Consider the following 115,343-nt stretch of genomic DNA (forward strand, 5'->3'; position numbering starts at 1 on the left):
TTGCAGTAGAAAGTGATTTTAATCGAGGAGATTTTCATAGGTGTTTGCAGCCGTTTATCCATTCCGTGTGAATGGCCAATCAGAATCGATTATGCAAACGGACCGATTTATGTTGGCGACCACGATTTGTATGAAGAAGTAGAGAAAGAAGATTGATGAAAAGACTCCATATTAAACTCCTTGCAATTTTTATTATAAAAAAAGCGATCCCGCAAAATGGGATCGCTTTTGTCTTATATTTTGATTAATTCAACGACAGTACCTGTACGTGCATCTGCGAAAAATTCGAATTGCTCGATTTCCCCTTCATGCACGCGTGAAATGCCACCTCTGTAAACATCAGTCGAGATCGCTTGACGTTTGAAAGGTTCTGTCTTCATATAAATCCACGAACCATCAATAGGTCCTTCAGCTTTAAATGATTGTTTGATGCCATGCAAAACAAGTTCGGCCGGTTTCGTTGGGTCAATTCGATGGGCAGCTTCGCGAATTAAAAATCCTGCCGCGATACCCGTGGAAAATCCAAGAAGTAAATCTCTCGTTCTCATTAAATAACCTCCTAATAAAACCATTTTTTTCAGTGTATCATAATTGAGTCCGCCAAACAGTGTGTAAATCACTCATGCGAATAATTCGATTGTCGAAAGAAAAAAGATGGAAATGTTCTGATAAATCGACTACAATATGAAAGACTGTAAGTACTTAGGGGGATAAGACATTGAACTCAGAAACACTTCAATTATTTAAAACATTAACTGAACTTCCAGCAGCTCCAGGCAATGAACATGCCATGAGAAAGTTTATGAGAAGCGAACTTGAAAAATACTCTGATGAAATTGTCCAAGACCATTTAGGTGGCATCTTTGGATTGAAAAAAGGGGATGACCAAGGTCCTCGTATCATGGTTGCAGGACATATGGATGAAGTCGGCTTTATGGTGACGCAAATCACAAAAAACGGAATGTTACGATTCCAGCCATTAGGTGGATGGTGGAGCCAGGTTTTACTTGCACAGCGTGTCGAAATTATTACAGATAATGGACCAGTTGTAGGAGTCATCGGTTCGATTCCCCCACATTTATTAAGTGATGCTGTACGCAACAAACCAATGGATATTAAAAATATGCTCATTGATATTGGTGCGGATGATTTGGAAGATGCCAAAAAAATTGGTATCCGACCTGGTCAGCAAATTGTCCCGGTCTGTGCATTTACGCCAATGGCAAATAATAAAAAAATATTAGCGAAAGCATGGGATAACCGATATGGTTGTGGCCTTGCGATTGAATTGCTAAAAGAATTGAAAGATGAAAAATTACCAAACACACTTTATTCAGGTGCCAATGTAATGGAAGAAGTGGGTTTAAGAGGAGCACAAACAGCTGCAAGCTTAATCAAACCTGATTTGTTCTTCGCTTTGGATGCGAGTCCTGCAAATGATATGTCTGGTTCTAAATCAGAATTCGGTCAACTTGGTAAAGGAACATTGCTCCGTATTTTTGACCGCTCCATGATTACACATCGTGGAATGCGTGAATTTGTATTGGATACTGCTGAAACACACAATATTCCATATCAATATTTCATATCTCAAGGTGGAACTGATGCTGGACGCGTACACATGTCAAATGAAGGCGTACCGAGTGCAGTTGTAGGGATTTGTTCACGATACATTCATACATCGGGTTCAATTATTCACACGGACGATTATGCAGCGGCAAAAGAATTAATTGTGAAATTAGTCCGTTCTGCTGACAAAACAACACTCGATACCATTCGACAAAATGTATAGTAAACCAAAATAATAAAGAAGTGCCTGAAAAGGCGCTTTTTTTGTGCGGAATTCAAGGAGACTCATATGAAAATTGCTATTGGAACAAAAAATCAGGCAAAAGTGAACGCAGTAGAAAATATATGTTCTTCATTACTGGAAAATGTGGATTTCTTTTCAGTTTCTGTACCCTCGAATGTTTCGGATCAACCAATTGGAGACGAAGAAACTTTACTCGGTGCAAAAAACCGAGCATGGTTAGCTTTCAAGGAATCCCAAGCGGAAATTTCTTTCGGACTCGAGGGAGGAGTGAAAGAGATAAATGGTCAACTGTTTGTTTGCAACTGGGGTGTACTGCATACGAAAACAGGTCAGCAATTTATCGCTGGAGGCGCCCAGATTCCTTTGCCTGCAGAAGTGGCGGAACCCATCCGAATTGGGGAAGAGCTTGGACCTGTAATGGAATCCTACACAAAACAAGTGGGAATACGACATAAAGAAGGAGCCGTAGGTGTGTTCACAAACGGACTTGTCAATCGCAGTGTGATGTTTGAACACATTGTCAAACTATTGATAGGTCAATACTTGTATGCCAATCCTACGCAAAAAACGACTTAAGTTGCAACGATATGGGAACCATATTAAAATAGAACATAGTGCTTTCTTAGATAGGAGGGAAAAACATGAGACGAAAATGGATGCGAATTGCGATCGCACCTTTCTTATTAGTAACTTTAGTTGCTTGTTCTGCAACTCCTGAAGAACAAATGGGAGAAGGAATAAATGCTGCAAAAGAAGCTTTTCAAAATGAATCAGCTGAGCCGAATGAACAAATTGAAAATGTTGAATTATTTGTTCCAAAAGGCTTTTCTATAGAGGAAGATTCGGACGAAACGAACATCGTCATGAAGGATAACGACGAATCGTATGTGTTGTTTGTAAACCCGAATGAACAACAAGATAGTCATTTATTTTATGATTTATTACAAGCTGAGAAAAAAGATGACATTAAAGCTCAAGAGACTTTTGAGCAAAATGGTCGCTTTGGTTTCATCGCTGTTTTACCATCAGGTGAGGAACAATACGAAATTATGGCAAGTATCGGTGGCGTGAAACTAACGACCATTTCGGATAAAGCTAACATTTCGGAGAACATGGAGCAAATGATGGAAATTGTTCGTTCTGTAAAAATTGATTCATAAAGGAGGAATTCAAATGAGAGATTTACAATCTGTTGAAGAATTCCAAGCTCTGAAATTAACGGAAGATGTAGTGTTTCTATTTACGGCTGGCTGGTGTCCGGATTGTCATTTTATTGACCCTTTCATGCCAGAGGTTGAAGAGAAGTTTGAAATCTTCACATTTGTATCTGTTAACCGGGATCAATTTATTGATTTGTGTGCAGAACAAGAGATATATGGAATTCCAAGTTTCTTAGTCTTTAGAAACGGACTGGAAGCAGGGCGTTTTGTCAGCAAAGACCGTAAAACTAAGGAAGAAATAGAACAATTCCTAACAGAACTTCTTTAGAATGTTCCAATATTATGAGAGCGGTTCCGCCCAAATGGTAGGAACCGCTTCCTTTTGTAAAGGATGTGAAATTTTGAAACCAGAACAATTAGTTGAACGATTAAAGCAAGAACTACCGAATCCTTCATTCACGTGGCAACATGATAAAAAAACTGATCGAATGCGTCTGAATCATACTGGGTTGAATAAAGGTATGGAAATTTCATTGCCAGAAATTTTGGCTAAATATGAAATGAAAAAAGATCTGGCAATCCAAGAGGTTGTCTATACCATTAGCCAGACTTTCGAGGCGATGGAACAGGAAACCAAAGGCTTGACCAAATCAACATCACATATATATCCTGTTATCCGTTCAACTTCATTCCCTTTGAAATCGAATGAAGGACATGCATTCGTTGTTACTGATCATACAGCGGAAACACGAATCTATTATGCACTGGATTTGGGGAACACGTATCGATTGCTCGATGAACAAATGATGAGTCAGTTAAATATCACAGATTCAGAGATGAAAGAAGCTGCGCGTTTCCAAGTCAGAAAACTATCAACCGACATGAAAGAAGACCATGTGGCAGGTAATATATTTTACTTTGTCAATGCGAACGATGGATATGACGCCAGTCGTATTTTAAATGAACAATTTTTGAAAGATATGCAAACGAAAATTACAGGAGATATGACATTGTCAGTTCCTCATCAAGATGTGTTAATCATCGGAGATATTCGAAACGAAGCAGGTTATGATGTACTTGCCCAGTTAACCATGCATTTCTTTACAGTAGGTAAAGTGCCAATCACATCTTTATCTTTCATTTACGAAGACGGGGAATTGGAACCGATCTTTATTATGGCCAAAAATCGCGTACAAAAGGAGAACAATGACAAATGAATATTTTTTACAATACAAAGGGTGTCGGAGATGTGCTTTTAGTACAACTGGTCACACATACATTTGAAGAAGTGATAACTGAAACAACAGGTGACATTACGTTAATCAAAGATGCAGAGACAGGCAAAGTTGGGGCATTTAATGTATTTAACTCGAGTAAATATCTTCAATTGACTGAGCAAGGCTCCGTTGAAGTAACAAAAGAAATCGTGGAATCTTTACAACAACTGCTGATCAATCATGATTTTGACTTGAAATTAGAGGTCGACTTTTCGCCTAAATTTGTAGTTGGCTATGTTTCTTCTAAAGAAAAACATCCAAATGCTGATAAATTAAATGTTTGCCAAGTTGAAGTGGGCGAAGAAACGCTTCAAATTGTATGTGGAGCCCCGAATGTGGAAGCGGGCCAAAAAGTAGTAGTAGCAAAGGTTGGCGCTGTGATGCCAAGTGGTCTAATGATCAAAGATGCAGAATTACGTGGCGTTGCATCGAGTGGTATGATTTGTTCGGCGAAAGAATTGGCTTTACCAGATGCACCTACCGAAAAAGGGATTTTAGTATTAGAAGACACTGCTGAAATAGGATCAGCTTTCCAAGCATAAACTAGGTAAAACTCTGTGTACTCAAGGATTTTGATGCGCAGAGTTTTTTTAAGCCGTTTGATTTGACTTACAAACCTGCTAAAATGGAAGCATTGACACGAAAAGAGGGTTTGTATTGAATTGGTTGACCAAAACATTAAAAAAAGTATTTTCAGAAGAATCAATAGAAAAAGAAGAAGTAATATTAATAGAAGAAATTGAGCAGACTACATACAGAGAGACCAAAACACCTTTCCGATTCCCTTTAATCAGCGATGATGAGAAAGATCGTTCAGAAGATGCTGATTTAGATGATGGAGAAAAGGAAGAAGAATATCAACCTTTATATATGCATAAACAATGGCAACAGAAGCGACAAAACACAGTTGTCCATCAAGCGACAAAACCAAGAGTAGAGCACTCAAGTATTCCGAGTCCAAGAGATAGCTTTTCGACCACAAGAGAAAGCTTCCAAGAAGTAAAGCCAAGAATAACAAAAGTGCCTGTTCAGTCGAAGCCGTTTGTTCCTTCAGAAGTTCCATCCCCTATTCATGGTTTCAATCGCCCAAAAATATCTCCGATTGATGATCTATTAGCCAAAAAGAACATGGGTGAAATGAATAAAGAAACAGCGGCTTCCATTATCGAAGAAAGTGAATCACCGACGATTAAGCCATCTGGAACCATCATCAAACAAAGCGAACTGGAAATGAAAAAGCATCAACCTATCACAGAAAAAGAGATAGTTCGGGAAACACCTTTCCGTTCGAAAATATCTCCTTTTGATGAGTTGTTGGCTAAAAAGAATGAGATAAAAGTCGTTGAACAAGAGGCGAGTGTATTTGTTGAAGTTAAACCGACTGAAACAAACATTTCCAAGCAATTAGAATCTGAAATGCTCGAACAATCAGCCACAATACAAAAAGAAGTTGTAAATGAGTCCCATGTAAAGGTTGAAGAACAGTTGGATGTAGAGATGCCATCGGCTATTGATGAGCAAGTAACCGACATCCCATTAACAGAAAAGAAAAAGAAATCTTTGCCTTTTAATGTGATGATGCTTAATTCTGATAAGGCAAAATATCAGCAAGCCACAACACGAACAAATATGATACCTACTATAATGCCAAAACAAGAGATTCCTAGTAAACCAATCGAACAACAGCCAGTGGATGCTCCTGTTGAAAGGTCGACTGGTCAGGACCAACAACTTGATCATGCAGTTGTGGAAGATAGTCAGCCTGGCTATATTTTCCCGAGAGAGAGATATTTAGTACCACCTGAGCAAAAGACGCAAGATAACGAGTGGATGAGCATGCAAGCTGCTCGATTAATCGAATCCTTGTCTTATTTCCAAGTTAAAGCGGAAATTGTAAGCATGGTTCAAGGTCCTGCTGTCACACAATTTGAAATGACAGTCGGTCAAGGGACGAAAGTAAGCAAAATTCGTAATCTGGCGGATGATTTGAAATTGGCACTTGCTGCGAAAGACATTCGGATACAGGCACCGATTCCTGGGAAAAGTTCGATTGGAATTGAAATTCCAAACCAAACGTCCCGTCCTGTCCGTCTATCGGAAGTTGTCGGGAGTTCAAACTTCACGGATTCTGACTCACCGCTAGAAGCAGCTCTCGGATTAGATTTGACTGGGACACCTATTACCATTGATTTGCGTAAAATGCCACATGGCTTAATTGCGGGAGCAACGGGATCAGGTAAGTCAGTTTGTATTAATTCTTTATTAATCAGCTTATTATATAAAGCCACGCCGAAAGAATTAAATTTACTCCTGATTGATCCGAAAATGGTAGAACTGGCACCCTTCAATCATATCCCTCATCTCGTCAGTCCCGTCATTACTGACGTTAAGGCTGCAACTGCTGCACTAAAATGGGCAGTAGAAGAAATGGAACGCCGTTATCAGCTGTTTGCTCATACAGGGGTAAGGGATATCACGCGTTATAATGCAATGGCAGAAGAGAAAAGACAATTTGCACAAAAAATGCCTTATTTGTTGATTGTTATTGATGAATTGGCAGACTTAATGATGATGGCACCTACGGAAGTGGAAGAATCCATTTGTCGGATTGCCCAAAAAGCACGTGCTTGCGGGATTCATTTAGTGGTCGCTACACAACGTCCGTCTGTAGATGTCATAACAGGACTGATTAAAGCAAATATCCCGACTCGTATCGCATTTTCAGTATCCTCACAAATAGATTCGCGCACGATTTTGGATGTCCAAGGTGCTGAAAGGTTACTCGGACGAGGCGACATGCTCTACCTCGGCAATGGTATGTCTGCGCCAATCCGTATACAAGGGACCTATGTAACGGATGAAGAGATGGAAGAAATTATTGAACACGCACGTAGTCAAGGAGAACCATCATATTTATTTGAGCAAGAGGAATTGGTACGTCGTCTGGAAGTGGCAGAAGATCAGGATGAGTTATTTGAAGAAGCGTGCCGATTTATTTTGGAACAAGGTTCTGCTTCAACTTCACTGCTTCAACGTAAGTTTCATATAGGCTACAACCGTGCAGCAAGACTTGTTGACTTAATGGAACAGCATGGATATGTTTCGGAATCAAGAGGAAGTAAAGCACGGGAAGTTTTCATTACAGAAAATGATTTACAGCTTCTCTTCAATGATTGACAATGGAATTGAGAATAACCCCAGCCAGGTCTATATAATTGTGGGAAAAATCGTTCATTTCTAGGCAAGATTAAATGATGATATAATGGGGTAAGGAATTATTGATAATAAAGTACGGGCACCTTTCCCAGGAGGTTTATACAAATGACAGTGTTTCATTTTACAGGAATTAAAGGGTCTGGCATGAGTTCACTTGCACAAATTTTGCACGATGCAGGGAACCAGGTTCAGGGCTCTGATATAGAGAAACATTTCTTCACTGAAGATCCACTACGAGAACGTGACATCAAAATCTTGCCATTTAACGCAGATAATATTGAAAAAGGCATGACCGTAATTGCGGGGAATGCATTTAAAGACAATCATGAAGAACTGATTCGTGCTAACGAATTAGGAATCGATGTAATCCGTTATCACAAGTTTTTAGGGAACTTAATGGGCCAGTACATCTCGGTAGGTATTACAGGATCACATGGCAAAACTTCTACAACGGGTTTGATGTCACATGTATTAAGTGGCTTTGCACCGACTTCATATTTAATTGGAGATGGAACGGGTCATGGTGAATCGCAAGCACAATACTTTGCTTTTGAAGCATGTGAATACCGTCGTCATTTCTTAGCATACCATCCTGATTACATGATCATGACTAATATCGATTTTGATCATCCGGATTATTTTGGTGGCATCGACGATGTGGTTGAGGCATTCCAATCAATGGCGCTTCAAGTGAATAAGGCCATTATTGCATGTGGTGATGATGAACATCTACAAAAAATCCATGCCAATGTTCCCGTTGTGTTTTATGGATTTGGCTCAGAAAATGACTTTGAAGCTCGTAATGTGGTGAAAACGACTTCTGGGTCTACATTCGATGTTTTCGTTCGAAATGAATTTTATCGTACATTTGAAATCCCTTCATTCGGAGACCATGCCGTACTAAATGCATTGGCTGTCATTTCTTTGTGTAATTACGAAGGAATCCCTGCTGATATTATTCAGCAGCAGTTGCATACATTCGGTGGCGTCAAACGCCGTTTTGCTGAAAGCAGAAAAGGAAATCGAATCTTAATTGACGATTATGCACACCATCCGACTGAAATCAAAGTAACCATCCAGTCGGCTCGTCAGAAGTATCCAAATCGTGAAGTCATTGCAATATTCCAACCTCATACGTTTTCACGCACGCGCACATTCCTTAAGGAGTTTGCAGAGAGCTTGGAAACGGCTGATAACGTATATTTGTGTGATATATTCGGATCAGCACGTGAAAATGCAGGAGACTTAACCATCGATGATTTATGTGATCTGATTGACAACTGTGTTGTCCTGAAAACCGAAGAAATTGATGTGTTACTGAAGCATCAAAATGCTGTATACTTATTCATGGGTGCAGGGGATGTTCAAAAGTTCCAAGCTGCCTTCGAACAAAAAATATAATTTCACAAAACTCTGGTCTTTTTTGACTGGAGTTTTATTTTTATGGAGGAAATAAAATGTTTTTGTGGAATAAAGATAACATAGATGTTTATTTACCGCTATGTGTGGGAAGATAGGTAGTATGTACAATCTAGAGGAGGAACTCGAATGGAAATAATATTATACATAGCAGCGTTGGTTGCAGCTATAGGCTTTCTCGTTCTTTGCGTTAGTCTTGCGATGACATTTACATCGCTGAAGAAGACGCTTAATGAATTTTCAGACACAATGTCTGGATTAGAAGGTCAATTACAAGGAGTAACAAGAGAGACAACAGAATTATTGCATAAGACAAATGGTTTGGCTTCAGATATTCAAAATAAATCTGAAAAACTTAACAGTGTTGTAGATGCCGTGAAAAATGTAGGGGAGTCAGTAAATGGCTTAAATACATCAATCCGACGCATTACATCGTCAATTACGACAGAGGTAGAACGCAATGAAGATAAGATTGCGCAAGTTGTGCAATGGAGCAATGTTGCTCTAGGCATTCGCGACAAGTGGAAAGAAAGAAAAGCAATTGAAGAAGCTAGAGCAGGCTACACGATTTATGCAAGCGAACCAGATAAATCAAATAGAGATACAAAAAAATAAGGGGGAACCAACATGACACAATTTAAACCAAATTATAACGAAGCGAAGTACAACCACGAGTTTTATTCGAATAAATCCAATCAGACGGAAGCCTATCTTCCACAAGCGTATGAGTATTCCAATGGACAGCACCGAGATCCAATTTATTCAAAATCAAGTGATGATATGAATTCTAAGGATTTCTTAATCGGTGCATTGGTAGGCGGAATTATTGGAGCAGCTACTGCTTTATTCCTTGCTCCAAAATCGGGTGCTGAGCTTCGTGGAGATGTGACAACTCAAGCTTCTTATCTAAAAGAAAAAACGGTTGATTTATCATCAACTGCCAAAGTAAAAACGTCTCAATTATCAACTCAATTAAAAGAAAAATCAGGTCCTTTGGTAGATAAGGTCAAGTCAATTAAATCAAAAACGCCAACATTAATGGATGATGGTACAGTTTCATCAGAAGGGGAAGAGCCAATTGACTTCATGGAAACTGTAACGAATACAGCGTCTGAAGTTGTTGGGGAAAGCTCAAACGAAACTTCAACCGCACAAGCATTAAAAGAAGCTGTAGAAGTCAAGAAAAGTCTATAATATTAAGTTTTAAAAAGCCCGCATAGTTAATATGTGGGCTTTATCTTGTATAAAACAATGATTACAATTAGCATTGAAACTTTCGCGCGTTGAAGCGTTAAAGATGTTTTGCGTGACTTTTAGAAATGTACATACTATAATGGTTCTATTATCAAAAAAAGCATCATACATCTTCCGATTGAATTTCGTGGATTTTGTATGGGTAAGAGAGGAGATCAAGGTATGAGCCATCAAGAATTAGATAGCTTACGCACAAATGTTGACGAATTAAACTTAGAAATTCTTCGTTTAATCAATGAGCGTGCTGCAGTCGTAAAAGAAATTGGAAAAGTAAAAGAAAAGCAAGGTGTCAACCGATATGATCCTCTTCGCGAACGTCATATGTTGAACTTACTAAAAGAAAACAATGCGGGTCCACTACCGCAATCAACTGTAGATCATATTTTCAAGGAAATCTTTAAAACTGCATTGGAGCTTCAGGAAGATGATCACCGTAAAGCACTTCTTGTTTCTCGTAAAAAGAAAGCAGAAGATACAATTGTTGTAATCAATGGGGAACGCATTGGAGAAGGCAAGCCATCATTTGTATTCGGTCCATGTGCTGTAGAATCATTTGATCAAGTTGCAGCTGTAGCAAATGCAATCCAACATAAAGGCTTGAGAATGATCCGAGGAGGAGCTTACAAACCTCGTACATCACCTTATGATTTCCAAGGTCTTGGACTTGAAGGTTTGAAAATCCTTAAGCGTGTTTCAGAGCAATACAATCTTGCAGTTGTTTCTGAAATTGTGACACCTCATCATCTAGAAGAGGCATTAGATTACATTGATGTTGTTCAAATCGGCGCACGTAACATGCAAAACTTCGAGTTATTGAAAGCAGCAGGTGCCATTAACAAACCGGTGTTATTGAAACGCGGAATGGCTGCAACGATTGATGAATTTATACATGCTGCCGAGTACATCATCTCCCAAGGAAATGATCAAATTATTTTATGTGAACGTGGAATTCGAACATACGAAAAAGCGACACGTAATACACTCGATATTTCAGCAGTTCCAATATTAAAACAAGAAACACATTTACCTGTGTTTGTGGATGTAACCCATTCAACAGGACGTCGTGATTTACTATTGCCTACAGCGAAAGCGGCAATTGCCATTGGTGCAGATGGTGTTATGGCTGAAGTACATCCAGACCCAGCTGTTGCTTTATCTGATGCAGCACAACAAATGAACTTACAGCAATTTGACGAGTTTTACGATTCTCTTCAAAAGTTCATGAAATCATACGAATTTCAATCATAAGCATCTTACCGGTTCAATTTCTGAACCGGTATTTTTCTTTCGTTTGACGTAACGTTGGAAAACGTCAGAAAACTATTATATGATGGTATGAGATAGGGACCGAGCAGGGAGTGTAAGCACATGACAATTACAATTTATGACGTAGCACGTGAAGCTAGCGTTTCGATGGCAACGGTTTCACGAGTTGTTAACGGCAATCCGAATGTAAAACCGGCTACTCGGAAAAAAGTGCTGGACGTTATTGAACGATTGGAGTATCGTCCAAACGCGGTTGCCAGAGGACTGGCAAGTAAGAAAACAACTACAGTTGGAGTTATTATTCCAGATATATCAAATATTTTTTACGCAGAACTTGCACGAGGAATAGAAGATATTGCGACCATGTATCGCTATAATATTATATTATCAAACTCGGATCAGCGAGAAGATAAAGAGTTACAACTCCTGGAAACGATGTTTGGAAAACAAGTGGATGGAATTGTGTTCATGAGTGAACATGTATCGACAGAGTTGTTAAATATGATGGAGCGATCGCCCGTACCAATCGTTTTAGCAGGTACAATTGATCCTTCAGGGAAAATGCCTTCTGTAAATATCGACTATCACCAGGCAGCTTATGAAGCGGTTAATCGCTTGCTTCAAAATAATCACAAACGAATCGCGTACGTTTCTGGGTCATTATCGTCCACCATCAATCGTGCATTCAAATTCACAGGCTATGAAAAAGCTTTAGGGGATGCAGGTCTTGATATGAACGAAGAATTGGTAGTGGAAAGTGAAGCCACTTATGACGCAGGGCATGCAGCATTCAGTAATTTAAAGAGTATGCAAGATGCACCTACGGCTTTCTTTGCAGGAAACGATGAACTGGCCATTGGGCTAATTCATGGAGCTCAGGATTCCGGTTTCCATGTTCCTAACGACATTGAAGTCATTAGTTTTGAAAACTCGAAGCTAGCACGAATGGTACGTCCAGAATTAACGAGTATCGTGTTACCTCTATACGATATTGGAGCGGTATCCATGCGTCTGCTGACAAAATATATGAACAAAGAGCAAATTGATGAGAAAACAGTAATATTGCCACACCGAATTGAAGAAAGAGATTCCGTGAAATAATGGAAGGAGTGGACTATGCATAGCGTAGTCCACTCCTTTTTCAATGAGATCGAATTAAATAAAGTGCCTTGTTCAACACTTGTTTATTCTTTTCGGTAATTTCTTCTTTACGAGGTATGGGTTCATATAAGTTATCTGGATCCAACCAGGTGGGAATTAATGGTACGGGTGATTCCGGTTGCCATTTCTCCAACCACTCTTTCGGTAGATTAACTTGAGGAAGTGGAATATTATTCATTTCCATCCACAATAACGACCAGGCTCTTGGCACCACTCTCCATATATCGTATCCTCCACCACCGACGGCAATCCATTTGCCGTCACAATATTCGTGGGCAAGCTGATGGGCAAGCTTCGGAATCTCGTGGTAGATTTTCATGGTTCCATATAGATGAGTCAGTGGATCAAAATAGTGTGCATCTGCTCCATTTTGACTGATGATGACGTCTGGTTTGAAATAGGCAGCAATCTCTCGGAAAGCAGTCATATAAAGTTCCAAAAATGATTCATCTTCTGTAAAGGCGTCTATTGGTAAATTGAATGAAGTTCCATAACCCTGACCGGTACCACGTTCCGTTACATTACCGGTTCCAGGAAATAAGTATCTCCCAGTTTCATGAATGGAGATTGTACAAACATCAGGATCCTCATAAAAGCTCCATTGTACACCATCTCCATGATGAGCATCCGTGTCAATATATAGTACACGGGCTTTATACTTCTGCTGTATGTATTTAATAGCGACCGAACTGTCATTGTAGACACAAAATCCAGATGCGCGCCCATGAAAGCCATGATGCAGTCCGCCACCAAGATTTAGGGCATGCGAAGCTTTATTTTCCATTACATAATCCACGGCAGTTAACGTGCCACCGACCAAACGAGCACTGGCTTCGTGCATATTCGGAAAAATAGGTGTGTCATCGGTTCCAATACCGTAACTCTCTGTTTCTGCAGAAGTGACAAGCCCTTTGCTCGCTTTTTTGACGATATCAATATATCGTGCATCATGCGCAAGCAATAGCTCGTCATCCGTTGCAATGCGGGGAGCGATGATGTCTTCATCTGTAAGCGCATTCATTTTTCGCAACAAATCGGTGGTCAAAGTCAGCCTTTTCTGATTGAATGGATGGTTCTCAGAAAATTTGTAGCCCAATTGATCATCCGAATATATATAAACCGCATGTTTTTTTAGTTTGTCATTCCCGGCATGTTCGGCCATAGCACATCGAAACCTTCTTTACGTATATCTTCAATAATTCCGAGAGGGTTCATCGTCATTACACGGAATACCAAGATCTTGTTGTTGTCATTTTGGATATCTGGATACACAAGAACACTTAATACATTTGAATTATGATCATGAAAAACTTTGGAAACTTCAAATAATATACCAGGTTTATTCGGTACACGAACCTCAATTTGAGAACCTGGTTGGTGGGCGCCTGTTAATTCAATATATTTATATAATAAATCTGTTTCTGTAACGATACCAACTAATTTCCCACCACTGACGATGGGCAGACACCCAATTTGTTGATCATAGAAAATCGTGGCAACTTCTTCAACAAAGTCCAGCGGATGTCCGGTTATAGGATTTTTCGTCATAATTTCTTCAAGAGGTGTTGAGTATATATCCTGATTATGTCCTACTATCCGATTGGAAGGTGTGGCATCTTTGATATCTCTATCTGATACAACCCCTACTACTTTGCCTTCATTATCGGTAATCGGCAAGTGTCTGATCTTACTTTCACGAAGGAGACTGATTGCATCTTTAATCGAATGTGAAGGCTGTAAGGTCAGGACATTTGTTTTCATCATTTGTTCCACAATCATATGTCAAAAACTCCTTTGCGGATTAATACATAAATCGATTCATAAAACGTAACTGATCAAAGCGTTGAATGGATTCATTGTCAATACGAGCACCAATTTTAGCCATTAAACAATTGGCCGGATGGGAGCTGATTTCTGGATCATCGGTTGCAAAGTATTCCAATCCACCTGCATTCATCATTTTTTCCATCACTTTTCGGTACTCCCATACATTCAGTCCAGTACCTTTTAAATCCCAATGCCAATAATACTCAGTAGTAATGGTGATATAATCTTCCATTGCATCATCCATCATCGAAACGTGAAGCAAGCTCTTTCCGACACCGGTTCCACGAAACTTTGGAATGACTTCAATGGCCCCCAGTTCAATTAAGTTGCTCATTTGCCCTTTCGACCAACGTTCCAAAGGGTCAGGATACAAGAATGTTACATAGCCCACAATGGTCATGTTGTCACGAGCTATCAGAATTCTGCCTTCTGGCAACTTAGCAATTTCGATGATTGCCTTATGTTGCTGGGCAGGAGGTCGGAATGCCACCAAATCATCATGAAAGTCGTAACGTGCAAGATCTGCTGATGATATAGGTCCTTCGATAATTAAATGGCCATGTTTAGTCTTCAATTCCATGGCATTATAGGTTTTTTTATGATCCATTTGTACACCACCTGAAAAGAATTACGTAGTTTCATTATACATGAAAAAAACATAAGGAAAACGTTTTCAATTTGATTAGAAGAGTCATAGTCGAAAAAGTAAAATTATTCGCCATTTACTTTCAATTTAATGTAAACTAGTATTTGTATCGTAATTGAGAGGGTGGTAGAAATGAAACTTGAAGTACTTCCGGTCGTTCAAGGAGATTATTTACTCCAAAACTACGACGAAACTGCAGCCAATTTCGATTGGAAAGAGGCAGAAAAGGCGTTTAGTTGGCATGTGACAGGTCGTATGAACGTGGCGCACGAAGCCATTGACCGTCATGCAAATTCAGACAGAAAAAACAAAATCGCTCTTTATTACAAAGATGCAATTCGCAAAGAATCTTATACGTTCAATGAAATGAAAAAATGGACAAACAAAGCAGCGAATGCCTTGAAAGCCCATACAAATCTTGAAAAAGGTGACCGTTTATTTATCTTCATGCCGCGCTCGCCTGAATTGTATTTTGCGTTAATCGGTGCTCTTAAAATGGGTGTAATTGTTGGACCATTGTTCGAGGCATTTATGGAAGGTGCAGTCTATGATCGTTTAGCGGATAGTGAAGCAAAAGCGATTGTGACGACCCCAGAGTTGTTAAATCGTATTCCGGTAGATAAATTACCTCACCTGGAAACAATACTATTAGTCGGCGAAAACGTGGAAGAAGATAATAAAACAGTAGATTTTATGAAACATTTGAAAGCTGCGTCTCAGTATTTCCAAGTGGAGTGGCTCGATAAAGAAGATGGATTGGTTCTTCATTATACGTCTGGTTCAACTGGCAAGCCTAAAGGTGTATTACACGTACAGGAAGCCATGGTACAACATTATCAGACTGCAAAATGGGTGTTGGATTTAAAAGAGCAGGATATTTATTGGTGCACAGCAGATCCAGGTTGGGTAACAGGGACCTCTTATGGAATTTTTGGTCCATGGTTAACTGGAACAACAATGGTTGTGTTAGGAGGACGTTTTTCTCCTGATGCATGGTACCAAGCGATTGAAGACTTCGGTGTAACGATTTGGTATAGTGCGCCAACCGCTTTCCGTATGTTGATGGGAGCTGGCGATGCTTTAGTGAAGGAATATGATTTATCTTCGCTGCGTCACGTTTTATCTGTCGGTGAACCATTGAATCCAGAAGTAATCAGATGGGGAGCAGAAGTATTCCGCCATCGCATACATGATACATGGTGGATGACAGAAACAGGCGCTCAGATGATTTGTAACTATGCGTGCTTGCCAATTCGCCCTGGATCAATGGGCAAACCAATTCCAGGTGTGAAAGCAGCTATCGTGGACGATCGTGGGGTTGAGTTGCCTCCATATCAAATGGGGAACTTGGCACTTAAAAAAGGCTGGCCATCAATGATGCGTCAAATCTGGAATAATCCTGAAAAATATCAATCGTATTTCCTTAACGATGAATGGTACGTTTCAGGAGATTCTGCTTATATGGACGAAGACGGGTATTTCTGGTTCCAAGGGCGTATTGACGATGTCATCATGACTTCTGGCGAACGCGTAGGACCATTTGAAGTGGAAAGCAAACTTCTCGAGCATCCATCAATTGTCGAAGCGGGTGTAATCGGAAAACCGGATCCAGTTCGTGGAGAAATCATTAAAGCCTTCGTAGCATTGAAAGAAGGTGTTGAACCTTCGGACGAATTGATTGCTGATATACAACAATTCGTGAAAAAAGGATTAGCTGCACACGCTGCTCCGCGTGAAATTGAATTTAAAGACAAGCTACCGAAAACACGCAGTGGGAAAATCATGAGACGTGTGTTAAAAGCGTGGGAACTTGATTTACCAACAGGCGATTTATCTACAATGGAAGATTAATGAAAATGCCAACAGTTTGCACTACTGCAGTGCTAGCTGTTGGCATTTCTTTATTGAAAAGCGTATCACGTCATTTTATCTAGACACTTTGAAATGTGAAGCTGGCCACGCTACCTGACTCCAACCGAGTGAAGCGGAGGCGTGGGCTGGCGCTTGAAGCTGGATAAATAGAAAAGCAGTAAAACTTATCGATGCTGATAAGTTTCACTGCTTTTTAATTTTATGCTCCTTCACCATCTCCAGGAGGTGGTTCTACTGGAGGTGGCTCTACTGGAGGCGGCTTAGGTTTCGGATCCGGTTTAGGTTTTGGATCTGGCTTCGGCTTTGGTTCTGTACCAGGTTTAGGTTCTGGTTCAGGTGCTTCTACGTTTACCATATTGGATGCGGGAGATTGGTTCCCTGTAATATCCACAGCAACCACGAAGTATGTGCCTGGGCTGCTCAATTGATACGAGTTGCCACTTGCTTCTTTGACGGAAGTTAACAAAGCATTGCCACCAGTACTTTTGAACACTCGGTATCCAACGACATCTTTGGAAGCGGAATTCGACCAAGTTAGAGTTCTTCCTGAAATGGAAGCAGAAACTGATCCCGGTGAAGCCCCATCAGCATCGAATGTATCTTCAGATACTACCCGGTCTGCAAAACTAGAATTTTGAGGAAAAAGCTTACTTGCATCACCGTTGATATTGCCAAACATACGATTAATAAAGTCTTTGTTCACACCAACTCCACCACTGACTACAAATTCGCTAGGTGTTGACGAAAGTGCGCGATAACGTTTGCCATCGATCATGACGTAAGATGATGAGACGAAGCTATCATCTGCTTTCCTTGGTACGTAAGTGTTGGCATTGAATAAATCAGATCTAACAAGACCTGCACGAGAACATTCTTCTGATGGAGACATTCCTGAAATTGCACAGAATGAACGAGAGACAACGCCTTTAGGCTGCTTGAATCCGGCAGCTGGGTCCACCAGTTCAGGATTCACATCATATGAACTATTCATCAATCTAGCCCATAACATATTGACGCGAGTTCCTGGTTGTTGATAAGTACCATTCGAAATATTTAAATTGGTTGGAGTATCGTAACCTAGCCATACACCAAGTGTGATAGAAGGGTTATATCCCATGAACCAAACATCGTGTGCATTATTTGTTGTTCCCGTTTTAGCTGCAAAATCAGAATTGAATTTCAATTCCGATTGCGCCCGTCTACCAGTACCTTCAGATAAAACATCTCTTAACATATCAGTTACGATATATGATGTTTGTGGAGAGTAGACAGGTACAGCTTTTGATTGATGCTTGAAAATAATATTGCCATCAGCATCTTCAATTTTCTCAATCATATATGAATCGATAAATTGACCACCATTCGCCAAAGTGGCATATGCATTTGTGTTTTCTTCAATTGTGACACCATTTCTAATACCACCAATTGAAGCGGAAAGGTTTACATAATCCTCATCTATTAAACGAGAGAATCCGAGTTTTTTTAAAAATTCGGCTGGACGTTTTTCGACAATTTGATTATACAATCTTAAAGCTGCCAAGTTTTGTGAAGTTGCCAGTGCCTGTCGGGCAGGAATGATACCAAGTTCTTGCTCTTTATTGAAGTTTCCAGGTGAGTATGGATTTCCACTGCCGTCTACATAGTCTTTGAATGCAACATCGACGACCGGACTTCCAGCACCGATCACACCATACTCAATGGCAGGAGCATAAATTAATAAAGGCTTCATGGTTGAACCATTTTGACGATATCTTTGTGTTGCATGATTTGATGCTTCAATTTCATAACTACGTCCACCGATAAAACTTAAGATTCTGCCCGTACTATTTTCCATCAGCACACTGCCTACCTGAACAGGTTCTTCAACCCATTCATTTTTTTGTGATTCAGCATTGTATTTTTCAACCTTGATAGATGGGCCATAGTTTTTAAATTCATCTTTAACTTTTTGATGAGCGTCATACATTTCTTTGTCTATGGTTGAATGTATTCGGTAGCCGTTATTACGCATTGCACGGTCGGCCATAATTGTATATTTTTCATTTAATTTTTCTTCATCTTTTAAACGAGAAGGGTCAATGCCGTCTTTTTCAGCTAACAATTCCGCTATAATCTGTTTTGCTTGGCGTTCCAATTCATATGTTAAGAAAGGGTATCTTTCCTGAGGTAATAATTCAGGAGAACGGAAATCTTTTTTAATATCGTAAGCAATCGCTCCGTTATATTCTTGTTCCGTTATGTAGCCGGTTTCTTTCATACGATACAGAACTGTCAGCATCCGATCGATTCCTGGTTTCAGACCATCATCATCTTTCAATAAACCTCCAGAAGTGAATGGTGTATGAGCGAAAGGTGCTTGCGGAATGCCCGCTATAAAAGCAGCCTGAGGTAAATTTAAATCTTTTGCTTTGACATTGAAAATTCCTTCTGCGGCGGTTTCAATCCCTGCAATATTGGCTCCAGAAGCGTTGCGGCCATAGGGGATGATATTTAAATAAGCTTCCAGAATTTCATCTTTTTCCATGAATTTTTCAAGGCGCATGGCAAGAAGAATTTCTTTTGCTTTGCGTTCATAGGAAACTTCATTTGTGAGAATCTGATTTTTGATTAATTGTTGTGTAAGTGTGGATCCACCTGTCTGGCTATCAGAATTCGTTACATCCTGCAGTAGCCCACGGAAAATAGCTTTTGGCACGATTCCATCATGTACTGGGAAATATTCATCTTCCGTTGCATACACTGCATCAAGGACATAAGGAGAGACTTCCTCAAGCTTCGTTTCACGACGCTGTAAATCTGTTCTTATTTTCCCTAAGTACACATTGTTCGCAAAATATACTTCTGAGGTCTCTTCATAACTGAAGATGGATGCGCGCATATCCGCTTCTTCACGAAGTGGTTCCTGATCGACTAGTGAAGCGAAATATCCAGCTGCCACCGATCCTGCAAATGCGCCGCCTACCAAAAGGACAATAAGCAAAATTAATGCGAGATTCCAGATGACCCCTGAGGTAATGCGCAAGCCTTTAGCCCACTGTGCATTCGTCCACCTATCCCATGTTTCGTTTATTTTTTTCAACCAGTTTTTTACTTGATCATTCAACCGAATCGACCTCCTAAAATCTTGTCCTATTATATCATAAAATGGTAGATGCCTAATATATTTATTGACAACGAACAATAAAAGCGTACAATGAAAAAATATATATTATTTTGAGTGATGAAAAGTCCGAAGTAATGAATGCAAGTGCTGTTTAGAGAGCCAGCGGGTGGTGAAAGCTGGTCAGTGTGCATACATGAATTACAGGCTGGGAGCTTAAACGTCAACACAACGATACTGTGTCTGATGAGCGGAAGGACTGGTTCCTTCAAGCTGGGTGGTACCGCGCAAATTGTATTTAGCGTCCCTGCATGATTTTTATTAATCGTGCAGGGACTTTTTTATGTCTAGCTCCACGCGCCAGCTCGCACCTCCGCTTCAGAAACTCAATCGGAAACAAGTTTCCGATATGTTTCTTCCAGCGTCGGAGTTGAGCTAAAGTGGCGAGTTACGCAATTCATATTTTCAAGGAGGAATGGCAAATGACAAACGCATTAATCGAAGACTTAAAATGGAGAGGCCTTGCCTACCAGCTGACTGACGAAGCGGGTATGGAAGAGCTTTTGAATAAAGAATCAATCTCTTTATATTGTGGAGTGGATCCTACAGCGGACAGTATGCACATTGGACACATCGTTCCTTTACTGACATTGCGCCGTTTTCAATTACATGGCCACCAACCGATTCTGTTGATTGGTGGAGCTACAGGAATGATTGGAGATCCGTCTGGCCGTAGCGAAGAACGTCAATTGCAAACAACTGAACAAATTGATGAAAATGTTAAAGGTCTTAAAGTTCAAATGGAACGCATTTTTGATTTTGGTTCTGAAAATGGAGCCGTTTTGGTTAACAACCGTGACTGGATCGGTTCGATGAATGTCATCGAATTTTTACGTGACTATGGAAAATACATTGGGGTTAACTACATGTTAGCGAAAGATACGGTAGCCTCACGTTTGGAAGGCGGAATTTCGTTCACGGAATTTTCGTACATGTTGATTCAAGCAATTGATTACAATCACTTATACAATTCTCACAACTGTCGAATTCAAGTAGGGGGATCTGATCAGTGGGGTAATATCACGACTGGACTTGAAATGATTCGTAAAACCCATACAGAAGAATCAAAAGCATTCGGTATGACCATTCCACTTGTGACGAAATCGGATGGTACGAAGTTCGGTAAGTCGGCTTCTGGAGCGGTATGGTTAGATGCTGAAAAAACATCACCATATGAGTTCTACCAGTTCTGGTTGAATACAGCAGATGCAGATGTAATCAAGTACATGAAAATCTTTACTTTCTTGACACGTGAAGAAATCGAGGCATTTGAAGTGACAGTTGCGGAAGAGCCACATTTACGCAAAGCACAAAAGGCGCTTGCTGAAGAAATGACACGTATGATTCATGGTCAAGACGCATTGGATAACGCACTGCGTATTACACAAGCATTATTCAGCGGAGACTTAAAATCATTATCTGCAAGTGAAATGAAAGAAGTATTCAAAGATGTCCCTTCCATTGAATTGCCAAAAGAAGACAAAAACATTGTGGACTTATTGGTTGAAGCGGGAGTTTCGCCATCTAAACGTCAAGCACGTGAAGATGTAACGAATGGAGCGATTTCAATCAATGGAGAAAAATTGACGGCTGTCGATCACATCGTGAATGCTGAAAATCGTTTGGATGATTCGTTCTCAATCTTACGTCGCGGCAAGAAGAAATACCATATGGTGAAATTCGTATAACACAAGAGGAAAGACCGTTTTTTTATAAAAACGGTCTTTTTTATTGAAAAAAAGACATGTTTCCAACTAACCACCACCCACCGTTAAACTGTGATGATTTTTGCCTTAAAAGTAAAGCTGCCTTGATGACTAATATCGTCATCAAGGCAGCTTTTTTCGTAATCACTTATTTTCAGTAATCCATGTAGGTAATTCTAAATCGGCATAAATATCTGGATGTAGGATATTGGCGAGCTTAAACGCACCTTCCAAAAGGCGCGGGGAGGGACGGCAATACAATTCTTCTTCCATTATATGTACATTGTTCTTTTGTAAATCTGTTAGATTCTCATAACCAGACCGTTTTTCAACAACTTTTTTATTCACTTTAGATAGCTGAACGCCAACCCAAGCAAGGAAAATATAGTCCGGATTGCGACGCATTACATCATCCCAATCTGTCTGAACACTTGCCAATTCAACGTCACGAAAGACATTGCGCCCACCAGAAACTTCACTGACTTCAGTTAACCAATTTACCTGTCCTGGTGTAAAGATTGGTTTCGGCCACCACTCCCAATATAATTCGGGATAAGTGGAAACAAGGGTAGCGCGAATCTTCATTTCATCAACAAATTTTCTGTATTCCAAGACGATCTTTTCAGCCTCAACAGAAATACCACATGCGTGACCAACAATCAGTAAATCCTCTGCAATATCGTTTAAACTTTGAGGATTCAACACAAGATGGGGAATACCACGATCTACTAATTCGTTCACATTTTTCTCCATACCAGGAACACTGAGTGAAGCCAATACAAGATCAGGCTCTAATGCCTCTAGTGCATCGATATCAATTGACAAATCTGGACCTAATCGAGGTAAATGTTGAACTGAAGAAGGCCAATCAGAAAAGTCGTCGAGTCCGACAAGCTGATCCGTTAAGCCTAAATAGGCAAGAACTTCAGTATTGCTAGGGCATATAGAAATGAGTCTCATACAAAAACTCCTTTTAATTTTTATATAAGTGTATCATAGGCACAAAAAAAGAGCCCCAACTGGGACTCTATTGAAACTAACAAGAGTAGTACTCAATAGTCAAAATGCCTGGGCATCGAAAGTGCACAGGCATTTTTTATTTCACCCTACCTGGATAATTTGCAGGGTGGCCAATTTGTAGCTAAAATGCTCCTGTAATTCTGCTTGGATTTTAACAATATCTCCTTCTAGCAATGAAACTAAATCAGAAGAGGACAGGGAGGTAGCAGTGGTGGATTCGGTGAACGACGATACTACCGTAATGGCGTCATTTATCTTTACGTGAAATGTCGATGGCGAACAAGTTATTGTATTTGATGCCAATATGATTTTATAGCTAATTTGATAAATCCCTGATTTCAATACTTTCAGGCCGTCTTGCATTAACTCTACATCTTGGAGTGGTCCAGGCATGATAAATCTAACAGCCCCAGACGCTTTGCTCATTACATTGCAAATGCCGAAACCATGAGCTGCTTGCAATATACCTGGTGGTCCAGGAGGGCCTTGATCCCCTTTAGGTCCTTGTATTCCTTGTAGACCTCTAATACCTTGATCACCACTGGGACCTGGGGGACCTTGATCCCCTTTTGGACCTTGTATTCCTTGTGGACCTCTAATGCCTTGATCACCACTGGGACCTGGAGGACCTTGATTACCTTTAGGTCCTTTTAATCCTTGTGGGCCCTGCTGGCCTTTTGGTCCAGGGGGGCCTTGTTCTCCTCTAAAACCAACGGGACCTTGATAGCCTCTAGGACCTCTAGGCCCACGTGCGCAATTACAATTATTCGATGATCCATTACATTTTGGACAGCGATCCAATTTAATCCTTCCTTCCTTAATAAAGATGGCAATTGATTTGATGCGTTCGTACTTTTGCATCCCTGACCAATTGTTTTTTAATTGCGAATATTAAGTGGTATATTTTGGAGTGTCCCGCCCGAGCTGGATTGAATGGAAATAGCTCTCGTTTGATCTGGCAGCTGAGAGGAGCCTTCAACCCGATATCCCCATTCCCCTAATGTATCCACAGGCACTTGGACTAGGAGAGTGCCGTTAAGACTACTGCCGATATAGATAGAGATTGATGCCCCTGCTTGAAGCACATTTGATGTCCCGGAAATACGCCATTCTGCATCCCCAGTACGATACTCCGCCCGAGTAACTGTCAAGGTTTCCGGAACCGATGTCACTTGGACAGTGTCTGAAGAAATGCCTCCAGGACCTTGGACTGTAAGTTGGAAAGTTAGTGTTGCTGGCTGTGCGGGAAATCTATATGTGGCTGTGGAGGTATTGGGATTGGTTAATTGTACGGGAACTCCCGAGATTTGAGCCCATTGGTAAGATGTTGCAAGCCCTGTTGCGCTTCCTGCCAGCGTCACTATTGCTCCTTGCTGGACGACTTGATCTGGCCCTGCATCAGCAATTGGAGGTGGTGTGGAGTCAAGAACCGTAATACTTACGGAGTCGGTGGAAGGTCCGCCTTCGCCATCAACTGTCAACTCAAATACTAGAGTCGCTTGAGAAGCTGGTGCAACAAAGGTAGGAGTTGCTGTAGTGCCACCGGTCAATGCAACAGTAGGGCCGGATAACTGAATCCAATTATATGAGGTGATAGCACCGCTTGAATTCGTTCCGTTCAGAAACACGGTTGAATTAACGACAACTGTTTGGTCGGGCCCGGCATTAGCTTCTACAGGTATAGGACCATCTGGAGAACCGGTCACTGATACATCTATAACCCTCTTGCCTCCCGCTGTCGATTTAATAGTTACCTGGGACGGTGCAAATGGGAGGCTTGTAGTGCTTAATCCGTTAGGCGGAATGATGATCTCGCCAACCCCAAAATCCTCTATGGATAAAGCCGGTGCTCCAATCAAATCACTGGATGAGGCAATGACGTCCAAAGTTTGGGAATTCGTGTCATAGTTCGCCGTTGCCGTAATGAAATCAACTGGCCCGGCTTCTTTTATACTGTTCGGAACATCACTCAAGTTTGTAACAGTAACGGAAGCAGGGGGGCGGTCACCTGTATAAGCGACTCGGGCAAAGTACCGTCCGTTTATTCCTTGAAGCAGGGTGGTGTCAATTCCGTTTCCAGAAGCGCTTATCGTCTGTGCAGTGTCATCTGAAACCGCAAAGACATCTAGCAGTCCGCGTGCGCTATCGGTTTGTGTATAGTTGGCTCTAGTCACATCGACTCCCGAAACGGTAGAGATTTTTCCTAGAACCGTAAAAAGTCTGGTTTCAATACAGTTATCGGGGTCAAGGCCAGGAGTTGTTGAACGATCCGGGGATCCGATGCCAATTCCTGGCCCTTCAATCCGAAAAATGTTTTGAGGCTGTCCGAATGAATCAACAAACACACTGCCTGTAATTGGATGGGGCACATTTGGATCGCCAATATATCCTTCTGGGGCAAGTGGTGCAACATTTGGATCCCATTTTAAAAATGGATGGACGCGGCTGTTAAGCGCAAGCTCGAATTCCCCGCCGTTGAATCCGCCAATATCCTCTGTAAAATTAATTTCCCCGGCTCCCTCTCCATCAGGTTCAGCGATGAATGTGTCAGTTCCATATGGGTGTGTAACCGTATATTCGGCATTTGGCTGTAATCCAAAGATACGAATCCGCACTCTGCCAAATACAATTTGGTCTCCATCCCTAGGAACTTCGCTTACAAAAGCAGCTTCCAATGCTAAGACAAGCCTAGCTCTTTCGCCAGTACCAGTAGTCATTTCAGCTTCCGCCAGAAAATAAAATGCTTCCGATGGATAATTATCCGGGAATGACACGGGCAGCGTTGGGTTAGGCAAATCTGCAGGAGTAATCCCTGAGTAAGGATCAGTAGGATCGACATTCAATTGAAGACGCAATCTATTTTCATCTTTATACCATACAGGAAAACCATCAAACGCATTAATTGGTCCGACTGTCATGTATAGCCTCCTTTTTTTTGCAGAAAAAGTGATTCTACCAAATTTAACTGGAGATCAGGCGATTTCCTAATTTCTGCATATTTTTTCAAACTGTTATCAGTGTATGCAGAAAGGAATCCCATAGAGTAGGTAAATATACAACATTTTACAGTGGACAAAGTTCGTTCATATTTGCTGGTACATATGTTATGTAGAGGTGGGGCTATGGATAAAATTGCACATTTAATCATCTTTTATGTAGATGGCTGGATAGCTCTTTGTTTTTATTTTTATTTGCGAAGCTTTAAAAAGTTAATCGGGTTTCAGTTGGGGATGAACATTAGTGTGGCAATGGGTGGGATGGTAGCTCTGCTTTCTGGTGTTTTGCTTCAGCAGCAATATCCATTCCATTTTACGTTGATTACGCTGATATCAACGGCCGTGGGGCTATTGGTTGGTGCGTTATTTGGGCTCCTGTTCGATTACCAGACGTTTGTAACCGGATTGACCAATGGTGCGTTCATTGGGCTGATGTCCCCGATGATTGGAACTGTTGTAGAAATGCCTACCCTGTTCAGTCTGTTCGTGCATGGCGTCTTTGCATTATGTTTACTCACCATTCTCATTTCTATTAAAAGGTCGTGATGTAAACCTTGTGGCCCATTATATTTTTATTGATGTGGTGCTTTTGCGAAGCTTTTTTTGTTTACCGGATATTTATTAAGAAGCATTTCCTGTTTGATGATCGATTTACAAAGTCGATGTGTATGGCTATATCCATGATGTCTTCATTTGCCATGGCGTTTTACACTCGTTTGCTTCTTCCTGTCAATCAGCCTATTTTTTATTTGATTCCCTTGGTAATAGGACTTTGCATTGGCTGGAAGTTCGGGGCTATGATTAAAGCTCCTGCTTCCTTAAATGGAATTTATAATGGTGCAATTGGTGGAATCATGGGAATGATGTTTGGTGCAGTCCTGCAAAATCCAGCCCTGTGCAAGATCCCAATTGAAACGGAAGCCATGATTGCTGAAAACATGTATATTCTGGCCGTTTTCATTGCCTGCCTTCATGCACTCGTATGCCAGCTCGTTCGCTATTCATTTAGGGTGTAATGGAGCTCGTTCTCATGAAAAAACCAAGGAGGAGTTAAATGAAATTTTTTGCATGCACCATTTTATTGATTGGGGGAATTTTGGCCATCTACTTCTTTTGGCCCGAATCAACCAGCTTGCCTAAGATGGGTACCGTAACTGATTGGGAACTGACAGAAGTGGGAACAGAGGAAGTGCCTGCCCATGATAAGCCAAAACTTATCACATTTTTCTATACAAACTGTCCAGATATTTGCCCTACCACTATGATTGATCTGCAAAATCTGCAGCAATCGATGGAGGACGAAGGGATAACTGAAGATCAATATCTTATTGTATCGGTGACGCTGGACCCGGCCTACGATACAGAAGAAAGAATTCTCCAATATAAAGAAGCTTTTGGAATCTCAAGTGACAATTGGCTGTTTTTAAGAGGCTCTGAAAAAGAAATCAGAGGGTTTACCAAGTCCTTCAACTTTGTGTATGAAAAGAATAAGGATGGGTTCCTAACCCACTCCACATCGATGTATATTGTGGACTCAAAGAACCAAATCAGATCCATCCACGACATGGCGGTGGGAGACAAAAAAGTGAATACCGAGGAAATTCTCCACCATTTCATGCAATTGATAAAAGAAGCAGAATAGTTTGGCTGGTCTAGTCTTTTTATAGTTCATAAAATTATGGGCTCAACATAAATTATGGAAGAGATTTCAAAATGAAGGAGCCTGCATATGAAGGATCATTTTGAGGAAACGGGATCGTTAGGCCAGACAACGGACGATTTGAACAAAAATCCTTCATTTTCTTCACCAACCAGTGCGGTTTCCGAAGAAGAGACGAGAATTCTTTCCGAGTATATCGCCCAGAAAAACCTGTTTAAAGTGACGAGCCAAGACGAATCCCGCAGGAAAGTCCTTTTCTTGAAGCAGTTTTTTAAAATGAAGCGGAACCAGCAAGTTGTCGTTTCTTCTGTCATCGAAAAGGATATCCCTTTGACGACTGAGGGAAAAGTTGCAACGATTGGAAGAGATTTTGTCATGCTGACAGATCTGAAAAAAAGATTATGGATTCCCTACAGAGCGATTCAATCTGCAACCATCCCCTTTGGATTTCCCACTTACTCCAATACTCACCAACATTTTATTTATGATAATAACCTCCAGCAAAAGCTCGTTCTTCAATTCGGTGAAACAGTAGCTAAAAAAGACGTCCTAATCCGCCAGTTTTTTGAAGAATCTCTTCAAACAAACCTTCACTCCTGGAAAGGAATCTGGGTTGAAACCAGAACAGCTGACAACATCTTTTTCGGGAAAATCGCGTCAGCCACAAAAGCAGATTTAATTCTTCAGCTGTCAAAGAAAAAAGAAAGCGTGATTCCATTAAATGAGATTCGCTTTGTTTCAACTATCGGGATAATCTCACTGTGGAAAAAGGTCCTGAAGTTATGGCTGGAAAAAGATTGAAATAATAAGGGGGCAAATTGATGGAACAAACAGAGGATAATTTATATGAAGAGCTGAAAAAGCTTATTGGGGATGACCTAATTGTCATAACTCGGGCCGTCCAGCTGAACTTACTCGGCCAAGTATTCCGCCCCATTTTCTCTGGAACGGTTTCTGACGTTCAGCATGGTCATATGACGTTGTCACCAGTCATCATTAAAATGGTGAATGCTCCATTTTATAATTTCCCTTTCCCGATAAGCATTCCATTTGAGCAAATTGTATCTTACTCGACCGAAGTGCCTGTTGATGAAGTGTTCCCATTAGCATAATTGAGGAGAGATTATTAAATGACTAACGAAAAAAGTGAATGCAGGCCGGTTAATGATACAAGAGAGGAAGCTCTTGTATTTTATTTCAAAAAAAATATAGGACGGCGGGCATTCATATTGACTGAAGCTTTTCCATTTATGTTCATAGGCAAGATCAAAGGAATATTGGGAGATATCGTGACATTGGATGTACAAACCACATCCGTACCTGCCTTGGAAGGAAAGGTATGGAACATTCATATCGATTCCATTGAAGTGTTCTACATTGAAACAGGCACCGGGGCAAAAATTCCTCATTTAAAAGATTATTCAGATGAGGAACTTGCATGACTAGAAGGTATCATGTAGCAGCAATTCCGATTCGCATTGTTCTGAATTCATTTGGGGACCACAACCCTAATGGGATGATGTACGTCCTGAAAGAAAATGAGCATAAAGTTAAAGACTTGGTCAAAAAGAATCCTTTCTCTCCTATAGACCTCGTCCAGCCTCTCGTAATCCGGGCAAATGAAGGCGAAACAATTGAACTGCTTTTTGAAAATAAATTGGATTTCAATACAGGCATGCATTTTCAGCAAGCCGAATATGATGTATGCCAATCGGACGGAGCGAATGTAGGGTTCAATAAAGATACGACGGCTGCCCCAGGTGAATCCATTCTATATCGATTGCATGCGGTTAAAGAAGGAACGTATATCTTTTCTGATCTGGGCAATCCGGCAAGCGGTGAAAATGGTTCCAATTCCAATGGGTTGTTTGGGGCTTTATTGATTCAGCCCCGCTTTTCCTGGTGGACGGACCCAGAGACGGGCAAAACCATGAATAGCGGTGTGTATGCTGATGTACATCATCCTTTGCTTCCTTCGTATCGGGAATACGCCTGGATATTCCATGATGAAATGGAGGTCGATGATTTAACGGGAAACCGGCCAATCAATCATCTTACTAATCAGGAGGAGGAATCCTTTCATGGGGCTAACTACCGGTATGAACCGATCAACAGACGCCAGCAGCTCATTGAAGAAGGGGTTGTAGGACCTAATACGGAAGGTGAAGAAGTCCATCATGACTCATGGGTATTTGGAGATCCATCAACCCCGATTTTGAGGGGATATGTAGGGGATCCTGCAAAATTCCGTGTGATACATGGCGGGGTGAAAGAGACGCACGTCTTTCATTATCATGTACATCAATGGCTAAGTGACCCGCAAGACCTCAACTCGGAAATGCTTGATTCCCAAGCGATCAGTCCTCAATCCCACTACACAGTTGAGCCTCTTTACGGGTTGGGAAGCCTACAAGGCTCCTTTGGTGACGCCATTGTCCATTGCCATCTGTATCCGCATTTCGCAGCCGGAATGTGGGGCATGAACCGGATATTTGATACGCTTCAGGACGGTAGCCAGTGTTATCCGAATGGTGTCCCGATAAAATCTTTACAGCCATTGCCTGACCGTAAAGCCCCGCCGAAGCCTACAAAATTGAAACCGGGGTTCCCGAATTTCATCCCAGGGAAGGTCGGTTACAAGGCGCCTCGTCCACCGCTGGGAATCAAGGGAGGACGGGGATTGACGGAACTGGAACGCAACGCAGCAGTGAAAAATCCAAGACCAGGGGCTGTATTTGTAAATCCATCACCTGAAGATGCAATCGTGAAGGAATTTAACGTCTCGGTAATCGAACTGCCCGTAACCTATAACAAACAGGGCTGGCATGATCCGAAAGCCAGGATTTATGTGCTGGATGAAGACCTGGATGATGTATGTTCAGGCAAGAAAGAGCCTGAACCGCTCGTTTTCCATGCATCGGCACATACCAGCATCCGCATTAATTTTACAAACCGATTGCCCCATATTCTTGATGGCGATGCATTCCAGCTGGTGACGAGAGCGTACGAAACCGGTTTCCATATTCACTTTGTGAAATTTGATGTTCTGGTGAACGATGGGGCAAACGTCGGCTGGAACTATGATTCTTCAGTACTGCCGGATGAAACCATCCAGTATGAATATTATGCTGATATCGAGTTGAAAGCCTGGTTCGTCCACGATCACTTATTTCCAGCCGCCCATCAGCAGCATGGAGTATTCGGATCTGGCGTTGTCCACCCGCGATTTACGAAGATTCTCGATTCGGCTACAGGGGAAGAGGTTGCCCGGGGCGCCCAGGTCACTACCCGGCATCCTTTGATTCCTGATTATCGGGATTTTGTGCTATTCGCACAGGATTTCGCCTTGCTGTTCGATAAAGACGGCAAACCCCTTCAGCCCCCTGGGTTCCCAGGCTCTTTTGATGACCCGGGTTTGTTCGGGGTGAACTACAAAAATGAACCGCTTCAATTCCGATTAGGACCTGATTGCGATCCTGCCTATACATTCAGTTCTTATGTGAATGGTGATCCGATTACCCCGATATTGAAAGCCTACGAAGGAGACAGCATTCGGATCCGGCTTCTCCAAGGGGCTCAGGAAGAATCCCATAGTTTCAATGTCCATGGGTTGAGGTGGCTAAAGCAACGAAGGAATTTGAATTCCAATGTCGAAGAGCAGCAGCATATTGGAATATCCGAATCTTTTACCATGGAAACTTTTATTCCCCGAGCGGGAGATTATTTCTGGGCATTTGAAACGGAAGAAGATCTATGGAATGGGCTTTGGGGATTGATTAGGGCATTTGATGAAAGAGTGCCGGATCTTATCCCTTTATCTGACCGTCCAGCCCCTTTAAAGCGTTCAAGGCCACTCCCTGAATGTACGGGGAAAAAGCCTCCTAAAGCAGATGACCCTACTAAAGTTCCAGTCAAAAAAGGTCCAATCCGCTATTTCGATATCGTAGCTTTCCAAGTGCCACTTATCTATAACAGTTTTGAAGATCACGATCCTCATGGGATCATTTTTGCACTGAGGAAAGATATGGATGCTATTTTAAAAGGAAAGAAAAATCCGGAACCGCTGGTCATTCGTGGAAACGTTGGAGATACAATTGAAATTGCTCTCACTAGCCTTTTGAAACTGGATCTATTCCCATTCAAGGATGGCATCTACCCTTATCCGGAAGTAAAGGAGCAGGCTTTCTATCCGCCATCTTTGAGAATCTCCATGCACCCTCAATTGATCCAGTATGATGTGAAAACATCTGCAGGGGAAACAGTTGGTTTCAATGGAGACCAAACGGTAGGGCCAGGTGAAAGCAGGAAATATCGCTGGTATGTTGATGCCCCAATGGGTGCATGCGGCATGTGGGATATGGCGGATATCCGCAACCATAAGTCCCACGGCGCATTCGGCGCATTTATTGCCGAACCAAGGGGAACAGAGCATTTAGATCCCTATACGCTGAAGCCGGTCAAAACCGGAGCGAATGTGGTTCTACGTAACCCATTCCTTCCAAGCATAAGGGAATTCGTCATCATCATGCATGACGGCGTAAGACTGCTTGATAAAAAAGAACAGGTAATAGTCGATCCTCTTGCGGGGATGATTTTGCCACCTCCGGACATTGATGAAGACGAAGTCGATACGTATGACCAAGGGTCCAGAGGATTCAACTATCGAAGTGAACGTTTGGTCAACCGCTACCGCAAACATCCAGTGCTGAAAGACTTATTCAGTTCGTGTGTTTTCGGGGACCCGGCTACGCCATTGTTTGAAAGCTACTTAGGAGACCCGGTTACAATTCGATTGGTGACGCCAGCGGAAAGGCGCAGGACGCATCCGTTCCATATTCATGGACATCGCTTTCGATTTGAAGTGAAAAATTTGAATTCGCGTACGGAATCATTTGCAGGATTGAACGTAGCGGGAGCAGCGCGCAATTTGGAATTGCTCGGCGGCGCTGGTGCTTATATGGGATTCCCAGGGGATTATATGTACCGTGCAGGAAATATACTCTGGGACATAGAGCAGGGTATGTGGGGGATAATGAGAATTCACAAAGGGATTCAAGAACACTTGCCTCCATTAGAGAAATAGAGCGAACATAAGAGAAGAATAATTTCTTCTCTTTTTTCTACATAGAATTACTTTCGGGAAGGGGGTGAGAAAATGAAAAAAGAAAACCATAAGGAAATATCTTCTGATGAAAAGGTACAAAAAAAGTTTGATAAAGAAAGTTATTTCTATATACCCGTACAATGCTGTCCCGATCGGTACCCATCCCCAAATCTTCCTTCCCCTACGAGCTGCCTTCCGCAAGAAGATTTGGAAAGAGTACTTGAAAAGATAAGGGCTGCAAATGAATTGCTTCTTGATCTGGCTCTGGGCGAGGAGCGGCTGCCAGATGAAACTTATCAGAAAGTTTTTGACGGTTTAATTGGACTGCGAGTTGAGATTACCGCCCTATCAGGTGAAACCTGCGAGGGGAAAGTCTCCCTATCAGGCTATGATTTTGTTGTGCTTCGCAATGAAGAAAAGGTATTCATCTACCCATATAGTCAAATCGATATAGTTAAGCCTTTTGGGCGTTTTGCGGATCCTTACGATGACCCTGAACTAAGGGAAATCGATCCTTGCTTTCGCCGGGAATTGACCTTTAACTTCGGGGATGTCGTTTCTTCTTCGCCAGAATTAATCCATCTGTTTTTCAAGATGAGGCTGAACATTTATTTACTTGTATATGAAGAAAAACATATACAAGTCCAAATTGATGGCCAAACAATTGAAGGACAAATGAAAAAAGTAGATAAAGAATCAATCAGTCTAGAAGTGGCTGAACAACTGACAACCATTTCAATAGATAAAATCAAATTGTTTACCTTAAACAATTAAACAAAAAAAGTCAGCTTTTTGAAGGAAACCTTCATAATAGCTGACTTATTTTTTAACTGGTGAGGTACTTGATAGAACTCTTTATTCAATCTTTAGATATAGCTGTTTCAACGGTTACGATCCTATCAATGGAAAAAATCAGTGTTCTGCCTTTAATATGCTCCCTATCTCCATGAAGCTCCGATTTTTCCTCAAAATCTTCTTGAGTTAATTCTTCCTCTTCCATTTCTTCTTCAACTGGTTCTCCGTCAACTAACGGCAGAAGCAATTCAACAAAATTGGACCCCACATAAATGATTTTTCCAAACGCTGAATGGCCATTCTCCAGTTCTATATTGACGTTGAACCAAAGAAGTTGATACAAGCGGTAATTTAGACCCTCCGTCAATCCTGCTAATCGAATACTGAAATCATCATCACACAAATTCCTGCGGCAACGATTTCGACAGCAATTGCATCCATTTCCATACCCACATCCACAACTTGAAGCACAACATGCCCAATAGGAGCAATTTCTGAAGTCTAAATCAAAATCGCGGGTATGGCACCCGCAGTCCTTGTCTTTATGCTTTTCCAAAATAACACAACCTCCTTTCATTTTATTATTGATATATGAAATTTTTTACATTAGTTTTGGTCTGGAACCTATAAAGATAGAAAGTAAATTCTTAAACCAATAGATTTTACTATTAGTGTTTTGGGTAATGAACGAATTTATGGATAGGGGAGGTAGAAGATTCGAGTTTATTACAGAATTAAATAAGGGGAAATTAGAGGAATTGAGATGAAAAATCTTAATCCCTCTTTTTTAAATTGTCTGATTTATGAAGAATTGCTACGGATGTTCCTTAAAGAGATTTCAAAGCATCTGCAAATGCGGTCTGTTTCCAAGGCACTATGAAAACCCAATTCTATTTAATGATTATAAAAAACAGATACAAAGCAAATTATAAATCTGATTTTGCGTTCCTAAATCTGTTTGGGGTTATGCCGGTATATTTTTTAAATACTGTTTGAAAATGACTTTGCGAGGAAAAAGCCAGATGTAATGCAATTTCAGCATTACTTTTGTTAGTAAACTGCAGTAAGCGCTGAGATTCTAAAATTTTTTCTTGCAAAATATATTGTGTTAAGGTAATACCGGTTTGCTTATGAAACTGACTACTCAAACGGGAGCGTGATATTCCGAATTCGGCAGCTATTTCTTCAATCTTGATATTGTTAAACAAATTTATGGAAACATAATTTGCACATTTTAAAAATAATTTAGAAGAGCTATTGCAATTATATTTTACCTGTTTTGTACGTTCGGCAAACTCTAATAACATTTGCTTGATTAATGGGTATATGGATGCAGCATTGCGAAGCATTTCCAACTTTTGAATATACAAATCAGATAATTGGAATGCAGTCTGGACATTTAATCCCCCTTCGATTGAGGACCGAGAAGCTACGGTAGCGCAGGAAATTCCCATGTTCTTAAGTTGGCGCAAGGTATCATTGGCCATTGTTCCAGCCTTTATTTTTGGAAAGGCACTGAATAATTCTTTTAAAGCGTCAGGCTGACCATTTTTTATATAGAACAATAGCATTTTTTCATTTTGATAGTTATCGATAAAAAGAGTACCGGATTCTTTTTCACCAGAAAAAAATAATGTATTCTGCGTACTGCTATTCATAATATCCTCTTGATGATTTTCTGATTTTGTTTCTACAAATACGTCTTCTACAAAAAGTGGATTCTTATTGATAGTGGAAGCAATAAAGGAAAGGAGCCATCCTATACGTTCGGCAGAAATAGAGGGGGCGCACTTCAGTTTACCAATATATTCTTCATGATATTTTTCTTTTACATCCAATAAAAATAAAAGGTTATCTAATTTATTTTTGTCTTTCGTTAAAATGGAAGATGGACCTATCACAATTCGATAATCATCATCCAATGAAACATAACCATAAAATTGAAACAAGTCGGTAGTAATGATACCGGCAATATGCTCAGACTGTAGCATGTTTTTCTCATAAAGCAGAAAAGGATCCGGATTCATGGGGTATATCGAGTAGTAGTAGACTTGATTTTCTCTTTGGTAGAGTCTGACAGAAGCACTTGTGGATTTGGCAAGTGCTTTACTTAAATATCTTAATTCATTTAAATTCATGTATATTACCCACTTTCTAAAGGGGCGTGCCTTTTATATAATTTTTAAAACAAATTTGAAATACAAGTATTACTTTATCGTATAAAATTTAATTATTCAAAAAATATATCGCGCGCATAAGGGAAGGAGTTAGCATGGAAAAAGTCAATCATACGTTAAAAAGTGTTTTACCAAGAGCAAAGGAACTTGTAAAGAAGATGTCTCTTGAGGAAAAAGCCAGTCTTTGCTCGGGAAAGAATTTCTGGAATACAAAAGAAATAGAACGTCTTGGAATAAAATCAATGATGGTAACGGATGGTCCCCACGGTTTACGTAAACAGGCAGGAGATTCCGATCACTTGGGTATTAATAATTCGGTATCAACTACTTGTTTCCCTACGGCTGTAGCAACAGCCTGCAGCTTTGACCGTGATTTATTATATGAAATGGGTATTGCACTTGGAGAGGAATGTGTACAAGAGGAGGTTGCTGTGATTCTGGGACCGGGAGCCAATATAAAGCGCAGTCCGCTTTGTGGCCGTAACTTTGAATACTTTTCAGAAGATCCGCTTCTGACTGGAGAAATGGCTGCTGCACTCATTGGTGGGATACAGAGTAAAAACATAGGTACCAGCCTGAAGCATTATCTTGCGAACAATCAGGAAAAAGCGCGTCTTATCTCAAATTCGGTAATTGATGAGCGGGCATTGAGAGAAATATATCTTACCGGATTTGAAATAGCGATAAAGAAAGCGCAACCTTGGACATTGATGTGTTCATATAATAAGATAAACGACATTTATGCTTCTGGACACAAACTTCTTATGACAGACATTCCTCGCGGTGAATGGGGATTTGAGGGAGCCATAGTAACGGACTGGGGAGCTATGAATGACAGGGTTGAAGGTATCCAGGCGGGACTTGATTTGGAGATGCCAGCTTTTGATGGAGCTTCGGACCGATTGATTGTTGATGCGGTTCGAGCAGGGAAATTGGACGAAAAACTTGTTGATCTTAGTGCTATGCGAATGACGGCTATCGCACTACAGGCAGAGGAAACACAGGCAACACATTATGATGCAGAAGCACATAATGAATTGGCACGACGTGTTGCACGTGAAAGTGCAGTGTTGTTGAAGTTAGGAAATGTACTGCCGGTAGATAAACATAAGAAGATTGCTTTAATAGGTGAATTTGCCAAGGTTCCCCGTTACCAAGGGGCAGGAAGCTCAAAGATATCTCCAACCCGGATCACTTCCGTAAGTGATGCCTTTGATGCGGAAAATATAAGCTATTCTTTTGCACCAGGTTATTCGGCCACAAGTGATGAACCGAATGAAGCTTTGATTACCGAAGCAATTGGAGTAGCAAAAGAAGCGGATGTGATATTTGCTTTTGTTGGATTACCGGATAGCTATGAAAGCGAGGGATTTGACCGTACTCATTTAAATATGCCAAAGGCACACACTAGATTGATAGATGAACTGGTTGCTACCGGAAAAAAGATAGTGGTTGTCATAAGTGCAGGGGGAGTTGTAAATATTCCGTGGCGTGACAAAGTTGATTCAATACTTTTGATGAATCTTTCGGGACAAAACAATGGTTACGCCGCATATGATTTGCTTTTTGGGGATTATTCTCCAAGTGGTAAACTAGCAGAAACCTATCCGTTAACACTTACTGAAACCCCTAGTATTGCTCATTTTGGTACAGGAGGCAATATTGAATACCGGGAAAGTATCTATGTGGGATATCGTTACTATGATAAAGCGCAAAAACAGGTGATGTATCCGTTTGGACACGGGCTTTCCTATACAACATTTACCTATTCGGGATTAAAGCTTAGTGCAATGAAGATTGGAGACAGAGATACACTTCAAGTAGAGGTGGTCGTTACCAATATCGGAAAGCAGGCTGGAAAGGAAATTGTTCAGTTGTATATTTCAGCACCCGAAAGTACTATATATAAACCTATGCGTGAACTTAGAGATTTTGCAAAAGTGGAATTGCAGATGAATGAAAGTAAGACGGTTACATTTACATTAGAAAGGCGTGCATTTGCTTACTATAATATTAATGTGAAAGACTGGTTTGTGGAAAGCGGCGATTATAAGATTGAAATTGGTGCATCGTCAAGAGATATACGATTGAATGATACGGTTACTGTTGATAGCAGTCAAGAGGGAGCGATACCTGATTATCGTACAGTAGCACCGGGCTATTACAATCTTTTACAACCAGGAACTTATGATGTCCCAAAGGAACAATTTGAGGAAGTTTTAGGAAGAAAAGTACCGGAAGAGCGTATCCTAAGACCCTTTACGCCCAATTCTACGCTAGGAGATATCAGAGTTCACTGGATTGGACGTATGATGAATAAGCAAGTAGAAAAGTCGACAATGAAAATATTCGCAGGGGACGAGGGTGATTCAAGTGACATTGTGAAGATGATACAGGAAATGGCAGTAGATATGCCACTGCGTCAGCTGGGTATGTTGTCACAAGGCACGTTATCAGTTAAACGGATAGAGGGACTCATAGATATAATGAATGGACATATTCTAAAGGGAATCCGTGGATTGATGAAAAAATAGGTGAAAAAGCGTCAAAACTTGACTTGAAAAGTGTGGAAAGTGGGATTTTTAGCATGCTTCATTATAACGGGCAATGAGGCAATGCAGGTTTGAGGGGTGAAAATAATTAAGTAATCAGAATAGTGATTAATGACGATAGATAGTGCAACTGCATTGGTAGTTGGGGTAGATTACCCTTTAAGGGTTTCGATGAGAAAAAGACTCCAAAACTGAGTGGTTAAAACTCAGGGCGACTTATTTTCTTCTTTTATAATATATAAAAGATGATCTAAAAAAAGGGTGTATAGTTATGGAAAGAAGGTACTCAAAAGAATTATTAGATAAGCTTGTTGAACGTGAAGAAACCATTATGCTGAAGGGTGTAGAGGTTCTAGTTAAAAACTTGCCAGACAGTGATGAAAAAGGTGCAATGGATCCACGTCTGTATAAAGATATGAAAAATCAGCTTTTTTTAATGAAATATATGCCGAAATTTTTAATGAAGATGGACATTTCACCAAAAGGAATTAAAAGGCTTCGGAAAATGTTTAATGGGATAAAAAGTAATCCTATCGTTCAAAAGAATATTGAAATAGAACATAGACATGTGACAGGAGAAGACGGGAATCAGATTCCGATAAGAATTTATACATCAGAAACAATGAGAAAAAATGCCCCGGTTTTATATTTCATCCATGGTGGAGGATTCTTTGGAGGTTCTCCTGATGTTGTAGAGGAGTTTGTTAAGTTAATAGTAGAGAATACAGATATCCTTGCAGTGTCAGTTGATTATAGGCTTGCGCCAGAGAATCCATACCCAGCAGGTCATAAAGATTGTTATTCTACTTTACAATGGATTTATAATAATGCAGAAAGTTTAGGTGGGGTTAGGGGTAATATTTTTGTTGCAGGGGATAGTGCAGGAGGTAATTTAACACAATATTGTACAACTAGGGATATGGAAGATGGATTAGGAATGGTAAAGGGACAACTGTTACTTTATCCGACAGTAAACATGGCTGGAATTGAAGATGAGTATTACAAATGGAGTATTGATGAATATGAGATGTCGCCTAAACATAGATCAGGTATTAAAACGATGTTAGACATGTTTGGCTCACTAGAATCATTAGGGAATATATTAGGGACTACAGAAATAGATAATGAATATTTAACGCCATATAAGAGAAATCCTAAGGGCTTACCGCCAACCTTTATTACAGTAGGTGAACATGATTATCTCAAGGTAGAAAGCCTAGCCTATGCAGTAAAGTTGGCTAAGGCAGGGGTAGAAACGAAAACGGTTTTATATAAAGGTCTTGGACATGCGTATGCTGATAATGTAGGAGTCTATCCTCAAAGTGAGGATTGTGCAATCGAAATGGGTAAATTTATTTTAGAAAATTCAAAGTAATAGGACAGGGATATTCGGCGGAAGAAATAAAGAATTGCTAATTAAATTTATTCTTTTAAAGTATCCATATTATTGAGAACTTTGTTATGAACTTCAATTTTTTTTTATTAACCCTAAATGCTAACATTTTGCTAACCCAATCCAGTGAACAATAGTAAATTCTCGTTAAAGACGTTACACCTCAGATTTCTCAAAATATTGATATACCGCAATTTTCGCACACATCGTTAAAGATATTACACACTCTTACCTTACGGGCGGCATGATGTAATAAAAACACCACCAAATCATATGAATTGAACTTAATCAGGTGTTAATTAAAAAAGTATCATCTCCGAAGAGACGTATTGTGGAGAAGAAAATGATGTAAAATTGATGTGAAAATTGGTGTGAACCATTATAGATAACAATAGATGATTTGATGGATGTTTACTAAAAACTTATAAAAAGCTATCATACAGTGTTTTGTATAAAGTTGTGATTAAATGACGATCATACTGGCAGTGTGAAGGTCATTAAAGAAAAGAAGAGATGGAAACAATATAAAATCACACTCATTTGAGTGTGATTTTTTTTGATATTAAAAATCGCAACCCATATCTTTATTAATAGAAAAAGCACCATCTCGTAAGAGATGATGCTTATTCGGGAACACCCTTGTTCCTAAAGGTTTCCTGCGTGTTTGGCCCCAATGATCCCAACTGGGCTCGAACCAGTGACCTCCACCCTGTAAAGGTGAGAGTCATCTAAGGCCAGAATCGTACCGTGTCTATTAAAACCAAAAGAAAAACAGAAAACACTTGAGTTGCTTTAAATTACTTACACATTCCTGTACATATGCCGCCATTTATATTAATAATTAGCCCCATTTAGCCCCAAACTAACCCCAATAACCTGCTTTATCTTGCTTTATATTGCATTTTAGAAAAAAGAAAAAAGCCCCAAAACCCTGTATTAACAAGGTCTTGAAGGCTTTTAATACTACTATTTGCAGAGTATCACGATTAACGAGAGTAGAACTCAACGATTAATGATTCGTTGATTTCAGCTGATAATTCGCTACGCTCTGGAAGACGAACAAATTGACCAACTTTTTTGTCTGCATCGAAAGATAAGTATTCTGGAACGAAGTTGTTTACTTCCATAGACTCATTAACGATATCAAGGTTTTGAGATTTTTCACGAAGTGAAATCTCTTGACCTGCTTTAAGACGGAATGAAGGAATATCAACGCGTTTTCCATCAACCATTACGTGGCCATGGTTAACTAATTGACGAGCTCCACGACGAGTGCGTGCAAGACCTAAACGGTAAACTACGTTATCAAGGCGAGTTTCAAGAAGAATCATGAAGTTTTCACCAGATTTACCAGGCATTTTAGCAGCTTTATCAAAAAGTGTACGGAATTGACGTTCGTTTACACCATACATGTGACGAAGCTTTTGCTTCTCTTGTAATTGTAAACCGTATTCCGAGATTTTTTTGCGTTGGTTAGGACCGTGTTGTCCTGGTGCGTAAGGGCGTTTTTCTAATTCTTTACCTGTGCCGCTTAGTGATAAACCAAGACGACGAGACAGTTTCCATGCTGGACCTGTATAACGAGCCATGAGAGACTCCTCCTTTAAGTGGTTTTATTTTGTTGTAAAATAAGACCAGATGTATCAATCAAACTGTCATTTTATTTTCATGTATCCTCGCCCTCGCAGCCAAGGGTTACACGATACCCCATCCAAAAAGTTTGGAGGAATAAAATGAAACGAATAAGACCATACAACTGCTGCTTTTATTTTACACATCCTCCATTGTATCGATTTCCTATACTTATGTCAAGACGTTACCTTGACAATTTAATGATTCGATTGGGTAGTTGACCTTTTCAAAAAAGATGGAATCGAGTAGGATAGGTATGAATGGGATGAAAGCGTTTACATAAAAGGGGTGCTTATTATGGAAAATAAAAAGATGAAAAAAGAAACGGCAGTCGTTCATAAAGGATTTGACACTTCAATTCATCACGACAGTTTGTCCGTACCTTTATATCAAACATCTACATTTGCTTTTTCAACGGCGGAACAAGGAGAAAAACGTTTTGCTGGTGAAGAAGTGGGCAATATCTATTCACGGTTAGGAAATCCAACTGTAAGAGTTTTGGAAGAGCGCATGGCTGAACTTGAGAATGGACAAAGCGCATTGGCATTTGGGTCCGGGATGGCCGCTGTCAGTGCAGTGTTGATTCATGTTACGAAAACAGAGGATCATATCCTTTGTTCGAGAGGGATATATGGTTGTACGTTTGGGTTACTTGAAATGATGAATGAAAAATACAATATTTCACATAGTTTCAGTTCGATGTCGAGTGAACAGGAAATTGAAGCGGCGATTCGTCCTGAAACGGTTTGTTTATATGTTGAGACACCAATCAATCCAACAATGGAAATTGTGGATTTGGAACTGGTTGGGAGAGTCGCTCGAAAACATGGATTGAAAGTAATTGTGGATAATACATTTTCATCGCCTTATTTACAAAATCCTATCGATTTCGGTGCGGACTATGTGTTGCATAGTGCAACCAAATACATCAATGGCCACGGGGATGTGATTGCAGGATTGTTGGTAGGAAAAGATGCAGAGGATATGATGAATCTTCGTATGACGGTCCAAAAAGACGTTGGTGGAATTATCTCACCGTTTGATGCTTGGCTGATCATCAGAGGATTAAAAACGCTTCATGTTCGAATGGATCGCCATTCAGACAATGCATCGAAACTGTTGTCATTCTTTAAATCTTCACCAATTGTGAATGAGATTTATTATCCGTTTGATCCAGACCACCCACAATACGAAATTGCTAAGAAGCAAATGAAAGCCGGTAGTGGGTTGATTTCATTTACAATTCACGGTGGGAAAGAAGTTGCTCAATATTTAATGAATTCTCTTAAGCTTATCAAGATTGCTGTAAGTTTGGGAGACGCGGAAACATTGATTCAGCACCCGGCAACCATGACTCACTCAGTCATTCCTGAAATGGAACGTGAAAAGATGGGAATCACTCATTCCTTACTACGTTTGTCTGTTGGACTTGAGCATTCAGATGATTTAATAGAAGATTTACAACAGGCATTTGCAAAAGTGGAGACCCACTTTACGCAATCGCTTCAAAAATGAATGCTCCGTTAAACTTGCTGTTGTATATCGTACCTTTGCGCTAGCCACATGTTCGCATGAGCCAACAGAAAGGGCGAGGTGATTTATCATTATCCCGTTCAGTTTACTGGTACAAAAGTTTAAATAACTCGGCAAATAGCTTCATATTAACATACAAATTAGCATTGCTTTTAGCAGTGCTTTTTTCTTGCTCAATTTTAATAATAAAAAGATTTATATCAAATATATGGTAATGTGTTAAATAGATAAATTGATTAAGTTGGTTCTTTTGTTATTCAACTTACGGGGCAGTTAATTGAATAACTTTAAAAAGTGAATGGAGGGTCACTATGAATAGAAATACCAAATTCGCACTATTTGTTTCATTAATAATTTTAATAGGATTTCCAGTTCTTTTTTCCTTCATATCATTGTTTACAGGGAATTGGAACTATCTTATGTGGAGCATTCCTCCTTCATTTACAGCAGGGTTTACTGGTTTGATAATAACTCTTCGACAATTAAAAAAGGAGGGAAAAAGTGTGTAACGTTGCACTTTTCAAAAAACGGTGAGTGGTTCTTATTGAACTAACGGGGAAGATTTCCTTAAGAAGCTAAAGAGATAATTGATGGAGGTTATTACTTGGAAGGAATTATGGGCGTCTTGTTGGGTACATTAGGTCTGTTTTATCCATTACTTCTAGCATCAGTCATTACTTTTGTCTATGCACTTATAAAACGTTCTTGGATTTGGATGTTGATAAGTGCAATTTTACTGTATCCCGATGCTTGGTTTTTTAGTGGTTATCCGCCATTTCCTTGGGCAAAATTTGTTCCCTTAATTCAGGTAATATTGGCTATAATTTTTTATCTTTTGAAAAGAAAGAGATAGTCACAAGTGCTTTACGGGTTAAGTTTTTCTTCTTGAACTAACGGGACAGATTAGTTTAATAAGACTTCTAAATTCAGAGATAAACGTAAACTAATAGGGGGGGGAATATGAAACATTTAATTAAAATGTTCGTAGTTATAATTTTTATTTTACTATTGGCAGGTTGTACTGGTGTTCCAGGTGAAGAAACACCAGGTCATTTAACTAAAAAACAAGTGCTGAAGGAAAATCCTGAAGCAGACTATTTTGAACTCAATGATAAAGTTTATGTAAGGGAAATTGGATGGATAGAGGAAGTAGAATTGACAAAAGATGAGATAATTGGGGAAATTGAAGAAGGTATGGCAAGTGATTTACCTCTGGGAACTAAAATTTTCGCACCAAAAGAAAGAAGAGATATTCTCATAGTAGAAAATAACGGAATAGAAATAAGATATTTACTTCAACTGGGAGAGTAATCCAAAAGTACTTCAACCAACGGGACAGGTGATGAAAATGGACAATTTTGAACGAATGTTAGAAGAAATGCAACAAAGAACCGTGGATGAAATGAAAAAATCAAGCATTCAAATAGACAAAGATAAATTAAACTCCTTCAAAGATATAATTTCAGATTTAGTAAGCTTTGGAAATGAGTATGCCGATAAAATGTCTCAATCACATGCTTCAATAAATCAGGAAATTATTAAAGTTGAATATACAAAGGGTGGAGAGACCATACACAGAGGATTTTATTGTCCAAGTCTAGTAAAAGATTTAATCGTTGGAAATCTTAAAAGAGGTAAACTCCTTAAGAAAAAACCTTAGTTTGGAAAGTTTTCTTATGAATACGGGTTTGATAAAGATAACCGGCTGGTAAGGGTTAAAGGCGTAAATGAGTTTACTACCCAGAGAGCCAGTTTGAGGAAGAATATTTAGTTTATAACAATGAGTTTGTTTATGGTGTAGAGTTTGATCATACGGGTGAAATAAATGGGGTATCTCGGAGTACTTATGAAAACGGGAATATCATTACATATGCAGATTGTTCTTGTTTTTTGAGATTACAAGAGCACTCTAAGGAGATAGCTGAAAAATTATGTGAACGAGATAAACAAAAGTAAGCGATATTATTCAACTAACGGGTGCTTTAGTAAAAATCATCGGGCTGCTTAGGCAGCTTTTTTTCTTATTGAACTAACTGGGCAGGTTAGTTGAAGAGTGTTGTTAAACTTGTGTTCAACAATCGGACCATATAGTTGAATAATTTGATAATGTATTAGTTAAATAAATTAAGGGGAATGATTTTAAATTATGATGTCTACTATGCCAAAAATTGTATTTAAAAGAGCTATTAATTTTTTTATATTTGCAGCAGCCATAACAATTATTGCAACGATAATAACATACATTATCAATCCGGATTTAAAAGAAGTAATGGGAGGGCTAGAAAATAGGTTACCGGACCAAACAAAAGAATCTACAGGCTTAGATAAAGTATGGTCATATGTTGTTAATAACGGCTTTACGGTACCTTTGCAAATGTTTATTTTAGCCTTGATTCCAATACAATTTTTATATGTCATAAATATAATTTTTACCGTCGCTTTGCCTGGAGTTGCTTATGGACTTGCTTTACAAGTCGATTTTAGAAAAGGTTTTGATATTATAGTTTCTTCTATCCCTCACTTTAACTTTGAAGTTTTTGCTCTATGCTTACTTGCAGCGGTTCTTTTTGAATTAAACCAAGTTGTTAGAGTAAGGTTAAGAAATTTATTTAAGAAAGATAAAGAAGGTATATCTTTTATTAAAAAATTCTTAGAACAATAAGAACTTACGCTATTTTTGTTTTACCGATAATCATTGCAGCCGCATTTTTGGAAACTTACATAGCTGATATCATATTTAATTTATTTCAATAGCAGATGTCAATGGATGGATTGGTAAATGCTTTGGATTAAGCGCAAGAGACACAATGAAATAGTTTTCCATAAACGGTGCTTTAGTTGAAGATCATTGAGATGCTTTTCTTATTCAACTAACGTGGCAGGTTAGCTAAATAGGAAATTATGTGAAATAAGGTGTAATTATACCTCACCAAATTCCATTTTATAAAACTGTTAATGTAACTTTTTGGTTTAAATGTCGTTATATTTATTAATTACATATATTATCAAGGAGATTGACGTTTATTATTTCTGAGGTGCTTTGGCGTTTACATCATATATTAATGTTAATGCTTTTTTTATTGGCAATCTATCGAATTATATTTTCACATAAAATGGTAAAAGAATCTTTACTATTAGTTGTTATCCTACCCCCTTACAATTATTATTTTCTTCGCAAATTTAATAAATAGAAGAACAATAAATACTAACGAACTGGAATGGTTGTGGATGGAATTAACAAAAGGGTCTTTATGGTCAGTGATTGTTATATTGGGATATTTTTATATTTTTTACTTTACTATTAAACTATTTACAACGAAAGTCCTTAATAAAAATAATAATAAAAGAGAAACAAGCAAAAATTAATTAATTTCTTATTGAACTAACGGGGCAGGTTAATGAGTAAGAATAAGGATAGGCGTAGCTTTTAAATAAAGTTAAGATGTTTTGCATAAAGTCGCGACGTTTGTAAAAAAGACGCATCGTTTTGAAAAAACTTTAACCGATAATTTATAAAATTTTGATCAAAACCCTGAGTTGATATGCAGGATTTTTCTTTCAGCAATCGGGCCAGATTCTTGAATAAATAGAATTCGTTTAAGATTAAGGACGAAGAACCGTATCATAAGTAAATGAGGTTTTTAAAATCAAAGTGAACGGAATACATTAGACGTTCACTTTGACAATTAAGAATTGTGCTTCATGAAATTATGCTATGTTGGTAAGTAAACTGTAATACCAAGTTTATGAACTCATGAACAACAGCTAATTTTGTTCTAAAGTATATTTATCCATAAAAAACTACACCTCCAATTGATAGATGTGTCTAAAAATTGGGGTGCAGTTCATTTATTAGAGGAAAAGTGTCTGTTTTTTAATGTTATCCTATGCCCTTTTTTATTTAAAAATCAAAGTTGTCAGGGTCTGGTCCTACTCGATGATTTTGATTTAGCTCATCAATTCGCTGCATCTCTTCTTTTGTTAGTTCGAAGTCAAATACAGTTGAGTTCTCAACAATTCGATATTCCTTCGTGGATTTTGGAATGGTTACAACACCATTTTGTAAATCCCATCGTAAAATAATTTGGGCAATGGTCTTGTTATACTTATTTGCAATTTCTTGTAATACTAGATTATCTAATAATTGACCTTGCATTAAAGGTGACCAAGCTTCTAACTGAATTCCATGTTCTTGACAAAAGGCTTGAATTTCTTTCTGAGTTAAACGTGGATGGTATTCTACCTGGTTAACCATCGGTTTAATTTCAGCATCGTTCATTAAGTCCTCCAGATGGTGGACTTGGAAGTTACTTACTCCAATAGCCTTTACTCTTCCTTCTTTATAAAGAGTCTCTAATGCACGCCAAGCTTCCTTATATTTACCTTCTACTGGCCAGTGAATAAGGTATAAATCTAAATACTCAAGATTAAGTTTCTTTAGGCTTGTTTCATAAGCTACTATAGTTGATTCGTAACCTAAGTCAGAATTCCAAACTTTCGATGTTATAAATAGTTCTTCTCTTGGGATACCTGCTTCATTTATCCCTTCTCGAATAGCTTGTCCAACTCCTTCTTCATTTTCATAAATAGCTGCTGTATCAATACTACGATACCCATGTTTGATTGCAAATTTAACGGCATTAACCAGTTCAGGGCCTTCTTCTACTTTAAACACCCCAATTCCAAACCAAGGCATTTTTACACCATTATGCAAAGTAGTTGTATCTTGTATGTTTTTAATCATTATAAATAAACCTCCAAATTTTTATTATGAGAAATGAGATCGTTCTATATTTGGTGATTTCACACATTTATTACTTAGGAAACCACCTCCTTCAATTTATCCCCTTTTTGGTCTTTTCTTTCAAGGAATGCACTCCAACCTGCAAGGATGGCAGCTATCAGTACCATAAGTGCTCCTACCCAAGAGGTGTGAATCAGTCCAATAGAGTCTGTGATAATACCACCTAAGTAGGATCCAATTGCAATTCCAGCGTTAAACGCAGCAATATTGATGGCCGACGCCATATCTACTCCAGTAGGTACAAATCGTTCTGCTAACATGACCACATACACTTGTAATCCCGGCACATTCATAAAAGCTAGAACCCCCATTAAGAAAATGGTAATCAATCCTGCTATTTTAAATGGTGCCGTAAACATCAGGATAAATAGTATCACCGCTTGTACAATAAACATGTAAAATAATGCTCTAATCGGATTGTGATTAGACAGCTTTCCACCCACCATGTTGCCAATAGCGATCGCAATACCATAAACAAGAAGAATCACAGCAACTGTTCCTTCTTTATATCCTGTTATTTCCTGTAGTATCGGTGATAGATAAGTAAAGACAACGAATGTTCCTCCATAACCTAAGGCAGTAATCATAAATAAAAGTAATAAGCGACCATTTGTTACTAATTTGAACTGATCACGAAACGTTGTACGAGTACCTTTTCGTAAACTAGATGGAATCAGGATACTATTCGCGATTAAGGCTATAACTCCGATGACAATGATGATGATAAAGGCCATTCTCCAACCAAATTGTTGTCCAATTAATGTTCCCAATGGTACACCTGTTACAGTTGCTACCGTGAGTCCTGAAAACATAATGGATATGGCACTAGCTCTTCGATTTTCCGGTACTAAATCTGCAGCGATGGTAGAGCCAATGGACATAAAAACTCCATGTGAAAAGGCAGAAATAACACGAGCAACAAGTAACACACCAATGCTTGTCGCACTAGCAGCAATACTATTGCCTATAATAAAAATAACCATAATCCAAAGTAGTAATGATTTTCGTGACATACTAGAGGTAATGGATGTTAGAATAGGTGCCCCAAATGTTACTCCTAATGCATATAAGGAAACTGTTAAGCCTGCTGTCGTAACAGATATTTGTAAATCATTCGCTATTAATGGTAATAGGCCTACACTGATAAATTCTGTTGTTCCTATTGCAAATGCACTAATAGCTAAGGCTAACAGTGCTAATGTACTTTGTTTTTTATCTAAAGGCATTTTTCTCCTCCTTAATAATTTGGTAATGTATGAACGATCTTGTTTTAAGTAAACTAAATAATAATTACATTAAAACTCAACCGATAAATGCTATTATGGTACATATGAATTAAATAGAGAAGTACGCACTTAAAAGTACTATAGGTACTTTTAAGTTCCTATGCATGAGGAGAAATTATATATGAAGAAAAAGAAATACAATATTTCAGTAGAAGCGACGCTAGAAGTGATAGGAGGAAAGTGGAAATGTGTGATTCTATGCCATTTAACACACGGTAAGAAACGAACAAGTGAATTGAAACGTCTTATGCCAGATATTACACAGAAGATGTTAACCCAACAATTACGCGAATTAGAGGTAGATGGAGTCATTAATAGAATTGTTTATAATCAAATTCCTCCAAAAGTGGAGTATGAGCTAAGTGAATATGGATGGAGCTTACAAGGTATCTTAAATTCACTATGTACATGGGGAGAAAAGCATATTATCAAAGTGTATGGCGATACATTTGATGTCCTGGAAGAGAACGTTCTAAATGAACATCTAAAATAATGAACTAGGGAATTTGAAAATATTTCTTTCCTATTCTGTATATAACAACCTATCAGAGGCTGCTGTATCAGAATTGTTACTTGCTTTGCTATCCTTCTATGGTTCAGAAGCGATCCTGATAAACATATGATTCGGAAAAATTTTGCTACCAATAGGAAAAACGTTTAGGGTTTTTAAAAAAGGCTGTTTTCTAAATGATTGTTGTTTTTGGATGGGGTAGAAGCCTGAATTAAGGAAAAAGAGCAAAAGCGGCAACTTTAATGGGTTTAAGTGACCGAAATCTGAAATGGAGACGAACCGGTCACTGTTACTTTATACTATATTTCTTAAATGAATAAGAAAAACCTCAATTAGATATATCACGGAGAACCGTACCATAAGTAAGTGCGGTTAGAGGAAAGGGACTTTTAGCAGCCTAACATAATAAGGTCGGCTTTTTATGAACTTAAAGGGATTGGACACATCCAATCCCTTTAAATGTATGCCACAGTAATACATCGCTATTAGTCACTAGATTACTCCCACCAATGCTTTAGTTCTGTGAAGTCTACATCCCATAGTTTTATGTTACCAGTAATAACTATGGTCATTTCTTTCGTCTCGTAAAATAGTGGGATTTCTAATGGCATTTCCAATGTTCCTGGTTCTGTTAAGTATTCCTCATCTATTTGAATTCTTACACCATCATCCGTATATATGGTTACTTTACCCTTAAATTCCTCAGTATCTGGAATGCCAAGGTTTAGATAAAAAATTAGCTCTTCTTTCCCTTCAACATTATAAGTATAGGTTTGGCTAGTATTCCCTTCATTACTGTACAAGTTGAATTGGGGTTCTATTGTATCGCCAGCTATAGTGAAGTGTGGAATATCTTTCATTAGTGGCTTCTTCCCCTTCGTTTCCTCGATATGCTGTAAAGGTTGTTTAGAACTTACGCGCTTATCTAAAATCTCAGAGACGCACATTACACAAACTAACAGTAGAATAGCAGCTGAGCAAGAGGCAATGAGCTTCCTACAAGTCAATTTTGATGTGAAACCAACTTTGTAGACAACATAGCCTATTATTGCACCTATTGTATTTGAAATAATATCGTCAGCATCAAAGGTTCCGAGATACATTAAAGGTTGTAGTATTTCTAATCCAAGAATTACGATAATAAACCAGCCTATAAATTTTCCAAAGTTAACTTGTTTTAATAAAGGAAACAGGATACCAAAGGGGATGAATGCCGCTATATTTCCAAAGTCGTACAACCAAGAAAACCGGAAACTAGGGAAATTTAAAGGGACGCTTGATGGAATAATTAGAAATTCATAACCTGCATCCATGTAATTACTTCTATGATCTAGGCGATTAAAATAGAAAAACATAAAATATAAAGTAAGAGCCGTATACATAATTGTAATCGTGGTAATTAAATGTTGCTTTTTCATTTACTTTCCTCCGCGTAAAATAGAATAATAAATATCATTGTAGCTGTTTAAAATGACTTTTGAGTGACAATTTAAGGTGTTCAGTGGATAACTATAAATATATTAACACTGTCTAAAGACAAAAATTGAGCTTAAAGAGGAGTTTGTCATCTCCATTATTCAGATAACAAACTCCTTTTTGATTACTTTATTTAGTGATTAGCGTAACTTAATTAAAGCTAGCAATCAGTTTTCCAGTGACCTCTCTATAGTATGGAATATATAAAAATTAAAGGTTTTGATTAAACTTTTTTCAAAAGACAAAAATTAGTCGTACTGATATATCAACGTTCTTACCATATTTTTAATCAAACTTTTTTATAAAGCTACATAATGAGATAGAAAAAGCACCCACAATTTGTGAGCGACTAAATGTTTCATTCTCCTGTTTTCATGAACGTTCGTATTTCTTCAATTCATTTTTCAAGACAATAAAAAGCACCTCCGAAGAGATGCATTAGTTCAAATAAGTATTCACGGATAGTAGCAATGTCCATTATTAGTACATTCAGGTCTAGGACCATTACTTCGTGTTCGTCTTGAGCACTTGCTCCCGTAGCAAAAGATAAACTCAATAGTAATAGAGTTCCTGTAGCTACTTACAATAATCTCTTTTTCTTTTTCATAATTTCCATCCTCCGTTTTTAGAAATTATTGTGTTACATTATACAATATTTTCTAAATACCTTTTTATTTATTAGAATTTTTAAACTTTTATAAAGGAAACTTAGAAAGTAGTCTGTAGTTTTGAAACAAAGTTGCGATGTTTTGTTAACAGGCAGACGTAATCTAGCAAAGGGGTAGCGTCAGGGAAATGCGGATTTACAACGTTAAGGAAATCCTCATATTAAAAAACCTAATTTCTCAATAAATGCTGGGAAATTAGGCTTTTTTCGTTACTACATTAAAGCGCCCTTTTATTGAATAAGAATTTTCTTCAAATATTTTTACTTCAGTAATGTATATTTCAGCAAAGGCTTTTTATAAAACGTCACTTACTTATTTGTTACCGAGTTGTTCCGCCAAACCGATTAGAAGTCCTTCGATTCCACGAATGTAGCAGAGCCGATACGAGTCCTCGTACTGAACCACTTCGCCAACGAGCTGAGCACCATACTTAGTGAGTCTGGATACCATTTCGTCAATGTCTTCAACGGTGAACATGACGCGTAGATAACCGAGGGCGTTTACAGGAGCAGTCCGGTGATCTGATATAGTAGCTGGGGTGAGAAATCGCGAAAGTTCAAGTCGGCTGTGGCCATCTGGGGTAACCATCATAGCAATCTCTACGCACTGAGAACCCAATCCGGTTACGCGACCAGCCCATTCACCTTCGACAGTGGCTCGCCCTTCGAGGTTCAAGCCAATCTCCTCGAAGAAAGAGATTGCGTCATCAAGGGATTCTACAACGATGCCGACATTGTCCATTCTTAGTAATTTGTTTTTTGCCATAGTCTTATCTCCTTATGTGTAAAAATTTATTATCTGATCATCTTCATAATTATTCTATTAAAAAGTTACAAATTCCTTCCAAACAAAAAACACCTTGTCACAGTATAGGAAAATGTGAAATTGGGTTTTGGTGTATGTCATATAACATCTTGTTAACGAACAACACTTCGTAAACCCTCTACTATTGGAATAATCGCGAACCTTATTTCGTGAATGCCATCATATTCGATACCGTAGTTGCTATTCGATAAAACAACTTCGACTTCCCCACAAAATATTCCTACCCTGTACTCCATTAAATGGCCCTTTAATGGAATAAGGAACGATTATTGTTTCTCTTTGGGGTTGCTTAGGCAACTCTTTTTTCTAATTAAACTAACGGGGCAGGTTACTGCAATAAGAAGGAGTAACCTATTCACATCTCGAATTAATTAAATGGATAAAAAAGAAAGAGGGGAAATATGTGATTATTATTCTTGTAAAGTTTCTATTACCTGCTATTTTATTGTTTTACCTTCTTCTTAGAATTTTAGATAAAAAAGATAGTAAATCAAAATCGACACTTGTTTTATTAATAACATCATTGGTCTTTAATACAGCATTAGCACAAAACTATAATCACAGCTTAATTCCATACCCAGAAAGGGATGGCTATTCTGCTTCCAACTCGTTGGCATATTATGTTTTTGGTGAAGACCATTTTGGACACTGGAACTCCGATTTATTTAGGACTGGATATGAAATTTCAATCAACGTTTCGATGATATTGTTGGTTATATATATTGGTTGTTTAATATTTGAACGTAGAAAAAAAGGCAAAGAGTACATCCTTAACAATTGAATTGAAATTCCTTATTCAACTAACGGACGCTTTAGTTAAAGATCGTGGAGTTGCTTGGGCAGCTCTTTTTTCTTATTAAACTAACGGGGCAGGTTAGCAGAAGAACCGATTCATGATTATAAAAAACGTAGTTAGGTTTTATCTTAGAAAGGAATTTTAAATGGAAAGTATTTTATTATTAATTTTCGGTGTAGGATTTATTGCTTTTGGGATTAGACACAATAAAAATATTCACAAAGAAGAAGGTTTTGGTCATAGTGGTTCAATTATTCTTGAATTTATTACAAGTTGGACAGATAAATTACCATATTGGTTTACAAAAACAATTTATTTATTAATTGGGCTTGGGTGTCTGATTGGCAGTTCTCTTACATATTATTAAGGAGATTGTGAAGGATTCTACTTAAACTAACGGGTGCTTTAGTTAAAGATCATCGGGTTGCTATGCAGCCCTTTTTCTTATTAAACTAACGAGGCAGGTTAGTTGAAGAAGAATCAAGATGTAATTTAATTAAAAGGAAAAAATACACGTCAATAGGAAAGTGGTGTTCAGATGTCTCGTGCAGGGTTAGATAAGCTGAGGATTTTAGAGATATCCAAAGATAAAATAGGTAGATATGTGAAATTCAGGGCAACTCTTGCTGATGGCACATTAGATTTTCGATGCGAATTAGATGCTTTAACATATAAACACTTAAGAGAATCAGTTTCAAAAAAGTATTTTGACTCACTGCTTCAGGTTACCAATACGATTTAATTCTTAATATTCAACAAAATCTAAATGATAATCCTGATTTACCCTTTAAAGGAAAAATAAGATGTACACAAGGCAATCGAGCAATTCAAGTAGAATTTCCTTGCTCCGAAAGATTTGCCGGAAATATAAATTGGTTTACAATGGAAGTTAAAACTACAAAAGACATTCAACATTTAGAATGGACAAGGTTTTCTTTAGATTAAAAGGACCAGTAAGAGTGTCAAATAAAGCGAAGTATTTTTGGATGATCTAGCTTTTTACAATAACCGTTAAAGAGGTGAATTTAATGAGTGAGTGTATTTATATTAATAATATTGATTCTACTCCGGAATGGAAGAAGATTTTAACTACAGTTATCGAATATAGTGATGAATTTGCAATTGTGTTTCCGAATGGTGAATATGATGCAGATAACCCTTTATTAGCAGGAATGCTTGATTTTAAAAATCTTCCTAATATCAGCGTTTCTCCTTGGCCTAATATGAAAGACAGTAGTGTCTATAGAGCGGAACTTAATGATACTTCAAGGAACTTAATTCTTAATTACACACTAAATGATACGTTTGATTCAATTTGGAATTTCAGCTTATACAAAGGAGATTTAGAAGTCTTAAACGTAGCAGATTTCAGTGAATGCTTCATATACCCTGATCCTGAAGTGATAATGTTGGTAACCCAAAATGGTATAGATTTGAGCCGATTTGACAAATGGTAATCAGGGATTATGATTATTTTTTCTTCTTCAACTAACGGGTGCTTTAGTTGAAGAACATCGGGCTGCGTAAGCAGCTTTTTCTTATTGAACTAACGGGGCAGGTTAGTTGAACAAAAAGGTGAGAATTCATCTCTCTATTATGTCGAATTTGATTCATATTGTGAAAGAATGAGGAGGGGTTATAATTGGCTAATAAATATTGTCCTATATGTGGAGAGGAAAACGAATGTATGACAGGAAGAGTAGAACACGGTAACTGCTGGTGTGATACAGAAGGCGTATTTCCTATTGGAATCTTTGAGTTAGTTCCTACAGAGAGTATAAGGAAGAATTGTATATGTGAAAAATGTGTAAATAAATATAGGGACGAAGCGAAAATAAAGAAAGATATGTTGTGAACAATACGAAGAATTTATGCAATATAAGAAAATGTGCTTGTTTAACTAAACGGTAGCTTTAGTTGAAGAACCGGCTGCCTTTTACAGGGCAGTCTTTTTTTATGAACCTAGTTAGATACTTCCCAATCGGGATGTATGTCAACCTAGGATGTATACGTGATACAATCCAGTTGAGTAAGTGAATCGAGCTTTAACGGACGGATCATCTAGTTTCTTGTTCTACTAACGGGGCAGGTTAGTTGAATAAGGATTCTTTATTGAATAAATAAATAACATTTAGGAGGATTAAATAGAGTGAAAAAAACAGCAGTGTTATTATACCCTCAATATAGTGAGTATGAGCTAAGTGTTGCATTATCCATTCTTATGCAGGGAGAGAAACCTGTCATAACTATCGGTCTAAATAATTTGCCTATTAGAGGCGAATCTGGACTAACTTGTTTAACTGATACTACAATTGATGAAGTAAACCTTGAGGAGATAGATAGTCTTTTATTAACAGGTTGTATGGATATATTAGCATTAGAAGGTAAGAAAGAAATATTTGAGTTTATAAGTCGAATAGAGAGTAAAGCAACTGTAATTGGAAGCATTTCAAGTTCTCCGTATCTTTTAGCAAATGCAGGGCTTTTAAACGGCAAAAAATATACTATTGGTATGACAGAAGAAAACCGAGAGAAGTCTGGTGTTTTTGAAAAGGAAAACTATAGTGAAGAACTTGTAGTCCAAGATGGAAAGCTGATAACTGCAAGGGGCAGAGGGTTTATAAGATTTGGGGTATGTTTTGGAAAAGCATTAAACCTGAAATTTGATGAAAATTGGTATAAGGAATAGGGTCTTCTTCAAGTAACTGGGGGCTTTATTTAAAGTACATTGGGCTTGCTTTGGTAGCTCTTTTTTCTTATTGAACTCCCATGAAAATTAATCTTATCCAACTAACGGGGCAGGTTAGTTCAATAAGCAAAATTTTTCGAAACTAATATGTCATCAAATACGTATAGTTGATGGAGGAGGAATCCCATCATGTTGTATTTATTCATTTTATTTCTAGCTACTCAATTAGGTATTTGGATTAGGTACTTTGTAAAAGGGTTTATTGAACTTTCACAATTGGGTCTTAGCTGTTTGTTTTTAGTAGCTGCGGTAGTATTTTTTATTATTGAAATTCTTCAAAGTAAAAAAGATGCACAGTTTAAACCAAAATCAGAAGATCTTTGGCAAACAAGATTAACAGAACGTTCTAAAACGACGGAAAAGAAACTTACAAAAGGCAATCAACGTATTTTTCGCTATAGGCGGTATTATCCTACTTTTTGGCAACGTTTATTTGTTGAGTTGGTAAATGCCTCCGATAAATATATCCATCTGGCTTTTTTTAATGAAACCAAGCGAGTAGAGTGGCAAGAGTATAGTAAATTTACTTCTAACAAAGTTGTTTGGAAAGTAATAGAGAATGGCATAGAAATCGCGGAAGCTCGTTATACCCCGAAGATAAAAGATAAACTAAATTTTGAGGATAAGTTAGCCATCCATATTCAAGACGAAACCTATCAATTACTATCCTATAAAGTGAGTAATCAAGTTTTGGTTTATAAAGATTCACAAAAGATTAGCGAAGCCGATTTGTCAAAATTAGTGATGGGAAATTTAGAGTTTCGCATACATGATACGAATGAAGAACTATTAGCCATGGCAATTGTGCTATTTCAATATTTACATAAAAGTGGCTGAATAGTTGAAGGTGCACATAGAAAGTACATAATAAATAGTTTTATCTGAAGCCACTACTTTACTTGATTTATGGAATTTCCGAAATGTTGGAGATTCCCTGATAGTGATAAATAATTAAAGGTAAAAGATTCTTCTTCAAATAACGGGTGCGTTAGTTAAAGATCATGGATTGCTTAGGCGGCTCTTTTTTCTTATTGAACTAACGGGGCAGGTTAGTTCAATAAGAAAAGGTAATTACCATATATCTTGACCTAACACGTTATCAGATTAGTTAATGGTATAATTTGTTCGTTATGTAATTTTATATATAAAAAAGGATGTGTGATTTATTAGAATTCATTTTCTCTACCCCGCAATAGCAATTACGATTATATGGATAATTTTTAAGGCTTTTAACCTTACAATTATTAATAAGAAATTTGATTTTAAACGAGAAGTGGTAAATCTTCTTTACTTCATAAGTGTGATGGGAATCATAGGACTAACAATTTTCCCACTTGAAATAGCTTTTGGTCCTGAATACGATTCACCTAATAATTTTGTGCCGTTTGCAAGTATTAATGAATTATTAAATCACTTTTATTATATGGTTCCCTTAAGAAATATTTTAGGAAATATCATATTATTTATACCATTGGGTTGCATTCTTGTTTTGAAATTTAAGAGAATAAATAATCTTTCGAGTGTTGTGTTAGTAGGTGTATTAAGTTCAATGTTAATTGAGTTTATTCAATTATTATTGCCTAACAGGGCGTTCGATGTTGATGATATTATATTAAATGCTATAGGGAGTATGATAGGTTTCCTAATACTTAAAGCATCCAAACTTGAAAAAATTGTTGTATTTAGTTCGGTTCAAAAACAAATAAATTAAGGTTAGCTTATTGAACTAACGGGTGCTTTAGTTTAATAAGACTTATAAATATTAGGTACGAACACTCAGCCTTTTTGACTGGATGTTTAAACGTTCGGTATTTACATTTACTATCTTTTTTTATATTTCCATTCAAGCAATTAGCAGACATTTAGCAACACTTTTAGCGTACATATTAACAAATAACAATTAATATAGTAAGTATTAATCAATAACAAAGCCTGAATTTAGGCATTTTAAAAGAGCCCAATTCATATGCGAATTTGGGCTCTTTTTGTATGTTTAATTTAGATTTTGTACCAGATAACTGAACGGATTAACCTCGTCCTTTTAAATGTGTTTCATTAATATAGAAACAAACTGTTCAAGTCCTTGTCGATCTTCCTCATGGAATCGATCTTTTTCCGGACTGTCGATGTCTAAAACACCAATCACTTCACCATTTTTAAAAATTGGTATTACAATTTCTGATTGGGAAGCCGCATCACAAGCAATATGTCCTGGAAAAGCGTGTACGTCAGGTACAACCATCGTTTCTTTCTTTGCAACTGTCGTTCCACAAACTCCTCGACCCACAGGAATTCTGACACAAGCAGGTAAACCTTGGAAAGGTCCTAAAACAAGCTCTCCTTCATCCATCATATAAAACCCAACCCAATTGATTCGATCGAAAAATTGGTTCAGTAATGCAGAAGCATTGCTTAAATTAGCCATGACATTCGACTCTCCGCTTAGTAAAGCGTCCAGTTGTTTTCCTAACATGTTGTATTGTTGTTCTGTATTCCCTGCATATGCTGCTTTTTCAAACATGAAATCACCTCTTAAAATTAGAAACTTACGAATCAGTATAAACTTTCTCATAATATTGATGCAAATCTTGGACCCTGTGTGCATCGGACCCGAACACAAGAGGAATTCCCATATCTTTTGCAGTTGTTACGTAACGTTGTGGGGGATAGGGTTCCAAACAATATTCTTTAGCCAGTCCTGCACTGTTGAGGTCCATTTCATAACGATGTTCTTTCATTAATTGTAATGTCGACATAATGAAATCATGGTCATCGACTTTGAATCCATGAGCATGTTGGAACTTATGAATTAATGTCGGATGTCCAATTCGTTTCGGTTTATATTTTCCTAAATCAGCTAGTATGGAGGCCTGGAGAGTTTTGTAATAAAGCTCATAGACATTTTCAATAGAACCTACTTGCCCTGAAAACTCAATAAACGATTCTGCCGAGAAATCTATACAAGTATATTTATTTTCAAAAAGCAGGAAATGGACAGATAAAATAGAATCATCTAAGGTAGGACCAATTTCATTGAGCATCCGAGCAGTTGCTTTTTCATATCCTTCAATATAATCGAACTCCAGACCAATGTTGATCGAGATATCGGAAGCGTATTGTTTTTTTAATTGGCGCAGTTTGTTTATATAAGGTTCAAGTGAGTTTACATCTAGGAAACTATCCCTAGTAGGGACAGTATCAATAAATCCTTCAGGAGCAGGTGCATGTTCTGTGAATGAGATATCGGTAAAGCCGTTCTTTATCGCTTTTTCTATATATAATTCAAATTCATCTTTCGTTCCATGGGGGCAAAAAGGACTGTGAATATGCGCATCTCTTTTCATTAATATAGGCACCTCCAACGTGTAAATCGGACATTTTACATAATTTCGGCAAAATTCTTCGATTTTCGGCAACATTATCGATTGTTTCATGGTAGTATTACATATATAAACTGGCATAGACCGTGATTTTGGAACAGGGGGCTTACGATGACTAAGTATATCATCATTGCAATCATCGTACTAATTGCATTAATTGTAGTCGGATTTATGATCCGTCGTAAACATAACAGTGAAATTGAAAGACTTGAACATGAAAAACATCAAATTCAAAACAAACCAATATTAGAAGAAATGACGAAAGTTAAGCAGCTAAATATGAATGGTCAAACGGAAGAACTGTTTGAAAGCTGGCGAAACAGTTGGACGCAAGTTATGGATGTTCATATGCCGAAAATCGATTCATTGCTGTTTGATGCTGAAGATAGTATTGATAAATTCCGTTTCAAACGTGCTACAGCGATAGAAAAAGAAATTCAAGAACGTATTCAGCATAGTGATGAACAAATGTCCCGAATTTTAAAAGAGCTTGAGCAACTGATTGGAAGCGAAGAGAAAAACCGAGTGGAAATGGATAGCTTGAAAGAGCAGTATCGTGCAGCACGTAAAACTTTACTCGCGCATCAACATTCTTTCGGAGCAGCGGCTGTACCACTTGAGAAGAAATTGGAGCAATTCGGTCCTCAATTTGAAGAATATGATCGATTAACCGAAAATGGCAATTATTTACAAGCGCGTGAAATTGTCATTGGACTGGATCAGGAAGCCCAGCATGTATTTAACTTATTGCAAGATATTCCTTCGCTGTTAACAGACGTACAAAACAAGATTCCCTCAAGTATTCATGATCTCCGTAGTGGACAACGTGAAATGGAAGAACAATCCTATTATTTAGAGCATCTTGAAATGACGGATCAATTGGACAAATTGGATGACGAATTGGTACTAATGAAAGAATCAATCATTCAGCTTGAGATTGAAGACGCGAAAATTCGTATTGAGCAAATGAAGGATGAAATTGAAGCGTTCTATGACATGCTGGAAAAAGAAGTAATGGCAAAACGTTATGTTGATAAACATCGTCACCCTACTGAGCGTCGATTGGCTGAAGTTACAACTATCACACGTCAAACAAGTGATGAAGCTGCATATGTTCAACAAAGTTATCGTTTACCAGAGAAAGAAGCAGAAATTCCTCTTGTGTGTCTGAAGCAAATCGAAACCTTGCAAAAACGTTATGATTTACTCGCACAACGTGCAAGTGAAGATCAATTAGCTTATTCAAGCCTTCAGGATGAACTTACACTGATTTCGACTGATTTGGAAAGCTTATATGAAGAGCAAGATCGTTTCTCTAATAGCCTTAAAAATTTACGTATTGATGAAAACCGAGCTCGAACTAATTTAGATGAACTGAAGCGTTTGCTGCATGAAACCGACCGTATGGTACATAAAGCGAATATGCCGGGGATTCCTGAAGAAATGGATGTTCGTTTGGAAGAAGCCGAAGAACATATTTACTTGGTGATGCAAAGCTTGCAAGAAGTACCACTGAATATGAAATTGGTAGACAATTATTTGGCAAAAGCGGATAAATGTATCCATGAAGTACATGCTAAATCAAAAGAAATGCTTGAAAATGTATTGTTGATTGAACGTATCATTCAATATGGCAACCGTTATCGTGCGAGTCATCCACGGATGAATCAGCGTTTATTGGAGGCTGAAGCGGCATTCCGTCAGCTTCGATATTCCAAAGCACTTGAAGAAGCAGCTACTGCTGTAGAAGAAGTGGAACCGGGTGCGATGAAGCGAATTGAAGTTCTTGTCAAAGAGGACGCGTGGCGTTCATAACAAGAAAAGCGTAAAGCACTACTTTAGCCTGACATATGCGATGGAAGAACCTAAGAAAAAGCCTGCATTTGCTTAGGTAGGAAGGCATCCTGTGGGCACAAGCTGAGGTGCGGGATAGTGCTTGAAGCTAGACATTAAAGAATATCAGTATGGTATACTTTTATGTAATAAGGGTAATTGAAACCACCGCACACCACGTGCTGGTGGTTTTCTAATGAAAAGGAGTACGACCCATGTATTATTTCGATCATAGTGCAACGACGAAACCACATAAAGAAGTATTGGATACTTTTGTAAAGGTAAATGAGGCGTATTATGCAAACCCTGCATCTTTGCATGAAATGGGCGTGGATTCACATATGCTTCTTTCCCGTGCCCGAAAGCAAATTGCAGATATGTTAAAGACAGAAGAAAACAAAGTGGTTTTCACTTCAGGCGGAACAGAATCCAATCATTTTGCCATCCATGGTCTTGCTAGAAGTCTGCAGTCTCGCGGAAGACATATCATCACTTCAAATATTGAACATCCCTCCGTGTTGGAATCGATGAAACAATTGGAGAAACAAGGCTTTGAAGTCGATATTATACCAGTGAATGATAAAGGCATTATTTCATTTGAAGATGTAAAAGAGCGATTGCGTAAAGATACGATTTTGGTAAGTGTGATGCATATTAATAACGAGATTGGAAGCATTCAATCAATTGAACAATTAGCAAAAGTCATTCATCAACATAGTCGAGCATTATTTCACGTAGATGCAGTTCAAAGTTTTGGTAAATATCCAGTGTCGTTTCCCATTCTTGGAGCAGATGTACTGACACTGTCAGGGCATAAATTCAATGGCTTAAAAGGAACCGGGATTGTCGCTTGGACAGGTCATGTTTCATTTGAACCGACCATTGTGGGTGGTGGACAAGAGTTTGGGTTAAGAAGTGGGACGGTACCTGTTCCTCAGGCAGTTGCTTTCGCTAAAGCCATGAGAATGGCATTCGAAAATCAAGCATCCATGCATACGACATATAAAATGTGGAACGAAAAGTTGAGAAACTTTATTAGTGGTTTCAAGGATATACGTATATTATCCCCAGATGATGCTGCGGCACACATCCTGACAATCAGTGTCCGGAATATTAAAGGAGAAGTGCTGGTCAATGCCTTGCAAGCAAGGGACATCATTGTAACAACATCGAGTGCTTGTTCTTCTAAACAAACGAAAATCAGCCATGTAATAAAAGCAATCGGTTTACCCGATGACTATACAAAAGGTGTGATTCGCATAAGTATGGGAACCAGCAATAGCAATGAACAAATTGATCATTTTATAGAAAATTTCACGGCAATCATCAAGCAAGTTAAAGGAGATTAAAAACATGTTGGAATGGAAAGAAATATTAATCAGATATGGTGAGTTATCTACAAAAGGAAGAAACCGAAGCTCGTTTACAGGTCGATTACGAGACAATATTCGTTACGCGTTTGCTGATTTACCCAAATTTCAAATTGAAACAGAACGGGATCGTATGTTCATTCGACCAAATGAACAGGAAACCATGAACCAGTTAATAGAGCGACTGCCACAAATTTTTGGCATTCAGTCTTTCAGTCCAGTTGCATCTTGCAGTCACGACCTGGAAGATATCAAACAAACAGCCATTAAAGTAGTGGAGTCAATTGATCGCAAAGATAAAACGTTTAAAGTAACTGTTAAACGCTCATATAAGCCATTTGAGATGGAAACAAATGAACTGCAACAGTTCGTTGGAGCCAATGTGCTTCGTACATTCCCTGAAATTCAGGTTCAAATGAAGAAACCGGATATTGAACTACGTGTAGAAGTACGAAGAGATGCTGTTTATATGATGGCAGAAGTCATTCCTGGTGCAGGCGGTTTACCGATTGGATCTAACGGAAAATCACTCTTGATGCTTTCGGGTGGTATTGACAGTCCTGTTGCTGGTTACCAAATGTTAAAGCGTGGCGTACGCCTGGATGCTATTCATTTTCACAGTCCTCCATTCACTAGTGAACGTTCGAAGGAAAAAGTTATGGATTTAGCTGATAAATTAAGTCGCTTTGGTGCTTCTGTGAAGTTGCATATCATTCCATTCACTGCGATACAGCAAGAAATTCAAAAACAAATTCCAGACAATGTATCAATGACGACAACTCGGAGAATGATGTTAAAGATTGCAGATTTAGTACGTGAAGAAACGCAAGCTTTGGCAATTATCACTGGTGAAAGTCTTGGACAAGTGGCAAGTCAAACTTTAGAAAGCTTGACAGCTATAAATGCCGTGACGAATACGCCTGTATTACGTCCACTTATTTCATATGACAAGCAAGATATTATTGAGATTGCCCAACAAATCGATACTTATGAAGTCTCGATCAGACCGTATGAAGATTGTTGTACAATTTTCACTCCTGCAAGCCCAAAAACAAAACCAAAGCTTGAAAAAGTGGAGTATTATGAAAGCTTCAAAACATTCGATGATATGATAACTGAAGCAGTCAATGAACGTGAAATTATCATGTTCCCTAAAAAGAAACAAGATAAATTCTCCGACCTATTATAAAAATTAACGTATGGATTATATACGCACAGCTGTTTTTGAATAAAGATAATCCCATATATTACTACTTCTTGTGAATGCATGAATTTGTCCATCCGGCACATTCTATATTCAACAAGGAGGTGACACAGACATGGCAAATCAAAGTTCAAATCAACTAGTCGTTCCAGGTGTTAAACAAGCTTTAGACCAAATGAAATATGAAATTGCACAAGAGTTCGGTGTACAGCTTGGACCAGATGCTACAGCGCGTGCTAACGGTTCCGTTGGCGGAGAAATCACTAAGCGTTTAGTGCAAATGGCAGAGCAACAATTAAACGGCGGTTACCAAAAATAATTTAAAATAAAACGAACCGGTAGCGAAAGCTGCCGGTTTTTTTGTGTTATGAAGAGCGATAAGATTTCACTCAGTCTGAGTTTTTGTCGTGACGTCTGAAAAAATGGGACTTCACGACTGAACAGAAAACAGAGGGATAAAAGTCATCAGAGACTAATTAATTGACTGAATAAAAACTTCTTTTTGAAAAATCAGTATTATGTAGCTATAATAAAGAGGGGTGGCTCACTGAACAAAGGGGGAACTAAATTGAATCGTGAAAATTTATTGGCACCGTCAACGTATAATTTGGTCCAGGAATTCGAAAAATATGCAACCGATGAAAATCGTTTAGCATTGATTTGGAAAAGTGAAAAGGACGAGACGAAAAAAATTACATACAAAGAATTGATGCAACTGGCAAATCAGGCAGCAAATGTTTTTACAAATAGTGGATTGAGACAAGGTGATGTTGTTTTGGTCATGGTACCGAGATTAATTGAAGCTTATGTCACTTACATAGGTGCCTTAAAAGCTGGGCTGGTCGTTATTCCAAGCTCGGAAATGCTGCGAGCAAAAGATATTGATTACCGTTTAGTTCATAGTGAAGCGAAAGCGATAGTGGCATATGAACCATTCATCAGCCAATTTGATCAAGTTGAAAAATTGGATGGTCTGACTCAATTCGTTATCGGAGAAGGAAAAGGAAAATGGGTTTCATTGTCTGAAGAACTTACCAAAGCTTCTACTGAATTTACTGGCGCAGACACAAATAACACGGACATCGCTTTTTTGTCATACACGAGTGGTACGACAGGCAATCCTAAAGGTGTAGTTCATACACATGGTTGGGCATACGCGCATTTACGTACATCAGCTGAACATTGGTTAGGCATTCATGAAGGTGATGTTGTATGGGCAACTGCAAGCCCAGGTTGGCAAAAATGGATTTGGAGTCCATTCGTTGCAACTCTCGGAAGTGGGGCGACCGGTTTTGTCTATCACGGAAAATTTGATCCGAAAACGTATTTATCACTGCTTGAGGAATATCAAGTAAACGTTCTTTGTTGTACACCAACCGAGTATCGGATAATGGCGAAAGTAGAGGGACTATCAGCGTATAATCTTACTTCACTGCATAGTGCGGTGTCTGCTGGAGAACCGTTAAACCGTGAAGTTATCGATACATTCAAGCGGGAATTCGGTTTGGAAGTGCGTGACGGATATGGACAGACCGAGAATACATTGTTGGTAGGAACAATGAAGGGCATGGAAGCACGTCCGGGATCAATGGGTAAACCTACGCCTGGCAACCAAGTGGACATCATTAATGAATTCGGCGAAGTTTGTGCACCAGGAGAAGTTGGTGATATTGCCGTTCATACCGATACACCTGCTTTATTTAAGTCATACCTAAAAGACCCGGAACGAACAAAAATGCAATTTAGAGGAACTTACTATATTACCGGAGATAAGGCTTCAAAAGATGAGGACGGCTACTTCTGGTTTGAAGGCCGTGGTGATGATATTATCATTAGTTCTGGATACACAATAGGACCGTTCGAAGTAGAAGACGCTTTGGTCAAACATCCAATGGTTAAAGAATGTGCTGTAGTGGGCAGTCCGGATGAAATTCGTGGGCATATCGTCAAAGCATATGTTGTATTGGTTGATTCAGCGGTGGGATCACCAGAGATTGTAAAAGAACTACAGGACCATGTGAAAACTTTAACAGCACCGTACAAATATCCTCGTGATATAACGTTTATCGAAGAACTGCCAAAAACAGCTTCTGGTAAAATACGAAGAATTGAACTAAGAAATCAGGAAATTTCTAAATAAAAACTCAAAAAACTATTCTTATAGCCTTTGATAAAAAGGTTTATAAGAATAGTTTTTTGTCGTTTACTTTCTCTCAAAAGGATTCTATAATGAGATATATTTCGAGAGTCAAACTAATGAGGTGAAGCTATGCTAGAAAAAGAACGTCAAGGTGTTATTTGGGCAATCGGTGCGTATCTTGTTTGGGGAGTTCTCCCAATCTATTGGAAGTGGTTACATAATGTTCCGAGTGATGAAATCATAACAAGCCGAGTCCTATGGGCATTTATATTTACATTACTATTCGTGCTGATTACACGAAAAACCAAGCTTCTCATTGAAGATTTAATGTCATTGTGGCAAAATCAAAAAGCTTTCTGGAGCTTATTTTTTGCTTCGGCATTAATCTCAGGAAACTGGTTCTTGTATATCTGGGCAGTAAATAATAACCATTTAGTGGAAACCAGTTTAGGATACTATATCAACCCACTGATTTCTGTTTTGCTGGGCATCTTTTTCTTAAAGGAACGTTTGACGACGGCTCAAAAAATCGCCTTTGTCATTGCGACCATCGGTGTTATCATCTTAACCATTTCATATGGCCGTTTCCCGTGGCTTGCTTTTTCACTTGCCATCAGTTTTGCCATATATGGATTAATGAAAAAAACAATACCGTTAGATGCAGTTCGCGGATTGACAATCGAAACATTGTTTATTGTGCCGTTTGCGTTTATTTATTACATTTATTTATTTCTATCCGACCGTGCTGTCCTTTTTCATGATTCATTCCAGACGGATGTATTGTTGATTCTTACAGGTGCTGCAACCGCTGTACCTCTCGTGTTATTCGCAAAAGGAGCACAACAAATGCCGTTATACATGATTGGGTTTTTACAATACATTGCTCCGACTTGTATGTTGTTCCTAGGTGTTATTATTTATGGCGAAACGTTCAATCCCATTGATTTACTGTCATTTTCCTTAATCTGGCTGGCGCTGATTCTCTTTACTGTCTCCAAGGTTATGGAAGCACGCACAAGAAAACTTAAATTGGCGAAATTATAAAAAGCAGACGAGAAGAATATCTCGTCTGCTTTTATTGAATTGAATGGGTTGATTTTTGTTATTGTCCAGTTGAAGGTTCTAACGAGTCCAAATTAAAGATACGTGCGTTTCACTTTTTCCCAGAAAGAATTGTTTTTCAACTTAACGGTCTTCACGATGCGGTTACTCAACTCGATATTAACTGATTGTACATGTTGAATACTTAGCGATTCATTGTCCATGCCCATTGTCGGGAAGTCATTTCCGTCTTGCTGCAGGCGTAATGTTAATTGACGCTGACCGCCTAAAATGAATGAAGAGCCAAGAGTGCGGTATTTGTTGCTGTTCACAGATGCCAGTTCAGATACTTGGAAACAAGGGAGGAGAGGATCCACCACTGCACCATTGACCGACTTATTGTAAGCCGTGCTACCAGTTGGGGTAGCGATGATCATGCCATCTCCCCGGAATGTTTCAAAATGCAATCCATCAATTTCTACATCAAGAACAAATGTCTTAATAATATTTGAACGGATACTAAATTCATTCAAGCAATAAAAAGGTGGATTGTCATCCACTATAACTTGTAAAATAGGATAACGACGTACTTCAATTTCCGCATGTTGAACAGCCTGAATCACTGTATCCATGTCATTGAAATGAAAATCACAATACATACCCAGCGAACCAGTGGTAGAAATTCCGGCATACAAACAATCTTGACGAAAACCGGTTTTGCGAACGGCTTGAAGGAAAGATCCATCTCCGCCCAAGCTTACGATAATGTTTGCATTTTTCGCATCATCTACCGTAGTGAATCCATGTTGTGCAATCATTTCCGTAAGAATTGATTTTTGTTGCAAGGAGCTTTTATCGTGTTTGGAATAAATAAAAATGTGTGTACGCTCGGACAATACTGTCACGACCTTTCCGTTAATACTTGTCGTTATTTTAGCATGTTCTGAAACATTACGGCATGTTATTCGTATTACGTTAAGAGTAGAAAAAGGAGGAACATCAAATTGAATGCAAAACGTTGGATTGCTTTAGGTGCTGCAGCACTATTATTGGGTTTGTCTACCATCATTAATATGGCATTTTTTGCTTTTAGCAATGATTGGACATCTAATTTTGAAAACATGCTGGCTTTGCCAGAAAGTGAATATTCCGAGAGCGTACTGGAAGTTGGGGATACATCTAAACGTATCGCTGTATTAACAGTGGACGGAGTCATTCAGGATACTGGCGAGGCTACTTCACTTTTTGGAACAGCCGGTTACGATCACCAGTTTTTCATGGACCAACTGGAAATGATTAAAGAAGACGATACAATCAAAGCCGTGGTCTTGCAAGTGAATTCGCCAGGTGGCGGGGTTGTCGAGTCTGCGCAAATTTATGATAAAATTAAAGAAGTGCAAGAAGAAGTTGGCATACCTTTTTACGTGTCGATGGGTAGCATGGCTGCATCAGGCGGATACTATATCTCTGCGCCTGCAGATAAAATTTTCTTGAATAAAGAAACACTGACAGGTTCCATCGGCGTCATTATGGAAAGTGTCAACTACGGCAAACTGGCTGAAAAATATGGTGTTGATTTTGTTACGATTAAAACAGGACCGTATAAAGATATTATGAGCCCAACCCGTGATATGACGGAAGATGAGCGTGCGATGCTACAGGACATGATTAATGAATCGTATGAATCATTTGTAGATATTATTGAAGAAGGCCGTGGCATGACAGAAGCTGAAGTGAAGAAAGTGGCAGACGGACGCATTATGAATGGGCGTCAGGCAATTGAAGCCGGTCTTGCGGATGAATATGGATATTTGGAAGACGTAATTGAAGCTGTTCGTAAAGACTTTGATTTAGAAGATGCAGAAGTGATTCAATATGAATACCCTCAAGGCTTCTCCAGTCTATTTTCTATGAAAGCTCAATCGTTGTTAGGTGGAGACGCGGAGTCACAATTGATTGGCCGTTTACTTTCGGATTATAACGCACCTCGTATGATGTATTTATACGGTGAGAAGTGAGGAGGAATAGTAAATGACTGATCGATATGATCCGAATGAACATGAATCATCAATTAAGGAAGCAGTGAATCCTGTTTCACCGAATCCAAAATATACAGTTCAGAATAGTGAAGAGTTTATCCTGAAACCTGCTGGCTTTTGGATTCGATTCTGGGCATATTTAATAGATTTACTTGTCATTTCATCCGTTACTTCAATTGTCATTTATCCGTTGTTCCATATATTCGGATGGGATGTTCAAGGGGCAACATGGTATGCACCGATAGGGTTCATCACAGGGTTTATTTTCTATTTATATTTCGTACTAATGATGAAGTTTTTCAAGCAAACTGTAGGCAAAATGATTTTTGGGTTGCGTGTCATCGCATTGCAAAGCGAATCACTGTCTTTAAGCACCATTTTGTTCAGGGAATGGATTGGCCGCTTTTTCTCGGCAACAATCTTGCCATTGTACTGGTTAGTTGGTTTTACACCTAAAAAACAGGGGTTGCATGACTTCATAGCAGATACGATGGTTATCCACGAGCAAACGTATGAAAAGAAGGTTATCACTACTTATCAACCTGTTTCCGAATCAAGTCAGTTGCAACCGCCAAATGCATTCTAGTAAGATGTAGGAGTATGAAGGAAAGGGAGGCGTTATCATGGCACAAATTACATTTAAGCAAAACCCAGTAACATTACTTGGCAAAGAAGTAACAGTAGGTGACACGGCGCCAAATTTCACAGTATTAGCTAACGATCTTAGCCCGGTTACATTGGCAGATTCAAAAGGGAAAACAAGATTAATCAGTGTGGTACCATCTTTGGACACAGGTACATGTGATACACAGACGCGTAAATTCAACGAAAGCGCTGCTGAACTTGGAGACGATGTTGTCATTCTGACGATCTCGAATGATTTGCCATTCGCTCAAAAACGCTGGTGTGCAGCTGCTGGAATTGATTCAGTACAAACACTTTCCGATCACCGAGATTTATCGTTTGGTGAAGCATATGGAGTGGCAATAAAAGAATTAAGATTGTTGGCTCGTTCAATCTTTGTAGTAGATAGCAATGACAAAGTAACATATGTTGAGTATGTTTCTGAAGCAACTGAACATCCTGATTATGAAAAAGCAATTGCCGCTGTTAAAGCAGCACAAAAGTAAAATCCAGAAACCCACTCGATTATAGAGTGGGTTTCCCATTTGCTCAAAAAAATATTATTATTTTGCGCCAGCATACGTGCAAGATATGTTTGTCTAAAAGGAGAACTTCATGAACAGTTCGATGGAACAGTTATTTACATTTATCGATGAACATGCAAAAAAAATGCAAACAACAGAAGACTTAACGTATATTGAGGGTGTTTTGGAATCGACAGAAATGTGGTTGGATGGTGATATAGAACCGAAAATCCCGACCCTCCAAAAAGAAGATATCCGAAAAGCGATTCAACTTGCTATTTTAAAAGGCATGAAAGAACATGTTCAGGCACATCATCAAATGACCCCTGATTCGCTTGGTCTGCTTGTTGGCTATTTCGTAGATCAATTGACGAAGGATAAACAGCAAGTCACGATTTTGGATCCAGCGGCAGGAACGGGCAATTTATTATTTACTGTAATGAACTTTTTGCAGGATAAAGCCACAGCAACTGCTGTCGAAATTGATGATATGTTGATTCGTCTCGCAGCTTCTACTGGTGACTTGTTGCAGCAACCTGTAACTCTATACCGACAAGATGCGTTACAACCTTTATTGATTGATCCATCCGATGTTGTCATAAGTGATTTGCCGGTGGGATACTATCCCGATGATAAAACTGCTGCGGGTTATGAGTTGAAAGCGAAGGAAGGCATGTCTTTTGCACATCACTTAATGATCGAACAATCTATCAGACACACGGTTGACGGCGGATACTTAGTATTCCTTGTCCCTCAAGGGATTTTTGAATCACCACAAGCGAAAGAACTTCACGCTTATTTTGCCAACCATGCTTGGATTAAGGCAGTTGTGCAATTACCTGTGAACTTATTCAAAAATGAAGCTCATGCAAAGAGTCTATTGGTGCTCCAAAAGAAATCAGCTGACTTGAAACAGCCAAAAGAAGTGTTACTGGCAAAAGTTCCAAATATGTCAAATAAAGAAGCCATGGCTTTGTTCTTCGAAAAAGTTAAAATGTGGCATCAAGAAAATACGAACTGATAGTTGTTCGCCTCTTTTTTCACCTGTACAATGACTGTATAAGTGGAAAAGGGGCGTTTTTTTATGACTAATATATTGGCAATCAATGCTGGAAGCTCATCGTTAAAATTCCAATTGCTTCAAATGCCTGAAGAACATGTTGTGGCTAAAGGATTAATCGAGCGTATCGGATTGAAAGAACCTATCTTTTCCATGACAACGAATGGGCAGAAAGTCGAATTCATCGAAAAGATTACAAATCACCAGGACGCAGTTCAATTACTCCTGCACCATCTGATAGAACAGAAAGCAGTGAATTCTCTACAGGATATCGACGGCATCGGACATCGATTGGTACATGGTGGTGAAGAGTATAGCGATTCCGTATTAATTGATGATGAAGCCCTTATAGCATTTGAAAGACTATCGGATTTGGCACCACTCCATAATCCTGCAAACATTGCAGGTATCATCGAATTTAAAAAAGCATTACCACATGTGCCTGCCGTGGCAGTTTTTGATACAGCATTTCATCAGACTATGCCGGAAAGTTCTTTTTTATATTCAATTCCTTACGATTACTATAAGAAATACGGCATCAGGAAATATGGTTTTCACGGAACTTCGCACAAATATGTAACAGGACGAGCTGCAGAATTGCTGAATCGTCCAGTAGAGACCATTCGACTGATATCCTGTCATTTAGGTAACGGAGCCAGTATCGCGGCAATCGATGGGGGACGCTCAATTGATACATCAATGGGGTTCACACCTTTAGCGGGTGTCACGATGGGGACCCGTTCAGGAAATCTGGATCCAGCGCTTATTCCTTTCTTGATGGAAAAGACCGAAAAAAGTGCAGAAGAAGTATTGGATGTCTTGAACAAAAAGTCTGGAATGCTTGGTGTATCAGGATTTTCAAGTGATTTGCGCGACATAGAAATGGAAGCATCGAAAAATAATCCGCGTGCTCAATTAGCTCTTGACGTGTTTGCAAACCGCATTCATAAATATATCGGTTCCTACGCAGCACGCATGAATGGAGTCGACGCCATCATTTTCACGGCAGGCATCGGAGAAAACAGTGAAATAATCCGTGCAAAAGTATTAGCGGGTCTTCAATTCATGGGCGTCTACATGGATCCAGACTTGAACAAAATTCGCGGAAAAGAAGCATTTATCAGCTTCCCACATTCCCCGGTAAAAGTCATTGTCATCCCGACGAACGAAGAAGTAATGATTGCAAGGGATACGGTGAGATTGTCTGGTTTATTATAGGCATGTCACGAAAGTAAAATCAGGACCCAGGATGCATTGAAGGGCTACACTTCGAGGCACCTTAACCGAACAACGGAAAGAGCGAAGCAAAGTAATGCTGACACTTACTAGGTTGCATGTGAATATCGATATTCCGCAAAACGCTGCGCTTTCCGCGGGCTTGCGCCGAACAAACTCGAACTGATCGTTCGAGTGGATTTCGACACTTCGCTTTTCCCGCTGGAGTCTCCGCTGTTTTGCTCTATATCTCGAAATAAGAAGAAATCAACTGTGATAAAAGACTTTATACGGAATGGGACAGAGGAATTAAGAGGTATATAGTTTTAAATTATTTTAAATTTTTCGGCTCCGGTGAGGTTTCGTCTCATCTCATAACCAAGGAGACTAGTGTTTTGAGACGAGTTTGATTGATAAATGTTGAGGTGCGAGCGATAAATCCTCAAGATGATCGATAAATGTTCGATTCTGATTGATAAACTACTCAGTTTGATTGATAAATTTTTCACAATCTCAAATCAATAATTCAAAAAACCCAAAGACTCCTGCAAAGAGCCTTTGGGTTTTATTGGTTAATCATGATCTTCAGTACGAACGACGAGTACGTCACATTTTGCTGCCCGAACGATATGTCCAGAAACGCTGCCGATTAGGAAACGTTCAACTGTGCTCAAGCCAGTCGCTCCACAAATGATAAGGTCTGCTTCCACTTTGGCTGCGACTTCTCTTGCGATCAATGTTTTAGGAGAACCGTAATCAACAAACACATTTACTTTTGTCACGCCAGCCGCTTCTGCTTGCTTCTTATAATTGCCTAGTAGTTCTTCCGCAAATGATTGTGCACGGTCTGCGATGGATCGGTCATAAGCTTCGATTGCAGCAAATGAGCGTGTATCAATAACATTAACGAGATTCAGTGTGGCGTTATTGCGTTGTGCAACTCCAATTGATTTTTTGAAAGCCCATTCCGCTTCTTTGGAACCATCCACTGCAACTAAGATGTGATTGTATGAAAGTGTCATGTCAAATCCTCCTTCAAATTTGTCTGTCGTTAATATAGTTCTTTAAAGGAGGTGTAATTCCTGCTTTTTAACGAAAGATCTTCGACAAGTATCGTCTAATTTGTGACAAATGATTTATTTAGAACAAGATAGACAATGGAACTGATGACAAAAACCATCATGCCAGGTGAGAGGTCTTTAGGAATGAGCAAGTAGGCAAAGCTCATCGTTGAAAAGGTAATAATGGATGCCGGAATTACTTTGTACAAGCCAATAAAGACCTGCAGTAACTTTTCCTCTGAAATTTAAGGAGAGCCCTAATCCATACCGCTAAAAAAGCGGCTACCCAAGGAAGTTTGGTAACTGCCAATAGCAGGTACCAAAAAAATTCCTGCATTGACTGAAAAGGCACACGTAATAATTGCGTACTCTTTCCATGTCGATAATTTGTGGGAAGATGGGTCAGCCTCAAGTCCATATTGTTCAAAATTGCCAGTATTTAACCTTGCCATATTCTTTTTACACCACCTTCCTTTTTTCTGATTAGTCCAATAATATATAATTGAAATATTTTTGAAGCAAATTTCAATTATATCTGATAGAATGGATTTGCTTTCATCAGTTTTAAAAATGTCGATTCATTCGACTTAATAACATTATTCATTTTACATAAATGACTTAGGAGGGTTTTTCAATGAGAATTGGAGTGCCAACAGAAATAAAAAATAATGAAAACCGCGTAGCAATGACGCCTGCAGGTGTTGTTAACTTATCTGTTTTCGGTCATGAAGTATTTATCGAAGCAGGAGCTGGACTTGGTTCTGGATTTACAGATGAAGCTTACTCAGATGCAGGGGCAACAATTGTTGCAACCGCAACAGAAGCTTGGTCTCAAGATATGGTCATGAAAGTAAAAGAACCAATCGCTTCTGAATATGGTTACTTCCGTGAAGGGTTAATCTTGTTCACTTACTTACATTTAGCACCTGAACCTGAATTGACTCAAGCTTTGGTCGATAATAAAGTAGTTGGAATTGCATACGAAACTGTTCAACTTCCAAACAACTCATTGCCATTGTTAACACCAATGAGTGAAGTGGCTGGTCGCATGTCCACTCAAATTGGTGCACAATTCTTAGAGAAAATCCATGGTGGAATGGGAATTTTACTAGGTGGAGTACCTGGTGTATCCCGTGGTAAAGTAACAATCATCGGTGGCGGTATTGCAGGAACAAACGCTGCACGTGTAGCTATAGGAATGGGCGCAGATGTGACAATCATCGATTTAAGTCCAGATCGCCTTCGCCAACTGGAAGACTTATTCGGTCGTGATGTTCAAACATTAATCTCAAATCCATTCAACATTGCGGAATCAGTTAAAGATTCTGATCTTGTAATTGGTGCTGTATTAATTCCTGGGGCAAAAGCTCCGAAACTTGTAACAGAAGAAATGATCAAATCAATGAAACCTGGTTCAGTTGTAGTCGACATTGCTATTGACCAAGGCGGAATTTTTGAAAGTTCTGACCGTATTACAACGCATGACCAACCAACTTATGAAAAACATGGTGTAGTTCATTACGCAGTTGCGAATATGCCGGGTGCAGTTCCACGTACATCGACAATGGCATTGACGAATGTAACAGTTCCTTATGCTGTTCAAATTGCCAACAAAGGTTATGTACAAGCTAGTTTAGATAACAGTGCGCTTCTAAAGGGTATTAACACTCTTGAAGGACATGTAACTTATCAAGCAGTTGCTGACGCACAAGGACTTCCATACGTTGCCGTTGAACAACTATTAAATAAATAAGATGAAGCCCCTTTTTGCTGCAAAGTGAGAAGGGGCTTTTTTGTAGGCTATGTTAATTGTTGCTGTTGATATTCCGCAAAACAGCTACGCTTTCCTAGTGTGATGGTCAAGACTATTTTGCTCCTGCGGCTACTCGTCGCAGTGATGCTCCATATCTCTTACTGTTCTCTTTGGTGAGTGTAGTGGAAGGCGGCGAAATCATGTGTTCCTGCGATTACTCGTCGGAAAGATATTGGCCATTCGTCCAAATTGGAACAGAAATCAACATTAAAGTTTAACAGAGCCTTTTTGAAAATAATGATTTATTGCAACTCATCTATATAGTTGATTCTTGATTTCAAACATAAAAGACCTGTATCGCTCCAAACGCGATACAGGTCTTTTATGTTTTATATAAGTATTTATGCTGTCGGAATGATAACCAATTCTTTCGGGTACTTCGTAAGGACTTCGACGCCATCTTTAGTGACAACAACATCATCTTCTATACGAACGCCCGTAATATTCGGATCATAGATTCCAGGTTCAATCGTGAAGACCATGCCTTCGATTAATTCCATTTCATTATTTCCTGTTACAGAAGGGAATTCATGTACAGAAATTCCTAGACCATGTCCGAGGCGATGGGTAAAGAATTCACCGTATCCTGCTTCCGTAATCACGTCACGTGCAATCTTATCTAAATCCATCGCACGAACACCCGGTTTTACAGCATCCACTGCATCTTGCTCTGCTTTTCTTACAGTTTCATACACTTCTTTTTGAGCGTCAGATGGCTCGCCGAACGATACCGTACGGGTAATATCTGAACAGTATCCTTTGTAAATGACGCCTAAATCAAACAGGACGAAATCACCTTTTTGAATTTTACGGTCACCTGGTTTACCGTGTGGTGACGCGGTTTTTGGACCACTCAATACCATCGTATCAAATGACATATGGGAAATTCCTTTTTTCTTCATTGCCAGTTCAATCGCTGTCAGAATTTCAAGCTCCGTTTTGCCTTCAGCAATTTCGCTGACACCCACTTCGATTGCATAATCTGCATAAGCTGCTGCTTGACGTAAGATTTCCAATTCTTTTTCATCCTTGACCACTCGCATGGCATTCAACTGGTCGTCCAATCGCGCAAACGATGCTTGAGGGAACAGTTCCTGAAGTGCTTCCAAGCGTTCAACCGTCATATGCGATTTTTCAATGGCAAGTTGGGAGATTGTGATTCCTTTCTTTTCGATGGCTTCTTTTAATAGTTGCCAAGGATTGTCTGTATCCTGATGGCCTACAGTATCAAAAGACCAACCTGCTGCTTTTGAGTCAGGCACTTCCATTTTAGGACAAATCATCAACGGTTCTGCATTTTGGAATACCACAACACCCAACAAACGTTCATGGGGATTGCTGTGGAAACCCGATACGTAAAAAACGTTGTCGGGTGTCGTAATAAATGCAGCGTCTATATTATTTTGTTTTAAATACGAAGAGATTTGATTGATTTTGCTCATATAAGCACTCCTTTATAACTTTCTCTCCTCTAGCATATCAAAAAAAAGGAGATTCGACATTTTTATCGTATACTTATTAAATAGCAAAATAAAGGAGGTTCAAGCTTATGTATGTATCATTTCACGGACATTCAGTTGTCAAAATAAAAACTGGTGATTATACGATATTGATTGACCCATTTATTACAGGAAATGACTTGACTGATTTAATAGCAGAAAATGAAAAGCCAAATGTCATTTTATTGACGCACGGTCATAACGATCATGTAGGGGATACGGTAGCGATTGCAAAAGCGAATGACACGTTGGTTGTTGCTCCATTTGAACTTGCAGAGTATTTGTCTTGGCAAGGTGTGAAAACACATGCAATGCATATTGGAGGAGCAAGACAATTTGAATTCGGGAAAGTTAAATTTACTCAGGCATTCCATGGGTCATCCTATGAAACGGAAAATCAAGAAATTATTTATACCGGAATGCCAGCAGGAATTTTATTTATGGCTGAAGGGAAAACGATCTACCATGCAGGAGATACTGCATTATTTGGTGATATGAAATTGATTGGTGAAAGACATCCTATTGACTTGGCATTTTTACCAATAGGCGACAACTTCACGATGGGTATTGATGACGCAGCCTATGCGGTCGAGTTATTGAAACCAAAAGCTGTCGTGCCGATTCACTTTAATACGTTCCCGCCAATCAAACAAGATCCTCAAGACTTTAAGGCAGCTGTCAAAGATGCCATGGTCCATATCCTGAATGCTGGGGACGGAGTAGAATTGTAATCCAAAACACGGAAGTCACTGACTTCCTGTGTTTTTTTATTTAATTAAAAAGACGGCTTTGTGATACACTATGAACAGAACGATTGTTTGGGAAATAGGTGAATTCATGGCTACAAAACACGAACAAATATTACAATATATTGAGTCTTTACCCGTGGGAGATAAAATCTCAGTCAGACGAATAGCAAAAGAACTTCAGGTGAGTGAAGGTACTGCTTATCGTGCTATCAAAGAAGCTGAAACTCAGCGTTATGTCAGCACGATTGAGCGGGTTGGGACTATTCGTATTGAAAAGAAAAAGAAAGAAAATATCGAACGTCTGACTTTTGCGGAAGTTGTAAATATTGTGGATGGCCAAGTATTGGGTGGAAAGAATGGTCTGCATAAAACGCTGACCAAGTTTGTTATTGGTGCGATGCAATTAGAGGACATGATGCGATACACCGATGCAGGCAGTCTACTAATCGTCGGAAACCGGGCGAAAGCCCATTTTACTGCTTTGAAAGCAGGAGCGGCTGTATTGATAACGGGTGGATTTGAAGCCTCGGAGTCTTTGAAAAAAGTGGCGGACGAATTAGAATTGCCGATTATCTCCACAAGCTATGACACATTTACAGTTGCCACGATGATTAATCGTGCCATTTATGATCAATTAATTAAAAAAGAAATTTTATTCATTGAAGATATTTATGTGCCGTTTCAGGAAACCGATTTCTTGCGTGTAACCGACGACGTGAAAGCGTATCATAACAAAAATGCACAAACAAGGCATGGAGGCTTTCCAGTGGTGGATGCCAATCAAAAAAATGTTGGCATCGTTACAGCAAGAGACGTTATAGGGAAAAATTATGGTGAATCCATCGAAAAAGTCATGACAAAAAATCCAATCACAGTCACGATGAAAACGAGTGTTGCTACTGCTGGGCATCGGATGATTTGGGAAGGCATCGACTTAATGCCGGTGGTCAATGATTCCGGCATTCTCGAAGGGGTTATCAGTCGCCAGGATGTCTTAAAAGCATTGCAGCTGGCGCAACGACAGCCGCAACATGGTGAAACGATTGATGATATTGTCAAAAATCAAATGAAAGTCCTTCAAGAAGATGAACTCGCAGTCGAGTTTACCGTGACGCCGCAAATGACGAATCAATTTGGGGCCATTTCATATGGGGCATTTACCACCCTGTTGGCTGAAGCGGGCAATTACGCGATGAAAAACAGAAAACGTGGAGATAGTGTCGCTGAGAACATGACGATTTATTTTATCAAACCTGTTCAGATGGATAGTGTGTTGACGGTACGTCCTCGAATATTGGACATGAGTCGGAAGTTTGTGAAAATGGAGTTTGATGTGTTCCATGGTACTCTTTTAGTCGGGAAGGCTATGATGATGTTCCAGTTGCTTGAAAGATAGGGTCAAACCTCAGAATGGCAATAAAAAAAGTGATGCTGGACAGCATCACTTTTTGTTCAAATTAAATTCTTCTTCTACAAATTGACCGTAATGTTTGGCCACACGATAATAATTAACCATGGTGAACAAACCAATAACAATAAATAACCCTGAGATAACATACGTTAATGTTGTGGGAAATAAGAATAATTGGTTAAGACCAAAGAAAAATAACAAGCTACCAAGTGCTATTAAAGCACGATTCGAATACCACTTTTTGGCAATCGGTAACTCACTGCGAAATTGCTTCGTTTTAAAATAAAAATAAAACGCAAATGAAATTACAATCAGAAATATAAATACAGCATTTATCATCGTAAACCTCCTGTTATTAAATGAAACTGTCATTATTGTATCGACATTTTTACAGAATTGCGAATGGTATTCACGAAAGGTCGGAGGGAAAATCATGAAACGTCAAATCATTGACACAATATCGGCTTACGAAACAATCATTATTCATCGGCACGTTAGACCAGATCCCGATGCTTACGGATCTTCAGTTGGCTTAAAAGAAATTCTCAAAGCAAGTTACCCTGACAAGAAGGTGTATGTTACAGGGGAACATGATGAAACATTAAGCTTTCTTGCCGAGCCTGACCAAGTGAGTGATGCCCAATTTGAAGGTGCACTTATTATCGTAACAGATACAGCAAATACAGAACGAATTGATGATCAACGATACCTATCGGGTGCTTTTCTAATCAAAATCGATCATCACCCGAATGATGATGCCTACGGTGATTTATTATGGGTCAATACGCAAGCAAGTTCTGCAAGTGAAATGATTTATGATCTTTACGAAGAAGGCAAGACTAGTGCAAATTGGCAAATGTCTGATGCAGCCGCACGTGTTCTATTTGCAGGAATCGTCGGAGATACCGGACGATTTATGTTCTCAAGTACAAGTCAAAAGACTTTTGACACGGCAGGCGAATTAATCAAATATAATTTTGATCGTACTGAATTATTTAATGGCATGTACGAAGTGGAACGTAATCTATTGCATTTACAAGGTCATATTTACCAGCACTTCGTCATGAATGACAACGGGGCGGCTTACGTTAAACTACCGCTTGAAACGTTGAAAGAATTCGGTGTGACTGCAAGCGAAACATCGTTACTTGTCGGTTCTCTTGGCAACGTAAAAGGAATTAAAGCGTGGATAATATTCATCGAAGAAGAGGATCAAATTCGAGTGCGACTTCGCTCTAAAGGTCCTATAATCAATGAATTGGCCAAGCAGTATGGTGGCGGTGGGCATCCGCTTGCTGCAGGAGCATCAATCTATTCCTGGAAAGATGCTGATGAAGTAATTGCTAAACTAAACAAATTATGTGAGTAAGTTGAAAGGGGGAAGGACCAATGTACCCAGTGTATCCACAAGTAGGGACATCTGCAGATTTACTTAATAGCACGATTCGCTTGGAAGCATTGATTCCTTTCCTTCAAAAACAACAGGCGACTTCGGTAGCCATTACCAATAGACGGTTATACGGTGTGATGCCGTTTTATCAAGCTGTCAAGAAAGCCGGTTTACATCCAGTAATCGGTTTAACTTGTCTTATTGAACTGACTGACGAGACACTTGTTGAAGTCCAACTGTATGCCAAGACCAACCTGGGCTATCAGAACTTATTGAAAATCAGTAGCGCACTAGAAGTCAAAGCACTTTCTGCACTGCCATTAAAATGGCTCCGTGCTTATAAAGAAGACTGTTTTGTAGTTGTACAGCTTTCCAAAATCGCAGTGCTAGAAACAGTTGAATCCATATTGGATGCCTTAAAGGATTGCTTAGGTTCTGGTCTGCTGGTTGGAATAGAACGACCAGGTGGACGTATTGCTGACAGTGAAAATGAAATGGTTGGAAATTGTATCGAAAGACAAATCCCATTAATTGCAACTCATCAGGCAAATTATGTTTCTCAAAGTGATGCCTTTGCGTATGAAGTGGCTCAAGCCATTGCGAACGGTGTGAAGCTTAGTGACGCACAGCGAGTGAAACCAAAGCACGAGCATCACTATTTGCCAACTCGAGAACAATGGATCGAATGGTTTGCCGATCAGCCAGAGTGGCTGGAAGAAGCAGAACGACTACTAAAAAGCTGTTTTGTTGAAATTGTCACTGATCAATACCATATGCCAAAATTCCCGGTACCTGAAAATGTGTCGACACATGATGTTTTGCGTGAAAAATGTATGACCGGCCTTAGTCAGCGCTTGGCAACATTTGATGAGTCATATAAAGAGCGTCTCGAAATGGAACTGAATGTAATTAATCAAATGGGCTATGCAGATTATTTTTTAATTGTGGCAGACTTTATGGAGTATGCGAAAAACAATCAAATATTGACTGGTCCCGGTCGTGGATCTTCTGCTAGTTCCCTCGTTGCGTATTCGTTATTTATTACACACGTCGATCCTCTTCAATTCGGCTTATTATTTGAACGTTTCCTGAATCCTGAACGAATCACAATGCCGGACATTGATATCGATTTTGCCGATCACCGAAGACATGAAGTCATCCAGTATGTCGCTGAAAAATATGGACATACCCACGTGGCCCAAATTGTAACATATGGAACTTTGTCGGCAAAAGCAGCTGCTAGAGACGTGGCACGTGTCTTTGGATTTGATAGTTCTGTTCTAGAGATGATATCCAAACAACTGCCGAATAAACCCGGCATTTCATTTGAAGAGGCAGTGAACAGCTCTGAAAACCTGAAAAAATGGATTGACATGGACCGTACACATCAAAAATGGTTTGACACCGTTAAGGAGCTCGAAGGCTTGCCTAGAAACGCATCAACTCATGCGGCAGGAGTTGTCTTATCACCTGTTCCATTGGTAGAGCTACTGCCGATTGAAGCAGGACAAGACGGCATTTATTTAACCCAATGGCCAATGAAAGAAGTGGAACAGAGTGGGTTGCTTAAAATGGATTTTCTCGGATTAAGAAACTTAACCATTTTAGAGAGAATCCGTACCATGATCTGGTTCGATCAACATAAGTGGCTTGATTTCGAAAAAATCCCGCTTCATCACGAAGGAACGTTCAAGCTCCTTCAACAGGGGGATACGACCGGGGTTTTCCAATTGGAATCAGATGGAATGAGACAAGCCCTCCGTGATATCCGGCCGACTCATTTCCTGGATATTGTGGCAGTCAACGCCCTGTATCGTCCAGGTCCATTGGATAATATTCCAACGTATAAACGCAGAAAACACCGGGAAGAGAAGACGACATATGTCCACCCGATGCTTGAGCCAATATTGAAAGAAACGCATGGCGTAATTGTTTACCAGGAACAGATCATGCAAATTTCTTCTAAAATGGCTGGATTTACATTTGGCGAATCCGATATTTTAAGACGTGCAGTAAGTAAGAAAAATCGACAAGTATTGGATGAGCAGCGCCAACAGTTTGTAGAACGGGCACAGAAAAATCAATTTACTGAGCGAGAAGCAAATGAAGTGTATGATCTGATTGTCAGATTTGCAGATTATGGATTTCCGAAAAGTCATGCAGTAGCCTATAGCATGATTTCCTATCAGATGGCCTATTTAAAAGTTCAATATCCTGCTTACTTTTACGCATCGTTATTGACAGCATCAATGGGTAACCATGAAAAAATCATGCGCCTAATTCAAGAAGTCAAACAGCATAATATTGCCTTACTTCCTCCGTCCATACATAGAAGCGGGTTGACGTTCCAAGTAGAAAATGGTGCGATTCGATTTGGATTGTCTGCAGTTAAAGGAGTTTCCAATATCTTTTTACGGGACTTGTTGCAAAAACGAAAACAAGCGCATCCACTGTGGCAAGACATTTTCGAACTTGCCGTCAGTTTATCGGCAGAGCAGTTTTCACGTAAACAAATAGAGCCTTTAATTAAAGCGGGTGCTCTTGATGGCTTCGGTCAAGATCGAGCGACACTGCTTGCAACTCTTGATGCGGCAGTACAATACGCGGAACTCGTCAGACCGAAAGCAGAACAGGATTTATTTGATGGAGACGTCACGACATTCGGAAAGCCCAAGTATGTGAAAAACTCGGACATGCCGGAAATGCTGAAACTTCAGTTTGAAAGGGAAACGCTTGGATTGTATATGTCCAATCACCCGGTAGAAAGATTGAAAAAAGAAATGACCATTAATGCAACTCCAATTCAAGAAATCAAATATGCACGTAATGGTCGGGCGGTGGTCATTGTCGGCATGATTGAAGAAATCCGTAGAATTCGCACCAAAAAAGGTGAGTCTATGGCATTTGTAACCGTGCAGGATGAGACGTCAGATATTTCATGTACGGTATTTCCGAAAGACTATGCTTCTCACAATCTTGTCATTAAAGAACAGCATGTTTTAGAAATCGAAGGCACTGTGGAATGGCGGCAAGGTAAGCCACAAATCATTGTGAAAAATATGCAAACGCTGTCGAAATGACGACCTAACGTTAATCCTTTAGGTCGTTTTTTGTGTTTATTCTGTAGATTTTTCTAAATCACTCATGCTTAAACATTTTGATTATTCCGGAATGTGATTTTTGAATTTGCCATTGCATGGATGACAATTTTTTTGTATGATAGGTTCATTGAGTGGTCAGACCACTTTGAAAATTATGGAAGGTCGAGGGCGTTTTATGACAAATCAAACGACAAAAATGTATTTGCAAATCGTTCGTGAACTTCGACTTCTTATTCAATCGGAAAACATACGACCTGGGGGGAAACTTCCATCTGAACGTGAATTGGCGGAACGACTTCAAGTAGGGAGATCGACCGTTCGAGAAGCACTGCGCAGTCTGGAGCTATTAGGATTAATTGAAACTAAACGTGGAGAAGGTACTTTTCTGACAGATTTTCGAAAGCACAAATTAGTTGAAGTCTTGTCGACGTTTATTTTGCAAGATTCGAAATCCATTGAGGATATTCATGTTACGCGTGAAATACACGAAAAAGAAGCCATCCGCATAGTCGCAGGATCTCCTATTCTGAATAAACTGCCGGTATGGGCGAGTTTACTCAAACAACTGCAAGAAGTAGGAACCATTGTGCGCGAGGATATGATTCGGGAAATACTCATTTCAAGTAATAATCGATTGTCACTGAAAATGTGGTTTCTTTTGAAGCAATATGGAGAAGAACCATACCAAGGACACTCTGAAATTGAAGAAAATAATTACATTCAACAATTATTGACAGCCATTATAGATGGGAAAATTGATGAAGCGATTCGCTCATATACTGCTTGGACAAGATGGTTAACACAAGGGAGAGAAACCACATGATTCGTGATATATTTTCAAGAAATCGTAAAAATAAATATGTAACGATTCCTTCAAATGCATCAAAAACAGATGTTCCAGAAGGTTTAATGACAAAATGTCCGGAATGTAAACATATCGGGTTGACGAAAGACATAATCAAAAATAAAAAAGTTTGTCCAGCTTGTGATCATCATTACAAAATGACGGCTCATGAACGTGTAGCAATTTTCTTGGATGAAGAAACATTTGTATCCATGGACGATCATTTGGCAACAGTCAATCCACTTAAATTCCCAGGGTACACGGATAAAATTAAGTCGGATAGTGAGAAAACAGGATTGAACGAAGCTGTCTTGACTGGTACAGGAATGTTGAACGGACGTAAAATCGTTGTAGCTATTATGGATGCGCATTTCCGCATGGGTTCGATGGGATCTGTAGTGGGTGAAAAAATCACCCGAGCTATTGAAGAAGCAACGAAGCAAGAAGTGCCTTTTATTATTTTCACAGCCAGCGGTGGAGCCCGCATGCAAGAAGGCGTACTTTCGCTTATGCAAATGGCAAAAACAAGCGTGGCGCTAAATCGACATAGCGAAAAAGGACAACTATTTATTTCCATCCTGACACATCCTACAACGGGTGGGGTATCTGCAAGTTTTGCGTCGATTGGGGACATCAATTTAGCTGAACCTAAAGCTTTGATTGGATTTGCAGGCCGACGTGTTATTGAACAAACTGTACGGGAAAAACTACCTGAAAATTTCCAGACGGCTGAGTTTTTATTGGCACATGGACAATTGGATGCAGTGGTCCATCGTTCTTCGATGAAAGAAACCGTATCTACACTAGTGAAGCTTCATTCGAAAGGAGGCAACTAATATGGTAAAGACTCTTCCTTTTGAAGAACCCGTTATTCAATTACGTGATAAAATCAGTGAGTTAAAAGAATTCACTTCAAATGCTGAAGTTGATTTATCGACAGAAATTCAGCAATTAGAAGATCGCCTTCAAAAACTGGAAACAGATATTTATGACAACATGCAACCGTGGGACCGTGTTCAAGTCGCAAGACATCCAGAACGTCCAACGACATTGGATTATATTCGTGAAATTTTCACGGACTTTATTGAACTTCACGGAGACCGTTCGTACGGAGATGATGAAGCCATTGTCGGAGGCATTGCAGCGTTTAATGGATGCCCGATTACTGTAATCGGGCATCAACGGGGCAAAGATACGAAAGAGAATATCCGCCGCAATTTTGGAATGCCGCACCCGGAAGGTTATCGGAAAGCATTACGATTGATGAAGCAAGCAGAGAAGTTCAATCGGCCCATTATTTGTTTTATTGATACAAAAGGAGCTTATCCCGGAAAAGCTGCAGAAGAGCGCGGACAAAGCGAAGCGATTGCAAGAAATCTTCTCGAGATGGCCGGGCTAAAAGTGCCTGTCATAAGTGTAGTGATTGGAGAAGGTGGAAGTGGCGGTGCATTGGCTTTAGGAGTTGCAAACCACGTTCATATGCTCGAAAACTCCACTTACTCTGTTATTTCGCCTGAAGGGGCAGCATCGATTTTATGGAAAGATTCTGCTCTGGCTAAACAAGCGGCGGAAGCAATGAAAATCACGGCACCCGATTTAAAACAAATGGGCATTGTTGATGAAATCATTCAAGAAGCAGTTGGTGGCGCACATCGTGATCCAAAGCAACAAGCCATCTATATGAAAGAAGCACTTCAACGTTCAATAGATTCACTCAGCAAACTGAGTAAAGAAGAATTGGTCGATAATCGTTATGAGAAATTCAAATCCATCGGGGAATTTGCTGAATGAGGATGCGTATATCGCATCCTTATTTTTTTTCACTGACAATGAGCGTTCAAACATGTTAATGTGAATATATGGTTTGGCAAAGGAGGAACATCCAATTGAAAAGAATCGGTGTTTTAACAAGTGGTGGCGATGCACCAGGAATGAATGCAGCCTTGCGTGCAGTTGTCAGAAAAGCAATTTATCATGATATGGAAGTCATGGGTGTCTATAATGGTTATCAAGGTCTAATTGATGGCAAGATAGTACAGTTGGACTTGGGTTCAGTTGGGGATATTATTCAAAGAGGCGGAACGAAATTGCATTCTGCCCGTTGTCTCGAGTTTATAACCGAAGAAGGACAATTGAAAGCCATCGACCAAATGAAAAAACATGGCATTGAAGGTCTTGTTGTGATTGGTGGAGATGGTTCTTATCGCGGAGCAATGGCTTTAACATCCCAAGGATTTCCATGCATCGGTGTGCCTGGCACCATCGATAACGACATTCCGGGTACGGATTTCACAATAGGTTTTGATACAGCACTCAATACGGTGATTGAAGCAATAGATAAAATTCGCGACACGGCAACTTCTCATGAGCGTACTTTCATTATAGAAGTGATGGGCCGGGATGCGGGTGATTTGGCTTTGTGGGCAGGTTTAGCCGGTGGGGCTGAAACAATCGTGATTCCGGAAGAACCGTTTGATCTAGAAGATATACTTTCCCGCCTTCGCAGTGGACATGAACGCGGAAAAAAACATAGCATTATTATTGTCTCAGAAGGTGTCATGAATGCCAATGAATTTGCCGATTTATTGAAAGAGCATGCGCAGATAGAAACTCGGGTTTCTGTCCTCGGGCATATTCAGCGAGGAGGCTCTCCGACTGCACGGGACCGCGTATTAGCCAGTCTTTTCGGAGCTCGGGCTGTTGAAAAGTTGATGGAAGGTGCCGGAGGACTTGCCATTGGCATGCGTAATCATCAAGTGGTAGACTATTCTATGACTGAGGCTTTCGACGGAAAGCATGAAGCAGATTTAACTATGTATAAACTATCAAAAGAATTAGCCATTTAGTGTAATGGAGAGGATACAACAATGAGAAAAACAAAAATCGTATGTACAATCGGACCAGCCAGTGAATCACCTGAAATGCTTGAAAAATTAATCGAAGCAGGGATGAACGTCGCTCGCTTGAACTTTTCACATGGAAATCATGAAGAGCACGGAGAACGTATTAAGCGTATTCGTGAAGCGTCAAAGAAAACCGGGAAAATCGTCGGTATTCTTTTGGATACAAAAGGCCCTGAAATTCGCACGCATCAAATGGAAAACGATGCGATCGAATTGGAATCAGGTCAATCTTTAGCGATTTCAATGACTGAAGTGTTAGGGACAAAAGACATGTTTTCTATCACCTATGACCGCTTAATTGAAGATGTAAGTGAAGGCTCTGTCATCTTACTCGATGATGGATTAATTGAACTTCGCGTTTCTAGTGTAGATCAAACTGAAGGCTTGATTCATACTGTTGTGTATAATGCCGGAACGTTGAAAAATAAAAAAGGCGTTAACGTACCAGGTGTTTCTGTACAACTGCCAGGAATAACTGACAAAGATGCTCAAGATATATTATTTGGTATTGAACAAGACGTTGATTTCATTGCTGCATCATTTGTGCGTCGTGCAAAAGATGTCATGGAAATTCGCGAATTGCTTGAGAACAATGATGGTGGGCATATTCAGATCATCCCGAAAATCGAGAACCAGGAAGGCGTCGATAATATTGATGACATCCTGTTGGTATCGGACGGACTAATGGTTGCTCGCGGAGATTTAGGCGTTGAAATTCCTGCCGAAGAAGTGCCTTTGGTTCAAAAAAGCTTAATTGGTAAATGTAATGAAGCGGGTAAACCAGTCATTACAGCAACACAGATGTTGGATTCCATGCAACGTAATCCCCGCCCGACTCGTGCGGAAGCGAGTGATGTAGCAAACGCAATCTTTGATGGAACAGATGCAATCATGCTATCGGGTGAAACTGCAGCAGGAATGTATCCGGTTGAGTCCGTCAAGACCATGGATAAAATCGCTATCCGTACGGAAGATGCATTGGACTATCGTGCAATTGTTTCTGCAAAGAGTAAAAGCAAAGATGTCACAATGACGGATGCAATCGGTCAAGCAGTTGCCCATACATCCATAAACTTAAAAGCAAAAGCAATTATTGCACCTACTGAAAGTGGCCATACAGCGAAAATGATTTCGAAGTATCGTCAAGGTGCATCAATCATTGCTGTAACTTCTACTGAACGACCATCACGTAAATTGACTCTTGTGTGGGGCGTTTATCCGATTGTTGGTGAAAAAGTAGGTTCAACTGACGAGATTCTGGATCTTTCAGTGGAAGAAAGTTTAAAACATAATTACGTAAAACATGGTGACCTTGTTATCATTACGGCAGGTGTACCAGTCGGTGAAGCAGGAACAACAAACTTGATGAAAGTTCATGTAATTGGTGATATTGTGGCTAAAGGACAAGGCATTGGTAAATCTGTTGCATTCGGACATACGGTTGTTGCGAATAATGCAGATGACTTAGCAAATATTGATACAACCGATTCGATTATCGTTACCATTGGTTCAGATCGTGATATGATGCCGGCCATTAATAAATGTGCTGGACTTATTACGGAAGAAGGTGGCTTGACAAGTCATGCGGCAGTAGTGGGTCTAAGTCTTGGGATTCCGGTAATTGTAGGGGTCAAAGATGCCACTAAATTAATTGTAAACGGTCAGGATGTCACGATGGACGCTGAATCAGGTGTCATCTATCATGGGCATGCGAGTAGTGTCCTGTAAGTGAACCTAATAAAAAAGCCTCAACACTGGAGTGTTGGGGCAATTTTTTTAAAGTGAATCGTAAGAAATAAAAAGTTGAAGCTTTATGAAACGATGTTAATGAGATCAAGGGGAAAGATGCCTACTTTTTTAAGAGGCTATGTGATGTTTCGTTTTGTTTTTAATAATCAGTGATATGTAGCAAAACAGCGAAGACTCCTGAGGGAAAGCGAGACAGTCGAGATCCCGCAGAAGCGAACATAGGTGCGAAGGTTAAGTACGCCACCTCGTGTGGAAACCTTCTTGGCCAACATCCTGTTGGCCCGAGGAGACTCGGCGGTCGCCCTAGGAAAGCGTAGCTGTTTTGCGGAATATCAACAACATTTAACAGACCTTTAATAATAATCACAAATCAAATCTTAAGTAATCGGCAGAAAAAAGAAACGAAATAAGGGGATGTTCGAAATGAAATGGTTGGCATTAATCTTTATCGTAGTTCCTGCACTGGAAATTGGGATTTTATTGTGGTCCGGTAAGACATTTGGATTGATACCTACCATCATGATTATTCTCAGCACAGGAATACTCGGAGCTTACCTGGCTAAAAAGCAAGGATTGAAAGCAATCAGGGATGTCCAAGTTCAGATGAAGAATTTTCAAGCTCCAGGAGATGCCATGGTAAATGCTTTGTTCGTGTTTGCAGGTGGTCTTTTATTATTATCTCCAGGATTTGTGACAGATCTATTTGGATTTTTATTTTTGTTTTCTCCGACCAGACAGTTATTTAAACCAATTGTTTATAAATGGATTAAGTCGAAAATGAAAAAAGGACAAATCATTGTGATGTAAACCAATGATGTTTACTGAAATGAACGGCTGCAAGCAATAAGAAAGGGCTTAGTAATATCCCGGGTATGCCGAACAGCAACAAAGAACATGCGCTGATGAAAAATACATGCACAGCTCTAATGTGCATGGTGTTTGCCCACAAGTAAGACTCGAGTAATTGACGTGTCAATAAAATAAATGCATAGAGCAAGAGAATGATAATCCCGAGGGTCGTTTGCTTCGTTAAAATGAAGAAAGCAGCCATCGGGATTAATATTATGCCTGTCCCTAAAAAGGGCATTAAATCAGCAAAAGAAATCAGGAAAGCCAGTCCTATAGGAGACGAGAATTTCAGGACATAAAACCCGACCATTAATTGAACGAACGTCATCAGGAATAACTTAATTTCCACAATCGTAAATTTCTCGAAAAGCTTGGTTGCTTTTAAAAATAATGGTTTAATTGTCTGTCTCGTCTTGGAGGGGATATAGATGAAGAACCATGTTCTTGATTTCAAAGATTCCTGCAAGGCAAAAAACAAGGCTACTAAAAAGACAAAGGTTTCAACAAATTGTGCTGGCAGATGCTGAATAAATAATGATATTTTTTTAAGTAAGTTTTCACTGACCATGGATAGGGCTTCAATGACTGATTGCCAATTTGTTTTGTTCTCCTTCATGAACACCTGCAATTCTTCCAAGTGAAATCTAAATGGATAAAGTATTTCAAGGAGTTCTCTTACCATCAAAGTACAACCCAAAATAATTGATCCAAGCAAGGCACTTTCGAATAACAATACGGTTATCCAACGGGGTAAACGGGTAATTTTATGTATCCACTTCACAATTGGGTGTAGAAAATAAGCGAGTAATATGGCAATGGTAACAGGATAAATCAGCCAGGTAATGAGTAAAATGAATGCAACCGGAAACCATTTTTTCATGAATGCAACTATGTTTTCATACACTTTTCCACCTCCAAATGCAGTGTGTATAGCTGTTATGTTTATTTATATCGTTTAGACAGAATATTTCTGCTTTGTGACAAGATATCATGAATTTTGCGAAAGTTATCGAAAATCGAGCGTTTTCATTCACAAAGACGTCAAAATTGATTATAATGTCAATGTAAGCCATATAAATAAAAGGTTCATATTGAGCAGATGAGCCATCATTCTGCGTTTTTTTGTGTGGAATGATGGATTTTAAAAACAAGAAGGAGCGATATACATGACATCAACAAAAGGTCTTGAAGGAGTGGTAGCTACTCAATCCGCTATCAGTTCAATCATTGATGACACACTTACATACGTTGGCTATGATATTGATGACTTGGCAGATCACGCAAGTTTTGAAGAAGTAATCTACTTGCTATGGCACCAACGCCTGCCAAAAGTTGAAGAATTAGCTGAATTGAAACAACAACTTGCGGATAATATGGCAGTACCTCAAGAGGTATTGAACCATTTCAAAACGTATCCAATTGATAAAGTTCACCCAATGACGGCTCTTCGTACAGCGGTATCTATGCTTGGATTGTATGATGAAAAAGCTGAAGATATGTCTGAAGAAGCTAACTACTTGAAAGCAATTCAGCTTCAAGCTAAGATGTCTACTTTAGTATCTGCATTTGCTCGCGTTCGAAAAGGACAAGAACCAATCGCACCTAAGAGCGACTTAAGTTTTGCTGCTAACTTCCTATACATGCTTAATGGCGAAATCCCTGAAGCAATCGAAGAAGAAGCTTTCAACAAAGCTTTAGTATTACATGCTGACCATGAGTTGAATGCTTCAACATTTACAGCTCGCGTTTGTGTAGCGACACTTTCAGATGTTTATTCAGGTGTTGTTGCAGCACTTGGTGCTCTTAAAGGACCTCTACACGGTGGAGCGAACGAGCAAGTAATGAAAATGTTGATGGAAATTGGGTCAGTTGAAAATGTTGATTCATATATCAACGAGAAGCTTGCTAACAAAGAAAAAATCATGGGCTTCGGTCACCGCGTATACCGCAAAGGTGATCCACGTGCGAAACACTTACGTGAAATGTCTCAAAAATTAACAAAACTACGTGGAGAAGAGAAATGGTACGACATGTCAATTAAAATTGACGATATTGTAACAGGTCAAAAAAATCTTCCACCAAATGTTGATTTCTATTCAGCTTCTGTTTATCATTCATTGAATATCGATCATGACTTATTTACACCAATTTTTGCTGTATCACGTGTTTCTGGCTGGTTAGCTCACATTTTAGAACAATATTCTAATAACCGTCTAATCCGTCCACGTGCTGAATATACAGGACCTGGTATGCAAAAATATGTACCAGTGAACGAGCGTTAATTTTTTAAAATTACACATATGAAGGGCTGTACTTTAAAGAGCGACGTTCAGAAAATGACATTCATGTTACTTTCTGCACTTCCTTAAAAAGTGCTAGCCCTATGATTGATTATGCCTATAGGAGGAAAATTATTATGACAAACGGTGGCAAAATTACAGTTGAAAATGGCGTTTTAAACGTACCTAACAATCCAATCATTCCTTATATCGAAGGTGACGGAATCGGTCCTGATATCTGGGCAGCTTCAGAGCGTGTATTAGAAGCAGCGGTAGAAAAAGCTTATAACGGTGAAAAATCAATCGTCTGGAAAGAAGTATTAGCTGGACAAAAAGCATTCGACAAAACGGGTGAATGGTTGCCAGAAGAAACTTTAGACGTAATCCGTGAATACTTAATCGCAATCAAAGGACCTCTTACGACTCCAGTTGGCGGCGGTATTCGTTCTTTAAACGTTGCTTTGCGTCAAGAATTGGATTTATATACTTGCCTACGTCCAGTTCGTTACTTCGACGGAGTACCTTCACCGGTTAAACGTCCTGAAGATACAGATATGGTTATTTTCCGTGAAAACACTGAAGATATCTATGCAGGTATCGAGTTTGCTAAAGGTTCTGATGAAGTGAAAAAAATCATCGAATTCTTACAAAATGAAATGGGTACTAAAAACATCCGTTTCCCTGAAACTTCTGGTATCGGGATCAAACCAGTGTCTGAAGAAGGAACTAAACGTTTGGTGCGTGCTGCATTAAACTACATCATCAAAGAAGGCCGCGAGTCATTAACACTTGTTCACAAAGGGAACATCATGAAGTTCACTGAAGGAGCTTTCAAAACTTGGGGCTATGAAGTGGCAGAACAAGAATTTGCTGACAAAACATTCACTTGGAATCAATACGATCAAATTAAAGCTGATCAAGGTACAGAAGCTGCGAACAAAGCACAAGAAGAAGCATTAGCTGCTGGTAAAATTCTTGTGAAAGATTCAATCGCTGATATCTTCCTACAACAAATCTTGACTCGTCCAAGCGAATTTGATGTTGTTGCAACAATGAACTTGAACGGTGACTACATTTCTGATGCACTAGCTGCACAAGTTGGTGGTATCGGTATCGCTCCAGGAGCAAACATTAACTATTTGACAGGTCATGCTATTTTCGAAGCGACTCATGGTACAGCTCCTAAATACGCTGGTCTTGATAAAGTAAACCCATCTTCAGTTATCCTTTCAGGTGTATTAATGCTTGAACACCTTGGCTGGAATGAAGCGGCTAAATTAGTTATGGACTCTATGGAAAAAACAATTTCTTCTAAAGTTGTAACTTACGACTTCGCTCGTTTAATGGATGGTGCAACTGAAGTTAAATGTTCTGAGTTCGCTGACGAATTAATCAAAAATCTTTAAGAGAAAAGTGTAGAAGCCTACTCAAGCTTAGGTGCGAGCTGAGCTTCGGAGCTAGACATTACGATTAGCGACTTCACTCAATCAATTGCATAGTAAAACACTATTTTTAGAAAGAGGGCCTAGGCCCTCTTTTTTATACAAAGCTTTGTTATATAGTACTGTTGATTTTTAATCATTAGTTTCATTTAAAAGAGCTTTATACAAAAGGAGAGTTTTCTGATGACATTGAAACGTAAAAAGATTTCAGTAATCGGTTCTGGATTTACAGGTGCGACAACGGCATTCCTATTAGCTCAAAAAGAACTAGGAGACGTTGTAATAGTTGATATTCCACAAATGGAAAACCCAACTAAAGGGAAAGCGTTAGATATGTTGGAAGCTGGTCCTGTTCAAGGATTTGATGCAAACATTATCGGCACTTCTAGCTATGAAGATACGAAAGACTCAGATATCGTTATCATCACCGCTGGAATTGCTCGTAAGCCTGGTATGAGCCGTGACGATTTGGTCCAAACAAACCAAAAAGTCATGAAGATTGTTACGGGTGAAATCATTAAACATTCTCCAAACACAACGATTATTGTATTAACTAATCCAGTTGATGCAATGACTTACACTGTATACAAAGAATCTGGTTTCCCTAAAGAGCGCGTTATTGGCCAATCTGGAGTACTCGATTCAGCACGTTTCCGTACTTTCGTTGCTCAGGAATTAAACATGTCCGTTAAAGACATCACAGGTTTCGTTCTAGGTGGCCACGGTGACGATATGGTACCATTGGTACGCTACTCATATGCTGGAGGAATTCCATTGGAAACATTGATTCCTGCAGATCGTTTGGCTGAAATAGTGGAACGCACGCGTAAAGGTGGAGCAGAAATCGTCAACCTTCTTGGAAACGGTTCTGCATACTATGCACCCGCTGCTTCTATAGTTGAAATGGCTGTGGCAATCCTAAAAGATCAACGTCGTGTATTGCCATCAATAGCTTACCTGGAAGGCGAATATGGTTTAGAAGGTATTTACCTTGGCGTTCCGACAATTTTAGGTGCTGGTGGTATTGAACAGATTATCGAACTTGATTTAACAGAATCTGAAAAAGCTGAATTGGAAAAATCAGCTGCTTCAGTACGTACCGTTATGGATATTCTTGTGTAATTAACGAAAAGCTTCAAATAAGAATCGAGCGGGATTTCCCCGCTCGATTTTTTTGGTAGGTATTGATACTATGTTAATGTAGAGATAACAGGAACAGAGGGGGACATCACATGTTATTGGGGAAAAAACGTAAACTCGGCAGAAAAGTAGAAGAAATGTCAGTTGGAGAAAAATTAAAGCTGACTGAAAAGATCGAAGATAAAGATTTACTATTATATTTAGGATTAACGAACGATGGAAACCCATTGTATATTCAACATGATTTCGCTTCACAAACGGTTTTTGAAAAACCGATAGTACCTGCTATTATGCTGACGGGCATTGTTACATCAGCCGTTTCAAAGTATTTGCCTGGTCCAGGATCACACATCGTGGAACAGCATTTAACTTTTCCAAAACCGGTTTACCATTACGCAACAATTGATTTCTTACTTCAAGTGATTTCTGTGAATGTCGAAAAAAACTTAGTTGAAATTGAAGTAACTGCAACAAATGAAGAGGGTGAGACAGTGATTGAAGGCAAAATTACGTCTACCCCTCCACGTTTGGAAAACAAATTAACAGCACAATCAATGGATAATTTCTAGAGAGCTCTTTCGGTTTAAGATGGGGGTTTTAAATCGAAGGTGGAGGCCAAAAACATGTCAAAGAAAATTCTCGTAGTAGATGATGAAAGTTCAATCGCAACTTTACTTCAATATAATTTGGAACAAGCAGGTTTTGTTGTTGAGACGGCGAGTGATGGCCAAGAAGGTTATGATGCTGTTTTAGAAAAAAAACCAGATTTAATTATACTTGATCTTATGTTGCCCAAAATGGATGGCATGGAAGTTTGCAAAGCCTTGCGCCTTCAAAAAATCAATACGCCCATCATCATGCTAACAGCTAAAGATGATGAGTTTGATAAAGTGCTGGGTCTTGAATTGGGTGCGGATGACTATATGACCAAACCATTTAGTCCGAGAGAAGTAACCGCACGTGTCAAAGCAGTCTTAAGGAGATTTACTGCGTCAGTTGATGAAACGTCGCAAAAAGGAAATGACCAAGGTTTTGAATTTGGTCCATTACGTGTGTATCCCGAACGTTTTGAAGTATTTTTAAGTGAGGATACTTTGGACTTTACTCCGAAAGAATTTGAACTGCTTGTATATCTGATGGAAAACAAAAATCGAGTGCTGACACGTGACCAATTGTTAAGTGCCGTCTGGAATTATGATTTTGCAGGCGACACTCGCATCGTTGACGTTCACATCAGTCATTTACGGGATAAAATTGAAGACAATAGCCGTAAACCTATATTTATTAAAACGATTAGGGGACTGGGGTATAAATTTGAGGAGCCAAAAACGGTATGAAATCCCTCCACGGAAAAATCGTCATGTCATTTACACTTTTGGTAGGTTCGATTTTAGCTGGCTTGGGTATTATCATCAGTCAGCTTTTTCCTGTTTACGTGGAGGAATCTGTTCGAAGCAATTCGATTGAAAAAGTAGAGGAAATTTCACGGATTATTGAACAATCAAATGGTGAGATCAATGACTCACAAAAAGCGGAAATTACGGACGTGCTCTCAAGTGACCGTATTAGCAGTGACTTTATTGATACTCGGCAACAACTTTGGAAAACCATAGTGATAGTCTTGCTAGGAGCATTTGTCATTGCCATTATATTTTCGTATCGATTGACGAAACGCTACGCACGACCAATTGATAATGTGACCGAAGTTGCCATTGAGCTTGCCAAAGGCAATTATCGGGCGAGGGCATACGAAGACGACTTTGCAACCACGGCGCAGCTCGGCACTTCCATCAATATCTTGGCAAGGAATTTGCAGGAATTGTTCAAAGTACGAGAAATGGAAAAGGAACGATTAAAAACACTTATTGAAAATATGGGCAGTGCCTTAATGATGATCGACCGGGAAGGTCAAATCAGTATTGTCAACAAGACTTTTGTTGATCAGTTTGAATTCAGCGCACAAGATGTTCAGGATGAACTTTTTAAAAGAGTGGACTTACCTGATGAATTGAAAAAGTTCATCGACTACGTCTTTTTAATGGAATCTTCTTCACGTAAGCAAATGGCAATCGTCATCCAGCAGGAAATACGCCATATGGAAGTTTATGGTGCCCCAGTTATCGGTGAACATGGTCGATGGCTAGGTGTTGTTATCGTCATGCATGACATTTCCGATCTTGTGCGTCTTGAGCAAATCAGGAAAGATTTCGTGGCGAACGTTTCCCACGAACTGCGAACACCGATTACATCGATTAAAGGTTTTTCGGAAACGTTATTGGATGGGGCCATGAATGACGAAAAGACGTTACTTTCTTTTTTGGAAATCATCCATAAAGAAAGCAATCGTCTGCAAATGTTAATTCAAGACCTATTGGAACTTTCGAAAATTGAGCAACATGGGTTCTCCGTAGAGTTTGCTCAAACGAACTTACGTGAAGTCATGAGGCGTGCTGCTGAGATGACAAGTCCTCGTCTTGATGAGAAACGCATGACGTTTATCTCAAACATAAATCATGAGATCATTGTGGATGGGGACATGAACCGTTTGATTCAAGTGGTTATGAATTTACTGACAAATGCCATTACTTATTCGCCGGAAAACACAACTGTTCATTTATCCCTTCATGAAAGTGAAACTCATGGAATCATTATCATTCGAGATGAAGGGATGGGGATGGATAAAAAAGAAATCCCACGTATCTTTGAGCGTTTTTATCGAATTGATCGTGCGAGAAGTCGAAATTCTGGTGGTACCGGTTTGGGACTAGCTATAGTCAAGCATCTAATCGAGGCTCATCATGGACGAATTTTTGTTGAAAGCGAACCTGGAGTAGGCACGCAATTTAAGATTCTCATTCCGAAAAAACAATAAACTTAACAAGTTCTTTACAAGCTCTACACAGTGGATTCATAATGCTTTGTTAAGATATTTATGAAACCCCCTATTACCGCATTTGGCAGGAAAAAGAACCCTATTTCAAGGGTTCTTTTTTCATGTGTAAAAAATTGTTCATTTCGTTTCGAATGGGTGATTGGGATCGAGGGTCCTGAAAAATTCCAATGAAAAGTAAACTTTATGAAACTTTATATTGAGCTAATCGTAGAAATAATGAGTGAAAAGAAAAGAGGGATACATAGATGAGTGTTAAGCGCATTTTAACGACTGCATCTTTGGCTTTGGGTGGAATCATTGCACTTATTGCCATATTAACTACATGGTATACAGTGGATGAGTCGGAGCAAGCGGTCGTCATTACATTTGGGAAAGCAGAGGAGCCAATACTAGATTCTGGATTGCATTTCAAATTGCCATGGCCCATGCAAAAAGTAGAAATTCTATCGAAGGAGACATTCAGTCTGCGATTCGGCTACAAGCAATCAGAAGATGGAGAAATTGATTCATACGATAACGAAACAAAAATGATTACAGGGGATGAAAACATTGTATTAACTGACTTGGTTGTACAGTGGAAAATCACAGACCCTGGAAAGTATTTATTTAATTCAGAAGCCCCACAGGAAATTTTGCATGATGCCACTTCAGCATCTATCCGTTCAATCATCGGGAGTTCGATGATTGATGAAGCTTTAACATCAGGAAAAGCAGATATTGAAGCTCAAACGAGGGACTTACTTGCTACGCTTATCGAAAAATATGATATTGGTATTTCCATTTTAGGTGTAAAACTTCAAGATGTAGAATTGCCGAATGCAGAGGTCCGTTCTGCTTTTACAGCCGTAACCGATGCGCGTGAAACGAAAAACACGAAAACAAATGAAGCGAAGAAATATCAAAATCAGCGTGAAAGTGAAGCAATTGGTGAGATTGCTGCCATTAAGTCCCGTGCTGAAGGACAACGCACAGCTCGTATTCAGCAGGCAACAGGTGAAGTAGCCGTCTTCAATAAGCTTTATGCAGAGTATCGAAACAATCAGGAAATCACAAGACAACGATTAGTCATTGAGACATTGGAGTCGGTCTTGCCGAATGCTCAAATTTACATCATGAATGATTCAGGTGAAACGGTGAAGTACTTGCCATTACAACAGCCTACACAAGTTCCACCAGTTACAACTGAGCAAGGAGGCGGCAAATAATGGACACGAACAAACCGAACCCATTCGCAAGCCTGGAACAAAAGTTCAATGAACAATTCAATAATAAAAATAAAATAACAAAAACACGAGAGCCTATAAATCTAAAAAAACATATGAAGACCATTATTACATTAACCATCGTATTTGCCGTTCTAATTATCCTGCTCGCTAATATATATGTTGTTAAAGAAAATGAGTACCGTGTTGTTCGCCAATTTGGTGAAGTGGTGGATATTCGATTTGAGCCTGGAATTTATATGAAAATCCCGTTTGTCCAAAGTGTCTCTACTTTGCCGCGTTATCAGATGACGTATAACGTTTCGGAAGCGGAAATCAATACTAAGGATAAAAAGCGAATTATCATTGATAACTACGCTGTATGGCGTATTAGCGATCCTAAAGCCATGATTACGAGTGCAGGAACGTTGTTGAATGCAGAAGCGCGAATGGAAGAGTTTATATACTCTGTCGTACGGACAGAACTTGGACAGCTGAACTATGATGAAATCATCAATGATGAAAACACATCGAGAGGCAGCTTGAATGACCGCGTGACTGCACGCGTAAATGAGTTACTGAAAGACGATGATTACGGAGTAGAAGTAATTGATGTCCGAATGAAGCGTACGGACCTCCCACCAGAAAACGAACAATCCGTTTATACACGCATGATTTCCGAACGCCAATCCATAGCACAGAAGTACTTGTCTGAGGGGGATGCAGATAAGCGTACAATTGAAGCTTCTACAGATCGCAAAGTACAGGAAATGGTTGCAATTGCCCAAAAAGAAGCATCCATCATTGCGGCTGAAGGTGAATCGGAAGCGGCCAAGATTTATAATCAATCTTTCTCGAAAGACCCTGAATTTTATGCTTTATATCGAACATTAGAATCCTACAAGAAAACAATAGGTGATGATACAATGATTATTTTGCCATCGGATTCTCCTTATGCAAAAATTCTTTCAGGTTACTTGGAATAGATTATTAGGAGTGACATTTCATAAGCTGTATTTGAAAAACCAATAACACTGTTTATTTCAATGGACGTCATTTTCCTTTCATCTTGCCAACATGGTAATATGAAGGAAGATGACGTTTTTTTACGTAGAGGAGTGGAAAATCTGTGAGCAAAAATAAAGTTTTATTATTAGATGGAAATAGCTTAGCGTATCGAGCATTTTTCGCTCTCCCATTACTGACGAATGAACATGGGATCCACACAAATTCAGTATATGGTTTTACAATGATGCTACAAAAAATATTGGATGAAGAACAACCAACACATATGCTTGTGGCATTTGATGCAGGGAAAACCACATTTAGGCACACGACTTTCGGTGAGTATAAGGGTGGCCGTCAAAAAACACCACCAGAGCTTTCTGAACAGTTTCCATATTTGCGAAAACTATTAAGCGCATATCAAATCCCGCAATATGAGCTTCCGATGTATGAAGCGGATGACATAATCGGGACGTTGAGCAAACAGGCTGAAGCAAAGGGAGAAGAAGTGATTATTGTTTCGGGTGATAAAGACCTTACACAGCTTTCTTCGGACTCGACGACTGTCTATATCACACGTAAAGGCATGACTGATATCGAGAAGTATACACCTGAGCACATACTGGAAAAGTATGGCTTAACCCCTGATCAAATCATTGATATGAAAGGATTAATGGGGGACGCATCAGATAATATTCCAGGAGTTCCTGGTGTTGGTGAAAAGACAGCAATCAAACTATTACTTGAACATCACTCGGTTAATGGTGTGTACGAAGGCCTTGATAGTGTCAAAGGAGCAAAATTAAAAGAAAAACTGGTGGCCAATGAAGAACAGGCAAAAATGAGTAAAGTGTTGGCAACCATTGAAACACAAGCTCCAATCACTATTTCTTTAGAAGATTTGTCCTATAATGGTCCCAATATGGATGAGGTCATTAAAATTTGGCAGGAGCTGGCCTTCAAATCTCTATTAGAAAAAACAACCTATTCACAAGTGGAAGAAACGAAAGCAGATATTTCCTTCATGCACTTATCAGAAATTACGACAGATCAACTTTCAGAAGAAATGGCTGTTCATCTGGAATTGTATGACGAGCAGTATCATACAGCTGATATGTTGGGTGTCGCTCTTGTTGATGACAAAAATGCGTTTTTTATGAAAGTTGAGGATGCGTTTGCATGTGAATCATTCCGTACCTGGCTGGCTGATGAGTCGAAAAAGAAACAATTGGTAGATTCCAAAGCGGCACTTGCAGCTTTCCATCGCAATGGGGTACTGCTCGATGGTGTTGAATTCGACTTTGTTCTTGCTGCCTATATTGTAAATCCAGGTATTACATCTGATGATGTAGCTGTGTTATCACGGGAGTTTGGTTACAGTGAAGTATTAACGAATGAGCAAGTGTATGGCAAAGGTGCTAAGAAATCAGTTCCTAGCGACGCCGAACTAGGAGAACATGTAGTTAGAAAAGCAATGGCCGTATGGAAACTGCGTAAAGTGATGGATGATCAGCTGAAAGAAAACGAGCAATATGAACTTTATCATGATTTGGAATTACCATTAGCTACAATCCTCGGGAAGATGGAGTCAGATGGTGTGAAAGTCGATCGTCAAACACTGGTGGATATCGGTGAGGATTTAGCCGGGAAGTTGACGGAGATTGAACAAACCATTTATCATGCAGCAGGTGAAAACTTCAATATTAATTCACCGAAACAACTAGGTGTGATCTTGTTTGAAAAACTTGGGCTTCCACCTCTTAAAAAAACGAAGACAGGATACTCAACGGCCGCAGACGTTTTGGAGAAATTGGAAGGGAAGCATGAAGTCATTTCCCATATCCTTTTGTATCGTCAGTTGGGCAAATTGCAGTCGACGTATATTGAAGGATTGTTGAAAGAAATTCACAAGGACGACGGCAAAATTCATACGAGATACCAGCAAGCATTGACGCAAACAGGCCGTTTGAGTTCTACGAATCCAAACTTACAGAACATTCCGGTGCGCTTGGAAGAAGGCCGGAAAATCAGAAAGGCATTTGTCCCATCCCAACCAGATTGGATTTTATTTGCGGCTGACTACTCTCAAATTGAGTTACGCGTTTTAGCACATATGTCTGATGACGAAGAGCTGATTGAAGCTTTCCAAAATGACCTGGACATTCATACTAAAACCGCAATGGATGTTTTCCATGTTGAAGCAGATGCCGTGACGTCAGATATGCGTCGCGCAGCTAAAGCAGTAAACTTCGGTATTGTTTACGGAATAAGTGACTACGGACTTTCTCAAAGCTTATCGATTTCCCGTAAAGAAGCGGCTGAGTTTATCGAGCGTTACCTGGAAAGCTTCCCAGGTGTGAAAACTTACATGGATGAAATTGTACTAGAAGCGAAGCAAAAGGGATTTGTCACGACCATTTTAAATAGAAGAAGGTACTTACCGGATATTATTAGCTCAAACTTTAACTTACGCGGCTTTGCTGAGCGCACGGCGATGAATACGCCGATCCAGGGAAGTGCTGCGGATATAATCAAAAAAGCAATGATAGATATGGCTGATCGTTTACAGAAAGAAAACTTGCAAGCGAAAATGCTTCTTCAAGTGCACGATGAATTGATTTTTGAAGCTCCTCAAGAAGAAATTGCGATTTTAGAAAAAATCGTACCTGAAGTAATGGAACACGCTATTGAATTAAAAGTGCCACTTAAAGTAGATTATGCATATGGTCCGACTTGGTACGATACGAAGTAAGGGGGCAAAATCATCATGCCTGAATTACCTGAAGTAGAGGGAGTCGTTAACTCCCTCAAACCGGTAGCTACCGGGAAGACCATTGAATCTGTTAAACTATCCGCCGTTCTAGAGGTTTCAAGACAGGCGGGAAAACAAGCCATTGTTAAAGGCTCAGAGCTTAAACACTTCAAGCAAGCACTCGAAAATGCTCAAATCACTCAGATCGTAAGAAGGTCTAAATATATTTATTTTCACTTACTAAAAGATCAACAAGATTTACTATTAGTAAATCATTTGGGAATGACCGGTGCATGGTTTTATGTCCAGGAAACTGCAGACATCACAGAAGATAAGTTCAGAAAACATATTCATGTCGTATTAACATTAGATGACGGCATGCTTTTGGTATATGCAGACATTCGGAGATTCGGCGAAATGCGTTTACTGGATTCAGAAGATCAATTTCCTCCATTATTGTTAATGGCACCCGAACCATTTGCGGAGTCCGCATTAAATCATTTTATTGATATGTCCTCGCTCTCTAAGTATCAAAATAAGTCCATAAAAGAAACAATCATGGATGGACAAGTTATTTCTGGATGTGGCAACATCTATGCCACTGAAGCTTTATTTCGAATGCAAATACATCCGGGCAGAAAAGTGAAGCGTATTAGTCAAAAAAGACTTATTCTCCTTTTTCAAACGATTGTCGATGTGTTGAACGAAAGCATATCTGCAGGAGGAAGCTCCATTTCAGATTATCGGAATATTAATGGGGAAGCAGGGGCCATGCAAAATCGCTTGTCCATGTATGGCAAGAAACAATGCCCTAATTGCTTGATTCCTACAAAACAAGTTGTACTTGGAGGACGAAACTCTTGGTATTGTCCTTCGTGTCAACGATAGAAGGATGGACAATAGATGATTATTGGATTAACAGGAAGTATTGCGAGTGGAAAAAGTACAATTTCAGCAATGTTAAAAGAAAAAGGCTATCCCATTATTGATGCGGATCTTGTAGCTCGAGTGGTCGTAGAACCTGGTACCGTAACATTGTCAGACATTGAATGCATATTTGGCAAAGGGGTAATGAATGAGGATGGCACATTAAACCGAGAAGCACTGGGGCAGCTCATTTTTCATGATCCAGCAAAAAGGAAACAGCTCAACGATTTGATGCATCCAGCCATTCGTGCAGAAATGCTGCGACAGAGAGATGAACTTTTTGAGAGTGGGGAAGAAACGTTGATTATGGATATCCCGCTTCTTTTTGAAAGTCGACTCCAACATTTTGTTGATAAAATACTGGTTGTCTCCGTAAAGGAAGAGATACAGCTACAGAGATTGATGCAGCGTAATTCGTTGTCTGAGGAAGAAGCTAAGGCAAGAATTCAGTCCCAATTACCACTTTCCGAAAAAGAAAACGGTGCGGATGCGGTCATATATAATAATGGGTCAATCGAACAATCAAAAGTTCAATTAGAGCGTATACTAGCTGAGTGGGACGTATAATGTCCCACTTTCTGAAAAATAGAACATTTCTACATTGCTAACAAAGTGTTTAACTTAGTTTAAAATGTGTTATACTAATTTCAGGTAAAAGATTAACAGTATAACATACTTGTAGGAGGATTTTTTATGTCAGCTTCTATCGCTATTAATGGATTTGGCCGTATTGGTCGTATGGTATTTCGCCAGGCAATTCTTCAAGATGATTTAAACGTGGTGGCAATTAATGCAAGTTATCCTGCTGAAACGTTAGCACATTTGATTAAGTATGACACAAATCATGGAACGTTTTCTGGTGACATTGTCATAGAAGAAAGCGCTTTAATTGTAAATGGTAAGCGAGTTCAACTTGTAAGTGACCGTGACCCATTGAAGTTACCATGGAAAGAAATGAACATTGATATCGTTATCGAGGCAACTGGAAAATTTAATGACCGCGAAAAAGCGGCATTGCATTTACAAGCTGGAGCTAAGAAAGTAATTTTGACTGCTCCTGGTAAAAATGAAGACGTAACAATCGTTATGGGTGTAAATGATAATCAATTGAATATTGAAAAACATGACATCATTTCAAATGCCAGCTGTACAACAAACTGTCTTGCGCCAGTTGCGAAAGTATTGAATGACACGTTTGGCATCGAAAACGGTCTTATGACGACTATCCATGCGTATACAAATGATCAAAAGAACTTAGATAATCCACATAAAGATTTACGTCGTGCCCGTGCATGTGCACAGTCTATCATCCCGACATCTACAGGAGCAGCGAAAGCATTGTCATTGGTTTTACCTGAATTGAAAGGTAAACTTCATGGTTTGTCTCTTCGCGTACCAACTCCAAATGTGTCATTAGTGGATCTTGTTGTAGATTTACAAACTGATGTGACGGCAGAAGAAGTAAATGCAGCATTTATTGAAGCTTCAAAAGGTTCAATGAAAGGGGTTCTTGGATTTACTAAAGAACCACTTGTGTCGATTGACTTCAATTCAAACCCACATTCAGCGATCATTGACGGTTTAACGACAATGGTAATGGGAACACGTAAGGTAAAAGTTCTGGCTTGGTATGATAATGAATGGGGCTACTCAGCACGTGTAGTAGATTTGACGAAAAAAGTAGGCGCAGCACTAAAAGATACAGTAATTGCCTAATAAAATATTCCTCCCTACATGCTTTCAAAAGTAGGGAGGAATTATTTTTTTCTCGAACACTTGCATTGTGTGAGATTACAACATATAATGTGAATCGTGTACTTTTATTGTACCAACTGACTGCTTAAAGGGTTAGGACCTCTCTGGACTAACTTTCCCCCGTGGTAGTCGACTTTGATGATTCAACAAACTATAAAAAACTTATCAAAGGGGGAAACGAACCATGGAAACAATGGGGCGTCATGTTATCGCAGAACTATGGGAGTGCGAATTTGACAAATTGAACGATGAAACATACATCGAGCGGACGTTTGTAGAGGCAGCACTTAAATCAGGAGCAGAAGTACGTGAAGTAGCATTCCACAAATTTGCACCACAAGGTGTAAGTGGAGTCGTGATCATTTCTGAATCACACTTAACTATCCACAGCTTCCCAGAACACGGTTACGCAAGTATTGATGTATATACATGCGGCGATTTAGATCCAACAATTGCTGCTAAATATATTGCTGATGCACTTGGATCTCAGACTCGTGAAATGACAGAAATTCCACGTGGAATGGGTCCTGTTATTGCGGGTAAAGCGCGCGTAACAGCACATGCATAACAACTAAACTGAGTAGGCAGAGGGAGAAATTCCTCTGCTTTTTCGATTTTAATGGACTTTTTTTGATATAATAGGAACACTAAACGAATGACGAAATTCAGGAGATAAAACTATGAGATGTCCAGCTTGCCAATTTAATGGAACGCGGGTCGTGGATTCACGACCGGTAGACGATAATAAAGCGATCCGCAGAAGAAGAGAATGTGAAGACTGTGGTTTTCGTTTTACTACTTTCGAAAAAGTAGAAGAAATGCCGTTGATAGTAGTGAAAAAAGGTGGGTCACGCGAAGAATTCAGCCACGAAAAAGTATTGAGAGGCCTGATTCGCGCATGTGAAAAACGCCCTGTGACGCTTGAATCTCTTGAAAATGTCGTATTCTCAATTGAGAAAGATTTACGTCGAATCGGCAATTCCGAAGTGAAGTCAGAGGATGTTGGCGAAATGGTCATGGATCGTCTGGCAACCATCGATGAAGTAGCATACGTGCGCTTTGCGTCCGTATATCGACAATTTAAAGACATTAATGTGTTTATAGATGAATTAAAAGACTTGTTGAAGAAAAGTCCAGAAGACAAAAAATAAGGGACAGGAGGACGATGTTGCGTGCAACTATTATTTAAAGAACTTCAGCCGGTAGATAGCTTCATCATCCAAATGCCCAATATACTGACGGACAAGGATCGCCAGCTAGTGACGATGTTGTATAAACCTATCATTGGTTCAGATGCGATGAGTTTGTATTGTACATTATGGGCAGAATCAGAGTGCGAAACAACTGAACAATTGACACACTATTATTTAATGGATGTGTTGAATATGTCGTTAAAGAAAATATTTGATGCCCGTGTGTCACTCGAAGCCATTGGACTGATGAAAACGTGGAAAAAAGATGCTGACGATAAACGTCTGTTCATTTATGAGGTAGTAGCACCCCTGGATGCAGCTTCGTTCTTCAGTGAACCGATTTTGGCCACATCTTTATATAGCGTCATACACGAAAAAGCGTATATACGTATAAGAGAGCGCTTCGTTAAAAAGCAACCAAACTTAAACGGGTATGAGAATGTATCGCGTGACCTGCAGGACGTTTTTAAAAGCAACCATGATTACAATAAACTGGGGCATATATTTGAACCAGGGCAAATAGAGCAAACTTCCGAACGGCCGAAGAAGATTCCATTCTATTCGATGGATTTTGATTTTGATTTATTGAAATCAGGGTTATCTGAAGTCATGATTCCTTCCAGTGTATTAACTTTATCTGTAAAGGAACTGATTGCAAAAGTAGCTTTTCTATACTCGTTAAATGCAATCGATATGCAAAAAGTGTTGATGATGGCTATTGATGATCAAAATCGCATTACGGAAGAACGTTTGAAAAAAACAGCAGCTGATTATTACAAGCTCTCTATTTCTTCTAAACCTCCAAGGTTGATGCCTAAGGCTGGTGTGCAGCGTGAAGTGGTTTCTCAGGAAGTGAAACTTTCCAAAGATCAATCACTTATTAAATATCTCGAAGAAACGCCACCACTGGAAGTGTTAAGAGATTTATCGAACGGTAAGGAGCCTTTGCCTGTAGAAGTTGATTTAGCCAATGAACTTATATTTAAATATGGTTTTCCACCCGCAGTCGTCAATGTCTTATTACAATTCGTTCTAATCCGAGCGAAAATGAAACTGAACAAAAATTATGTGCACAAAATTGCAGCGCACTGGCAACGTGAAAACATTTCGACATGCGAACAGGCAATTGAAATTTCACGAAAAGAACATGACCAGTATATGGATTGGCAAAATTCATCAAAGACAACTTCATATAAGCGAAAAAATGTGCGCGATGAAAAAGTGCCGGAATGGTTCTATAAAGCGAAAGAAAATCGTTCAACGAAAAAAACGGTTGAAAATGAAGTGACAGAAGATTGGGAAGCAAAAAAACAGCAATTGCTTGAAAAACTCGGTGTAACAGAGGGGCAGGCGAAAACGAATGGAACCAATTAGTGAAACGTTAAAACGCGTCGTGAATGCACCTGAATTTTCGAAGCGTTATGAAAAAATGAAAAATGAAATTCTTGAAGATCGTGGAGTTCAAGCGTTTTTATCGGAGAATGCAGAGCTTGTCAACAAAGATATGGTTGATCGTGGACTCGGGAAACTATATGAATATACTTCTCAAAATCATGACTGTGAAACCTGTGAAAATGTGGCCAGCTGCCAGAATGTCATGAAAGGCTACGTGCCGAAATTGACAATAGTCCGCGGATCTATAGACCTTGATTATGCAAGATGCAGACAAAAAACGATTGAAGATGAACGTCGTCAAGTGTCTGCAATGATTTCGAGCATGCATATGCCAAAGGATGTGTTGCAGGCAACACTTGCGACCGTTACATACGATCATAATACCCGTGTGAATCTTGGTACGGCAGCAAATGCATTTATGGAAGAAGTCAAAACGACAGGGAATTTACCTTCAAAAGGCTTTTATATCTTTGGCGAATTTGGCGTTGGTAAATCCTATGTATTAGGCGCCATGGCAAATGAACTTGCTGAACAGAAAATAAAAACAGTTCTTGTATACGTGCCGGAATTTTTACGTGAAATGAAACACGCCATACAGGATCAGTCGCTACAGGAAAAAGTGGACTATGTAAAGAAAGCACCTGTACTTATGCTCGACGATTTAGGAGCTGAAACATTATCCAGCTGGACGAGAGACGAAATCCTTGGGACTGTGTTGCATTATCGTATGGCAGAGAACTTACCAACTTTCATTACATCGAACTTTGACTATGACGCACTCGAAGAGCATTTAGCGTACTCTGGAAAAGGCGAACGGGAACTAGTGAAAGCAGCGCGAATCATGGAACGTATACGTTCGATAACAATTCCGATGCGACTGAGCGGGAAAAATAGACGAGATGGATAAAGAAAAGTGTGACTACCTGGACTGTTTCAGTCTGGTAGTTTTTTTATGGGGAAATGTAAATGACAGAAGACTTGCATCTTAAACCAGACATAAAATCCAACTGAAAATGAGAAATAATATTTTTTTTATTTTCTGCTCTATTAAATGGTGTGGTTGTTTTTACGCTTGCTGGTTCGTGCGCGGAAAGGGCAAAGTTTCCTTTTTGTAAAATCAACCTTGATAGTTAATAAATCCCTTATTTTTAGAATAATAGAAATATTAAACGCTATGTAGAGGGTGATTGACATTCTCAATTACATGTCTATAATTGAGAGTGAGAATCGTTTTCAATGGTTCACTACATATACAAAGGGAGAGACATTCAGTGAAAAAAGCATTATTTATTGTTTTAGCTTTTGCTCTAGTCGTATTATCTGCATGTGGCAACGATACTACTTCTAAGGATACAAAGAACAAAGCAACAAAAGAAACAAACGAAACAAACGAAAGCAAAGAAGTAAACCTATACACAGCTCGTCACTATGATGTAGACGACCAACTCTACAAAAAATTCGAAGAAGAAACTGGCATCAAAGTAAATGTAATCAAAGGTGAAGCTGACGAATTACTTGAGCGTATTAAACGCGAAGGTGATGCAACTGAGGCAGATTTATTCTTGACTGCCGATGCTGGACGTTTATACCGTGCAAAAGAGGATGGGTTACTGCAAGCGGTATCAAGTGATGTTCTGGATGAACAAGTTCCAGCCAACTTCCAAGATAAAGATCAAATGTGGTACGGTTTAACGAAACGTGCTCGTGTCATTGTCTACAACAAAGAAACAGTGAAACCTGAAGAATTATCAACATATGAAGCGTTGACTGAAGACCAATGGAAAGGTCGCGTCTTGATTCGTGGCTCTGAAAATGTGTATAATCAATCTTTGTTAGCTTCTTTCATTGAAATCAATGGTGAAGAGAAAGCAAAAGAGTGGGCTGCAGGATTAGTATCGAACTTTGCACGTGATCCTGAAGGTGGAGACCGTGATCAAGCGAAAGCAATTGCTGCAGGTGTTGGCGATGTAGCAATCATGAACACTTACTACTTTGGTCAAATGCTGAACTCTGAAGATCCAGAAGAAGTTAAAGTTGCAGAAGGCTTAGGCTTGTTCTTCCCTAACCAAGAAACGACAGGTACTCATGTTAACGTAAGTGGTGCCGGAGTTGTAAAAAATGCGAAGAACAAAGACAATGCGATCAAATTACTTGAGTTCCTATCATCTCCTGAATCTCAAGGAACATTTGCCGAAGCAAATTATGAATACCCAGTAAATGAATCAGTTGAACCGACTGAATTACTTAAATCATGGGGCGAATTCAAAGAACAAGATATTCCATTATCTGCTCTTGGTGACAACAATGCAAAATCAATTTTAATCTTCAACGAAGTTGGTTGGAAATAAACAAATCAAATGCCCTTGTTACGTTCAAACGTAACAAGGGATTTCTTGCGATTGGATAAGAGGTGTTGGTGACGTGCAAAGAAGATTGGCTAGTGTGAATATGTGGACGGTAGCAGCGGCAATCATTATGATTCTCCTGTTTTTACCGAATTTAACGATTGTAATGGGCGTTTTTTCTCCAGCCAATGAAAACTGGGCACATATGAAAGAATTTGTTCTAGGCTCTTTCATTAAAACCTCACTGATTTTAATTAGCACTACCGCTATACTAACGATATTCATAGGGTTGAGTCTGGCATGGTTGATTGCGCAATATCAATTCCCTTTGAGAAAATTTCTAAAATGGGCTCTTATTTTGCCTCTATCCATCCCACCTTTTATTGGTGCATATACATACCACGGGATTGTCAATTACACAGGAGTAATACAAAAGACTCTAAGAGATCGATTCGATATGGAGCTGAATCCTTCATTTTTTGACATCATGAATCTGCCCGGAGCAATTTTTATTTATACGATGTTTTTATATCCTTATGTTTATACAATTACCCGAATATTCTTATCCCAGCAATCTGCTTCATTGATTGAAAGTGCAAGAGTGCTCGGAAAAGGTCCTTGGCGTACGTTTTTCCAAGTCGTCATTCCGATTTCAAGGGTTTCCATTATTGGTGGAGCAAGTTTAGTTGTGCTGGAAGTGTTAAATGATTATGGTGTGGTGAAATACTTTGGCATCCAGACATTTACGACGGCAATATTTCAAACTTGGTTTGGTTTAGGTGATATTGAATCATCAATTAAACTTGCCGCATCCCTTATGGGGTTTGTCATCTTGATTCTATTGATTGAAAAAATATTGCGTGGAAGAAGGCAATACAGTTATTCCACCACAAAAGTACGGCCATTGCCACTTATTCAGTTGAGAGGCATGAAAGCGTTTCTTGCAACTGGTTACGGGTTGTTGATATTAAGTCTAGGATTCTTCATTCCAATAGCCCAGCTGATTGATTGGATGCTCCTGACATTTGGGACAATCCCGATGGATGAATTTCTGACTTACGTTAAGAACTCAGTAACAGTAGCAGGCATCAGTGCATTTGTGATAATTGTTTTCGCTTTGATTGTCGGAAACTTCAGTCGTTTGGTACATAGCAAAGTAGCGAAACTGTTTCCTAAGTTAACAATTCTCGGTTACTCTATACCAGGAGCGGTGATTTCCGTAGCAGTTGTTACTGCATTTATTGCACTCGATCGTTTTCTTGCACCTTTGTATCAAATGCTCGGTGTTGGGACAACACTTGTTCTAAGTGTAAGTTTAACGATGTTGATTTCCGCCTATATCATCCGATTCTTTGCAATTGGTTATAATTCCATTGAATCTGGATACGATAAAATTGGAACAGACTTTAGGGACGCTTCAAGACTTCTAGGTGTCGGGCCGACAAAAACGTTTTTCAAAGTAGATGTACCGATGCTGAAAGGCGCAATTATCAGCGGATATATTTTAGTTTTCATTGATATATTAAAAGAAATACCTTTAACGTTAATATTACGTCCATTCAATTTTGATACGCTTTCAACAAAAGCATTCCAATATGCAAGTGATGAAAAAATTATGGAAGCTTCACAAGCTTCGTTATTAATTGTCGGTATTAGTGCCCTTGCCATTGTTATTTTCTATAAGTTTCTCGAAAAGGAGCCTGATTGACATGTTTATTTCCATTCAAAATGTTTGTTTCAAATATCCAAATACAAATCGCTCTGCACTAGACCAGTTTTCAATGAATATTGAAAAAGGGGAAGTCATCTCAATATTAGGTCGAAGCGGCAGTGGAAAAAGCACGATACTGCGTCTCCTAGCTGGACTTGAAAAGCCAACTCAAGGTACATTGACGATTCAGGATGAAGTGATTTTCGATAACAAAACATTTCTGCAACCTGAGAAGCGAGGCATAGGAATGGTGTTTCAGGATTATGCGCTGTTTCCCCATATGACGGTTGGAGAGAATATCATATTCGGTTTATTTAAAATGAAAAAAGCTGAAAAGAAAAAACGCCTCGCGGAAGTTCTTGAATTAGTTGAACTTCAGGATTATGAGAAACGTTATCCGCATCAACTTAGTGGAGGTCAACAACAACGTGTGGCGATTGCAAGGGCTATTGCGCCAAACCCACACTTGATTTTATTGGATGAGCCTTTCAGTAATTTAGATGCAGAACTGCAAGTGAAAATTCGTAAAGACTTACGTGAAATTATTAAAAAAGCAAATATTACGTCCATCTTCGTCACACATGACGAAAATGATGCCCATGCATTAGCGGATCGTATCGTTAAGCTGAAAGATGGTTGCATTGATTTAATCGGTCGCCCTTGTGATTTGCTTGGGATTCATCCCCATCCAACGCCACAATTCGTACCGGAACAAGAAGCCCGAGAATTAATGAGTGTATAATTTTAAATTTTCAGTTGCATTTGATTTCATGCAAGAGTAAAATGTCAACATAAGAATAAAGAAATGCCAAGAAGAGGACAATACTTGTCTGTACGACTTTTTAGAGAGAGAAGCCCTGGCTGAAAGCTTCTTAAGTACGACACTCAATTTACCACCTCGGAGCAGCAACAGTGAAATCTTAGTAACTGTTGACGGTAACGGCCCGTTAGCCGGCTCAAAGCTTCATCTTTTTAGTCCTGGACTGAAGAGAAGGAAGAAGGGTGGAACCACGAACTCAAACCTCGTCCCTTTCATAGGACGGGGTTTTTTTGTGTTCAATTTTAATAATAAAAACGAAGGAGTGGGGTAAATGTCAGAAACAATTCAACTGAAATTTCCAGACGGCGCGATAAAGGAGTTCCCAAAAGGCACGACAACCGAAGATGTTGCAGCATCAATCAGTCCCGGCCTTCGTAAAAAAGCGTTGGCTGGTCAACTGGATAACCAACTTGTAGACTTGAAAGCGCCACTTGAGCAAGATGGTGCAATTGCCATTGTTACTGCAGGCTCAGATGAAGCGCTGGAAGTGTTGCGTCATAGTACAGCTCACTTATTGGCTCAAGCAGTAAAGCGTCTTTTCAAAGATGTGAAATTAGGCGTAGGCCCAGTAATTGAAAATGGATTCTATTACGATATCGATTCACCACAACCAATTACTGCAGAAGATTTGACGGCTATTGAAAAAGAAATGAAGAAAATCATCAATGAAAATCTTGAAATTGTACGTCACAACGTGTCTCGTGCAGAAGCATTTGACAAGTTTAAAGAGGATGAATATAAAATTGAGTTGTTGGAAGCAATTGCTGAAGATGATCAAGTATCCATTTACGAACAAGGTGAATTTTTCGACTTATGCCGTGGGGTACACGTTCCGTCTACTGGTAAGTTAAAAGAATTTAAATTACTAAGTATTGCAGGTGCATATTGGAGAGGTAACAGCGACAATAAAATGTTGCAACGCATCTACGGAACAGCTTTCTTCACAAAAGAAGAATTGGCTGCACATCTGAAAATGCTTGAAGAAGCGAGAGAGCGTGACCACCGTAAAATCGGGAAAGAACTTAATTTATTCATGAACTCACAAAAAGTAGGTCAAGGACTGCCGATGTGGTTACCTAAAGGTGCAACAATCCGCCGCATCATCGAACGCTATATTGTCGATAAAGAAGTGAAGCTTGGTTACGATCATGTCTACACGCCAGTAATGGGCAGTGTGGAACTGTACAAAACAAGCGGACACTGGGATCATTATCAAGACGATATGTTCCCGGTAATGAGTATGGACAATGAAGATCTAGTATTGCGTCCGATGAACTGCCCTCATCATATGATGATTTTCAAAAATGGCATTCATTCATACCGTAACCTGCCTATGCGCATTGCTGAGCTTGGTACAATGCATCGTTATGAAATGTCAGGTGCTTTGAGTGGTCTTCAGCGTGTACGAGGAATGACATTGAATGATGCGCATATCTTCGTCCGCCCAGATCAAATCAAAGATGAGTTCAAGCGTGTCGTTCAATTGATTATTGGTGTTTACAAAGATTTTGATATTAATGATTACTCATACCGTTTGTCTTACCGTGATCCAGAAGATAAAGAAAAGTACTATGATGACGATGATATGTGGAACAAAGCACAAAGCATGCTGAAAGAAGCAATGGATGAGTTAAACTTGGACTACTACGAAGCTGATGGCGAAGCGGCGTTCTATGGCCCTAAATTGGATGTAATGGTCAAAACTGCAATAGGTAAAGAGGAAACGTTATCCACTGTTCAACTTGACTTCTTATTGCCTGAGAAATTTGATCTATCCTATATCGGTGAAGACGGCAAACAACATCGCCCGGTTGTCATCCACCGTGGAGTAGTATCAACTATGGAACGTTTCGTTGCTTTCCTTATCGAGGAGTATAAAGGTGCATTCCCGACTTGGCTGGCACCGGTTCAAGTTCAAGTCATCCCGGTTTCTAATGAGGTCCACTTCGATTATGCAAAAGGCGTTATCGAAAAACTCCAGGCAGCAGGCTTGCGAGTTGAGATGGACGAACGCGATGAAAAACTTGGCTACAAGATTCGTGAAGCACAGATGCAGAAGATTCCATACATGCTAGTCCTAGGTGACAAGGAGCTGGAAAGCGGCTTCGTGAATGTGCGCAAGTACGGTGAGCAGAATTCGGAAAGCATTCCATTTGACGAGTTCCTTTCACGCATTCAACAAGAAATTAACTAAAGCTGTTGACAACGATTTTTGTCTATGGTATTGTTATTAAGGTTAATGAATACAAAGTTTGTGGTATAAGAAGAGGCTGCCCGCTTCTCACCTGATTGACACTAGATGTAGTTGACAGGTCGGCACACGATTGAACGTAACGTACAGCGTTGTACTTGCATATATCGGCGGGCGGACATCTACTTATGTAAATGTCCGCTCGTTTTTTTATTGGTCCGGAACGGCGTAACCGATTTATTGAGCATTTCGATAAACGATATGCCCAAACCATGTATTCGCGACACTACCTGGAGGTGGATTACTATTAGCAAAGACATGTATGTAAACGATGGCATTCGCGCTCGTGAACTTCGTATTATCGATCAAAATGGTGATCAATTAGGAGTTAAAACGCGTTTTGAAGCGTTAGAAATTGCCGCTCGTGTTAATTTGGATCTTGTCCTTGTGGCCCCTCAAGCCAAGCCACCAGTCGCTCGTATCATGGACTATGGTAAATTCAAATTTGAGCAGCAAAAGAAAGATCGTGAGACTCGTAAAAATCAAAAGATTATCGTATTGAAAGAGGTTCGTTTGAGCCCAACAATCGATGAACATGATTTCCAAACGAAATTACGAAATGCAATCAAGTTCCTTGAAAAAGGAGACAAAGTCAAAGCTTCTATCCGTTTTAAAGGCCGTGCAATTACGCACAAAGAGATTGGTCAACGCGTGTTAGATCGTTTTGCAGAAGCTTGTGC

The 115,343-nt window shown here is 39.3% G+C and carries 107 protein-coding genes and 2 other annotated features (2 of these 109 cut by a window edge); of the genes, 83 read left to right on the top strand and 24 right to left on the bottom strand.

The genetic code is table 11. From position 1 onward, the window contains the following. Window positions 1-9, top strand: partial view of a hypothetical protein gene (locus tag MHH33_RS06185; RefSeq protein WP_342543226.1) — the 3' portion only. 933 nt of this gene lie to the left of the window's left edge; only the last 9 of its 942 coding nucleotides appear in the window; its start codon lies off the left edge, out of view; its stop codon occupies window positions 7-9. Window positions 10-12: 3 nt separating this feature from the next. Beyond that, on the top strand, window positions 13-156 hold the full coding sequence (locus tag MHH33_RS06190; protein ID WP_342543227.1) for a hypothetical protein: 144 nt from the start codon (window positions 13-15) through the stop codon (window positions 154-156). 77 nt (window positions 157-233) lie between these two features. On the opposite strand, the gene MHH33_RS06195 is transcribed toward MHH33_RS06190, so the two are convergent. Further along, window positions 234-548, bottom strand: coding sequence for a hypothetical protein (locus MHH33_RS06195; protein ID WP_016426582.1), 315 nt, complete (start codon window positions 546-548; stop codon window positions 234-236). Between the two features lie 170 nt (window positions 549-718). Here MHH33_RS06195 and MHH33_RS06200 point away from each other — a divergent pair, with 170 nt between their 5' ends. The 12 genes from MHH33_RS06200 (at window position 719) to ccpA (ending at window position 12,506) form a co-directional block, all read left to right on the top strand. Further along, window positions 719-1,792: a M42 family metallopeptidase gene (locus tag MHH33_RS06200; protein ID WP_342543228.1), complete on the top strand. Its 1,074-nt coding sequence runs from the start codon at window positions 719-721 to the stop codon at window positions 1,790-1,792. Window positions 1,793-1,858: 66 nt separating this feature from the next. Further along, window positions 1,859-2,389 (top strand): DUF84 family protein, encoded by a 531-nt coding sequence (locus MHH33_RS06205; protein WP_342543229.1) that lies wholly within the window; start codon window positions 1,859-1,861, stop codon window positions 2,387-2,389. Between the two features lie 65 nt (window positions 2,390-2,454). After that, window positions 2,455-2,973 carry a hypothetical protein gene (locus MHH33_RS06210; RefSeq protein WP_342543230.1) on the top strand — a complete coding sequence of 173 codons (519 nt, stop codon included), beginning with the start codon at window positions 2,455-2,457 and terminating at the stop codon, window positions 2,971-2,973. Window positions 2,974-2,986: 13 nt separating this feature from the next. Further along, complete coding sequence (locus MHH33_RS06215) at window positions 2,987-3,301, top strand: thioredoxin family protein (protein ID WP_342543231.1); 315 nt, start codon at window positions 2,987-2,989, stop codon at window positions 3,299-3,301. Between the two features lie 73 nt (window positions 3,302-3,374). Continuing rightward, on the top strand, window positions 3,375-4,190 hold the full coding sequence (locus tag MHH33_RS06220; RefSeq protein ID WP_342543232.1) for a DUF1444 domain-containing protein: 816 nt from the start codon (window positions 3,375-3,377) through the stop codon (window positions 4,188-4,190). Beyond that, window positions 4,187-4,792, top strand: a complete 606-nt coding sequence (gene ytpR, locus MHH33_RS06225) for a YtpR family tRNA-binding protein (RefSeq protein WP_342543233.1) — start codon at window positions 4,187-4,189, stop codon at window positions 4,790-4,792. The genes MHH33_RS06220 and ytpR overlap by 4 nt, the downstream gene beginning before the upstream one ends. A 115-nt stretch (window positions 4,793-4,907) precedes the next feature. Further along, window positions 4,908-7,427, top strand: coding sequence for a DNA translocase FtsK (locus MHH33_RS06230; RefSeq protein ID WP_342543234.1), 2,520 nt, complete (start codon window positions 4,908-4,910; stop codon window positions 7,425-7,427). Window positions 7,428-7,571: 144 nt separating this feature from the next. Further along, window positions 7,572-8,867, top strand: coding sequence for a UDP-N-acetylmuramate--L-alanine ligase (gene murC / locus MHH33_RS06235; RefSeq protein WP_342543235.1), 1,296 nt, complete (start codon window positions 7,572-7,574; stop codon window positions 8,865-8,867). A gap of 147 nt (window positions 8,868-9,014) precedes the next feature. Further along, on the top strand, window positions 9,015-9,500 hold the full coding sequence (locus MHH33_RS06240; RefSeq protein ID WP_016426591.1) for a DUF948 domain-containing protein: 486 nt from the start codon (window positions 9,015-9,017) through the stop codon (window positions 9,498-9,500). Between the two features lie 12 nt (window positions 9,501-9,512). After that, a complete protein-coding gene (locus MHH33_RS06245) occupies window positions 9,513-10,079 on the top strand; it encodes a YtxH domain-containing protein (protein WP_342543236.1) in 567 nt (188 codons plus the stop codon). Between the two features lie 222 nt (window positions 10,080-10,301). After that, window positions 10,302-11,387 carry a bifunctional 3-deoxy-7-phosphoheptulonate synthase/chorismate mutase gene (locus MHH33_RS06250; protein ID WP_016426593.1) on the top strand — a complete coding sequence of 362 codons (1,086 nt, stop codon included), beginning with the start codon at window positions 10,302-10,304 and terminating at the stop codon, window positions 11,385-11,387. A gap of 120 nt (window positions 11,388-11,507) precedes the next feature. After that, the gene (ccpA, locus tag MHH33_RS06255) at window positions 11,508-12,506 is read left to right on the top strand and encodes a catabolite control protein A (protein WP_016426594.1); all 999 of its coding nucleotides are present in this window, start codon (window positions 11,508-11,510) and stop codon (window positions 12,504-12,506) included. A gap of 40 nt (window positions 12,507-12,546) precedes the next feature. On the opposite strand, the gene MHH33_RS06260 is transcribed toward ccpA, so the two are convergent. The 3 genes from MHH33_RS06260 to MHH33_RS06270 are packed head-to-tail and all read right to left on the bottom strand — an operon-like array spanning window position 12,547 to window position 15,000. Continuing rightward, window positions 12,547-13,728 (bottom strand): acetoin utilization protein AcuC, encoded by a 1,182-nt coding sequence (locus MHH33_RS06260; protein ID WP_342543237.1) that lies wholly within the window; start codon window positions 13,726-13,728, stop codon window positions 12,547-12,549. Then, window positions 13,698-14,345 carry an acetoin utilization AcuB family protein gene (locus MHH33_RS06265; RefSeq protein ID WP_342543238.1) on the bottom strand — a complete coding sequence of 216 codons (648 nt, stop codon included), beginning with the start codon at window positions 14,343-14,345 and terminating at the stop codon, window positions 13,698-13,700. The genes MHH33_RS06260 and MHH33_RS06265 overlap by 31 nt, the downstream gene beginning before the upstream one ends. Window positions 14,346-14,367: 22 nt before the next feature. Continuing rightward, window positions 14,368-15,000 (bottom strand): GNAT family N-acetyltransferase, encoded by a 633-nt coding sequence (locus tag MHH33_RS06270; protein ID WP_016426597.1) that lies wholly within the window; start codon window positions 14,998-15,000, stop codon window positions 14,368-14,370. A gap of 171 nt (window positions 15,001-15,171) precedes the next feature. Between MHH33_RS06270 and acsA the strand changes: the two genes are divergently transcribed. Further along, window positions 15,172-16,890: an acetate--CoA ligase gene (gene acsA, locus MHH33_RS06275; protein WP_016426598.1), complete on the top strand. Its 1,719-nt coding sequence runs from the start codon at window positions 15,172-15,174 to the stop codon at window positions 16,888-16,890. A 220-nt stretch (window positions 16,891-17,110) separates the two neighbouring features. Here the strand turns inward: acsA and MHH33_RS06280 are convergent, their stop codons facing one another. Next, window positions 17,111-20,014: a transglycosylase domain-containing protein gene (locus tag MHH33_RS06280; protein WP_342543239.1), complete on the bottom strand. Its 2,904-nt coding sequence runs from the start codon at window positions 20,012-20,014 to the stop codon at window positions 17,111-17,113. A 479-nt stretch (window positions 20,015-20,493) separates the two neighbouring features. Here MHH33_RS06280 and tyrS point away from each other — a divergent pair, with 479 nt between their 5' ends. Beyond that, on the top strand, window positions 20,494-21,759 hold the full coding sequence (tyrS, locus tag MHH33_RS06285) for a tyrosine--tRNA ligase (RefSeq protein WP_342543240.1): 1,266 nt from the start codon (window positions 20,494-20,496) through the stop codon (window positions 21,757-21,759). A 162-nt stretch (window positions 21,760-21,921) separates the two neighbouring features. On the opposite strand, the gene MHH33_RS06290 is transcribed toward tyrS, so the two are convergent. The 3 genes from MHH33_RS06290 to MHH33_RS06300 all read right to left on the bottom strand — a co-directional run bounded on the left by MHH33_RS06290 (window position 21,922) and on the right by MHH33_RS06300 (window position 25,715). Then, window positions 21,922-22,737 carry a cobalamin-binding protein gene (locus tag MHH33_RS06290; protein ID WP_016426601.1) on the bottom strand — a complete coding sequence of 272 codons (816 nt, stop codon included), beginning with the start codon at window positions 22,735-22,737 and terminating at the stop codon, window positions 21,922-21,924. 141 nt (window positions 22,738-22,878) lie between these two features. Further along, complete coding sequence (locus MHH33_RS06295) at window positions 22,879-23,658, bottom strand: collagen-like protein (RefSeq protein WP_342543241.1); 780 nt, start codon at window positions 23,656-23,658, stop codon at window positions 22,879-22,881. A gap of 17 nt (window positions 23,659-23,675) precedes the next feature. Then, the gene (locus tag MHH33_RS06300) at window positions 23,676-25,715 is read right to left on the bottom strand and encodes an IPT/TIG domain protein (protein WP_342543242.1); all 2,040 of its coding nucleotides are present in this window, start codon (window positions 25,713-25,715) and stop codon (window positions 23,676-23,678) included. 204 nt (window positions 25,716-25,919) lie between these two features. Here MHH33_RS06300 and MHH33_RS06305 point away from each other — a divergent pair, with 204 nt between their 5' ends. From MHH33_RS06305 to MHH33_RS06340, 8 genes are all read left to right on the top strand, one after another. Then, window positions 25,920-26,339, top strand: a complete 420-nt coding sequence (locus tag MHH33_RS06305; RefSeq protein WP_342543243.1) for a hypothetical protein — start codon at window positions 25,920-25,922, stop codon at window positions 26,337-26,339. A gap of 122 nt (window positions 26,340-26,461) precedes the next feature. Then, window positions 26,462-26,809: a hypothetical protein gene (locus MHH33_RS06310; RefSeq protein ID WP_342543244.1), complete on the top strand. Its 348-nt coding sequence runs from the start codon at window positions 26,462-26,464 to the stop codon at window positions 26,807-26,809. A gap of 38 nt (window positions 26,810-26,847) precedes the next feature. Then, window positions 26,848-27,435, top strand: coding sequence for an SCO family protein (locus MHH33_RS06315; RefSeq protein ID WP_342543245.1), 588 nt, complete (start codon window positions 26,848-26,850; stop codon window positions 27,433-27,435). 87 nt (window positions 27,436-27,522) lie between these two features. Beyond that, window positions 27,523-28,254 carry a hypothetical protein gene (locus MHH33_RS06320; protein WP_016426607.1) on the top strand — a complete coding sequence of 244 codons (732 nt, stop codon included), beginning with the start codon at window positions 27,523-27,525 and terminating at the stop codon, window positions 28,252-28,254. A gap of 20 nt (window positions 28,255-28,274) precedes the next feature. Next, window positions 28,275-28,565 (top strand): hypothetical protein, encoded by a 291-nt coding sequence (locus tag MHH33_RS06325; protein WP_016426608.1) that lies wholly within the window; start codon window positions 28,275-28,277, stop codon window positions 28,563-28,565. An 18-nt stretch (window positions 28,566-28,583) separates the two neighbouring features. Beyond that, entirely contained in the window at window positions 28,584-28,895 is a 312-nt protein-coding gene (locus MHH33_RS06330; RefSeq protein WP_342543246.1) for a hypothetical protein, read from the top strand. Next, complete coding sequence (locus tag MHH33_RS06335; protein ID WP_342543247.1) at window positions 28,892-32,536, top strand: multicopper oxidase domain-containing protein; 3,645 nt, start codon at window positions 28,892-28,894, stop codon at window positions 32,534-32,536. The genes MHH33_RS06330 and MHH33_RS06335 overlap by 4 nt, the downstream gene beginning before the upstream one ends. 72 nt (window positions 32,537-32,608) lie before the next feature. Next, window positions 32,609-33,331, top strand: coding sequence for a hypothetical protein (locus MHH33_RS06340; RefSeq protein ID WP_342543248.1), 723 nt, complete (start codon window positions 32,609-32,611; stop codon window positions 33,329-33,331). 85 nt (window positions 33,332-33,416) lie between these two features. Here the strand turns inward: MHH33_RS06340 and MHH33_RS06345 are convergent, their stop codons facing one another. Next, a complete protein-coding gene (locus MHH33_RS06345; RefSeq protein WP_342543249.1) occupies window positions 33,417-33,908 on the bottom strand; it encodes a hypothetical protein in 492 nt (163 codons plus the stop codon). A gap of 370 nt (window positions 33,909-34,278) precedes the next feature. Beyond that, a complete protein-coding gene (locus MHH33_RS06350; RefSeq protein ID WP_342543250.1) occupies window positions 34,279-35,490 on the bottom strand; it encodes an AraC family transcriptional regulator in 1,212 nt (403 codons plus the stop codon). A gap of 134 nt (window positions 35,491-35,624) precedes the next feature. On the opposite strand from MHH33_RS06350, the gene MHH33_RS06355 reads away from it, so the two are divergent. Next, window positions 35,625-38,063, top strand: a complete 2,439-nt coding sequence (locus MHH33_RS06355; protein WP_342543251.1) for a glycoside hydrolase family 3 C-terminal domain-containing protein — start codon at window positions 35,625-35,627, stop codon at window positions 38,061-38,063. Between the two features lie 289 nt (window positions 38,064-38,352). Continuing rightward, window positions 38,353-39,456 carry an alpha/beta hydrolase gene (locus MHH33_RS06360; RefSeq protein ID WP_016426615.1) on the top strand — a complete coding sequence of 368 codons (1,104 nt, stop codon included), beginning with the start codon at window positions 38,353-38,355 and terminating at the stop codon, window positions 39,454-39,456. Window positions 39,457-40,460: 1,004 nt separating this feature from the next. Here the strand turns inward: MHH33_RS06360 and rpsD are convergent. After that, on the bottom strand, window positions 40,461-41,063 hold the full coding sequence (gene rpsD / locus MHH33_RS06365) for a 30S ribosomal protein S4 (protein ID WP_016426616.1): 603 nt from the start codon (window positions 41,061-41,063) through the stop codon (window positions 40,461-40,463). Between the two features lie 340 nt (window positions 41,064-41,403). Between rpsD and megL the strand changes: the two genes are divergently transcribed. The 5 genes from megL to MHH33_RS06390 all read left to right on the top strand — a co-directional run bounded on the left by megL (window position 41,404) and on the right by MHH33_RS06390 (window position 45,301). Beyond that, a complete protein-coding gene (megL, locus tag MHH33_RS06370) occupies window positions 41,404-42,621 on the top strand; it encodes a methionine gamma-lyase (RefSeq protein ID WP_016426617.1) in 1,218 nt (405 codons plus the stop codon). 622 nt (window positions 42,622-43,243) lie between these two features. Further along, complete coding sequence (locus tag MHH33_RS06375) at window positions 43,244-43,492, top strand: hypothetical protein (protein WP_342543252.1); 249 nt, start codon at window positions 43,244-43,246, stop codon at window positions 43,490-43,492. A gap of 107 nt (window positions 43,493-43,599) precedes the next feature. After that, complete coding sequence (locus tag MHH33_RS06380; RefSeq protein WP_342543253.1) at window positions 43,600-43,950, top strand: hypothetical protein; 351 nt, start codon at window positions 43,600-43,602, stop codon at window positions 43,948-43,950. A gap of 37 nt (window positions 43,951-43,987) precedes the next feature. Next, window positions 43,988-44,299 (top strand): hypothetical protein, encoded by a 312-nt coding sequence (locus MHH33_RS06385; protein WP_342543254.1) that lies wholly within the window; start codon window positions 43,988-43,990, stop codon window positions 44,297-44,299. Between the two features lie 498 nt (window positions 44,300-44,797). Then, on the top strand, window positions 44,798-45,301 hold the full coding sequence (locus tag MHH33_RS06390) for a stage II sporulation protein M (protein WP_342543255.1): 504 nt from the start codon (window positions 44,798-44,800) through the stop codon (window positions 45,299-45,301). A 1,239-nt stretch (window positions 45,302-46,540) separates the two neighbouring features. On the opposite strand, the gene MHH33_RS06395 is transcribed toward MHH33_RS06390, so the two are convergent. Together MHH33_RS06395 and MHH33_RS06400 are read right to left on the bottom strand one after the other, a co-directional pair. Further along, entirely contained in the window at window positions 46,541-47,383 is an 843-nt protein-coding gene (locus MHH33_RS06395) for an aldo/keto reductase (RefSeq protein WP_342543256.1), read from the bottom strand. A 74-nt stretch (window positions 47,384-47,457) separates the two neighbouring features. Next, a complete protein-coding gene (locus MHH33_RS06400) occupies window positions 47,458-48,669 on the bottom strand; it encodes an MFS transporter (protein ID WP_016426621.1) in 1,212 nt (403 codons plus the stop codon). Window positions 48,670-48,850: 181 nt separating this feature from the next. Here MHH33_RS06400 and MHH33_RS06405 point away from each other — a divergent pair, with 181 nt between their 5' ends. Further along, a complete protein-coding gene (locus tag MHH33_RS06405) occupies window positions 48,851-49,222 on the top strand; it encodes a winged helix-turn-helix transcriptional regulator (protein WP_016426622.1) in 372 nt (123 codons plus the stop codon). Between the two features lie 515 nt (window positions 49,223-49,737). Here MHH33_RS06405 and MHH33_RS06410 read toward each other — a convergent pair. Both MHH33_RS06410 and MHH33_RS06415 read right to left on the bottom strand, forming a co-directional pair. Then, window positions 49,738-50,658, bottom strand: a complete 921-nt coding sequence (locus MHH33_RS06410) for a VanZ family protein (protein WP_016426623.1) — start codon at window positions 50,656-50,658, stop codon at window positions 49,738-49,740. 1,038 nt (window positions 50,659-51,696) lie between these two features. After that, complete coding sequence (locus MHH33_RS06415) at window positions 51,697-52,149, bottom strand: VOC family protein (RefSeq protein ID WP_016426625.1); 453 nt, start codon at window positions 52,147-52,149, stop codon at window positions 51,697-51,699. Window positions 52,150-52,612: 463 nt separating this feature from the next. Between MHH33_RS06415 and MHH33_RS06420 the strand changes: the two genes are divergently transcribed. The 8 genes from MHH33_RS06420 to MHH33_RS06455 all read left to right on the top strand — a co-directional run bounded on the left by MHH33_RS06420 (window position 52,613) and on the right by MHH33_RS06455 (window position 57,465). Further along, the gene (locus MHH33_RS06420; RefSeq protein ID WP_342543259.1) at window positions 52,613-52,990 is read left to right on the top strand and encodes a hypothetical protein; all 378 of its coding nucleotides are present in this window, start codon (window positions 52,613-52,615) and stop codon (window positions 52,988-52,990) included. Between the two features lie 160 nt (window positions 52,991-53,150). Further along, window positions 53,151-53,372 carry a hypothetical protein gene (locus MHH33_RS06425; protein ID WP_016426627.1) on the top strand — a complete coding sequence of 74 codons (222 nt, stop codon included), beginning with the start codon at window positions 53,151-53,153 and terminating at the stop codon, window positions 53,370-53,372. A 171-nt stretch (window positions 53,373-53,543) separates the two neighbouring features. Further along, window positions 53,544-53,747: a hypothetical protein gene (locus MHH33_RS06430; RefSeq protein ID WP_342543260.1), complete on the top strand. Its 204-nt coding sequence runs from the start codon at window positions 53,544-53,546 to the stop codon at window positions 53,745-53,747. A 286-nt stretch (window positions 53,748-54,033) separates the two neighbouring features. Continuing rightward, window positions 54,034-54,462 (top strand): hypothetical protein, encoded by a 429-nt coding sequence (locus MHH33_RS06435; RefSeq protein WP_342543261.1) that lies wholly within the window; start codon window positions 54,034-54,036, stop codon window positions 54,460-54,462. 185 nt (window positions 54,463-54,647) lie between these two features. After that, a complete protein-coding gene (locus tag MHH33_RS06440; RefSeq protein WP_016426630.1) occupies window positions 54,648-54,860 on the top strand; it encodes a cysteine-rich CWC family protein in 213 nt (70 codons plus the stop codon). Window positions 54,861-55,154: 294 nt separating this feature from the next. Beyond that, window positions 55,155-55,694, top strand: a complete 540-nt coding sequence (locus tag MHH33_RS06445; RefSeq protein WP_342543262.1) for a DJ-1/PfpI family protein — start codon at window positions 55,155-55,157, stop codon at window positions 55,692-55,694. A 189-nt stretch (window positions 55,695-55,883) separates the two neighbouring features. After that, window positions 55,884-56,591, top strand: coding sequence for a hypothetical protein (locus tag MHH33_RS06450; RefSeq protein WP_016426632.1), 708 nt, complete (start codon window positions 55,884-55,886; stop codon window positions 56,589-56,591). Between the two features lie 466 nt (window positions 56,592-57,057). Then, complete coding sequence (locus MHH33_RS06455) at window positions 57,058-57,465, top strand: VanZ family protein (RefSeq protein ID WP_342543263.1); 408 nt, start codon at window positions 57,058-57,060, stop codon at window positions 57,463-57,465. Window positions 57,466-57,795: 330 nt separating this feature from the next. Here the strand turns inward: MHH33_RS06455 and MHH33_RS06460 are convergent, their stop codons facing one another. Continuing rightward, on the bottom strand, window positions 57,796-58,275 hold the full coding sequence (locus tag MHH33_RS06460; protein WP_342543264.1) for a GAF domain-containing protein: 480 nt from the start codon (window positions 58,273-58,275) through the stop codon (window positions 57,796-57,798). A 25-nt stretch (window positions 58,276-58,300) separates the two neighbouring features. After that, window positions 58,301-59,098 (bottom strand): histidinol-phosphatase HisJ, encoded by a 798-nt coding sequence (hisJ, locus tag MHH33_RS06465; protein ID WP_342543265.1) that lies wholly within the window; start codon window positions 59,096-59,098, stop codon window positions 58,301-58,303. Between the two features lie 147 nt (window positions 59,099-59,245). Between hisJ and ezrA the strand changes: the two genes are divergently transcribed. From ezrA to rarD, 6 genes are all read left to right on the top strand, one after another. Further along, window positions 59,246-60,949, top strand: a complete 1,704-nt coding sequence (gene ezrA, locus MHH33_RS06470) for a septation ring formation regulator EzrA (RefSeq protein ID WP_342543266.1) — start codon at window positions 59,246-59,248, stop codon at window positions 60,947-60,949. A gap of 233 nt (window positions 60,950-61,182) precedes the next feature. Next, on the top strand, window positions 61,183-62,316 hold the full coding sequence (locus MHH33_RS06475; RefSeq protein ID WP_342543267.1) for a cysteine desulfurase family protein: 1,134 nt from the start codon (window positions 61,183-61,185) through the stop codon (window positions 62,314-62,316). Between the two features lie 7 nt (window positions 62,317-62,323). Then, window positions 62,324-63,526, top strand: coding sequence for a tRNA uracil 4-sulfurtransferase ThiI (gene thiI / locus MHH33_RS06480; protein ID WP_342543737.1), 1,203 nt, complete (start codon window positions 62,324-62,326; stop codon window positions 63,524-63,526). A gap of 130 nt (window positions 63,527-63,656) precedes the next feature. Further along, window positions 63,657-63,860 carry an alpha/beta-type small acid-soluble spore protein gene (locus tag MHH33_RS06485; RefSeq protein WP_016426640.1) on the top strand — a complete coding sequence of 68 codons (204 nt, stop codon included), beginning with the start codon at window positions 63,657-63,659 and terminating at the stop codon, window positions 63,858-63,860. 249 nt (window positions 63,861-64,109) lie between these two features. Beyond that, a complete protein-coding gene (locus MHH33_RS06490) occupies window positions 64,110-65,681 on the top strand; it encodes an AMP-binding protein (RefSeq protein WP_342543268.1) in 1,572 nt (523 codons plus the stop codon). 129 nt (window positions 65,682-65,810) lie between these two features. Beyond that, window positions 65,811-66,725 carry an EamA family transporter RarD gene (gene rarD, locus MHH33_RS06495; RefSeq protein WP_342543269.1) on the top strand — a complete coding sequence of 305 codons (915 nt, stop codon included), beginning with the start codon at window positions 65,811-65,813 and terminating at the stop codon, window positions 66,723-66,725. Window positions 66,726-66,817: 92 nt separating this feature from the next. Here the strand turns inward: rarD and MHH33_RS06500 are convergent, their stop codons facing one another. Then, window positions 66,818-67,618, bottom strand: coding sequence for an NAD kinase (locus tag MHH33_RS06500; RefSeq protein WP_342543738.1), 801 nt, complete (start codon window positions 67,616-67,618; stop codon window positions 66,818-66,820). Window positions 67,619-67,726: 108 nt separating this feature from the next. Between MHH33_RS06500 and sppA the strand changes: the two genes are divergently transcribed. From sppA to MHH33_RS06525, 5 genes are all read left to right on the top strand, one after another. Further along, the gene (gene sppA, locus MHH33_RS06505) at window positions 67,727-68,740 is read left to right on the top strand and encodes a signal peptide peptidase SppA (protein ID WP_016426644.1); all 1,014 of its coding nucleotides are present in this window, start codon (window positions 67,727-67,729) and stop codon (window positions 68,738-68,740) included. Between the two features lie 13 nt (window positions 68,741-68,753). Further along, window positions 68,754-69,347 carry an RDD family protein gene (locus MHH33_RS06510; protein WP_342543270.1) on the top strand — a complete coding sequence of 198 codons (594 nt, stop codon included), beginning with the start codon at window positions 68,754-68,756 and terminating at the stop codon, window positions 69,345-69,347. A gap of 37 nt (window positions 69,348-69,384) precedes the next feature. Next, window positions 69,385-69,891 carry a thiol peroxidase gene (tpx, locus tag MHH33_RS06515; protein WP_016426646.1) on the top strand — a complete coding sequence of 169 codons (507 nt, stop codon included), beginning with the start codon at window positions 69,385-69,387 and terminating at the stop codon, window positions 69,889-69,891. 109 nt (window positions 69,892-70,000) lie between these two features. Further along, the gene (locus MHH33_RS06520; RefSeq protein ID WP_016426647.1) at window positions 70,001-70,930 is read left to right on the top strand and encodes a class I SAM-dependent methyltransferase; all 930 of its coding nucleotides are present in this window, start codon (window positions 70,001-70,003) and stop codon (window positions 70,928-70,930) included. 63 nt (window positions 70,931-70,993) lie between these two features. Next, a complete protein-coding gene (locus MHH33_RS06525; RefSeq protein WP_342543271.1) occupies window positions 70,994-72,187 on the top strand; it encodes an acetate kinase in 1,194 nt (397 codons plus the stop codon). A 569-nt stretch (window positions 72,188-72,756) separates the two neighbouring features. On the opposite strand, the gene MHH33_RS06530 is transcribed toward MHH33_RS06525, so the two are convergent. From MHH33_RS06530 to MHH33_RS06540, 3 genes are all read right to left on the bottom strand, one after another. Further along, complete coding sequence (locus MHH33_RS06530) at window positions 72,757-73,206, bottom strand: universal stress protein (protein ID WP_016426673.1); 450 nt, start codon at window positions 73,204-73,206, stop codon at window positions 72,757-72,759. Between the two features lie 95 nt (window positions 73,207-73,301). Continuing rightward, window positions 73,302-73,454, bottom strand: coding sequence for a hypothetical protein (locus tag MHH33_RS06535; protein ID WP_342543272.1), 153 nt, complete (start codon window positions 73,452-73,454; stop codon window positions 73,302-73,304). Window positions 73,455-73,502: 48 nt separating this feature from the next. Continuing rightward, window positions 73,503-73,697, bottom strand: a complete 195-nt coding sequence (locus MHH33_RS06540) for a hypothetical protein (protein ID WP_342543273.1) — start codon at window positions 73,695-73,697, stop codon at window positions 73,503-73,505. A gap of 182 nt (window positions 73,698-73,879) precedes the next feature. Here MHH33_RS06540 and ald point away from each other — a divergent pair, with 182 nt between their 5' ends. Beyond that, window positions 73,880-74,998: an alanine dehydrogenase gene (gene ald / locus MHH33_RS06545; RefSeq protein WP_016426674.1), complete on the top strand. Its 1,119-nt coding sequence runs from the start codon at window positions 73,880-73,882 to the stop codon at window positions 74,996-74,998. 401 nt (window positions 74,999-75,399) lie between these two features. On the opposite strand, the gene MHH33_RS06550 is transcribed toward ald, so the two are convergent. Next, window positions 75,400-76,500 (bottom strand): Xaa-Pro peptidase family protein, encoded by a 1,101-nt coding sequence (locus tag MHH33_RS06550; protein WP_342543274.1) that lies wholly within the window; start codon window positions 76,498-76,500, stop codon window positions 75,400-75,402. A 107-nt stretch (window positions 76,501-76,607) separates the two neighbouring features. Between MHH33_RS06550 and MHH33_RS06555 the strand changes: the two genes are divergently transcribed. Continuing rightward, window positions 76,608-77,288, top strand: coding sequence for a metal-dependent hydrolase (locus tag MHH33_RS06555; RefSeq protein ID WP_342543275.1), 681 nt, complete (start codon window positions 76,608-76,610; stop codon window positions 77,286-77,288). Between the two features lie 106 nt (window positions 77,289-77,394). Continuing rightward, window positions 77,395-78,702, top strand: coding sequence for a DRTGG domain-containing protein (locus MHH33_RS06560; protein ID WP_342543739.1), 1,308 nt, complete (start codon window positions 77,395-77,397; stop codon window positions 78,700-78,702). A gap of 45 nt (window positions 78,703-78,747) precedes the next feature. On the opposite strand, the gene MHH33_RS06565 is transcribed toward MHH33_RS06560, so the two are convergent. Next, window positions 78,748-79,056, bottom strand: coding sequence for a YtpI family protein (locus tag MHH33_RS06565; protein WP_016426678.1), 309 nt, complete (start codon window positions 79,054-79,056; stop codon window positions 78,748-78,750). A 94-nt stretch (window positions 79,057-79,150) separates the two neighbouring features. Between MHH33_RS06565 and MHH33_RS06570 the strand changes: the two genes are divergently transcribed. The 8 genes from MHH33_RS06570 (at window position 79,151) to MHH33_RS06605 (ending at window position 89,511) form a co-directional block, all read left to right on the top strand. Then, window positions 79,151-80,086, top strand: a complete 936-nt coding sequence (locus tag MHH33_RS06570; RefSeq protein WP_016426679.1) for a bifunctional oligoribonuclease/PAP phosphatase NrnA — start codon at window positions 79,151-79,153, stop codon at window positions 80,084-80,086. A gap of 20 nt (window positions 80,087-80,106) precedes the next feature. Continuing rightward, entirely contained in the window at window positions 80,107-83,187 is a 3,081-nt protein-coding gene (gene dnaE / locus MHH33_RS06575; RefSeq protein ID WP_342543276.1) for a DNA polymerase III subunit alpha, read from the top strand. A gap of 196 nt (window positions 83,188-83,383) precedes the next feature. Continuing rightward, window positions 83,384-84,031: a GntR family transcriptional regulator gene (locus tag MHH33_RS06580; protein WP_016426681.1), complete on the top strand. Its 648-nt coding sequence runs from the start codon at window positions 83,384-83,386 to the stop codon at window positions 84,029-84,031. After that, the gene (gene accD, locus MHH33_RS06585) at window positions 84,028-84,888 is read left to right on the top strand and encodes an acetyl-CoA carboxylase, carboxyltransferase subunit beta (protein ID WP_016426682.1); all 861 of its coding nucleotides are present in this window, start codon (window positions 84,028-84,030) and stop codon (window positions 84,886-84,888) included. The genes MHH33_RS06580 and accD overlap by 4 nt, the downstream gene beginning before the upstream one ends. Window position 84,889: 1 nt before the next feature. Beyond that, on the top strand, window positions 84,890-85,843 hold the full coding sequence (gene accA, locus MHH33_RS06590; RefSeq protein WP_016426683.1) for an acetyl-CoA carboxylase carboxyl transferase subunit alpha: 954 nt from the start codon (window positions 84,890-84,892) through the stop codon (window positions 85,841-85,843). A 95-nt stretch (window positions 85,844-85,938) separates the two neighbouring features. Further along, window positions 85,939-86,898 (top strand): 6-phosphofructokinase, encoded by a 960-nt coding sequence (pfkA, locus tag MHH33_RS06595; protein ID WP_016426684.1) that lies wholly within the window; start codon window positions 85,939-85,941, stop codon window positions 86,896-86,898. 21 nt (window positions 86,899-86,919) lie between these two features. Beyond that, window positions 86,920-88,683 (top strand): pyruvate kinase, encoded by a 1,764-nt coding sequence (pyk, locus tag MHH33_RS06600; RefSeq protein WP_342543277.1) that lies wholly within the window; start codon window positions 86,920-86,922, stop codon window positions 88,681-88,683. Window positions 88,684-89,127: 444 nt separating this feature from the next. Then, window positions 89,128-89,511 (top strand): FxsA family protein, encoded by a 384-nt coding sequence (locus MHH33_RS06605; protein ID WP_342543278.1) that lies wholly within the window; start codon window positions 89,128-89,130, stop codon window positions 89,509-89,511. Here the strand turns inward: MHH33_RS06605 and MHH33_RS06610 are convergent. Next, a complete protein-coding gene (locus tag MHH33_RS06610) occupies window positions 89,498-90,457 on the bottom strand; it encodes an AI-2E family transporter (RefSeq protein WP_342543279.1) in 960 nt (319 codons plus the stop codon). The genes MHH33_RS06605 and MHH33_RS06610 overlap by 14 nt on opposite strands. A 262-nt stretch (window positions 90,458-90,719) precedes the next feature. On the opposite strand from MHH33_RS06610, the gene citZ reads away from it, so the two are divergent. The 21 genes from citZ to infC form a co-directional block, all read left to right on the top strand. Continuing rightward, window positions 90,720-91,835, top strand: a complete 1,116-nt coding sequence (gene citZ / locus MHH33_RS06615; RefSeq protein ID WP_342543280.1) for a citrate synthase — start codon at window positions 90,720-90,722, stop codon at window positions 91,833-91,835. Window positions 91,836-91,969: 134 nt separating this feature from the next. Then, window positions 91,970-93,238, top strand: coding sequence for an NADP-dependent isocitrate dehydrogenase (gene icd / locus MHH33_RS06620; RefSeq protein ID WP_016426689.1), 1,269 nt, complete (start codon window positions 91,970-91,972; stop codon window positions 93,236-93,238). Between the two features lie 219 nt (window positions 93,239-93,457). After that, window positions 93,458-94,396: a malate dehydrogenase gene (mdh, locus tag MHH33_RS06625; RefSeq protein ID WP_342543281.1), complete on the top strand. Its 939-nt coding sequence runs from the start codon at window positions 93,458-93,460 to the stop codon at window positions 94,394-94,396. A gap of 110 nt (window positions 94,397-94,506) precedes the next feature. After that, window positions 94,507-94,983, top strand: a complete 477-nt coding sequence (locus MHH33_RS06630; RefSeq protein WP_016426691.1) for a MaoC/PaaZ C-terminal domain-containing protein — start codon at window positions 94,507-94,509, stop codon at window positions 94,981-94,983. A gap of 54 nt (window positions 94,984-95,037) precedes the next feature. Continuing rightward, window positions 95,038-95,751, top strand: coding sequence for a response regulator transcription factor (locus MHH33_RS06635; protein WP_016426692.1), 714 nt, complete (start codon window positions 95,038-95,040; stop codon window positions 95,749-95,751). Further along, complete coding sequence (locus MHH33_RS06640; RefSeq protein WP_342543282.1) at window positions 95,748-97,286, top strand: ATP-binding protein; 1,539 nt, start codon at window positions 95,748-95,750, stop codon at window positions 97,284-97,286. The genes MHH33_RS06635 and MHH33_RS06640 overlap by 4 nt, the downstream gene beginning before the upstream one ends. Window positions 97,287-97,552: 266 nt before the next feature. Beyond that, window positions 97,553-98,512 carry an FtsH protease activity modulator HflK gene (gene hflK, locus MHH33_RS06645; RefSeq protein ID WP_342543283.1) on the top strand — a complete coding sequence of 320 codons (960 nt, stop codon included), beginning with the start codon at window positions 97,553-97,555 and terminating at the stop codon, window positions 98,510-98,512. Beyond that, entirely contained in the window at window positions 98,512-99,495 is a 984-nt protein-coding gene (locus MHH33_RS06650; RefSeq protein WP_342543284.1) for a protease modulator HflC, read from the top strand. Before hflK ends, MHH33_RS06650 begins: the two co-directional genes overlap by 1 nt. 143 nt (window positions 99,496-99,638) lie before the next feature. After that, window positions 99,639-102,266, top strand: coding sequence for a DNA polymerase I (gene polA / locus MHH33_RS06655; protein ID WP_342543285.1), 2,628 nt, complete (start codon window positions 99,639-99,641; stop codon window positions 102,264-102,266). A 15-nt stretch (window positions 102,267-102,281) separates the two neighbouring features. Further along, window positions 102,282-103,154, top strand: a complete 873-nt coding sequence (gene mutM, locus MHH33_RS06660) for a bifunctional DNA-formamidopyrimidine glycosylase/DNA-(apurinic or apyrimidinic site) lyase (RefSeq protein ID WP_342543286.1) — start codon at window positions 102,282-102,284, stop codon at window positions 103,152-103,154. A gap of 15 nt (window positions 103,155-103,169) precedes the next feature. Then, window positions 103,170-103,760: a dephospho-CoA kinase gene (gene coaE, locus MHH33_RS06665; RefSeq protein WP_342543287.1), complete on the top strand. Its 591-nt coding sequence runs from the start codon at window positions 103,170-103,172 to the stop codon at window positions 103,758-103,760. A gap of 126 nt (window positions 103,761-103,886) precedes the next feature. After that, entirely contained in the window at window positions 103,887-104,909 is a 1,023-nt protein-coding gene (locus tag MHH33_RS06670) for a glyceraldehyde-3-phosphate dehydrogenase (protein WP_342543288.1), read from the top strand. Window positions 104,910-105,132: 223 nt separating this feature from the next. Continuing rightward, the gene (gene speD, locus MHH33_RS06675) at window positions 105,133-105,516 is read left to right on the top strand and encodes an adenosylmethionine decarboxylase (RefSeq protein ID WP_016426700.1); all 384 of its coding nucleotides are present in this window, start codon (window positions 105,133-105,135) and stop codon (window positions 105,514-105,516) included. A gap of 112 nt (window positions 105,517-105,628) precedes the next feature. Then, window positions 105,629-106,099 carry a transcriptional regulator NrdR gene (gene nrdR, locus MHH33_RS06680; RefSeq protein ID WP_016426701.1) on the top strand — a complete coding sequence of 157 codons (471 nt, stop codon included), beginning with the start codon at window positions 105,629-105,631 and terminating at the stop codon, window positions 106,097-106,099. A gap of 21 nt (window positions 106,100-106,120) precedes the next feature. Beyond that, window positions 106,121-107,515: a DnaD domain protein gene (locus MHH33_RS06685; protein WP_016426702.1), complete on the top strand. Its 1,395-nt coding sequence runs from the start codon at window positions 106,121-106,123 to the stop codon at window positions 107,513-107,515. Beyond that, window positions 107,502-108,443 (top strand): primosomal protein DnaI, encoded by a 942-nt coding sequence (gene dnaI / locus MHH33_RS06690; protein ID WP_016426703.1) that lies wholly within the window; start codon window positions 107,502-107,504, stop codon window positions 108,441-108,443. Before MHH33_RS06685 ends, dnaI begins: the two co-directional genes overlap by 14 nt. A 364-nt stretch (window positions 108,444-108,807) precedes the next feature. Then, on the top strand, window positions 108,808-109,884 hold the full coding sequence (locus MHH33_RS06695) for a Fe(3+) ABC transporter substrate-binding protein (protein ID WP_016426704.1): 1,077 nt from the start codon (window positions 108,808-108,810) through the stop codon (window positions 109,882-109,884). Window positions 109,885-109,957: 73 nt separating this feature from the next. Continuing rightward, a complete protein-coding gene (locus MHH33_RS06700) occupies window positions 109,958-111,589 on the top strand; it encodes an iron ABC transporter permease (protein WP_016426705.1) in 1,632 nt (543 codons plus the stop codon). Between the two features lies 1 nt (window position 111,590). Then, window positions 111,591-112,334, top strand: a complete 744-nt coding sequence (locus MHH33_RS06705) for an ABC transporter ATP-binding protein (RefSeq protein WP_016426706.1) — start codon at window positions 111,591-111,593, stop codon at window positions 112,332-112,334. 59 nt (window positions 112,335-112,393) lie between these two features. Further along, window positions 112,394-112,626: a binding site (T-box leader), on the top strand. 57 nt (window positions 112,627-112,683) lie between these two features. Next, a complete protein-coding gene (gene thrS / locus MHH33_RS06710) occupies window positions 112,684-114,606 on the top strand; it encodes a threonine--tRNA ligase (protein WP_016426707.1) in 1,923 nt (640 codons plus the stop codon). 61 nt (window positions 114,607-114,667) lie between these two features. Continuing rightward, window positions 114,668-114,819: a sequence feature (ribosomal protein L20 leader region), on the top strand. A gap of 102 nt (window positions 114,820-114,921) precedes the next feature. Then, window positions 114,922-115,343 carry the 5' portion of a translation initiation factor IF-3 gene (gene infC, locus MHH33_RS06715; protein ID WP_016426708.1) on the top strand. Its footprint extends 85 nt past the window's final position, so only the first 422 of its 507 coding nucleotides appear in the window; the start codon lies at window positions 114,922-114,924; its stop codon lies off the right edge, out of view.

Origin of the sequence: Paenisporosarcina sp. FSL H8-0542 (genome assembly GCF_038632915.1) — a bacterium.
Classification (GTDB): domain Bacteria; phylum Bacillota; class Bacilli; order Bacillales_A; family Planococcaceae; genus Paenisporosarcina.

Coding starts and splice junctions, on each gene's coding strand:
- MHH33_RS06195 (WP_016426582.1), bottom strand. CDS start 548: ATGAGAACGAGAGATTTACTTCTTGGATTTTCCACGGGTATCGCGGCA.
- MHH33_RS06205 (WP_342543229.1), top strand. CDS start 1,859: ATGAAAATTGCTATTGGAACAAAAAATCAGGCAAAAGTGAACGCAGTA.
- MHH33_RS06210 (WP_342543230.1), top strand. CDS start 2,455: ATGAGACGAAAATGGATGCGAATTGCGATCGCACCTTTCTTATTAGTA.
- MHH33_RS06215 (WP_342543231.1), top strand. CDS start 2,987: ATGAGAGATTTACAATCTGTTGAAGAATTCCAAGCTCTGAAATTAACG.
- ytpR (WP_342543233.1), top strand. CDS start 4,187: ATGAATATTTTTTACAATACAAAGGGTGTCGGAGATGTGCTTTTAGTA.
- murC (WP_342543235.1), top strand. CDS start 7,572: ATGACAGTGTTTCATTTTACAGGAATTAAAGGGTCTGGCATGAGTTCA.
- MHH33_RS06240 (WP_016426591.1), top strand. CDS start 9,015: ATGGAAATAATATTATACATAGCAGCGTTGGTTGCAGCTATAGGCTTT.
- MHH33_RS06245 (WP_342543236.1), top strand. CDS start 9,513: ATGACACAATTTAAACCAAATTATAACGAAGCGAAGTACAACCACGAG.
- MHH33_RS06250 (WP_016426593.1), top strand. CDS start 10,302: ATGAGCCATCAAGAATTAGATAGCTTACGCACAAATGTTGACGAATTA.
- ccpA (WP_016426594.1), top strand. CDS start 11,508: ATGACAATTACAATTTATGACGTAGCACGTGAAGCTAGCGTTTCGATG.
- MHH33_RS06260 (WP_342543237.1), bottom strand. CDS start 13,728: ATGGCCGAACATGCCGGGAATGACAAACTAAAAAAACATGCGGTTTAT.
- MHH33_RS06265 (WP_342543238.1), bottom strand. CDS start 14,345: ATGATTGTGGAACAAATGATGAAAACAAATGTCCTGACCTTACAGCCT.
- MHH33_RS06270 (WP_016426597.1), bottom strand. CDS start 15,000: ATGGATCATAAAAAAACCTATAATGCCATGGAATTGAAGACTAAACAT.
- acsA (WP_016426598.1), top strand. CDS start 15,172: ATGAAACTTGAAGTACTTCCGGTCGTTCAAGGAGATTATTTACTCCAA.
- tyrS (WP_342543240.1), top strand. CDS start 20,494: ATGACAAACGCATTAATCGAAGACTTAAAATGGAGAGGCCTTGCCTAC.
- MHH33_RS06290 (WP_016426601.1), bottom strand. CDS start 22,737: ATGAGACTCATTTCTATATGCCCTAGCAATACTGAAGTTCTTGCCTAT.
- MHH33_RS06295 (WP_342543241.1), bottom strand. CDS start 23,658: ATGCAAAAGTACGAACGCATCAAATCAATTGCCATCTTTATTAAGGAA.
- MHH33_RS06300 (WP_342543242.1), bottom strand. CDS start 25,715: ATGACAGTCGGACCAATTAATGCGTTTGATGGTTTTCCTGTATGGTAT.
- MHH33_RS06305 (WP_342543243.1), top strand. CDS start 25,920: ATGGATAAAATTGCACATTTAATCATCTTTTATGTAGATGGCTGGATA.
- MHH33_RS06310 (WP_342543244.1), top strand. CDS start 26,462: ATGGCTATATCCATGATGTCTTCATTTGCCATGGCGTTTTACACTCGT.
- MHH33_RS06315 (WP_342543245.1), top strand. CDS start 26,848: ATGAAATTTTTTGCATGCACCATTTTATTGATTGGGGGAATTTTGGCC.
- MHH33_RS06320 (WP_016426607.1), top strand. CDS start 27,523: ATGAAGGATCATTTTGAGGAAACGGGATCGTTAGGCCAGACAACGGAC.
- MHH33_RS06325 (WP_016426608.1), top strand. CDS start 28,275: ATGGAACAAACAGAGGATAATTTATATGAAGAGCTGAAAAAGCTTATT.
- MHH33_RS06330 (WP_342543246.1), top strand. CDS start 28,584: ATGACTAACGAAAAAAGTGAATGCAGGCCGGTTAATGATACAAGAGAG.
- MHH33_RS06335 (WP_342543247.1), top strand. CDS start 28,892: ATGACTAGAAGGTATCATGTAGCAGCAATTCCGATTCGCATTGTTCTG.
- MHH33_RS06340 (WP_342543248.1), top strand. CDS start 32,609: ATGAAAAAAGAAAACCATAAGGAAATATCTTCTGATGAAAAGGTACAA.
- MHH33_RS06350 (WP_342543250.1), bottom strand. CDS start 35,490: ATGAATTTAAATGAATTAAGATATTTAAGTAAAGCACTTGCCAAATCC.
- MHH33_RS06355 (WP_342543251.1), top strand. CDS start 35,625: ATGGAAAAAGTCAATCATACGTTAAAAAGTGTTTTACCAAGAGCAAAG.
- MHH33_RS06360 (WP_016426615.1), top strand. CDS start 38,353: ATGGAAAGAAGGTACTCAAAAGAATTATTAGATAAGCTTGTTGAACGT.
- rpsD (WP_016426616.1), bottom strand. CDS start 41,063: ATGGCTCGTTATACAGGTCCAGCATGGAAACTGTCTCGTCGTCTTGGT.
- megL (WP_016426617.1), top strand. CDS start 41,404: ATGGAAAATAAAAAGATGAAAAAAGAAACGGCAGTCGTTCATAAAGGA.
- MHH33_RS06380 (WP_342543253.1), top strand. CDS start 43,600: ATGAAACATTTAATTAAAATGTTCGTAGTTATAATTTTTATTTTACTA.
- MHH33_RS06385 (WP_342543254.1), top strand. CDS start 43,988: ATGGACAATTTTGAACGAATGTTAGAAGAAATGCAACAAAGAACCGTG.
- MHH33_RS06390 (WP_342543255.1), top strand. CDS start 44,798: ATGCCAAAAATTGTATTTAAAAGAGCTATTAATTTTTTTATATTTGCA.
- MHH33_RS06395 (WP_342543256.1), bottom strand. CDS start 47,383: ATGATTAAAAACATACAAGATACAACTACTTTGCATAATGGTGTAAAA.
- MHH33_RS06400 (WP_016426621.1), bottom strand. CDS start 48,669: ATGCCTTTAGATAAAAAACAAAGTACATTAGCACTGTTAGCCTTAGCT.
- MHH33_RS06405 (WP_016426622.1), top strand. CDS start 48,851: ATGAAGAAAAAGAAATACAATATTTCAGTAGAAGCGACGCTAGAAGTG.
- MHH33_RS06410 (WP_016426623.1), bottom strand. CDS start 50,658: ATGAAAAAGCAACATTTAATTACCACGATTACAATTATGTATACGGCT.
- MHH33_RS06415 (WP_016426625.1), bottom strand. CDS start 52,149: ATGGCAAAAAACAAATTACTAAGAATGGACAATGTCGGCATCGTTGTA.
- MHH33_RS06425 (WP_016426627.1), top strand. CDS start 53,151: ATGGAAAGTATTTTATTATTAATTTTCGGTGTAGGATTTATTGCTTTT.
- MHH33_RS06430 (WP_342543260.1), top strand. CDS start 53,544: ATGTCTCGTGCAGGGTTAGATAAGCTGAGGATTTTAGAGATATCCAAA.
- MHH33_RS06435 (WP_342543261.1), top strand. CDS start 54,034: ATGAGTGAGTGTATTTATATTAATAATATTGATTCTACTCCGGAATGG.
- MHH33_RS06450 (WP_016426632.1), top strand. CDS start 55,884: ATGTTGTATTTATTCATTTTATTTCTAGCTACTCAATTAGGTATTTGG.
- MHH33_RS06455 (WP_342543263.1), top strand. CDS start 57,058: ATGGGAATCATAGGACTAACAATTTTCCCACTTGAAATAGCTTTTGGT.
- MHH33_RS06460 (WP_342543264.1), bottom strand. CDS start 58,275: ATGTTTGAAAAAGCAGCATATGCAGGGAATACAGAACAACAATACAAC.
- hisJ (WP_342543265.1), bottom strand. CDS start 59,098: ATGAAAAGAGATGCGCATATTCACAGTCCTTTTTGCCCCCATGGAACG.
- ezrA (WP_342543266.1), top strand. CDS start 59,246: ATGACTAAGTATATCATCATTGCAATCATCGTACTAATTGCATTAATT.
- MHH33_RS06475 (WP_342543267.1), top strand. CDS start 61,183: ATGTATTATTTCGATCATAGTGCAACGACGAAACCACATAAAGAAGTA.
- MHH33_RS06485 (WP_016426640.1), top strand. CDS start 63,657: ATGGCAAATCAAAGTTCAAATCAACTAGTCGTTCCAGGTGTTAAACAA.
- rarD (WP_342543269.1), top strand. CDS start 65,811: ATGCTAGAAAAAGAACGTCAAGGTGTTATTTGGGCAATCGGTGCGTAT.
- MHH33_RS06510 (WP_342543270.1), top strand. CDS start 68,754: ATGACTGATCGATATGATCCGAATGAACATGAATCATCAATTAAGGAA.
- tpx (WP_016426646.1), top strand. CDS start 69,385: ATGGCACAAATTACATTTAAGCAAAACCCAGTAACATTACTTGGCAAA.
- MHH33_RS06520 (WP_016426647.1), top strand. CDS start 70,001: ATGAACAGTTCGATGGAACAGTTATTTACATTTATCGATGAACATGCA.
- MHH33_RS06525 (WP_342543271.1), top strand. CDS start 70,994: ATGACTAATATATTGGCAATCAATGCTGGAAGCTCATCGTTAAAATTC.
- MHH33_RS06530 (WP_016426673.1), bottom strand. CDS start 73,206: ATGACACTTTCATACAATCACATCTTAGTTGCAGTGGATGGTTCCAAA.
- MHH33_RS06540 (WP_342543273.1), bottom strand. CDS start 73,697: ATGGCAAGGTTAAATACTGGCAATTTTGAACAATATGGACTTGAGGCT.
- ald (WP_016426674.1), top strand. CDS start 73,880: ATGAGAATTGGAGTGCCAACAGAAATAAAAAATAATGAAAACCGCGTA.
- MHH33_RS06550 (WP_342543274.1), bottom strand. CDS start 76,500: ATGAGCAAAATCAATCAAATCTCTTCGTATTTAAAACAAAATAATATA.
- MHH33_RS06555 (WP_342543275.1), top strand. CDS start 76,608: ATGTATGTATCATTTCACGGACATTCAGTTGTCAAAATAAAAACTGGT.
- MHH33_RS06560 (WP_342543739.1), top strand. CDS start 77,395: ATGGCTACAAAACACGAACAAATATTACAATATATTGAGTCTTTACCC.
- MHH33_RS06565 (WP_016426678.1), bottom strand. CDS start 79,056: ATGATAAATGCTGTATTTATATTTCTGATTGTAATTTCATTTGCGTTT.
- MHH33_RS06570 (WP_016426679.1), top strand. CDS start 79,151: ATGAAACGTCAAATCATTGACACAATATCGGCTTACGAAACAATCATT.
- dnaE (WP_342543276.1), top strand. CDS start 80,107: ATGTACCCAGTGTATCCACAAGTAGGGACATCTGCAGATTTACTTAAT.
- MHH33_RS06580 (WP_016426681.1), top strand. CDS start 83,384: ATGACAAATCAAACGACAAAAATGTATTTGCAAATCGTTCGTGAACTT.
- accD (WP_016426682.1), top strand. CDS start 84,028: ATGATTCGTGATATATTTTCAAGAAATCGTAAAAATAAATATGTAACG.
- accA (WP_016426683.1), top strand. CDS start 84,890: ATGGTAAAGACTCTTCCTTTTGAAGAACCCGTTATTCAATTACGTGAT.
- pyk (WP_342543277.1), top strand. CDS start 86,920: ATGAGAAAAACAAAAATCGTATGTACAATCGGACCAGCCAGTGAATCA.
- MHH33_RS06605 (WP_342543278.1), top strand. CDS start 89,128: ATGAAATGGTTGGCATTAATCTTTATCGTAGTTCCTGCACTGGAAATT.
- citZ (WP_342543280.1), top strand. CDS start 90,720: ATGACATCAACAAAAGGTCTTGAAGGAGTGGTAGCTACTCAATCCGCT.
- icd (WP_016426689.1), top strand. CDS start 91,970: ATGACAAACGGTGGCAAAATTACAGTTGAAAATGGCGTTTTAAACGTA.
- mdh (WP_342543281.1), top strand. CDS start 93,458: ATGACATTGAAACGTAAAAAGATTTCAGTAATCGGTTCTGGATTTACA.
- MHH33_RS06630 (WP_016426691.1), top strand. CDS start 94,507: ATGTTATTGGGGAAAAAACGTAAACTCGGCAGAAAAGTAGAAGAAATG.
- MHH33_RS06635 (WP_016426692.1), top strand. CDS start 95,038: ATGTCAAAGAAAATTCTCGTAGTAGATGATGAAAGTTCAATCGCAACT.
- MHH33_RS06640 (WP_342543282.1), top strand. CDS start 95,748: ATGAAATCCCTCCACGGAAAAATCGTCATGTCATTTACACTTTTGGTA.
- hflK (WP_342543283.1), top strand. CDS start 97,553: ATGAGTGTTAAGCGCATTTTAACGACTGCATCTTTGGCTTTGGGTGGA.
- MHH33_RS06650 (WP_342543284.1), top strand. CDS start 98,512: ATGGACACGAACAAACCGAACCCATTCGCAAGCCTGGAACAAAAGTTC.
- mutM (WP_342543286.1), top strand. CDS start 102,282: ATGCCTGAATTACCTGAAGTAGAGGGAGTCGTTAACTCCCTCAAACCG.
- coaE (WP_342543287.1), top strand. CDS start 103,170: ATGATTATTGGATTAACAGGAAGTATTGCGAGTGGAAAAAGTACAATT.
- MHH33_RS06670 (WP_342543288.1), top strand. CDS start 103,887: ATGTCAGCTTCTATCGCTATTAATGGATTTGGCCGTATTGGTCGTATG.
- speD (WP_016426700.1), top strand. CDS start 105,133: ATGGAAACAATGGGGCGTCATGTTATCGCAGAACTATGGGAGTGCGAA.
- nrdR (WP_016426701.1), top strand. CDS start 105,629: ATGAGATGTCCAGCTTGCCAATTTAATGGAACGCGGGTCGTGGATTCA.
- dnaI (WP_016426703.1), top strand. CDS start 107,502: ATGGAACCAATTAGTGAAACGTTAAAACGCGTCGTGAATGCACCTGAA.
- MHH33_RS06705 (WP_016426706.1), top strand. CDS start 111,591: ATGTTTATTTCCATTCAAAATGTTTGTTTCAAATATCCAAATACAAAT.
- thrS (WP_016426707.1), top strand. CDS start 112,684: ATGTCAGAAACAATTCAACTGAAATTTCCAGACGGCGCGATAAAGGAG.